Raw genomic sequence first — 115,343 nt, forward strand, 5'->3', positions numbered from 1 at the left:
CGATAGACGCCAGCACCCTGGCGAAATCGTTAGGTTGAGGAAGTAGTAATGGCTGTGGAATGCAGTGGGCGATCGCGCCTGCGATTCTTGGCGGAACTGCAGACCGCGTTCTGGTTCCCGCGCCCACTGGCCGGCTGCATAGCTGGGTCAGCGCCAACCGCCAGACTGCTCACCGATATTGGACGAATTCGCAGACTTTATGAGTTTCAGCAATCAGTTTCGTAATCCCAAAAACCCATCGGGCAACTTTCGCAACAACAACGACGGCAATAACCGTCGTCCCCGCTGGCTGGGATTCGGACTGCTAGCGGCGTTGACGATCTTTGTTCTCGCCAATGTCTTTACTCAGCCTGGTCAGCAGCTTCAACAAGTGCCCTACAGTCAATTTTTAGAGCAAGTCGAGGCGGGCGAGGTGAAAGAAGCCGTCATTGCGCCTGACCAAATTCGCTATCAGCTCAAAGGCGCTGAGACCGGGGATGCCGAAGCACCTCAAGGGTTCAGAACCGTGCCTGTGCAGAATGATCAGCAGCTGGCGGCAAAATTGCGGGCTAACGATGTCGAATTTTCCGCCATTCCACCCCAGAATGACGGCGGTGGTTCATTATTTTTCTGGCTGATCGCGCCCATTCTGCTGTATTTGGTCGTCGGCTTTTTCATTCGTCGCGGCCAGGGGGGTCCTGGCGGGGCAGCGGCGCTAGGCGTCGGCAAAAGCAAGGCTCGACTCTATGCCGAAGGGGATACTCACACTACGTTTGATGATGTCGCTGGAGTGGATGAGTCGAAGGCAGAATTGCGCGAGATTGTGGATTTTCTGCGCAATTCTGACAAATATACTCGTTTGGGGGCCAAAGTGCCCAAAGGGGTCTTGCTAATCGGCCCGCCTGGTACAGGTAAAACGCTGCTGGCCCGAGCCGTGGCAGGCGAGGCGAATGTCCCGTTTTTGAGTATTTCCGGCTCCGAATTTATTGAATTGTTCGTCGGGGTGGGCGCTTCTCGAGTGCGTGATTTGTTTGAGCAGGCGAAAAAGCAGGCTCCTTGCATTGTCTTTATTGATGAATTGGATGCTCTGGGCCGTTCTCGGGGCGGTCAAGGGCCGATGGCGGGCGGCGGCTTTAGTGAGCAAGAGCAAACGCTGAACCAGCTTTTGAACGAGATGGATGGTTTCAACGCCAACAATGGCGTCATCATTCTCGCCGCAACCAATCGGCCCGAAGTGCTGGATCCCGCCCTCCAGCGTCCCGGTCGCTTCGATCGCCAGGTGCTCGTCGATCGTCCCGACAAGTCAGGGCGCGAAGCCATTCTGCAAGTGCATACTCCCGGCGTCAAACTGGCGGACGATGTCGATCTGAACCGTTTGGCGGCACGAACGCCAGGGTTTGCTGGCGCAGACCTCGAAAATTTGGTTAATGAAGCGGCTTTGTTGGCGGCGCGACGGGATGGTGACGAAGTCAAAATGAGTGACTTCAATGAGGCGATCGAACGGGTGGTCGCGGGATTGGAGAAAAAATCTCGGGTGCTGAGTGACGATGAGCGCAAAACCGTGGCTTATCACGAGGTCGGCCATGCCATCATTGGCTCGCTGATGCCGGGAGCGGGAAAAGTGGAGAAAATCTCCATCGTGCCTCGGGGCGTGGGGGCCTTAGGCTACACGCTGCAATTACCTGAGGAAGATAAGTTTCTGGCGGGAGAGGATGAACTGCGCGGTCGCATTTCGATCTTGCTCGGGGGGCGCTCCGCTGAGGAACTGGTGTTCCGCAAGGTCTCGACGGGGGCCGGGGACGATATCCAAAAAGCAACCGACCTGGCCGATCGCCTCGTGACGGTCTATGGCATGAGCGATCGCTTGGGTCCCATTGCCTTCGAAAAGCAGCAGCAACAGTTCATCCCCGGCATGGGCAATCAGCGTCGCCCGGTCAGCCCGACGGTCATGGAAAGCATCGACACGGAAATCAAATCTGTGGTCGACGGAGCCCATCACATGGCGTTGAAGGTCTTGATGAGCAATCGCGAGATTCTCGAAGAAATGGCTCACAAGCTCTTGGAAACCGAGGTCCTGGAAAAGGCCACCCTGAGCGAATATCTCAGCCAGGTGACGGATCCCGAAGGCTTAGCAAGCTGGCTCCAAACGGGAGAGATTGACGAAGCTGAGCGCTATTTGCAAGAGCGCTTGGATGCCGTTGCGGTTTAGGCCAGGTTGGGCTGCCCCATTGAGACATCTAACAATTCATGACCGGATGGCTGATAGTGAGTCCGCCAGCCTCGCTCTCAAGGTCGCCTGATTGGGTTCCCCCTCTCCCCCTGGCTCCCCTGCCCCCTGGCTCTCCACTCCGAACCATATCTCTCAGACAGAGCACTGATCAGCGATGAGCCCAGGGGGGCGCAGGATCATCAGGCCAGAGCCTCTGCTCGTTGCTGTAATTTGGCGATCGCAGAGGCGGTAAAGGCATCCGGTTCAAGACGCCACAATTCGGCCCCCTGAGGCGTACGGATAGCGGCAAAAGGAATGCGGCCCGCTTCAATGAACTGGCTGAGATCATTCACTACCCGCAGAGCCTTAGCGGCTCGCTGCCGTTGGTCGGCGTTGGCCTGCCAGCGAAATCGAGGCAGCCCAGCCAGTTTGCCGCGCACGTAGCGCACCATTAACCCCGCACAGAGAATTTCACTGGGAGTTTCACCGAAAGCACCGGAGACCTCTGACGACGAGGCTGGCAGCGTAAACAAGAGCGGTCGAGGTTCGTACCCCCACCAAGCTTCATAAGCCACCGTTAGTCCCCCGGCAGATGGCTGGATTTGATGCGATCGCCGGTCCGGTCGGGCACCCATTAGATCTAGCCAGAGTTCAATTTCTGCCAGGGTGCGGGCAGGTAGGGGGCCAGCGCCAGGGCGCACATCTCGTCCAGCCACCAGTGCCGCGGGTAGATGGGGCGGCAACAACACATAGCGTGGCGTTAGCGGGTTCACACAGATCCCGGCGTAATCCGCCCGGCTCGCCAAATTTTGCCAGAACTCACTGTCGAGCGCGATCGCCTCCAGCTTGCGAAATTTCTGGGTCACGCGAAACGTCTCGACCGCATCCGGAGCGGTTAGTAGAGTCACCGCATTCAGGCTGAAGCGATACTCGCCCCCTTCGCGATGCTCCTGCCGAAAGGTCGCTAATTCGGTTTGGCCAGGTTCCACTACCCCCCACCAAGGACCATTGAGAAGCGTGCTTACCTGGTTGGGGCCCGGCTTTAAGAGGGCTTGTTCCAACTCAACAATTTGGCTCCACTGCTGCAATTCCGGGAGGCGTTCTGGCCGCCATAGCAGGCCCCAATCAGCCTCCGGGTCAAAGGCAATACCGCCAATCGAGGGGGCCAGTTCATTCACCAGCGATCGCCCGCTCACAACTTGTCCTTGGTCAACGTCGCTCTCGGCGATGACAAATTGAGTACCGCGATCATCGGGCACGATTTCCGGCTGGCCCCCCTCATCCATCTGGACGCGCCAGTCAGCATAGCCCACCAGCGCCCGCAACAGGTCAGCTTGCGACAACTGCCCCGCCCGAAACGCCTGTAGTACCTTGGTCATCGACTGACTATCAGGATTCTGAGATTGCACCATCGCTTTAGCTCATCAACACCCCCTCCAGGGCTTCGTCGGCTTGGTCATAAAGGGCTTGCAGCTTGTCGATCGCGTCCTCATCCGGTGACCAGTAGCCGCGCCCGTGAGCTTCGAGCATGCGCCCGACAATATTGCGAAAGGCTTCCGGATTGGCCTGCCGCAATTTCTCCGCCATTGCCGCATCAAAGGCGTAGGTTTCGGCAGCCTGGTCGTACACCCAACCATCCTGAAAGTTGGTCGTGCCCGCCCAGCCAATCATCGCGGTCATGCGCTGGGAGATTTCGTACGCGCCGCCGGAGCCTTGGGCCGCCATCGCCTCGGCCCATTTGGGATTCAGCAGCTTGGTACGGTACTCCATGCGCAGCAGGTCTTCCAACTTGCGTGGGGTGGTGTCCTTCGAAAAGCTTTCCACAAAGCTGGCGGTGACGCGGCGACCCTGGCGCTGTTCGGCGGCCTGCTTCAGCGCGCCCGTGTTGGCGTAGTACTCCTGGATATCGGTGAGGCCGTATTCCACCGAGTCGATTTGCTGCACGATGCGGCCCGTGGTGTTGAGCAGACTGTCGAGGATTTCCGATCGCGCCTGCCCCTTGTCGCTCCGCCCATAGCTGAAGGCATTGCGATCGCGCCACGTATTGCCCAGTTCGTCATTAGCTTCCCAGTTGCCGTCCACAATGCGATCGTTCACCAGGGAGCCGTAATCCCCCGCCGGATTGGAGAACAGTCGCGCTGTGGGATTCTCGACGCCGCGTGCCTGCAGTTCCCGGACATGCTTGCGAATGAAGTTCTGAGCTTCTGGCTCGTCAGCCTCAGCCGCGCGGCGAAACAGGTCGTCCAGCAGTTCCAGCACGTTCACAAAGCTGTCGCGGAAGATGCCGGACAGGTTGCCCAGCACGTCGATGCGGGGGTGCCCCAACTGCGCCAGGGGAATCAGGCCATAGCGGACGATGCGCCCGGTGCCTTCCTTCAGGGGAACTGCCCCCACCAGTTCCAGTAGCGTACCGATCGCTTCCCCCTTGGTCTTGATGGTGTCCAGGCCCCACAGCATCACCGCGATGGTTTCGGGGAAAGTGCCGTGCTCGTCGAGGTGTTGGGCGATGAGCTGGCGGGCGACGAGACGCCCCCGCTCATAAGCGGCGGGGGAGGGCATGCGGTACGGATCGAGGGCGTGGATGTTGCGGCCAGTGGGCAGTACGCCGGGGCCATCTCGCAGCAGGTCGCCACCGGGCGCAGGGGGAATGTATTCGCCGTTGAGGCCCCGCAGCAGATTAGTGATTTCGTCAGAAGTTTGGGCGAGGCGATCGCAGATCTCCAGTCCTTCGGCAATTTTTTGTCGCGCCGTTTCCCGCAACGGAGTGTCGGCGTCGCTGCGGTAGTGATGCAGCAGCAGCTCGTCGACGAGAGCAGGCCATTGGGTGCGATCGCACTCCGCCATCTCCAACTCACTCAACGCCTCCACCACAACGGGCTTGAGATCTGCGCCAAAGTAGGCAGCCAGATAGCTGTGGCGTTGCGCCGCATCGGGCACCGCGCCCAGAATGTGCAGTCCCGAGGAAAACAGGCGATTTTCCAGCACTTGCAGATACTCATACAGCATCGCGAAGTAGGCCAGCAGGGCATCTTTGCTGAACATCCGCGCCGTTTCCGGCGAAAAGTCCATGCCCAGCTGGCGGGCTTCCGGAAAAGGACAGTCGGCTTCCAGGCCCGTGTCGGTAATCTTTTTGCAGATGGCCTCCCGCAGCACGTCATTTTTGTCCGGGTCTTCGCGATATTCGGCAATCAGTTCCCGCAGCGCCACCAAATCTTTGTACAATCCGGCTCGACCGTAGGGCGGTACGTTGTGGGAAATCAGCACACCGTAGCCGCGCCGCTTCGCCAGCATCGACTCTGACGGATTATTGGCCGCGTAGACATACAGGTGCGGCAGGTTGCCCACCAAAATATCCGGCCAGGAGTAACCCGTATTGCCCAGGGGCGAACCGGGCAGCCATTCCGCCGTGCCGTGCATGCCGAAGTGCAACACCGCATCCGCCTGCCAGTCCTTTTGCAGCCATTGGTAAAAGGCGGCGTACTGGGGATGGGGCGTCAGGTCGCGCTCAAACATCAGGCGCATCGGGTCGCCGGAGAGGCCCAGGGGCGGCTGCACGCCAATCCACACGTTGCCCAGTTGCACCCCGCCCAGCAGAAAATCCTCGTCAAAGGTCTTGATGCCCGTGCGGGTGAGGTCGCCCCACTGCTTTTCGACGCGGGTGGTGAGCAGGTAGCCCAGCCACTTCTCCAGTTGCCGCACCGGCACGGTGTTTAGGGGACGCACCCTTTCGAAGGGTGCGTCCCCTGCCCCTGGGTAGGCTTCGTCGGCCTGTTTCACCCAGTCGATGAGAGTTTCGCCATCGTCGGGAAGGTCGCCCACGTCGTACCCGGCAATCTGGAGCGATCGCAGCAAATTCAGCAAGGATTGCGGCACGTTCAGCAGCGCCGCCGTCCCCGTCGCCCCATACCCCGGCGGAAAGCCATAGAGCACGATCGCCAGCTTCCGTTCCGCCACGGGCGTTTGCCGCAGCGCCACCCAGCTTTTCACCCGCCCGATTAACCGCTGCACCCGCTCCGGTACCAGGTAAATATCCTCACCGACCAAGCCGCCTAACGGCACCGGATCGATCGCCCCATCCAACTCCGGCAGCGCATACAGCACCACGCTCTGCAACCCACCGACCCCCTGCCGCGTCCACGAGTGAATGTCTTGAATCAGCAGGGGTGCCGACACGAAATACGGCACGTTCTTCGCCGTGAGAATCCGCACCGCTACTTCCGTCTGCCGTCCCGCTTCCATCGACCCCGCCGGCCCACCCACCAGCGGAAAGCCAATGGTGGAGACGATCGCATCCACCCGCACTGCTTCGTCAGACAGCGACGGCGTCGCGATGTGGCCGAGCGATCGCTGTGCCTGCTCATCGTCCGTCGTCAGCCAATCCCGCACCGCCACATGCCCCTCCACGCCGTTGATGAAAATCGGCACTGGCACCAACCCCGCATCCTCGAACGCCCGGATGAGCTGGGAAATGTAGGGCTGCTGGGTGATGACGTGCTTGCGATAGAGGAGGAGGGCGACGGTTGGGGAGTGACAGGGTGTGAAGGTATGAGGGTGTGAGGGTGAGGTGACCGGCTGAGCCGAGAAGGGGCTTGGTTGAGTGGTCCCTGCTACCCTGCTACCCTGCCACCCTGCTACCCTCACACTCTTTCCCCCTGCCACCCTCATACTCTTATGCCATTCCAGATACGCCTTCGGGGACTCAAAATACCCCTCATAACCTGGGTGCAGCAGGCCCATATTGGGTGCAGTAACGGCTTCCGGGATGTCGCCGACGGTGAGGTCCAGGTAGGTTTCGCCGAGGAACCAGAACATGGCGGCGACGTTATCCGCCCCACCCGCGTTCCAGTAGCCGTAGATGATCAGCCAGTTGCGGAGATCCTGCACTTTGCCGACAGGGATGAATTTGAGCAGTTTGGGGCCGACTTTGAGAAAGCTGAGATATCCGGCGAGCTTGTCTTCTTCGCGGCTGTTGCCAAACTTGCTGAGGATAAACTTGACCGGCTTAGGCATGCCCTTGGGCTGGTCACCGATCGCAAACTTGCCCAACTGAGTCAGCGCCATCAGCTCCAGCGCGGATTCGAAGACGAGGCGAATGGGGATGATCTGCACGCGATCGCGCAGCCAGAGCACCTGGTCGTAGTCAAAAATCAGGCTACCGAAAAATACGTCAGCGCCGTCAAGGGCTTGGGCGATCGCGTCGGGGTGTTGCGTGATGTCGCGATCGCTAAAAACGTGAATTGCCAACTCAGGGCAGCGCTGCATAGCCCGCTCAGCCGCCTGACGATAGAGGGCCGCGTTGAACGTTTCAAAGCCCGCAATCAAAACGATTTTCGGCATCGCCAAGCACCTATTCTCTACAGTCTTATTCTAGATAGAGAAGCAATTGGCTCCTGAGGGATGCAAGCCGGTCGTTGCCTTTATTCACGAATCACCCCAGTTGACGAAACAGAAACGACAAGAGACACCAAAATCGTCTTTTTCTAAATACAGGACTCACGTGATAACCATGCTGGGTTAACACTGTCACACAAATTCCGGAGCAGATTTCATGAGCAAGCACTTCTGAGAGTCATAAACTTATCCTGGCGAGAGTAACCAAATATAGGATTCAAATGAGTTCACGAATCACCGCACCAACAATCTAAATTTTACTCTTTCAGGCACCCCTATGAATTCTCGCAACAGCTGAATCCCAAGGACTATAAGCATTACTACACCCAAAAAAGCAAAGAAATTTTCGAGGCTAGGCATTGCCGAGTTTGCACAGATTAGGATCAACTCCAGAACAACATTGCAGAAGTAACTTCCTGGAACTTTAATCCAACAAACGTAAGGAGCTAACAAGCATAGTCAACGCCCTAATATCACCAACTTACGGTATTCAAAGCAATCATGCCATAGCCCTGAGTGTGAGTCTGCGATTACTTTTCGCAGACCTTGTTCCTTAAATCAGCCTTTCATTTTAAAGTAAACCGTCCTCTGCTGCGGGAACAACAGAGGACGGTTATTAGGGACCTGGCACCGAGCTAATTTCCCATGGGGCAACCCCCAAAGTATCTTCGCCGCAGACCTGTTTCACAACCGAGTTCGGGATGGAATCGGCGTGGTTCCAGACCGCCATAGGCACCAGGAAAGCTATTGGGTTGTTTCAGCAGAACCCTGAAAGCTGCATAGAGAATTGAATCAATAGCTAAAGCGCTGAGAAGGACAAGCCCTCGGTCTGTTAGTATGCCTCTGCTTCACATGTTGCCACGCTTCCACATAGCACCTATTAACGGGTGGTCTTCCCGTGACCTTACTGGGTTAATCCCATGGGAGTACTCATCTTGGGGTGGGCTTCCCACTTAGATGCTTTCAGCGGTTATCCACTCCGCACATAGCTACCCTGCGTTTACCGTTGGCACGATAACAGGTACACCAGCGGTGCGTTCCTTCCGGTCCTCTCGTACTAAGAAGGACTCCCCTCAATACTCCTGCGCCTACACCGGATATGGACCGAACTGTCTCACGACGTTCTGAACCCAGCTCGCGTGCCGCTTTAATGGGCGAACAGCCCAACCCTTGGGACCTACTCCAGCCCCAGGTTGCGACGAGCCGACATCGAGGTGCCAAACCTCCCCGTCGATGTGAACTCTTGGGGGAGATCAGCCTGTTATCCCTAGAGTAACTTTTATCCGTTGAGCGACGGCCCTTCCACTCAGAACCGTCGGATCACTAAGGCCGACTTTCGTCTCTGCTCGACTTGTCAGTCTTGCAGTCAAGCTCCCTTATGCCTTTACACTCGATGGCTGATTTCCAACCAGCCTGAGGGAACCTTTGCGCGCCTCCGTTACCATTTAGGAGGCGACCGCCCCAGTCAAACTGCCCACCTGAAACTGTTCCCGTGCCGGCTAACGGCTACAGGTTAGAATTCTAGCCTTGACAGAGTGGTATCTCACCAGCGACTCAGTCATCCCCACAAGGATGAAATCATAGTCTCCCACCTATCCTGCGCAGTCAAAGCCCGAACCCAATTCCAGGCTACAGTAAAGCTTCATAGGGTCTTTCTGTCCAGGTGCAGGTAGTCCGTATCTTCACAGACAATCCTATTTCGCCGAGCCTCTCTCCGAGACAGCTCCCAGATCGTTACGCCTTTCGTGCGGGTCGGAACTTACCCGACAAGGAATTTCGCTACCTTAGGACCGTTATAGTTACGGCCGCCGTTCACCGGGGCTTCGGTCGTCAGCTTCATCCGAAGACTAACCAACTTCCTTAACCTTCCGGCACTGGGCAGGCGTCAGCCCCTATACGTCCTCTTACGAGTTTGCAGAGACCTGTGTTTTTGGTAAACAGTCGCCTGGGACTCTTCACTGCGGCCCCCCTTGCAGAGGGCACCCCTTCTCCCGAAGTTACGGGGCCATTTTGCCGAGTTCCTTAGAGAGAGTTACCTCGCGCCCCTTGGTATTCTCAACCTCCCTACCTGTGTCGGTTTCGGGTACGGGTACTAATTGTTCAACACGTCTTCGGCTTTTCTTGGCACTATCGTTCACCATGCAGGGGTCGTAACCCCCTCCCAATCCAATCAGGGTATGGCTAGTTGTCATGCGTCCCCTTGACGCTCCCAATCAGTAGTCAGGGAATATTAACCCTGTGTCCATCGACTACGCCTTTCGGCCTCGCCTTAGGTCCCGACTAACCCTCCGCGGACGAGCCTTCCGGAGGAACCCTTAGGGTTTCGGGGCGTGTGATTCTCACACACGTTTTCGCTACTCAAGCCGACATTCTCACTTCTACACACTCCACACCTGCTCTCGCTAATGCTTCGATGCATGTAGAACGCTCCCCTACCACTTATCAAAATATGACAAGTCCACAGCTTCGGTAGAACACTTAGTCCCATTCATTTTTGGCGCAAGAGCGCTTGACCAGTGAGCTATTACGCACTCTTTCAAGGGTGGCTGCTTCTAGGCAAACCTCCTGGTTGTCTGTGCACTCTCACCTCCTTTGCCACTTAGTGTTCATTTCGGGACCTTAGCTGGTGGTCTGGGCTGTTTCCCTCTTGACGATGAAGCTTATCCCCCACCGTCTCACTGGCTGCGTGTCCACTGGGTATTCAGAGTTTGACTCGATTTGGTACCGCTCTCGCAGCCCGCACCGAATCAGTGCTTTACCCCCCAGCTATAATCGCAACCGCTGCGCCTCAACACATTTCGGGGAGAACCAGCTAGCTCCGGGTTCGATTGGCATTTCACCCCTAACCACACCTCATCCGCTGGCTTTTCAACGCCAGTCGGTTCGGCCCTCCACTTGGTATCACCCAAGCTTCAGCCTGGACATGGTTAGATCACCCGGGTTCGGGTCTATAAACACTGACAATTCGCCCTATTCAGACTCGGTTTCCCTCTGGCTTCGGCATTCCCGCCTTAACCTGCCAGTGCCTATAAGTCGCCGGCTCATTCTTCAACAGGCACGCCATCACTCGTTTAATCGAGCTCTGACTGCTTGTAAGCTCACGGTTTCATGTTCTATTTCACTCCCCTCCCGGGGTTCTTTTCACCTTTCCCTCGCGGTACTGTGCACTATCGGTCACGCAGGAGTATTTAGCCTTACGAGGTGGTCCTCGTGGATTCACACGGGATTTCACGTGCCCCGTGCTACTCGGGATGCAGCTAGGTTTCTTAAGCTTTCGACTACAGGACTCTCACCTTCTCTGGTGCAGCTCTCAACTGCTTCGTCTAGCCGCCAAATACCATGTCGCTGTCCCACAACCCCAACAGTAAAAACCGTTGGTTTAGGCTCTTCCCGCTTCGCTCGCCGCTACTAGGGGAATCGAGGTTTCTTTCTCTTCCTACAGCTACTAAGATGTTTCAGTTCGCTGCGTTCGCTCGCACCCGCCTATAGATTCAGCGGGCCGTATACTGGGTTGCCCCATTCGGAAATCTCCGGCTCAATGCATGCTTCCTGCTCCCCGGAGCGTATCGTCGGTAGCCACGTCCTTCTTCGCCTCTGCGTGCCTAGGTATCCACCGTGAGCCCTTTGTAGCTTGACCTTCTCTCTATCCTTTGCGAATAGTTTTGTCTTTAACTACCTTTTGACTCAATTTTCTCTATGCAGTTGTCAAGGGTCGCTCGCTAGACTTAGAGCCCAGCAGCTTACTTCACTAAACAGTGAGTACGGTGCTGTTATCTAAATCCCTCAATACGTTCTTAAATGGTGGAGGTAAGCGGACTCGAACCGCTGACATCCTGCTTGCAAAGCAGGCGCTCTACCAGCTGAGCTATACCCCCACTCAGTGGGCCATCCTGGACTCGAACCAGGGACCTCACCCTTATCAGGGGTGCGCTCTAACCACCTGAGCTAATAGCCCATAAATTAAACCCGACAATATTGAAAGCCCACCTAAATAAGTCCTGACCGACCTAAGTTGACCCACTCCATTCAGCGACAAAAATTGCATGAATGAGTAGATAGGTCTCCTTAAAAGGAGGTGATCCAGCCACACCTTCCGGTACGGCTACCTTGTTACGACTTCACCCCAGTCATCAGCCCCACCTTCGACGCCCCCCTCCACGAATGGTTAGGGTAACGGCTTCGGGCGTGGCCAACTCCCATGGTGTGACGGGCGGTGTGTACAAGGCCCGGGAACGTATTCACCGCAGTATGCTGACCTGCGATTACTAGCGATTCCTCCTTCATGCAGGCGAGTTGCAGCCTGCAATCTGAACTGTGCCTCGGTTTATGAGATTTGCTCACGCTCGCGCGCTCGCTGCCCTTTGTCCGAAGCATTGTAGTACGTGTGTAGCCCAGAACGTAAGGGGCATGATGACTTGACGTCATCCACACCTTCCTCCGAGTTGTCCCCGGCAGTCTCCCCAGAGTGCCCAACTGAATGATGGCAACTAAGGACGTGGGTTGCGCTCGTTGCGGGACTTAACCCAACATCTCACGACACGAGCTGACGACAGCCATGCACCACCTGTCTCCGCGTTCCCGAAGGCACTCCCCTCTTTCAAAGGGATTCGCGGGATGTCAAGCCCTGGTAAGGTTCTTCGCGTTGCATCGAATTAAACCACATACTCCACCGCTTGTGCGGGCCCCCGTCAATTCCTTTGAGTTTCACACTTGCGTGCGTACTCCCCAGGCGGGATACTTATCGCGTTGGCTGCGGTACTGCACGGGTCGATACGCGCAACACCTAGTATCCATCGTTTACAGCTAGGACTACAGGGGTATCTAATCCCTTTCGCTCCCCTAGCTTTCGTCCCTCAGCGTCAGTTGTGGCCCAGTAGAGCGCCTTCGCCACTGGTGTTCTTCCCAATATCTACGCATTTCACCGCTACACTGGGAATTCCCTCTACCCCTACCACTCTCTAGTTAATCAGTTTCCACCGCTCGCCCACAGTTAAGCTGCAGTCTTTAACGACAGACTTGATAAACCGCCTACGGACGCTTTACGCCCAATAATTCCGGATAACGCTTGCATCCTCCGTCTTACCGCGGCTGCTGGCACGGAGTTAGCCGATGCTGATTCCTCAGGTACCGTCAGAACTTCTTCCCTGAGAAAAGGGGTTTACAATCCACAGACATTCCTCCCCCACGCGGCGTTGCTCCGTCAGGGTTGCCCCCATTGCGGAAAATTCCCCACTGCTGCCTCCCGTAGGAGTCTGGGCCGTGTCTCAGTCCCAGTGTGGCTGATCATCCTCTCAGACCAGCTACTGATCGTCGCCTTGGTAAACCATTACTTCACCAACTAGCTAATCAGACGCGAGTTCATCCCTAGGCAATAAATCTTTCAGCTCTCGCCATATGCGGTATTAGCCGTCGTTTCCAACGGTTGTCCCCCACCTAAGGGCAGATCCTCACGCGTTACTCACCCGTTCGCCACTCACCTCCGAAAAGGTTCGTTCGACTTGCATGTGTTAAGCACGCCGCCAGCGTTCATCCTGAGCCAGGATCAAACTCTCCATGTTATCAAAACAGACAATTTGAACCTGAATACTCTTCAGTATCCAGAATCTCTATCAACACCTCATTAGACAACTCGTGAAAAGTATGCTAACTTGATGCCAATTTAATTCTTTGACAGGAACCTATTTAAGGTCTCTGGCTTTCAATATTAATTGTCGAGGTTCTCACTTCAGGTCTCGACACAATCTCGTGCCGGTTCCCTTCAGCGCTTTACCAATATAACTAAGCCCCATAAACCTGTCAACTGGTTTTGAAAGAAAGTTTTTCAAGGCCTCAGAGCCCTGCAACAGGAGGGATTCCAGGGATATCAACTCACCGCAGCAGGCTGGCCTCTTTATGGCATCAACGCTACTTTACTGCCGCTGCTATCACACGCCTGTGGTAGCCCAAGTGCACTGAATAATTAGGCGAGAACACCACTTTGAGAGATGCGACGGTCAGTCAAATAGCCCTGGTGTTTGAAGTACTGAGTCGTAAACCGTAAATATCGCCCCAGTGTTCTATCTGTGAGGTGAAGCGTTTTTACCAATAGGGTGCAGAGTAAAACAGCCTTCCTAGTTGACGAGAGAAAAGCTGATATCGCATTGCTTATGGCAGATTGCAGTCATATTATGAATAGGGTTAACGCCTGTACTTAGCGTCAACAGGCAGCAGAGGGGCAATTTTACAGAACGGTTACCCTGCTACAGTGCATGAACTTGCTAGTCTTGGGATAGCTCGGGCATTGGGTGTCGGGTTCTGTAACCACTATTGATTGATGCATCGATAGATTGATTCAAAAGAATGCGATGGCATCGATCTGAGGCTGTGATTTCGTATTGCGATCTGTCTATGATTTATCTTTATGCCCTCTGCCCGAACTCAACTGAGACCAACAATCTTCCTGAGGGTATTGGCACTGCCCAGGTGGAAGTGCTGACAGTAGGGACATTGGGGGCGGTGATTGAGCGAGATGTGGATATTGCTCAAATACAAAAAGATGATGCACAGTTGATGGCGGCAGTGTTGGCGCACGATCGCATTTTGAGCCACTTATTCACCTATAGTCCGCTTTTGCCACTCCGGTTTGGCACTCAATTTAGTAATAGCGAGGCAGTCACTACTTTTCTCAAAACTCAAGGCGAGACCTATCGCCAAAAACTCAGCCACCTGCAAGATCGCGCTGAATATCTGGTCAAACTTATTCCACAGCCGCTAGATTTACCGGCGATCGCCAGCGACCTCAAAGGGCGTGAGTATTTCTTAGCGAAAAAGCAACGCTTGCAAGATCACACCGCTGCACTTAACCAACAAGCCGACGAGTTACAAACTTTCTTGACCGATCTGGCTACACAAGATATTCCACTAGTGCGTAGCGCTCCACAGGATCATGAAGAACGCCTGCATGTGCTGCTGTCACGCGATACCGATACCACCGAACAGGTGATCATGACTTGGCAGGAACAGCTGCCCAATTGGCAGGTCGTATGCAGTGAACCACTGCCGCCTTACCACTTCGCAGCCTAAGAGTGGAAATCTCATGGCTGGCATAACCGGCTCAGCTGTTCACCATTAGGAACGGCATCGAAGTGGTGAAAAAAGGGATCAGACCTGTTCCCCACATACGGCTGAAAGTAGTCACACGGCACAATGGCTTGCTCTCAGGGATGCTTCCGCCAAAACAGAGCAAAGAAATTGGGTTCGCGTTGCATTGCTGCATGGTCGGATTGATGTTGCTGGGCGAGCCGATAATGCTCTTCGCAGTGGGCTTCTAGAGCTTCGCGGTAGTGCTGCTCTTGGCGAAACTCAAAACTGAGTTGGTGTAGCTCTAGAACCTCAAGGACTTCCTGAGGACTAGGTTCATACCGGCGGAGTAGGTGTTCAAACACGATAAACGTCGGTGAATTGATTATGAATAGGGTAGCAGGTGAATTAAACAGCACCAGGCATGGAAAATAGCGAAGTCCAGAACGCAACGACCCACTAGTGCAGCGTCAAAGCTTGATTTTAAGGTAGACAGAGGTCAACTTGCTTCTGGCATCATCAACTTTCATCTGCCAATCAACTCCTCGCTGAGCATTGTTGATGTCGGTCGACCAAGCGGCAATTTCATCTCTGAGGGTGTCAATATCGCCAAAGCGCCTGCCGTCAACACACTGACGTGTCATCGCGCTCAACTCGTTTTCAGCAATATTGAGCCAACTGCCGTGTTTAGGAGTATGGCAAAACTGAAGACGTCGGACTAATTGGCGGGCCCGCTCAGGTTCAAAGGCTTCATAGAAAGCTCCCTTGGTGTGGGTATTGAGGTTGTCGCAGACCAGTAAAACTTGCTCGCACTTGGCGTAGCGCCCTTCTAGCAAAGCGGCCACTTCTATCGCCCAGTCGACCTTTGTCCGCCGGGCTCGCGCCGTTGCTTGCCGCCAACCGCTCAGCGGTTCTGTGAACATGAAGATACTGGCGGTTCCTGCGCGCTCATATTCGTAGTCGACCCGTTTAGGATGCTTCACAGTGGCTTCAATCGGTTGAATAATTTCTTTGTGGAACTGAATCGGTTGCTCGTCCATGCAGATCACCGGACAGCTCGCGTCATAAGGCCGAGCATAGACATCCAAGACTTCTTCCATCTGCGCCACAAACTCGCTATTGGCCTCAGGTGGAATCACCCAATACTCTATCTTGCGGTTGCTCATCCCATTTTTTTCAGCGTCTGGCGGATGGTTTCGTGGCTCACTGATTCAACAATATCTAACTCAACCACTTGGCGGGCCAGCAGCCGCAGTGACCAGTTACCATACCCCTTGGGTGGTTTGCCTAGACGCATCGCAATCACCTGCGCTTCTTGCTCCCCATCAAGTAACTTTGGCGTTGGCGCACTCTGCCGTTTCAGGCCGTTTACGGCGACTTCGAACCCCTGCTCTACTAAACGTTTACGGATGTTCTCAACGGTTTTTGTCCGACAGCAAAAAGCTTCGGCAATGCGTTCATCAGTCCAGTTTGGTCCTGAGGCATCCGCTTTCAGCAAAATTTGAGCCCGGCGAACTTTCTGGCTACTGCCTTTGAGCTTTTTTATGACGCTTTGTAGTTCCTCTTGTTCGCATTTGCTCAGGCGGACAATATATTTCTTGGGCATGGGGTAAGGCTTTCATCGTCTCAGTTTCATCTTCTACAACAGTATTGACTACCCTAATTCTTTGCGTTGACGTTGCACTAGCCATCAACGGCTGACAAGCGCGCTAGCAGGAGGGAAATGTGCTGACTCTACGAACACATTGATAAAATGCATCAGGTACTTTGTATTCGGCGACCGATATCACGATGTGGGATCAAGTTGTCTCATCAGAGGTCGACCCCAGCAACTCAGCATTACAGGTGTATGGATGGCATCTTCGGATCAAACTGTATGGCTGCGTCGGCTGCCGATCGCCGTGGGCAGCGTGGGCAGCTTACTCTTGATGATCAACCGCGGGTTGACTGCTGCATTGACTGACTCGCAAGCGCGGTCAGACGTGATGGGAATTATTTTGTGTGCGGTGTTGGTGCTCACTGGGCTGCTGTGGCAGCGAGTACAGCCTAAATCGCCCGATGCCGTACCTCTTCAAGGTGTCGAAGGCTTTGAACTGGATGCCAGTCTACCCGAAACCCTGCAAACGGAACTGGCATGGGCCTCGCATTTGTTGTTAACCAACACCGTCACCAGGGCGATCGTGGCTTACTACGACGGTCGTGTGCTCATGCGTCGGGGCGTTTTGGGACCGACCGATGAAGTGACTGTTGGAGCTATTCTCACGCGAGTTTTAGAAAAGGGAAAGGCGGTCTATTTAGTGGATATGAAGCTGTACCCAGGTCGAGTGGAATTCAATTATTTGCCGGAGAATACGCAAGGACTCATCTGTCAACCGATGGGCAAAAAAGGTGCGCTAATTTTGGGAGCAAATGCCCCCCGCAGCTACACCCAGCAAGACGAAATTTGGATTGAAGGCATTGCCGATAAGCTGGGCGAAACATTTGATCGCACCCTCAATCCGGATCCAGTGCCCTAAGCCAGTCAGCAGGGGCTAACGGGAAATCTGCCGACACTATTCACCGATCCCCCCTGCATTATGGTTGGGAATAGTTTGGAGTCATTATGGAACATGGCCAGACAAGCTCCTCGTCCAGAGATAACGCGGCACTCATCCTGAGCAGATTTGTGTCATTGCGATCGCCGTCGCTTAGCAAACCAGGTCTGCAATTGCTCTCGACACTGAGTTTCGAGAATACCGTTGAGCACCGCAAGGCGATGGTTAGAGGCAGGACCGTCAGGAATGTTGAGGACTGAACGCACGGCCCCAGCTTTTAAATCATCTGCACCGTATACCAGCAAACTCACGCGACTCAGGGCGATCGCCCCCGCACACATGGGGCAGGGTTCCAGGGTGACGTACAGAGTACAGCCAGTCAGATTCCAGTTGCGGCGTGATTGCCCAGCTAGTCGCAGAGCCATGATCTCAGCATGGGCGGTGGGATCATGTCCCCTTTCACGAAAGTTGGCCGCGCGGGCAATCAGCTGATCCTGCTCGTCTACCACGATCGCGCCCACAGGGACTTCGCCAACGGCTCCAGCCTCAGCGGCAAGGGCGATCGCTTGCGCCATCCAAGCCTGATGGCGCTGATAAGTTTCGTCCAACATGAAGGCTAAGGGATGAGAACTGAATAAATTCCGCAATTTGCCTTGAAGTAACTCACCCTGCTGCCTCGCCTGGGCGGGGCAGTGGGGTGAGTTGGCCGGTAGTGTTAGCGATCGGAACCCACCCCGCCCTGCAGGCACCCCTCCCGAGAGGGGATAAATCAGCACATAATTTAATTTCCGATCCTAAGCTCAAGATGGCTAGACACCGACCGCTAGTGGCTTAGGTGCCTCCAGCAACTGCGTAAGTTTTTGAATATTAGCCTTAATCGCTGCCGCTGAGGTCACCAGTGCGGTTTGCTGTTCGGCGCTCAAAGACAGCTCGACCACTGACTCGACCCCTTGCTGACCAATGCGACAAGGCACACCGATATAGAGATCACGCAGACCATATTGCCCAGTGAGATAGGTCGCCGCTGGCAAGATACGATGCCGATTCATCAAGATAGCTTCCACCATGCCGTAAATTGAGGCCGCCGGGGCGTAATATGCGCCTCCTGTTTTCAGCAAGTTGACGATTTCGGCCCCACCGTTGCGAGTGCGAGTCACCAGGCGATCGACCGTCAGCGGATCCAACAGTTCGGTCAGGGGGATGCCGCTGACCGCCGCGTAATCGGGTAGCGGCACCATCAAGTCACCATGCCCCCCCAGGACCAATGCTGAAACATCTTCCGGCGGCACATTGAGTTCCATGGCAATAAACGTACGAAACCGGGCCGAGTCTAAAATGCCGGCCATGCCAATGACGTGCTCAGCGGGCAGACCACTGGTTTGCCAAGCTAGATAGGTCATGACATCCAGCGGATTCGTAACGATGATGAATTTGGCCTCGGGCGAGTAGGCGATCGCCTGCTGGACGGTTGCCTGCACAATGCGGCCATTCACCTGCATCAAATCATCTCGCGACATCCCCGGTTGACGCGGTTTTCCAGCGGTCACTACGACCACATCCGAATCCGCCGTATCGCTGTAGTCATTGGTGCCCACGATGTGCTGCGGTCGCATTTCTAAACCGCTGGCCTCGGTCAAATCAAGGGCAATGCCCTGGGGCCGCCCTTCCACCACATCGAGTAACACCACATCGGCTAAATGGGTGTCCAAAATTCGCTTCGCCAGGGAACTGCCCACATTGCCTGCACCCACCACCGTCACCTTTGGCACATAGCGTAGCGACGTTTTCGGTAAATTATTCATCATTATCTCAGCCTCCGTCAGCCGCTGTTAACGGCTGATTTGTCGGCCTTCTCCAACTGCAACGGGGAGCGAGAATACCAGTTCTGGAAATTTGGCCAACCTAGACAGTTTGTTGAGCGCCCTTTTGACGAGGGGGCAGCGACCGCAAGGACTCTGCAAGCTATGGCGCGTTCTTAGAGAATTGGCATCAGTGAAGAAGGAAGTTCTTATTGTCTGTATTAATTATGACAACAAGAAATCGTTGATGTCATGAAATGTTCACGCTTCTTAGGCGTTTTGTGTTGATCCCGACCAGTTTTTCGCCGCGATCACAATTGGCACGGCTCAGGCTTCCGGCCAATCTGCCTCAGGTTCGGCAGCATGGGGCAAAGGCTGCTGGGGCGCTGGATAAGACTGTTTTTGGGGCAACAGCTCTAACTGTCCAGTCGGACGGGGCGATCGCTCTGCTCGCCGCCGCCGCGAAATGCCCTCTTCGGTCGTCTCTTCGGCAATGACTTCATAAAGAATGGCGCGTTTTTGGCCCTTAGAGCCTTTACGCAAAATTCGCCCTAAGCGCTGGATGTATTCGCGAGTGGAGCCCGTGCCGGAGAGCAGAATGGCCACCCGCGCATCGGGGACATCTACCCCTTCATTCAACACTTGGGAGACCACCAGAATGGGATATTCCCCGCTGCGAAATTTTTCTAAGATGGCTTGGCGCTCTTTGACTGCCGTCTGGTGGGTAATCGCAGGGATCCAAAAGTCCTCTGAAATGCGATAAACCGTGGCGTTGTCGGCGGTGAAAATCAAACAGCGTTCAGGATGGTGCCGTTCTAGCAGGTCAGCGAGAATGCGAAGTTTGCCTGCCGTGCCCAGGGCGATCGCCCGTGATTCTCGATGGGCTAACATCGCCCGCCGGCCCGCTGACGATTTGGCGCTCGCCTGCACAAACCGCTGCCACCCTTCCAGGCTGCCTAGCCAGATGTTGGCCCCTTGCAAAAAGTCGTTGCGCTGCTGAATCAGCGTCGCATAACGTGCCTGTTCGGTCTGGCTAAGCGACACCTTAATCTGCACAATTTCATAGGGCGCTAATGTCTCCCCTGCTAAATCTTGTGGTTGCTTTTCATAAACGATGGGGCCGAGCAAGTGCAGGAGGTCTTCGTGGCGGCCATCGGCGCGGTCGGGCGTCGCCGTCAGGCCCAGACGATAGGGTGCAATGGCATATTCCGCAATCACACGATTAAAGTCGCTGGGTAAATGATGGCACTCGTCACAAATCAGCAAGCCGTACTGGTTGCCTAAGCTCTCGGCGTGAATGGCCGCACTGTCGTAGGTGGCAACCAAAATGGGGGTGCGATCGCGGGAGCCACCACCGAGCAAGCCCACCTCGACGTCGGGAAACACTTGCAGCAGTTGGTCATACCACTGATGCATGAGATCTAACGTGGGGACGGTGATGAGGGTACTGCGGGGCGTCGCCTGCATGGCGAGATAGGCCAAATAGGTTTTGCCCGCGGCCGTCGGCAACACCACGACCCCACGCCAAGCACTCGCAATCCAAGCTTGCAACGCTGCTTGCTGATGAGGATAGGGCTGCCAGGACGTTTGCAAAGTCAAGGTCAGCGACTCAAACTGGGCGACTTGATCGACAAATGCAACTTGCTCTCGCCGCAGCGTTTCCACTAGGGCGCGATATTGATGGGCGGGAATCCGAAACTTTTCAATGCGATCGTCCCAGGTCGCAAAGTCAATCCACGCTTTGCCCTTAGGCGGGGGATGCAGGATTAACGTGCCACGGTCAAATGTTAAATGAGGAGTTCGGGCCATGCACCAGCGAAGAATACTGTCGCCATTCTAAAGAGTCATTGGCCGCTGCGGGGATGGAACTCGGGTTAGCAATGGCGGCTTGAATCGCTGGACTGTTAATTACGACGTTAAAACTAGCATCGGTTTTCACCATGACGCGATAAATACTGGGATTTACCGCGATCGCATTCCGTAACCACCGGGCCGCTTCCGTCGCTTTACCTTGCAGGGCAAACGTCGATGCTTTGCCATACCAAGCGTTTGGATTGGGAATACGACACTGTAATGAGCGGTCAAAACTCGCTAAGGCATCGCGAAAGCGGTATAACTTGTTGAGCATGAGGCCACGATAAGTCCAGGCGTAGTGACAGGTGGGTTTAATCGCGACCGTGGTGTCGAGACAACTCAGCGCATCGTGGAAGCGGCGCATCGCTGCCAGCGCAACTGCGCGATCGTACCAAGCATAGTAATTGTCCGGCTCTTGCTGAATCAGCTCATCAAAACAATCAGCCGCTTCTTGGTAACGGTGTAGACGCAGCAAAGCGTTGCCGCGATTGCGTCGGGCTTTAGCATCGCGCGGATTCAGCGTGATCGTCCGGTCAAAACTCGCTAACGCCGCTTCAAAATCATTGCTTTTGGCTTGCACAATGCCTTGGCCATGCCAGGCCCGAGCCTGTTTGGGCACTAGCGCGATCGCCTGCTGAAAGCTCTGTAAAGCGGCTTCATATTGCTTTAACTCACAGAGGGCATAACCTTTTTCGACCCAAGCTTTAGCATCCGTCGGGTCAGCCGCCAAGACCTGCTCATATCTTGCGATCGCCGAACGGTACCGCCCGACATTCAACAGAGCACTCGCCTGACCATGCCATATTTGGGTTGCTTGGGTTTGAGAAACAGCCATAGCGATCGATGAAAAAGGTATGCCAACGGCCCCCTCGGATGGATTTGCCGCCCTCACATGGCTTTACTCAACCAGTTTGAATGCGCGGCTTGTCAGGGAAATCTGTTGACTCTACAGGACTTGATAATTCAATGTATCCCGCTGGATTTGTCAGCAGAGTGGATACCGAGCAGTCTTCTTCAAGAATTCATATAGCTGCCGGTTTCATGGAGAAACTCCGGGAAATCGCTGACTGATTTTCTAATGTCGTCAGCCCCCTCTGCACCAAGCTGACTATCAATTTTGTAGCTGCCTCTACCGCCCAAACCAGCGCATCTAGCCACGACTATGGAACAACGCTTACCTCATGCAAAGACAAGGGCTGAGTCGTCATCACAATGCTAAGCCAACCACCCCCCGTCTCGGGATGGTTTTGGGCAATGAGCTTGCCGCCGTGGGCCTCAGCAATTTGTTGGGAAATTGCCAATCCGAGCCCGGTGCCCGTATTGCCTGAGTTGGCGAAGTCATTCCCCGCCAGGGAAACGTATTGATCAGTGCTGAGGCGGGTGCGAGACATATCCGCCCGATAAAAACGGTCAAAGATATGGGGCAAGTCACTTTCTTGAAACCCATTGCCTTCATCAATGACATCCACCCGGAGTTGCTGCGAAGTCGGGGCGGAGCCCAGCGACAGGCTGGCTGGCTCGTGCTCCACCGTGGCCCGGACGTAGATGGTGCCTTCTCGCGGACTGTACTTAATCGCGTTGTCAATCAAGTTGATGAACACGCGATGCATCAACGGTTCGTCCAGTTGCACAATCAGTTCCGACGGCCCTTCGTAGGCGATCTGCACCTGTTTCATCTCAGCCAGTGGTTCTAAACTTTGCCAGGCGGCCAAAATTAATCGAGGTAGCTCGACGGGCTTAAGGGTGAGTCCGGTGCCACCGCTACGTTCGAGGCGACTTAAATTCAGCAAATCTTCCACCAGATTGCCAAGCCGGAGAATTTCGTTCAGCAGTCGGTCTACCCATTTCAACAGAGCAGGATCAACGCGCTCTTTCAGGGTCTCAGCAACTAGGCGGATGGAGGTGAGGGGCGTTTTGAGTTCGTGGGCGACATCAGAAGTCCAGCGATTACGTTGCTGGACCAAATTTTCTGCCTCTTGCCGATTTTCTAGAAATACGCCGACGTGACGATTGGGCAGGGGGACACCGTATCCGCGCAACGGATAAGCCACACCTTCATTGGGGTTGATCGGATCAGGTGACACTAGGTTTAGGATCCAGTCTTGCTGACACGATCGCTGGGCGTGACGGGTATTTTCGATCAGTTGGTCTAATTCGAACGATCGCACCAATTCAAGCAACAGTCTCGGGGTGAGGGGCGCGATCGCGCCACCGTCCTGACTACTGATTGGGATGTTCAGCATCTGGCTTGCTAGCGGGTTAATCCAGATGAGTTGGTTTTCATCATCGACTTCTAAATAGCCGACAGGCGCTTGCTGTAGTAATTCATAGCTGTTGATCAGGCGGCTCGCGTCAGTAGCGGCAACGTCGCCGGCACCGCCTTGACTCGCCACAGCGGCAGTGGGCATCACTGGGTTTTCAGCAGGGGCGATCGACGGTCGATTGACCAGGCCTCTCAGCCACCAGCCCACACCCACGCTGGCGATCGCGCCAGCCACTACATACCAGTCGTTGGTGGTGTCCATGATTGTGCGGGCACTCCCTGCGGCAACGTAGCGTCGTTCGGTAGACCCAGACTAGTTGCACATCAAATCAGCAATTCAACATACATTAACAACAAAAGGTTAAGAACAAAGAACTGTCTGTGAGATGAGTCAGCGATAACGCAGCCAGCCAAGGGGCGCAGGCACCTCATCTCCATATCCGACATTCTGCTGGCCAATTTTCACTGCTTTCGGTGACGGGTACTCATTGCCTCAGGGCATGCTTCGAGTTGCTGTTCAATTAAGTGAGACCAATCGCCTCAGCACTCGGAACCCGCTCTCGGCCTGTATTGCAACGGGCAGGGAAAATTTGCGAAATTCAGATGAAATTCCGGGGTCGCTGTCATGGTAGGAAATTGCTAAGAGAGTATTGTTCATGAGGCACAGCATTCTGGCGGCAGGCAAAGCGCCCTTTGGATTGAAATTGATGGGGCGATCAATGGGCGATCGCTCAATCAATTTTGGTCACGCGGGGTTCTCTTGAACACTGGGACACGCAGCGGCGCCCTCAATGGCTGGAGTATGGCATGCCTTCAAGCAGCGTCGATACCCCACCTTGGTTGCCAGCGTGCTGTAGCCCCAATGAGACTTTATTGAGTGAATAGGGGACGATTTTGACTCACAACACAAACGCTAAAGGACAGAACAAGCGAGTGCTGGTGACGGGTGGAGCCGGTTTTATTGGCTCTAATTTTGTCCATTACTGGCATCGCCAGGCTGATTTACTGGTCGTGCTCGATGCGTTAACCTATGCCGGTCATCGCGCCACTCTGGCCGATTTAGAAGGTGCCGACGGCTTTAAGTTTGTGGAAGGCGATATTGGGAATGCGGAGTTGGTGAGTCAGTTATTGACCGCCTATGAGATTGACACCATCATTCACTTTGCGGCGGAATCCCATGTCGATCGCTCCATTTTAGGCCCAGCGGCGTTTGTGCAAACCAATGTAGTGGGCACTTTCACCTTGCTTGAGGCATTTCGCCATCGTTGGGAAGCGCAAGGCAAACCGGAGCATTTTCGCTTTTTGCATGTCTCGACTGACGAAGTCTTTGGGAGTTTGGGGCCAACCGATCCGGCGTTTAGTGAAACGACCCCTTATGCCCCCAATAGTCCGTATTCCGCCTCCAAAGCCGGGAGTGATCACCTGGTGCGGGCTTATTTTCATACGTTTAATTTGCCGACATTAATTACCAACTGTTCGAATAATTACGGCCCCTATCAATTTCCCGAAAAGCTGATCCCCCTAATGTGCGTGAATATTTTGTCGGGGCAGCCGCTCCCCATTTATGGCGATGGGCAAAATGTGCGCGATTGGCTGCATGTCACCGATCACTGTGAGGCGATCGCGACGGTGTTGCAAAAAGCCGCACCGGGAGAGACCTACAACATTGGCGGCAATAACCAGGTCAAAAATATCGATATCGTGCAGCAGCTGTGCGATTTGATGGATGAATTGGCCGACGGGTTACCCATTTCTCCGGCCCGAGAGCTGATTACCTTTGTGACCGATCGCCCCGGGCACGATCGCCGCTACGCCATGGATAGTTCGAAACTGCAGCGCGAGCTCGGATGGCAACCGAAGTATGACTTTGCCACGGGGCTGGCCCAAACCGCCCAGTGGTACCTTGACAACGAAGCGTGGTGGCGGCCTCTGCTAGAGCGATCGCGGGCATAAGGACAGCAACTGGACATTCCAGCCATATTGTCGTCAGCGATCGCGGGAGCGAGCCTTCCCCCAGCAGCGGTGAAGCCAGCGTCCGTGGATTTCTCCCTGAATGGGGAGGCCATTTTGAGAATGGGTTTTCGGCGATCGCCCTTGCCAAGCGTCCGCATTAGGGGATGATGGATGCTGGATGTTGATGGGGCTCGTCCGGTGGCGATCGCTGTTGACTTCATGGCCATTGACTCTGCTAGCCCCCAATTGCCTGCATGGTTAAGCTCATCATTCAGATTCCCTGCTACAACGAAGAAGCGACCCTGGGCCTGACCCTGTCGGAACTGCCAAAAACCCTGCCCGGCATTGATCAGGTGGAATGGCTGATCATCGATGACGGTAGCTGGGATCGCACAGTGGAAGTGGCGCGATCGTGCGGCGTTCACCATATTGTGCGGTTGCCCTATAACCAGGGCTTAGCGCGGGCCTTTATGGCGGGCATCGAGGCGTCGGTACGGGCAGGGGCCGACATCATTGTGAATACTGACGCCGACAACCAGTACAACGCGGCGGATATTCCCCACCTGCTCACCCCTATTCTCAAAGGCGAGGCCGACATGGTGGTGGGGGCAAGACCGATTCAAGAGACGCCCCACTTTTCCCCGATTAAAAAGCAGTTGCAACGACTCGGCAGTTGGGCCGTCCGGCTGGCTAGCAATACGCAAATTCCCGATGCGCCTAGCGGTTTCCGGGCCTTTAGCCGGGAGGCCGCGCTGAAATTCAACGTTTTCAACGAATACACTTACACGCTGGAAACCATTATTCAGACCGGGCAAAAAGGCATGAAGGTCGTGTCCGTCCCCATCCACACCAATGCGGATTTGCGGCCCTCGCGTCTGGTCAAAAGCATTCCGATTTATGTGCAGCGATCGCTCTTCACCATCCTGCGCATTTTCATGACCTATCGCCCGCTGCGGTTCTTTGCCTTAGCGGGAACTGTGCCCTTCACGGCAGGCTTTCTCATCGGCGTCCGGTGGCTCATCCTGTACTTTGGCGGCACCCCGCGATCGCACGTGCCTAGTTTGATTTTGGCGGCGATTCTCATGCTGATGGGCTTCCAGCTCTGGATCTTGGGCTTTGTGGCCGACTTACTCGCGGTGAATCGCAAAATTTTGGAAGAAAATCAACTCCACTTACGTCGTTTGCAGTGGACTCAGTCCCGCTCGCGTTCCCAAGATGGTTAAAGTCTGCGCTGAGTTTGACGCCAACCTTGCCCCTGTTCTCTCTCCCTACGTATGGCTCCTTCCCCTATCTTCGCTTTACTCACGGAACGCTCTCGGCGGAGTCGATATTTCTGGCTCGGGCTCAGCATGGTGTTTGCCGTCATCTATGGCGGGTTGGCGCTACAACAAGCTTTTGCCAGCGACTATGTGGTGCAGGATGATGCGCGGCAGCACATTTTTTGGATGCAGCGATTTCTGGACTCAGAGCTGTTTCCCGACGATTTGATTGCCGACTACTTTCAAGCGGCGGCTCCGATTGGCTATGAGTGGCTGTATCGCAGCCTCACGATGCTGGGCATCACCCCTGACTGGGTAAGCAAGGTTTTGCCGTTTTTTCTGGGGGTAATCACCGTCGGCTACGGCTTCTTTTTAAGTCTCGAAATTTTCCCTCTGCCACTCGGTGCGTTCATTTCATCTGCCTTGCTCAACCAAGCCATTTGGGGATCAGACGAAATTTCCTCCGCCACGCCACGGGCCTTTCTCTATCCACTGCTGCTGGCTTTTCTCTACTATTTGCTGCGTCAAGTACGGTGGCGCAGCGGGCTCGTGCTCGTCTTACAAGCCATCTTTTATCCCCCGATCATTTTGATTTCGGTGGGGGTGTTGGTGCTACGGCTCGCTCAGTGGCCCAAGGGCCGCTTGCGGCTCTCCCACGACTGGCGCGACTATGGCCTGGTGGCAGCGGGGATGGCGCTCATTCTGGCTCTGGCCTTGTACACGGGCAATTTATCGGAGTTTGGCAGTATTGTCAGTCGCGCCGAAGCTCAGACCATGCCGGAGTTTCAGCCCGGAGGACGCAATGCCTTCTTTCGGTCAGATATTGCCTTTTGGTTAGATGGGTATCCGGGGCGGAGCGGCATCTTTCATCGGCGCACCTCGATTCCCGTGACCAGCTGGGTGGGGCTCTTGCTACCGTGGTTTCTCTGGTCACCGGCCAAAACGCCATTGAGACGACTTGTGACGCCCCATGTGCGGGTACTGGGGCAGCTGTTGGTGGTGTCGTTTGGGCTGTTTATGCTGGCGCATTTGTTGCTTTTCGAGCTGCATTTGCCGAGCCGCTATACCAGCCACACGATTCGGGTGGTATTGGTGCTAGCGGCGGGCATGGTCTGGGTGTTTTTGTTTGAGGCGCTGTTTAAGTGGGGCGATCGCTGGGTCCGATCATCCACTGCTAGCGGGCGATCGCATCCCAGTGGCCAGCTCAAACGGCTGCTGGGCCAAAGCCTACCACTGCTATTCGTGGCCGCGTTCTTCATCGCGACGTTCTTCTACTATCCGCTGTTTCTCAACAACTATCCCAAAACGGCTTACTACAACTTGGCCGACTCTAGCGAGCTATACGAGTTTTTTCAGCAGCAGCCCAAGGACAGCCTCATTGCCTCCCTGTCGAACGAAGCCAGTAATCTGCCGTCCTTTGCCGGGCGTTCCATCCTCGTGTCTGAAGAGCATGGATTGGCCTATCACACCGAGTATTATCGGCAGTTTCGCCAGCGTGTCATAGATTTACTGAACGCTCAATACACGACGGATCCGGCAGTGGTCGCCGCCTTTATTCAGCAATATGGTGTCGATTTTTGGCTGCTCGATCACCACGCCTTTGCGCCCACTTATGTCAGCGACAGTCAATGGATGCGGCAATTTCAACCGGCAGCAGACCAGGCGACTGAGCACGTTGCCCAAGGTCAGGTGCCGATCGTGAGTCAGGCGGTGCCCTCGTGTAGTGTTTTTCAAAGCGATCGCTGGACAGTGCTGGATGCTGACTGCGTCGTTCGATTCGCCCAGTCTGCTTCCTAACCCCTGGCGCGATCGACTAGCCCGCAGATGGGATGATTCAGAATCTTGATAAAGTTGGATGCGGACTCTTGGATTAACCATGAACGATTGGGATCGGTTGCAACAACAGGTGATTCAGCCCGGAAACTGTACCCACTGCGGCGCGTGCGTGGGGCTGTGTCCCGACCTGCTGCACTTTCAAGAAACCGATCGCGGTCCCCTGCCCCATCTGCGTCGCGCCCCCCAAGACACTGATGCCGCCGAGTTGGCCCTGGCCTGGTCGGTCTGCTCCGGTCGCGGCACCCCCTATCCCGATATATTCCAATGGCTCCATGGATCGTTGCCGGACGACTGGCTCCTCGGCCCCTACCGTCAGGTGTTCACCGGCTACGCCGCCGAACCGGGCATTCGCCGCCGAGGCGCTTCGGGAGGCGTCATCAGTCGCATGCTGATTCATTTACTGGAAACGGGGCAGGTAGATGGCGCGATGGTGCTGCAACAAGGATACAAAACCCCGGAACGCGCCACGCCGCTCATTGCCCGCAATCGGGAAGAGGTATTGGCGGCGGCCCAGAGTGTGTATGCGGTGACCCCGACGCTGACCCTGTTGCCCGAAATGGCGGCGTTTGAAGGCAAGTTAGCTTTTGTGGGCCTGCCAGAACAGGTCGCGACCCTGCGGATGCTGCAAGCCGCCGGACACCCCGCCGCCCAAAAGGTCGTATTTGTGGCTGGCCCCTATACGGGCACCAACATGTATTTCGGAGCGGTGCGGGCGTTTTTGCGATCGCAGGGCGTGAGCGATCGCCTCGCGATTACCTCGCTCCAGTGGCGTGCCGGGGAGTGGCCCGGTTATTTGCAGGTCGAAGTCGAAGACGGGCGCGTATTTAAAGCCCAAAAGTTTTACTACAACTATCTGATTCCCTTCTACATTTCGCGCAACTGTCAGATCATTCCCGACTTCACCAACGAGCTGACCGACTTGTCCGTCGGTGATGCCTGGTCGCCCACCTTTGAGTCGGCGGGCGGCGGGCATTCCGTTGTCGTCGCGCGGACGCCCCTGGCCGTTGACACGTTGGCAGCAATGCAGACGCAGCAAGCTCTGGAACTGACCCCCATCGAAGTTAGTCAGGCGCTCGCGATGCACGGTCATATGCTGGATTTCAAAAAACGCGGCACCTACATTCGCCTCGATTGGCAACAGCAACGCGGGCAGCCAATTCCCGACTTTGGCTATCGTCCCGCCGTCATCGATCGCAGTCGTTATCGAGTCGAACGGGTAATCAGCGGTTCCTTCGCGATCGGCCGTTGGCCGCTGTCTCGCTGGCTCATCGCCCGCTTACCCCTGGGACTGGTCGGCCCCGCCTTCAACACGCTCCGCAAAACCTGGAAAGGCCTGTCGAAACCCACCAAGCGCAAAGGACTCGGCCAAACCCAGTTCATCGTTGAGGATGCGAGCGATCGCTGGACCGAACTCACCCAACACGCCTCTACGATTACAGGAGTCGGCCACTCAGACAGCTAATCACAATCTCCTAGCTCCCCCACCCCCCTCTCTCCCCCGCCCCCTTGCCTCTTGCTTTCCCTCATCCCTCGCCATGCCCCTCCTGCCCGTCTTCCAAAGCTACGTCGAACACCAGGTAGCCCGCGTCCTGACGCAGTGCGATCGCGATCCCGACTCCCCGACCTTTGGCTGCTTTGACCGCAATTACTGGCATTACAAAATTCGTGACTTTCCCTCCAGCATTTTGCAGCAGGGGGCGTTTACGCTGGAGGCCATTCGCACGGGTCAGGTTCTCTCGCTGCCGCCGACCACGCAGTGCGATCGCTGGGCCGTTGCGGCTGTGAATGCTCTAGCCCGACAGGTTGATCGCCGAGGGCGCGTGGATGAATATTACCCCTTTGAAGCGGGCTATCCGCCAGCGGCATTTGGTCTATATGCTGCGGGTCGCCTGCTGTTGGATTGGGCAACCCACGCCCCCCACCTCGCGGCCCAAGTGCAGCGAGAGCCGCTCCGTCGCCTGGCTCAACACCTGGCCAATCGCCTCGAAGCAGGAGCCACCAACCAACAGGCAGCCGGCTTAGCCGGCTTAGCCCTCGCGGCCAAAGTCGGATTGATCCCGAATCACGCCGATCGCATTCATTCTCTCGCGACACAATTATTTCAGTCTCAGCATCCCGAGGGCTGGTTTAACGAATATGGCGGGCCAGACTTTGGCTATCTGACGGTCACTCTGGATGCGCTGGTCGACTATCACGACGCGACTGGGGATGAACGGGCGATCGCGGCCATCAACCGGGCGGTGACCTTTTTGACTCAACTGGTCGGGGGCGATGGCCGACTGCCCAGCACCCTCAACAGCCGCAATACCGACTACGTGGTGCCCTATGGTTTGGTGCGGGCCGCCAGTTGGAATCTCACCGCCGCTTGGCTGGTCGAAACGCTGTTTCGCGACCTCCACGAACCGCACCATTTTGCCTGGAGCACCGACGATCGCTACCACTGTCACTACCTCTTTGCCAGCATTGTGCGTAGCCTGCCCCACCTCGCAGCTATGGAACCCGCACAACAGCCCTACTGGGACGAATCACTCTGGTTGCCGGGCTGTGGCTATGCAGTCTACCGCCCCAAAGCTCAGCCCTGGACGGCCTATGTCGCAGCTCGCAAAGGCGGCCTAGTGCGCATTCATCGGCATCAGTCAGCCGATCAGCCGCCGATTTTGGAGCACGGCTGGCGCATCACGCAGGGCCAGAAAAGCTGGACATCCAACTGGTGGTCAGCGGATTGGCAGATCACCGCTCAAGACCACTCGCTGCAAATTACCGGGCAATGCCCCCGCACCAGCTTTCATGTGCCCACGCCGCTCAAGCACGGCATCCTCCGTCTCTTGGCCTGGGTACTGCGGCAGCGGCTCATTCCGCTGCTCAAGCGCGCGATGATTTTTCGGCCTGGCAGCAGTACTGGCCCTAGTTTTACCCGCACCCTTGAATGGGGACCGTGGGGCGTGTCCCGGCAGGATCAACTGGGCGCATGGCCGGGGGGCACCGCGATCGCCAGTCCCCGGCAAAATCTGCGCCACGTCGCCAGCGCCGACAGTTTCAGTCGCGAAGAGTTCCTGCCGTCCCTGCTGCCGTCGGAGGCCCTTGCCCTGGAACAAGGCCAAGTGATCAACGCAAAGTGGGACGCGAACGCCACAGAACCCAAGGGAGATCGCCCCCATAATCAGGAAAACCGCCGATGAATCATCGGGGTAAACGGCTGCTTTCCATCGCCATCAGCCTGATCATCCTGGGGCTGATTTACTGGCGCATTCCTTTCACCGATCTATTGGCAGTCTTGCGCAACAGTCAGCCGGGGTGGCTCGTCATCGGGCTGGGCATGGTCGTGCCCATCACCCTCATCACCGCGCTGCGGTTGCGCTGGCTCATGCCGCCCCATCAGCCCCTGCCTTTTTGGGAAGCCAATCGGCTCATCCTGGCGGCCTGCGTGTTGAATATGGTGCTGCCGTCCAAAGCGGGGGATATTGCCAAGGCCTATTTCATGCGCGATCGCGGCCATTTGAGCACGTCTCTGGCCCTCTCTCTAGTGGTGTTTGAAAAAGCCTGCGATCTGCTATCCCTGCTGCTGTGGTGTCTGTTTGGGTTGTGGCTGTATCCCCAAAAAGATGCCTTTTTCTGGCTGATGACGATCGCCATTTTGACGGGCCTAGCCGGGGGAATTTTGCTGTTGGGCTCGACCCGATTTGCCAATCTCTTCTTTGCCCTGGGCCAGCAGCTCGCGCCCAAAAAATTCAAAGTCAAATTTAAGCAGCTCCAAGTCGCCTGGGGCGAAATGCACGCCTATTTTTGGCGCGATCGCCGTCAACTCTTGCGCGTCACCGGCATCTCCGTATTTATCTGGCTGCTGCACCTGCTGCAAATCTGGTTATTCATCCTGGCGCTAAATGCTTGGGTGCCGTTTCTGACCAGCTTGGCGCTGTCGCCATTAGCCATTTTGGCCGGACTGCTGCCCCTCACCTTTGCCGGAGTCGGCACCCGTGATGCCGCCCTGGTCTTTCTCTACGCCCCTTACTTTGACGCGGCGACTGCTGCTGCCCTGGGGTTGCTCTGCACCTCGCGCTACTTTTTGCCCGCGATCGGCGGTCTACCCTTTCTCGAAGGCTACCTGCGAGCCGCCAAATGGAACCCCAAACGGGAACCCTGACCCCATCAGCGGTTCAACTGAATCGGGCGATCGCCCGCTGTGGCCGGTTGCTGGCATTGATACTGCGATCACTCACTGGCGGCTAAAATCTGGCGCAAGCTGGCGGGCTCACCATCCCGCACGACATGGCCCGACCGCAGCAGTACGGCGCGATCGCAGTAATCCAATTCAATTAACCGATGGGTCACCCAGAGAGCGGTCAGATGCCGCTCTTTGACCAGAGTTTGCACTAGCTTGACTAGCTCAATCTGACTGTCGGGATCAAGCAAGGCCGTCGGTTCGTCGAGCAGCAACACTTCACAATGGCGGGCGATCGCCCCCGCGATCGCCACCCGCTGCTTTTGCCCCCCACTCAGGGCATAGATGGGCCGCCGCGCTAAATGCGCCAGATTCACCGCCGCTAGCGCTTCCGAAACTCGACTCCGCACTGTCGAGAGCGGCAAGTTTTCCCCCACCAGGCCAAACGCCACATCCGCCCCAACCGTTGGCATCACTAGTTGATGATCGGGGTTTTGAAAGACGTAGCCAAAGGTGCCATTAATGCGAACCTGTCCCTGCTGGGGAGCCAACAGCCCCGTCAATAGCTTGAGTAGGGTGGATTTGCCGCTGCCGTTATCACCCAGCAACATGCAAAATTCGCCCGGCGGCACGGTGAGCGAGCAATGCTCCAAAACGTGGGCGGGCGGCTTCCAGGCGAACGAAACATCGTCAACCTGAATGGCGGGTGGGCGATCGGAAACGCGAGTCGGGTCAGTCATAATTACGCGGGTGCGGCCGGATCTGGGACAAGGGCGATCGCCTTATTTCGCCTCGTCGGGCACCAGTGAGAAAAAGCCCGGCGGACGTCCCGATGCCGAGGTGGTTCCAGATTTTTCATAGAGCTGGACGGCAGCAATTTCACTGCTCACAACACTGATATGCTTGTCTGTGACTTGGTCACAGGTGAATTCCAGCACCACGAGACCACCACTGGTCAGCGCTTCCGTCACTTTTTTATAGTCGGCTTGGGCTGCTTCCAAAGATTCTTTTTGGATCATGAGGGGCAGCGGTGAGTGCTTCAAATTGAGTTCGAGCGTGTGCATGAATGAATGGGTTAACGAGTTACTTGCCCAGTATCTCAGAGAAGCTCTCTCCCATGCAGTGAGTATTGTCCGCACTCGGCAAAAAAGTCTGTACGGGTTGCAAATTTTGGGGGAGACAGTTCGGGGTAAGATTTCGGGGCAGCGCACAAGGGCTTAACACCATGACGACTCCTCTTGTTGGCATCATTATGGGCAGCGATTCTGATTTGCCAACCATGCAAGCCGCGATCGCAGTGTGTGAAGACTTTGCCGTGCCCCACGAGGTGGCGATCGTCTCGGCCCACCGCACGCCCCAGCGCATGGTGGACTATGCCCAGAGTGCTGACGAACGCGGCTTGCAAGTGATTATTGCGGGGGCCGGGGGCGCGGCGCATTTGCCCGGCATGGTGGCCGCTCTCACCCCCTTGCCCGTGATTGGGGTGCCCGTCAAAACCAGCACCCTGAGCGGCATAGACTCGTTATATTCCATCGTGCAAATGCCAGGGGGCATTCCCGTGGCGACGGTCGCCATCGGCAACGCCAAAAATGCTGGATTACTGGCGGTGCAAATGCTGGCGGCAACTCGGCCCGATTTGCGTCGACAGGTGAAGGACTATCGCCGGAGTTTATCGGCTCAGGTCATGGCTAAACAAGACCGATTGGAGGCGATCGGCTATCGGGAGTATCTGGCGGAGCGCGATCGCTAATCTGGCAGTAAGACGATAGGCATCCCGGTAGGGCAGTGGTTGAGTAGCTGGGTGGTTGGGTAGTTGGGTGATTGCTGTCCAGGTGTCGGCCTTAGGTGAGGGTGCCCCTTAAAATGCAAACTTAGGACTGGGGGTTCAACTGAGTTGGACAGCCGTCTCGGCTGTCTCTAAGCAGGCAGGATGCCTGCCCAACAAGACTTGGCTTTTAGACATGCCAGATTCTTTAGCCGGGTTCCAAACGAATTAAGCGACCGTTGGACTCATCGGTAAGGACGTAGATCAAGCCGTCTGGCCCTTGGCGCACATCCCGCACTCGCTGGCCGATGTTGATGGGGGTTTCGTTAATGACAGCCCCGGAGTCATCCAACTCAATGTGGCGCACATCTTGGGAGACGAGGCCGCCCGCAAACAGATCGCCCTGCCAGGGGGCAAACGCCTCGCCTTGGTAGACCAGCAGGCCGGAGGGGGCGATCGCCGGGGTCCACACAATTAACGGATCGACCATGCCCGGTCGCGATCGCTCCGAGGTAATCTCACCACCGGAATACTCGCGGCTATGGGTAACCTCAGGCCAGCCATAGTTTCCGCCGACTTCCACTAGATTCAGCTCATCGCCGCCTCGGGCACCATGCTCCGTTGCCCAAAGGCGATCGCTCACCGGGTCATACATCATGCCCTGAATGTTGCGATGACCGTAGCTCCAAATCGCGGGATTCGCCCCCGGCGTATCGACAAAAGGGTTGTCTGCCGGTACCGAACCATCATCATTGAGCCGCACGATTTTGCCTAAATGACTGGCCAAATTCTGGGCCTGTTCGCGGATGAGTGCGCCTTCTAGCTCTAACGGCGGATTGCCCCCATCCCCCAGGGAAACCAGCATCGTGTTATCCGGCAGCCAGGTAATCCGCGAGCCAAAGTGCTGACCTCCCTGCTTCGAGCGATTCACTTCAAACAGAACTTGCCAGTCAGAGAGGGCACCTTCCGCTAGTCGGGCTCGGGCAACGCGCGTTTGGTTAGCCGAGCGATCGCCCTGCGCATAGGTGAAATAGACCCATTGATTGTCGGCAAACTGCGGATGCACGGAGACGTCGAGTAAGCCCCCTTGCCCAGTGGTGAGAACGTCGGGCACCCCAGCGATCGGCGTGGGATCAAGTTGCCCTGCCCGAATCAAGCGCACTCGCCCAGGCCGCTCGGTGACAATCATGGTGCCATCAGGCAACCAGTCCAACCCCCAGGGATGTTCAAGCCCATCGACCAGCACGGTTTGTTGAATAGTCGGCGCTTGGGCGATCACCGTCGGCTCAGCAGCCACGGTGGTTTCGGCTGTGGCCTCATCGGTGGCAGCGGAAGGAGTTGTCGGTGTACTGGTGGCGGTTGATTCCGACGAATCAGCCGCACACCCCGTCAGCAGAGGCGTTGCCAACAAAGTTCCGATAATTAAGGTCAACCCGTAACGGTTCATGGCTTATCTGTGGTTTGATTTTCAGCTTTGTACGTCACGTAGACGTCACCGCCTCAAGCATTAACTGGACGATGCAATTCATTTCGATTCTAGAGTGTCTGTTTTGTCGTGGGGGAAAGCCTGCCGCCAGCTGTGTGTCCCCGGCGTTGGCAATTCGGTCAACCCCAAAGAAACGACATTTAGATCAAATGCTCTATAACAGCTTAGATCAGTTATCCTACGGGCAACGAGTAGTGCAGTAACCGCGATGCCCATCATTCGCGATCGCTATCCCAAAAACTGGAACAGTCTAGCGCTGCAAATCAAACACGAGGCCAAGTGGTGCTGCCAACAATGTCAGCGTCCCTGTCGCCAACCCAGTGAACCGTTGGCCCAGTTTCAACAACGGGTGGAACGCTGGCGACAGACAAAAACCCCGCGCCCCGCCAAGTTTGAGGCCGCCCCGCGACGCTATTTGCTGACGGTGGCACATTTGGATCAACAACCCAGCAATCAAGACCCCAGCAACCTCAAGGCGCTCTGCACCGTGTGCCATCTCCAGTTTGACAGCCAGTTCCGCGCCAAACAGCGACGCCTCAAGGCAGAGTTTTTTGGGCAGCTTTCGATTGATGATGCCTGGCAAGAGGGGCTGCAGCTCTCACTGATGCCGCAAGCGGTTTCACCGTTTAGTATGCCGCGACAAGGGGAAGCCCCGGCAGAGGGTAAGGGCAAGGCGAGCCCCGGGACTCCGGCGAAGGGACCGAGTGGCGATCGCGACGATACTGTCGAGCCGACCTGACAGTCCGTAAACCTGAGGAGTGCTCAGCCAACAGCCCCGACCAGGCCCATGAATAATGCGTATCTCCACTGAGAAAAAGCGCGGCAATTCCATACTGCCAACCCAGAAAATAAACTTTGTTTGCAGCCTGAAAGAATTGATCCCATCGGGGTTATTCTAATAACAAGAAGCGATGAGCTTCGATTTCGAATGACCGTTCAGCCCACGTTAAATAGGAGGTTCGTTATCGATTTAACGTCTGAAACGTCATCACAGGCAACAGCATCCAGCCAGGTTTTTGATATCTCCTTAACCTTGTAGCACGAGAGTTAAGTCTTAGATACAGCGGGGCGCAAAGTCGTCGGCATTGTTATCGAGATGGCTCTTTAAAGGCTCACCTAATATCGGGAGATTCCTCAAGAAACCGTTCTGGGTGCTGTTGTCGTTTTAAATTAAATTCGTATTAGAAAGTCTATTATTTCCGTCTTACTATGCCGATATTTTTGCCCTTTAAAATCATTGATTCAAACAACTAAAATGTGGGTCATGAGCGGCTGATTTTGGGAATTGACTCCGCTGAGGGCAAGGCGGTTAGAACGTCTGACGCAGCGAGACGCTAGCCCCAGGGTGGCCCCTCTCAAGCCAAGGCTAAAACCCGGTAAGGGGAACAGCTCGTTAAGCCACCAGCCTATTCGTAGCATCCCCTTTTCCTTGCATCACGATCTTTGACGACCACCGGGTAGGGGTTGAATGCGATCGGGGGGCCAGTAAATTTTGTAGGCCCGCCCCAAGATTTTCTCAGTTGGTAGATAGCCCCACACATGAGAGTCGCCGCTGTCATTGCGGTTGTCGCCCAGCACAAAATACTGAGCCGGCGGCACAGTTGCGGGACCCCATTCATAATCGGGCGGTGACTGAATATACTCCTCTGACAAGACAACGCCATTGATCAAGACCTGCCCGCCCGTAACGGCAACGGTTTCGCCCGGTTTGCCAATGACCCGTTTCACGAACAAATTTTCGCGGCGGGCCGCAGGGAGCATGGCCTGGAGCGCCTCGGGGGGATAAAAGACGACGATGTCACCAGTTTGAGGCACATATCTTGGGCTGGGGCGCACAAATAAGCGATCGCCCACCTGCAACGTCGGCACCATTGACTCGCTAGGCACAATGCTTTGGATGAAATTCTGGTCAATCCAGTTGGGGGTGTTGCCAAGGACTAACCGCGTAATGAATAGCCCGAGAATGAGCAGCGCGATCGCGCTGGATGTGCGGCGAGAGTGCCCCGGAAAGTTGCGGTAAACGTGATAGCAGCTGAAGGCCCAAATCGCGGGAGGAAAGGGGGCCAGCAACGGCTGCTGATTGGCCAGCCAAGCGGTGAGAATGCCCGCCAGGAGCCACAGCCCGCCGAGGAGCGCCTGCTGAATATACAAGTGGCCCAAACCAGGCAACACCTGCGATAAAAAGACGGCATACCAAATATCTTTGCGGCCCTTTGGCACCGAAATGCGCTGCCCGTAGTTTTCTTGGGTGCCGCGATAGGCATCCAAAATGCTGAAGCTGTACAGCACAACCAGCCAGCCCACAGCCCAAAAGCCATGAAGGGTGTTGCCGTGGGCCCCAAAAATGGACCAGACGCAGAAAATGATTGAGGTAACGGCGATCGCCACTAATATCCCCCCTTTCCACCAATAGCGGCTGTATAACTGGCCGAGACCCGGAAAAATCAGCGCATAGTTTACCGCGAGCCAAGGGTCGGGCGCAGCGGGGTGGCGACGAGAGGCCGGAACAGACGGATGAGCCATAGGAAAATGGAATCGCCGACAGGGTTCGAACAGGAGTAAGGAGCGTTTTTCCCAGACGCTGGCGATCGCTACGATCGTCCTTAGGTCGCCCTTATCGTCCTGAGTATTGCAGGTCAGTGCAGTCTGAGGCCGATTTTCGCAACGGAATGAGATGCCAGGAGATGCCAGCCTTTAGACGGAGTGTTTCAGCCGCTCAGGGGACGGGTCCCTCGAACGATGCCTTAAACGTGTCGGGCAATTCTACAGGGAACCGTCCCCTGGGTAAAAGGTGCGATTAGGGTAAGGCAATCTCTGGAAAAGAATTTCCCCCCTCGTAGGGTGTCATGAGCGCCGCGTAATGCACCGCAGCCAGATATTTTTGCGGTTGGAGACGCCTAAAGTGATCACCCCTCATACGAGGATAGACAGTTGCTCACCGGAGCGCTCTTGGGCAATCCGTTCCACATCACCCCGGCGATACAGGGGTCGATTTTTCCGTTTCGAAAACCGACTCTCAATCTGGGCATCGGTCAATAATTGCTGAGCCGTTTTCGTCGGCAAGGCCAGCATCACGGCAGCCTCTTGCAGGCGAATCCACTGTCGCCCAAATCGCTGCAATAGCGACGATTCATCTTCCGACTGAATTTGCTTGAGCAGAAGCTCGGCCAGCAGCCAGCAGGCGCGGGTATCGGCCCCTGCCCGGTGCGAAGTTCCCACCTCGAAGCCAAAATGTTGGACTAAGTTAGGTAGACTCCGAGACGGCAAATCGGCCAGCAGTAAGCGCGACAACAGCACAGTGCACAGTTGCTCAGGGGCAGGGCGCTTAAAGGTATAGTCCAACTGCCGATATTCCGCTTGCAAAAAGCGATAGTCAAATTCGAGGTTGTGAGCCGTGAGCACGCCAGTTTCGAGGCGGTCGAGGCAGTCGGGCCACACCTCTTCAGGAAACACGCCCTGCGACACCATCGTTTGGGTAATGCCTGTGATGCGCGTAATCATGGCCGGTACACGCACCCCGGGATTAATGAGGTGAGTTTCTTGGTGCAAAATGCCATCGGCCAGGCTGGCTTGTAAAACTGATACCTCAATGACGCGAGCGCCTCGATAGGGCAAAGAGCCCGTCGTTTCGACATCCACCACAGTCAACAATGACTGACTCACCCGACGATAAAAGGCCAGTAAGTCTTGGGAGCGGAGGGCCGATTGCCCTTGGAATTTTTGGGGTTTTGCCATGCTACGTGCGATCGCCTTATATCCCCACCTTACATGGGTATTTCCTTTTCTGGACGGTTCTTCGGGGGCAATACCAGGGTCGCCCAAATCGTGGGGATCATGAGGCCCACATATCTTGAGCCCCGGTTCAGGTAGCGGCGCGATCGCGTTGCAACGGATACACCGTGCCCGTCAACTGTCTTTTAGAATGCCTGCAAATATTTTCTGGTACGCTGTGTGGTCGACTGCTGCGAACTGGTAGCTGTCGCCACGGTACCCAAATGCCGGATATCAAAAAACCTGAGTGATTGCGATCAGCGATCGCTGAACTCTATAACTGTTGTCTACCTTGAGCTGTTCCCATGACCAGTGTGACCGAAAAGCCCGTCACCGGCAGTAAAGCGGAAGATTTCCCCTTAAGTCCGGTACCCGAATCTGCTCGCAAGTCCATGATTTCGCTGGCCCCGATTTTGGCTGGCTTCACCCTATATTCTGGCACCCTATTTGCCGGCGGGCTCGTTGGCCCCTCGTTTCAGTTTTGGCCTGATCTCGTAGGCATTATTTTGCTCGGCAACCTGATTCTGGGCCTGTATGCTGCTTTCCTGGGTTACATCGCTGGCGAAACCGGACTGACCACTGTCTTGATGGCTCGCTTTAGCTTTGGCAGCGTCGGGTCGCGGTGGGTCGATTTCATCTTGGGCTTTACCCAGATTGGGTGGTACGCCTGGGGCTCAGCCTTAATGGCGCAGCTGCTCAACAATTTGGCAGGTGTGCCGGAATCCTGGAACTGGTTCATCATCCTGTTTTTTACCTATGGGTTTTGTTCCACAGCGTACTTTGGCTATAAAGCGATGGATTGGTTGAGCCGCATAGCTGTCCCGGCGATGGTGGTGCTGATGGTGTGGAGCTTGTCGATCGCAGCGGGCGATGTCGGCGGGTTCGCGGGCTTACAAGCAGCGGAACTAGGCGATCCCCTACCGCTGAGCGCAGCTATTACCATTATTGTCGGCACCTTTGTGTCGGGCGGGACCCAAGCTACGAACTGGAGCCGCTTTGCCAAGTCGGGTAAGGCTGGATTCATCGCGACGCTGATTGCATTCTTTTTGGGCAATGGCTTTTTGATTTTCAGCGGTGCTTTTTGCGCCAAGGTCTATGGCGAGCCAGATATTGTACAGGTGATGGCCACCCAAGGATTGTTAATTTGGGGCCTCATTTTGTTCTTCTTCAATATGTGGACGACCCAAGACAACACGATTTATGCCTTTTCGATCGCCGGGTCCAATATGTTTCGCACGAATAAGCGGACGTTGTTGGTGCTCGGTGGGGCGACCTTTGCGCTGGTGCTGGCCTGGGGCGGCATTTACGAAATGCTGGTGCAGTACCTGATTTTGCTGGGTACCTTTATTCCCCCCATTGGCGGCATCATCATGGCCGATTACTGGATTAACCGCCGGGGCACTTTTCCCGCAGTGAGTGAACCGCAACCCGCCTTTAATTGGGCTGGGGTAATTGCTTATGTGGCGGCATCGGCGATCGCTTACTTTACCAATCAAATTGGTTGGGGCATCGTTCCCATTAACGGCATTCTTTCCGCCCTGGTGATTTACACTGTGCTGACGCAAGTCATGCCCACGACTCAATCTCAGTCATAGCGGGTTCCGGCGTAGCCGCAGCTCTGAAAAGCAGTAGACCTGTGGGAGAATTCTGGCAGCCCTGTTGGCTGGTGGCGGCATCAAGGTGGTGTCTATCATCAGCCTTTACCGTTGTGGAGTAAGACGTTTTGGCTTTTCAGATCGCTGTGTCAGACCTGGTGGCGGTGACCGGAGGAACGCTGGTCGATGACGCCGGACTGTTGACTAAGGCGGCCTTTGGCATTTCAACCGATACGCGCCAAATCAGTCCCCAGGATTGGTTTTTGGCCCTGACGGGCGATCGCTTCAACGGTCACACGTTTGCGGCTCAAGCGATCGCGGAGGGGGCCGCCGGGGTAATTGTGCAGGAGCCCGTTGAGGCCCAACCGCGACTTCAGGTCGCCGATACCCTGGCGGCTTATCAAGCGATCGCTCACTGGTGGCGACAGCAACTCGCCACGCCCCTGGTTGCCGTCACGGGCTCCGTTGGCAAAACGACCACGAAAGAGCTGATCGCGGCGGCGCTGCAAACCCAAGGCCCGGTGCTCAAGACTCAGGCCAACTACAACAATGAGATCGGGGTGCCGAAAACGCTACTCTCACTGACCCCCGAGCACCACTATGGCGTCATTGAGATGGGGATGCGCGGCGCCGGACAAATTAACCTGCTGACGCAAATTACGGAGCCGGATGTCGCGGTGATCACGAATGTGGGCACCGCACATATTGAACTGTTGGGCTCAGAGCAGGCGATCGCTGATGCCAAATGCGAACTCTTAGGCGGTCTCTCACCTAACGGCATTGCCGTTTTGAACTATGACAATCCTCGTTTGATACAAACGGCAGCGGACCTCTGGTCGGGCCGACAAATCACCTATGGCTTAACCGGGGGAGATATTCACGGCCAGTTGCTGAGCCCCAGCGAGATGGAGGTGAATGGCGTCACGCTGCCGTTGCCCTTGCCCGGTCAACACAATGCAGTGAACTTTTTGGCCGCGATCGCGGTGATGCAAGCCTTTGATTTAGACTGGCGCGTGCTGCAATCAGGCTTGACCGTCACGCTGCCCAGTGGTCGCGCCCGGCGCATCCCCCTTCCCAACGACATTGAGCTACTCGATGAAACTTACAACGCCGGGGCGGAATCGATGCAGGCCGCCCTGCACTTGCTGAAACAAACCCCCGGCCAGCGTCACATTGCCGTGCTCGGCACCATGAAAGAACTCGGTGAGCATTCCGTCCGGCTGCACGAGCAAGTCGGCAAATGTGTGGCACACCTGGAATTGGATGCTTTGCTCACCCTGGCCGACCCCGCAGAAACCCAAGCTTTAGCCAACGGGGCCAGCGGCGTTCCGGTCGAAACGTTTGACGCGGCATCGCAGTTAATTGAACGGCTCAAAGCCATGCTGCAACCGGGCGATCGCGTGTTGTTCAAAGCCTCCCGAGCGATCGCCCTGGATCAAGTGGTCGATGCTGTGACCCAGGCTTTGACACCTCAGGCGGCGTCAGCCGGAGCCACAGAGTCGACTTAAAAGTCTTGACAACCTCGGACGGAGATGGTGTAAGCCGTGTTGTTTTCACCGCTGACACTCGTGTTGATTAAGAATGGCAGCTCGCCAGTCGGTGACACGAACCAGCGTGAATACAACTGGTTCGGGGTGACGTCACCGCCCGAGGAAAATACGGTCGCTTGAGCGCCACTGCTATAGCGAAAGTTGACTTGCGCATCATAGCGGGCTCGATTTTCGGGCACAAAGCTCACCTCAAAAAAGCGCAGTCCACTATTGGGGGGTACCGAAAAATCAGTGTGCATATTGCCAGGGCCTAAGAAGCCCACCCGAATTTGTTTCCGAATTTGCGTTTGGCCGCTGGTGACTTCTTGCAAGTCGACGCAGTTGCTCTGAGCCATCGCTTTGGCGGGCAACAAAGCGCCTAAGCTGCCCAATAGGGCCAGTCCGACTAAATATGCTTTTTTCACAATGATCTCCTGATTGAGATAAGAGAAGTGCAAATAACAATACAAGACGGCATCGAACCATCTTGATTTCATAAGATTTGCACAAGCATTTTCAAAAGAGATTTCATGGTCTATTGACAGGTGAGATGTGTTGGCGATGAAGGATAGTGGCTCCTGACAGGGGGCCAGTACTCTTTAAGATTGGTCTCACAACAGGCAGCTACAAGGCTGGCACAACGACGACTCCAGCCCGGTGACAGGGGACGTTGTGAGTAAGGCTACCGCTGAGCGAGGAAAATCAAACCTTGAGGCCACGGACATAGGCTACGTCGGGTTGCGGCACACTGGAGGATGCCAATGCAATTTAATAGTTAGCGTGACTTTAATCCTTCAGTCAGAGCAAATACAGTTGATGAAAGCCGAGGCGGCACAGAGCTATCCTGAGGAGTGTTGTGGCTTGCTGTTGGGGGTCTATGATGCCCGTCAAGAGCTGGCTCGGGTCACCGCAGTGATGCCAGTCGAGAATACCTGGACGGCAGCGGTCAATCCATTTGCCGAGGGCGATCGCTCTCAGTCTTCCCCCAGCAAACGCAATCGCTTTTGGATTGATCCCCAGATATTGCTTCAGGCCCAGCGCGAGAGTCGCGATCGCGGGTGGTCGATTGTCGGCATTTATCACTCGCATCCCGATCATCCTGCCGTGCCCTCCGAGCGCGATCGCCAGTTGGCCTGGTCCGGCTATTCCTATCCCATTCTCTCGATCACTGCCGAAGGGAAAGTGCAAATGCAGAGTTGGCGGTTGAATGACCGCGACCAATTTGTGACAGAAACAATCCAAACCGCTCGGCTAGACGAAAAATAGGGGCGCTAGGCCAGTCGCCTAACGCCCCATGCGTAGTCATCACCATGACCTTATTGCGAAGCGCCTTGGGTTTCGGGTGAAAATTTGTGGGCGTAATCTTGCAACAGATCAGTGACTTGGCCCAGAACGCTTTCGCCAGCGGTTCCTTTGGTCAACGATCGCCGCTCAGGATAAAAGTCAGGCTGATTGAGGCTGCGGGCAATCGCTTCCTTCACTTGATCCGCAATCAGCGCCGACAATTCCACCTTGGCATTATTGCGCTGGAAGGAAGCCCCTTCCTCCGTCGTCGCGTAAAGCGGTGGCAGCCGATTGAGCGCGTAGGCGGCAATATCGCCCAAATCTAACGTGGTGTCAGAATTGGACTCGATCTCGGCGACACGAGCGATCGCTTCGGTGAGCACCAATTCTTCCATCACGTTAATGAATTGCTTGCGGGGAACCGCGACGACTTCGCCAGTCAACAAAGCCCCCATTAAGCGATCGAGGGCCATGTACTCTTCGATCGAGAGTTCGGAAGCGGTGTCACAAATTCGCCCAACTTCTGCTTCCATCGCGGGAGTTAAATAGCCATCTTGGAGGGCTTGCTCAACAATCTTTTCAATGCTCATGGATTCTCTAACGCTCCGTTTGCGTCATCAATATTGTTGGGGGAAAGTTGCAACCAGAACATGCCAAGATTTTTCGACACACCTTCTGGAACGGGTTTATTGTGCCCCATGCTACGGGAAACCTGACACGATGATTAACTTTCCTAGCATCTCGTAAACCCAGGTCAACCTGCTCGGTTAATTTCAGAGTGCCCAGCTGAGATCCAAGGTATCCGAAAGTTCAGGGCAGTAAGCCGCTATCGCCCTAGGTTTCGTCCACGCCAGAAGGCGAATAACGACACCCGGGGCGGGATTGACGCCTTTTCATGCAAAATCTAAAGAGATACTGAAGGATTGCCCCATGGGCAAGTAGCTTGAGTCACCGCTAGGGCGATCCACGCAGCTCCCAGGCCTACATGGCTAGACACAAGATAGCGCGGTTGAAGCCGGTGCGGTATGCACGATTTGCAATGCATCTTGAAGTTGGCCCGGCAGCGATCGCCCCACCGTGGCTTATAAATAGAACGGGCGATCGGGCGTAAATGGATGGAACCGGAATTATTGCAAGGTTGGGAACACGGTCTGAACTGGGTGGTGGCCTGGGCCAAAATCATCCTCGAATCAATTTCTGTGTTTTGCGTGATATTTGGCTTAGTCAAAACGGGGCAGCTCATCGGGCAAACGCGGCGACGGATGCGGCGCGGTGAAGAGTTTCCCTTTAACCAAGTTCGTCTCAAGTTTGGTCTGTGGCTGGCGATCGCGCTGGAGTTTCAACTCGGAGCGGATGTGTTGGCAACGACGGTGACACCCAGCACCGAAGACTTAATTCGGTTGGCGATTATTGCGATCGTGCGGACGTTCCTGAACTACTTCTTGGGCAAGGAATTGGAAGCGGAGATGGAATTAGACCATCGCCAACAAGAGCATCAAGCCCGCATGGCAGCCACCTATGGTTCGCCTGCCGAAAACGGTTGAACAGGAACCAGGGGACTGCGATCGCCACCCCAAAAGGCGGCAGTCTTTTGGGCGTTACATGCCAGTCGCGTTCCCTATCGTTGGGGTTGGGCAGTGCCCAACCCGTACAAGTTGTTGGCTATGCCGAGGAAGTTCTGCCAGCACACGAACCCTATTGCATGACACGCAGTTGCTCACCTCGGCGAATGAGGCTGTCGCAGAGCAATTCCACAATATGACGCTGGAGGGCAGTCACCAAATCGGGATCAGTTGCCTGCATTTGTTGGTAAGCCGTTGGCGTCAGCGCAAACAGGTGGCAGGGGGTTTTGGTGATGACCGCAGTGGATAGCGGCACCTTGTTGTAAAAGCGCATTTCCCCCAATAGTTGACCGCTGGCGCAGGTTTGCAGGCGTTTGGTGCGGCCATCTTCGAGTTCTAACAAGACATCGACCTGACCCGACTCAATGAAATAGAGGTTCGCGGGTTGCTCTTCTGCATAGAGAGAATGGCCAGCGGGCACCGAGTGCGCTGTCAGATAGGGCAAAAAACGGGCTACCTGGGCCGAGGTAAGAAATTGCTGTTCTAGGAGTGCGGACAGGCTGGCGGGAGCATCGGCTGGCAGATCAGCTTGGGTCAGAATTTGCTGTTCGCACCAGGCCAATCCCCGATCTAAGTCGGTCAAGACTTGGCAGCGATCGCTGCCAAAATCCAAGCCTTGTCCCCGTTCCAATGCCTGTTCACACTCCGGCAAGAGATTGGTCAGCACCAGGGTGAAATTTTCCTGGCGGGCGAGCTTCAGAATTTTGTTAAAGGTGAGGACAGCGGAGGAGTCGAGCCCCGTTACCTGGCGAAAATCGATCACGACGTAACGGAGGGGCACGGCGGCAGAGGTGCTTTCAGATGCCGTCGCGGATTGAGTGAGGCGATCGCGCACCTTGTTCAACAAATAATTAGCCGTCCCAAAAAAGAGAAAGCCTTGCAGCTCTAACGCATAAATTTGGTCGCCCTGCTGGGCCAGCAGCGCCGCTTGCTCAGGAGTCCGGTTCAGAGTGTTGCTGCGCCCAGTGGCCCCCGAAAACACCTGCTTCGCCACATCGACCTGGCTGTAGCGATACATAAACAGCACCACGGTGATGACAAAGCCGACGGTAATCCCTGCAAGAAACCCGACCCAGTCGATCAACACCAGCGTGACCAAAACCGTCAAATAATCGCTCAGCGGCAGTTTGAAATATGCCTGATACAGCCACTGCCACAGCAGCGAGAGACCGAGATAGAGAATCAGGCTGCCAAGCACCGCTTTGGGCAGATAAGCCAAAAAGGCCGAGCCAAGAGCGAGGACGGCTATAGAGGGCAGCACCGCGATGAGCCCTGTCAGGCGATAGTTCGCCGCCAGATTATTCACGAGCAGCGTACTGGGGAGGGCTTGAGTGCCGCCCATGCCGCTGCCGAACCCCGACAGCAGATTTGCCAGCCCGACGGATTTCATCTCGCGATTGAGGCTGAGGTCGCGCCCCACGATCAGCTCAATGCTGCTGTTGCTGAGCAGCAGCGATAACAGGGTGACGAACATCACTGTTACTAAACTGTCGGCCTGATGGGCGATCGCCCCCCACTGAATTTGGGCGATCGCGGATACCGTGAGCGGTTGCCAGAGCTGTGACCCGTCAGGAAAGGGGCCGAGTAACCAGCCCGCAGCACGGGCCTGGTCGAGGGAAATATCTGCCAGTTGCAATGCGCCGAAAAAGCTCGCAGTGCAGACGAGCAGCGTGGCTGGCATCACCCAAAACTGCTGCCAGCGACGGGTGGCAATGAGGAGGGCGATCGCAAAGCCAACGCCCGGTAGCCATCCCCACAACACCGTTGGCTGGGCCAAATCTCCGAGCAGGGCAGCATCGAGCGGGCGACCCGTAGTGATTTGCACAAAGCCTTTCGTCAAGAGCCAGCCCGTCCCCGCCATGAAGCCCCCGACCACGGGATACGGCACAAACCGAATGCGATCGCCCTGCCGCAACAGTCCCAAAATCAGCAGCAGGCTACCCGTCAGTAGCGCACTGAGAGCGATCGCCGCTAGCACCGTTACTAACGCCACCTCCGCGTCAGCCTCGGCTAACTCGGCGGCAATGTCGGCGGCCATCAGCGCCAGTATCGTCGTCGGTGCGGCTAAGGGGGTGGCGATCATGCCGGGGAGGCCGCTGGTGAGGGCGACGACGCCCAACGTCATGCCCGTGCTGAAAACGGTCATACCCAGCCCCGTCGGCAGATGCAGCGCCAGCGTGCCGGAAAAAATTAGGCTGGCATAGGAGATGGCACGAATCACCCCGATAATGCCCGTGACCAATCCCGCTGATAGGCTGGCGATCCAAACTTCCGGTTGCATCCACAGCTGCAATCGCTGCCATAGTGCGGTGGCAACTGCGGGGCGATCGGCAAATGACTGCATAGAGACACATCCAGCGATTCAGGGCACGCCGGGCATAATGATGCTGCGCGGACAGCTAGCTACGCACCGGGTTATCCATTCACTACCGCATCGGGAGCCACGCTTGGTGTAGCCAGTTCCACAGTTTGGCCGTCAGCTCGCCGAGGCCGCCGTGACGGCGCTATAGCGGACAAAGTGCAAGCCGCTGTAGAGGTGAAAGGTGGGATCCCAGTTGCTTTCTTTGACGCGGGCCAGATCTAACTGGGGATTGAGCGGTGGCAGCAGGTCAATAAACTCGATCGCACTATCCCCAAATTTGCTAAAGCCGTCGTGGGTTGGCCCGGTGACACGATCTCGCAGGTACTGCACCAAGGCTTGCCACTGGGGCCGCATGGCTAACCCTTTATCGGGAATGGCCTCGGCATTCGGCAGCGGATTGCCCTGACGAAAATCGTAGGTGCGATCGCACAGGCGCAACACACAGCGCCGTCCATGGCAGTGCAAATCAATCACTTCGGCGTAGTCCTGGGTCTTTTCGGCACGCTTCAATTTGCGCCAAGCGCCTAAATCCACCACGGACTCAAACAGCGGAATCTGCCCCATAACCAGTTGGGTGACTTCGCTCCAGTCGAAGGCGATCGCGCCCATTTGGCCGTCGGCATTCACACAAATCACTTCGGCCTGGGGTTCAACCCGTCGAAAGTTTTGCACCCGAAAGACTGGCAAATTTTTGATCTCAGCCTGTTTCACCCAAAAGGCGGGCATCTGCGCCTCGGTCAAGGCACGACTGTAATATTGCAAATCGCCCACGGGGCCAACTCGATAGAGTCGCCATTCGCGGCTGGGCACCTGCAACCGCGCCATATAAGCATCAATGCCCATGACTTTGGCGAGGCCCTGGGCGGCGGCTTGTCGCTGCTCTCCGGCCACGGGTTCTAAGCACATGAGGCCGGGCGCTTGGCCCTCGGGCTGGGCGCGGGCGGTTTCTAGGGCGTGCTCTTTGGCTTGGGCGATGCTGGCCTGCACCCGCTGAATGCCCTGTCGCGCTTGAGACATGATTTTGGCATTGGTGACCTGCCGCAAAACCGCGAGATAGGCTTTCTCCGCCTGCTCCCACCGCTCGGTCGCTTCTTGATATTTCCCCGCCATCAGCAAAAAGTGGGGATCTTTGGCGTCCTGCTGTTTCCACTGCTGGAGCAATTTGGCCGCCGTGCGAAAGTCCTTTTTTTCCAGGGCGGTGGCGATCGCGTCTTGCATCACGGGCCTCGTCTCCGGGGTGAAATGGCTCTATTTTAAGCTTGTCCCCAGAGAACTGCCGAGGAACAGTTATAGGAGCCGCAGTTGCCGCGAGGCGTCGTCCTCTGGGGGAGGGGTGTCAACCGCTACATCCGTCGAAGGGTCTGGCTCGTAGGGCGTATCTTCGAGCAGGGCTTGGGCGGCGGCAGTCATGTCAGCAGCGAGTTCCGCTAGATCGTCACGATTGTTCAAATAGGTTTGCAGCGCGGCGATGGGGTCGAGGCTGTCGCCCGGCGTGAGTTCGGGCAGGCGCGATCGCCCTTGGGGCGACACCATTTGCGGATGAATGGTGTAGGTATGGGCCGTCGCTAACGCTTCATAGAGGGCGGCGTTGTCCAGTTCATCCATTTGGTCGGGGCGGAGGCTATACATCAGCCGCACGACGGCATCGGTGAGGTCATGTTGGGAGATCGCTTTCAACAACTGGTCTTGGGGGCGATCGCGTTTGGTCAGATCCGCCTTGATGGTGAGAAAGGGGCGCACCGGCAGCGGACAAAATTCCACCTGGGTTGTGCCTTTGGCGACCTCTGCCCACACATACCCCTTCGGTTCCTCCGCCTCGCTGAAATCGACCCGCTCGATGCTGCCGGGATAGACCACTGGCGGCGACTCGCACAAAATCTGGTGTTTGTGGACATGGCCCAATGCCACATAGTCAAAGCAGGGCCGCGCCAGCAGCGCCATCGGCACATTAAAGCCTCGCCCCACTGCGAGAAATTTCTCCGCCCCAAAACTGGCGGTATCCGTCATCAAGTGGGCCAGCAAAATGGTCGGAATATCCGGATCGAGGCGGCGAATTTCCCCCTCCAGGGCCACCCGTAACCGCTCCAGCAATTGTTCGTTAACCTGCGCCATCGATAACCCTTCCATCTCGGGACGGGTGAGCAGCACCGAGGGCGTCAGCCAGGGCAGCGTGACGATTTGCACCGGGCCACCCGCCGTCTCCACCCGATGGGTGGCGAGGCGATCGCCCACAATCACCCCCGGCACTCCCAACGTGCGATAGATGCAGAGACTCGCGCCCCCCTGTCCCTGAGCATGTTGGTCATGGTTGCCCACCAGTAACACCGTGGGAATGCCCGCATCCGCCAAGCGCCGAAATTGTCCGGCAAAAGCCTGCTGCACCAGCGGCGGCGGTGTGGCATCGGGAAAGGCATCACCGCCAAACAGCACGAGGTCAGCAGGTTCGGCGATCGCGCGATCAATACAGCGACTCAACGTCGTCACGAAATCTTCCAGTCGCGTGTTCATCCCCGTTTCAGGATTCATGCGCCCGTGGGCAAAGCCGCTGCCCATGTGAATGTCGGACAAATGTAGCACCGTCACCATCGCGTCGCCCTCAAGAGTACAGATGCACTCACCAGTGTACTCACTCTCGACAAACTGCACCTTAGGAATGGGAATTTAATGATGTGTGAACAGCCATCTTGGCTGTCTAAGAGCAAGAAAATGTCTATCCGACAAAACTTGAATTTTAAATTCCCGATTCCTTAGCGATCAAAAATCACCCGCAGCAAGGGGACGCTTCCCTTGTATCACTCCCGACTGTGCTGGGTCCTCCGGTAGGGAAGCGTCCCCTGATCCCAGAGAGGACGGTTAACTCTTGACCTGACAACGTGCGCCAACCAGTAGGATGGAAACTATTGGAGTTTTGCTCAAAGGCTGACCGCGCCATGAAGTCCGTAATTTCAGTCGATATCCCCCAAAATCCCTACGATGTGGTGATCGCTCAGGATGCCATTGACCACGTGGGCGCATGGCTGAGCAACCATGAGCAGCCACTGGTCAAACCGGGACAAAAGCTGCTGGTCGTCTCAAATCCAGTCATCTTTCGCCACTATGGCGATCGCCTCGTCCAGTCCCTGGAATCGGTGGGCTATCAGGTCAGCACCTGCATTTTGCCCGCCGGAGAACGCTACAAAACCCTCCGCTCCATCCAAAAAATTCATGATGCGGCCTACGACGCCAAGCTCGAACGCAAGTCGGCGATGGTGGCGTTGGGGGGCGGTGTCATTGGCGACATGACCGGCTTTGCAGCGGCAACCTGGCTCCGGGGCATCGGCGTTATTCAAGTGCCCACCTCCCTGTTGGCAATGGTCGATGCTTCCATCGGCGGCAAAACTGGCGTCAACCATCCCCAAGGCAAAAACTTGATCGGGGCCTTTCATCAGCCCAAATTGGTGGTAATTGATCCCCAAGTGCTCAAGACACTGCCGCCCCGCGAGTTTCGGGCGGGCATGGCTGAGGTGATCAAATACGGCGTGATTTGGGATGCCGAGCTGTTTGCGGCGTTAGAACAGACCGATCGCCTCGATCAGTATCGCTATGTCGAAGGCGAACTGCTGCAAATGATTTTGACGCGATCGTGCCAGGCCAAAGCTGAGGTGGTCGCTCAGGACGAAAAAGAGTCGGGGCTACGGGCCATTCTCAACTATGGGCACACCATCGGTCACGCGGTCGAAAGCGCCACTGGCTATCGCGTCGTCAATCATGGCGAAGCCGTCGCGATCGGCATGGTGGCGGCGGGCAAACTCGCCACGGCTTTGAACCTGTGGTCAAGGGATGATGACCAGCGCCAATACCAGCTCATTGAAAAAACCAAACTCCCCACGGCAATTCCTAGTCAAGCCGGAGCCGAAGCGCTGATCGCCCTACTGCAAGGGGATAAGAAAGTCGAAGATGGTCGCGTGCGATTTATTTTGCCAAAGGCGATCGCCGATGTCTTCATCACCGACCAGGTTTCCAACCAAGACATCCGCCCCGTTTTAGCCGCCATGACCACCCCATAAAATATTCCGTAGGGGCGAGGCATTTTGTGAATGACATGATGGTGCATCCAAAACGTAATTGCCAAAATGCCTCGCCCCTACGCGCAACCCACATACCCACACACCCTATGCAACTCCAAGACCGCAACCCCGCAACGACTCCCCAAAACACTCTGACGACCCGCACCGCTAGCGTTAGCCGCACCACGGGCGAAACTGATGTACAAGTCACCATCAACATCGACGGTACCGGGCAGTGTGACGCGCAAACGGGCGTCCCGTTTTTGGATCACATGCTGCATCAAATCGCCTCCCACGGCTTATTTGATCTCACCGTCCACGCCAAAGGGGACTACGAAATCGACGATCACCACACCAACGAAGATGTCGGGATCACCCTGGGCATGGCGCTGAAGCAAGCATTGGGCGATCGCAAAGGCATCGTCCGGTTCGGCCACTTTGTCGCCCCGCTGGATGAATCTTTAGTGCAAGTAGCCCTGGACTTTTCCGGTCGCCCTCACCTCAGCTATGGGCTAGAGATTCCTACCCAGCGAGTCGGCACCTACGACACCCAGCTCGTGCGGGAATTTTTTGTGGCCGTGGTCAACCACAGCCAAATGACCCTGCACATTCGCCAGTTGGACGGCATCAACTCTCACCACATTATTGAGGCCACCTTCAAAGCTTTTGCTCGCGCCATGCGCATGGCCACCGAAGTCGATCCCCGCCGCGCCAGCCAGATCCCCAGCTCCAAAGGGGTGCTCTAGACTGCAACAGCCCGCGGTCAAAACTCAACCAAAATGGAGAGGCCTCCTTTGTCAAGGGCTACTGTCCAGAAATTCGGGCAGGTCATTTGTCCATCAATCGACGGTGTCAGACATGCTCATTTATTCGTTAACTTTTGTAACAGATGCGGTTTGATGTTTTGCATCTGGCCGCTTGCAGTTAGACGAGGATTGTATGACTTACCTAACTTTGGATGAAGTCAAACAACCACTTCGACAGTTTGAACAATTTGATGCGGATACCCAGTTGGCCCTCTTGTGGTACGGCTACTTGGATATCAAAGAAAATTTGACTCCTGTACCTGGTCAAAAGGTTGAAGGATTAGCTCGGGCGCTTTATGACCAAGTTGTGCCCCTCACGGATGAAGAGCAGCTACAAGTGCAGCGCGATATTGCCAATCGAGCGGATATCGAGTTGAGTCGCGAATACGGTGCATTGAGTCCCAGCGCGAAGTTAGAATTCTGGCTACTACTCGCGCAAGGCATGGAGTCGGGCGACATTGTCAACGTGCCTGATAACTACACGTTGCCTGATCACACCCAAGAGTTTGTCAGCAATACCAAGGCGCTAGACTTTGAGCAACGGATTAATTTTGTCCGCAACGCCGTGAGCAAAATGGGCTTGAATCCTTCCATCGTGTAGGCCGCGCACATTGAATTAGAGTCTCACTTGAATCGCCCCTCAGCGATCGCTGAGGGGCGGTTTTTCTGAAATCCTGACAGTATGATTGGATGCTGCACGTTTTATCGATGTCTTGCTCTTGGAATGTCACCCAGGCCAGCAACCCTAAAATGCGGCCTGTGGGCCGTTTGACCGACTCGATCCGTCCCCTTTAATTCCTGCACTGTGAGGAGTCAGATTGTGCATCTCCCCGAAGAGCCCGAAATTCAACCCGAAATCAACATCGTGCCAATGATCGATGTGATTTTTGTGGTGCTCATCTTTTTCATTTTGTCGAGTCTGTTTCTGACTCGATCTGAAGGGTTGCCGGTCAATCTACCGGGGGCGGCGACCAGTGAAAACCAGCTACAACAGCACACGCTAACGTTGACCATTACCAGCGGCGGCGATTTGCAACTAGGCAATGAGGCCGCTGCCCTAGAGTCATTGGCAGAACAGGTGCAGGCCCGTCGCGTAGGCGATCGCCCGCTCTTGATGATCATTCGCGCCGATAAAGAAGTGCAACACGGACGGGTCATTGAGGTGATGGATCGCTTGCGCCAAGTCCCTAATTTAGAATTAGCGATCGCCACGATTCCTGAAGCTGCCCCAGCCGCCCCCTAATTGCGTGTAAACATCATCCCCTCAATAAAACGCCACATCTAGCGCTGTCACTCGATCCCAGATACTAAAGACGCTGCCAGGTATCGGGAGCCATTCTCAATAAGGAAATCTTCTTGCAAATTATCGGGATCACTCGCTATTATTGTCAACAAGGCGTCACTGTTGAGAGGAGAATCACGTGGCTTATACGGCATCGGCTCTCAAAGCTGAGTTGAACGAACGCGGGTGGCGCATGACCCCTCAGCGGGAAATCATTCTTGAAACATTTCAGAATTTACCAAAAGGTGAACACCTCAGCGCGGAAGATTTGCGCGATGTGCTCAAAGGAGAGGGCGAGCAGGTTAGCCTATCCACGATTTATCGCAACCTCAAGCTCTTAGCCCGCATGGGCATTTTGCGGGAGTTAGAGTTAGCAGAAGGGCAAAAACGCTACGAAATCAATCAACCGTCGCCCCACCATCACCACCATCTCATATGCGTCCGCTGCAATAAGACGATCGAATTTAAGAATGACTCGGTGCTGAAAGCGGGTGCTCGCACAGCAAAAAAAGCGGGCTATCAGCTTTTAGATTGCCAACTCACGATTCATGCCGTGTGTCCGACCTGCCAGCGATCGCTGCTTCCCGTCTAACTTCGACAGCGAGGGTTAGGGAAGCCACTGAGGCTGTCGGCCCGCGATCGGCAAAATGTTCGGTTCAGTCGCCGTGGGAATTGCGGCCAGCCGCTGCTCTGTCGTTTGAAACAGGGGCAGCAATACCGTTTGCACCTGCTCATTCGTCGGGTCCCCATCGGAAGAAAGGGCAACCGCTAAGATCGCAGCTAAGCCATCCGGCGAAACATTCATCGTCACCCGAGCCTGAGGCGGAAAGTTCAGCAGCCTCAAGGGTTGCGGCTCATCGGTCAAGGCGATCGCTGCCAAAAAGGGTTGCTCTTGATAGTCTTCGCTGGGCAACAAATCGCTGGCTAGCACGTATAGGATGCGATCGGTGGGATCAAACTCGGCACTGATAATCGACCCGGTAGCATCCAGGAGTTCCGCTTCTTCCCCCTGGTTGGTGACCAGCACCAGGGTTTCGATAAACCGCCGTTCGGGATCGTTCTGATTAAAGTTCACCATAGCGGCGGCGGTGCCATCACTGGTGATGTCAAACACGCGGCCAAACTCAGGCAAAAAATCCAGCGGTTCCGTGCCGGTCGTACCGGCGGCATCGGGGTCGAGCGGAATTACCGCCGTGCCTTGGCCCTGCAACATCAACAAACTGGCACTGTCTGGCCCAATCAAAAACTCGCCACCCGGTTCTGTGTCTAATCGGCGGGGATCGCTATCTTCAGTGATCACCCACGGGCCAAAATCCGCCGGATTCGACTGGTTGACCCGCTGTACGACAATGGTTTGCCCATCCGGAGACAGGTCAAACGCCAGATTTTGGTATCCGTTGCTGCCCAGAATTGGAGTAACCGTTCCCGCATCTCCTGGGGCAAAGCTGAGGGTGCGATCGCTGTTTACGGTATCTTCTGGCGGCAGAGGAGCTAAGCCCGTCGCCACGGCATAAAGTTCGGCAGCAGGCGGGGCGGTGGCGGAGTCGCCCTCGATCGCCGGAATGGCCGAAAAAAGCAGGCGATCGCCCAAGGGATAGGGTTCAAAATCGAGTACCTGCAAGTCTGGCGAGGTGAGTGGTAATGCTGCGGCCTCTTGCGAAAAGTTAGTCAGCATTAACCGACCCGCTTCTTCGCCCTCGCTGCCGATGTAGGCGATCGCGCGATCGCGACTCTGAAACGTGCCCTCGAACGGCTCAAATTGCATATCATCATCCGCATCCGCAAAGCGATCGCGCGCCTCGGGAATTACGACCGCATAAGACTCGCCGTAGGGAATGGGCGCATCAAGGGTGTAGGCCAGTCGCCGTCCGGCCCAACTAACCCGCCCCGGCAACTCTGGGGTGATTTGCAAATTGGCTTCCACACTGTCCGGATCCATCGGGCGCGTAAAGGTCAGGGTAAACGCGACATTCTCAGCCCCGACTGATCGCTCTTGCCAGGAAAACTGCTGTACCCTGGCCCCCGCATGGTCGCCCAGCAGCACCAGCAACGCCGCTAGCACCATAAGTCCGGCCATGAGGGTCAAGGCGATGCGATCTAGCGGCAAGCGCCACCGCCGATACCCACGACGAGCAGTCCGATTAAAACTCATAGGGATTCTTGGGTTCAGGAACGGTGAGGACTTCTTGGGGCGCAATCACCAGACGGCGCTGACCATCGAGCGTTTCCGTCTGCATTTCACCTTGCACAGAAATCCAGCTGTCCGGGGGAAACTCGGCGCGATCGCCCGTCAGTTCGACAGGCAACCCAACCGGATAGGCGTCAGCCGCACAGCAGGTCAGCACAAACCGCGCCACCATCAAATAGTTGTCATCCCACTGAGGTGGATGGATGACGAACCCCGTCACGTTGACGGGCTGATCAGTATAGGCGTCCGGCTCAGGGTACACATTCAGCGTCCGAATCCAGTCGATGAGGGAGCGCTCGGCGGGAGGTGTCTGGCGAGCAAACTGTTGCGGCTGCGATCGCGTCAGGGCGACTGGATCGGCAATCCCCCGAGCCAGCGCGGCATCACTGGCAAAAGGCCGCGGCACATAGATGAGGCCAAAGACCGCGATCGCCAGCAATACCATCAGACTCCACTGGCGCGGCAGCAGGGCAATATGCGCCCCCGCGCTGGCACTCGGCGGCGTTGGCCGGAACAAGGTCACGCCCCGCCAAAGGCCCATGCCGACCAACACCCAACCCGCGCCAATGGCCAACCAGTGATAATCCGGGTGCAGCAGCACCGCGAGCCGCCCGCTCCACCAATACCGCAAGAGCATCAATCCCCACAGCAGCAGCGCCAGGGTGTCCCAAACCGCGGGCCAGTACAACGTCCGTATCCGTTTCATAGGCAGTCAGGACTCACCAACTCGTATACAGATTCACAGCCAGGGTCAGCACAAAGGTTAACTGCGCCGCCAGCACAAAGAGATACACCACGGCCCGCCCCTTAAAGGTGGTCAACAACAGCGAAATATTTTTCAGGTCGATCATCGGGCCAAAGACGAGAAACGCCAGGATCGACCCGCTGGTGAAAATGGACGAGAACGACAGAGCAAAGAAAGAGTCGACCGTGGAGCAAATGGACACCACCCAGGCCAGCAGCATCATCGCCAGGATGGAGGTGATCGGCCCTTGCCCCAAATCTAAAATCCACTCGCGAGGAATAGCGACCTGGACGGTGGCGGCGATCGCGCTACCAAACACCAGCACCGCTCCCAGTTCCCGAAACTCTTGCAGCATCATTTCTAAAACCGCTTGGGCTTTGTCGCGCCAAGACTGCTGCGGTAGGGCGGTAGTGGCCCCCAGGGTCGCCATCATCGGCTGGTCGAGTTTCAGGGTGCCAGTGGATTGCAGTAAAAAGTCGCCGCCGCTGAGCAAGTTACTGCCGCTGCCCACTAAAGCGGGTTCTGGCTTGGGTTCGGGGCTGGGCAGGTAGCGGGCGATCGCGGGCTGCAAAAAGGGCCGCATGTCTTTTTGCACACTAAACACGCAGGCAATGATGACGGAGATCAGAATGGTCAACCCGACTCGCCAAAACACCATGGCGGGCTGATCGCGAAAGGCAATCCAGGTGGCCCAAAACACAATCGGATTCACCGTCGGAGCCGCCAACAAAAAGCCGATCGCCAACGCTGACGGCGCTCCCTGCATTAATAACCGCCGCGCCACGGGCACGTTGCCACATTCGCACACCGGGAACAGGCAACCAAATAAGCTGCCAGAAATCGCGGCCAAAACGGGATTCTTGGGGGTGTAGGCGATGAGCTTACGTTCATCGACCAAGACCGCCAACATGCTCGAAAAAGCGACGCCCAACAACAAAAATGGCGTCGCTTCGACCAGCAAACTCAAAAATAACGTCAGACCTTGGTTGAGTTGAGACATCGCTGTCCAGATTGAAAACCAGCTCCGATAGGTTGCTTAGATGGGCCGAGATCGCGCCACCCCAGCTAAGCAATCCCACTATGATAATGCGTCTTGATCCCCACTGTGTGGACTGGCTAGTTTGGGCCTGACGTGCAAAACCATCCTGCCGCCATGGCAGCGGGCGGAAACAGAAAGCTCACCACAGGCGAATTTCCGCAATGCTGATGTTGCCGGAGAGGCAGACATCGACATCGGCACCGGGATCCCGAGCGCGATCGCCATAGCGCCCGGTGTAATGAAACTGTCCGTTCTCGACTTTGAACTCAGTAGGCAATGGCTGCGTACAGGTGCGACATATCACCATGTCCGGGTCGGGATCATCCGCCTGCAAATGCGGCAAATTCACGTTCCAAAACTGCCCCGGCTCTGGTTTGGACTGCATCAACTTGTCCAGCACTTTGCGGGTTAGACGAGTCGCGACGGCCCAATCAATGGGTTGCCGATTGTGGATGTAGTGAGAAATCGCGATGCCCGGCACCCGCAGCAACGTTGCCTCGCGCACCGCCGCCACCGTTCCCGAAACATGAATGTCGGCCCCCATGTTGCCGCCCGCGTTGATGCCTGAGAGCACCCACTGCACCTCGGGATAGAGATAGCTCACCGCCACGCGAGTGCAGTCGGCGGGAGTCCCTGCGATCGCATGTTCTGTGGCTTGCCGTTGCTCAATGGCGATCGCGCCGCCCCGGTTCAACTGATGGCTGCAACCGGATAAGGGGCGATCGGGGGCCACGATAGCCGTGGCGTGTGCGGGTAAAGCGGCCTGCAAAGCTCGGATGCCAGGCGCGTCGATGCCGTCATCGTTGGTCAAAACTAAGGTCATGTGGGGAAAAGAGTGGGTGAGTGGCAGGGTGTGAGGGTGGCAGAGTATGAGGGTGAAGGGGTTGTTGGGTGGCAGGGTATGAGTGGGGCAGGATGGCAGGGTATGAGTGGGGCAACAAGCTACTAATACTGCGGGAGTGTTGGCAGCGATCGCTGTCGGCCAATCGGCCCTGACCTCCGAACGGCCTCCTTCACCCCTGACTCAACGCCTTACCCTCAGACCCATCTACCCTCACTCCCACTCACTCCATCCCCCCCGCAAAGACTTTCTCCGCTGGGCCAGTCATATAGACGCGATTATCGATCGCTGACCACTCAATCTTGAGGGGACCGCCCGGCAACTCGACGGTGGCAGTGCGATCGCAGCGTTCGGTCAAGACACCCGCCACTAAGGACGCGCAAGCGCCTGTCCCGCAGGCCAGCGTGGCTCCCGCGCCCCGTTCCCACACCCGCATTTTCAGATAGTCGCGGCTCATCACTTCGATGAATTCTGTATTGGTGCGCTGGGGAAAAACCTCGTGGTGTTCGAATTTGGGGCCGATCGCGGCTAAATCAATGGCATCGGCATCGTCCACAAACGTGATGCAGTGAGGATTGCCCATGCTGACGCAAGTCACCACCCAGTCTTGCTGTGCCACCGTGAGCGATTTGCTGATCACGCGCTCGTCAGCGGCGGCCAGGGTCGTGGGAATCTCGCCCGCCATCAGAATCGGTTCGCCCATATCGACAGTCACTTGCCCATCCGGCTGCAGCGTCGGCGTAATGGTGCCGGCCAGGGTATGGATGGTGTAAGCCTTGGGTGGGGCCACAGGAACGCCGTCAGCAGTTTCTAATTCCGCAATGAATTTGGCCAGACAGCGAATGCCGTTGCCACACATCTCCGGCTCAGAACCGTCGGAGTTGAGAATGCGCATAGTGTAGTCGGTGCCCTGTTGCCCTGGCAGCACAAAAATGACACCATCGCCGCCAATGCCAAAGTTGCGATCGCACCACTTAACCGCTTGCTCGGCGGTCAATATCAGGTCCGGTTGATGGCGATTGTCCACCAGTACAAAGTCGTTGCCCAAGCCGTGATATTTGCTAAATGCGATCGTCATCGGTTTTTCCTTTCCCTGCTGCCATGTCGAATGCTGGTCGAACGGTATTGAGCGAAGCGATCGCCGACACCGTTTTCCCAGCGAATAGGTCTCCCTTATCGTAAAACGTCCGTTGGCTGGATTGATCATTGAGAGGAGAAAGGGAACATCCGCTCAGTTGGGCTCAGCGCCAGGAGAGGTGATTTAACAACTCGCAAGAAACGGCCAGTCCACAATTTAGCCCCGATGACACAAGCGATTCAGCCCTTGTTTTCGCCTTTCCCAGGGGATCACGAAAGGCTTGATGTGACTGACTTTCACGAAGTTTGTCAATCCTCGCGAAAGGTGGGTACCCTTGAACGCAGTACCAGTCGTTTATGAGCAGCATCCCCTGTTGATTGCCATGGCTTTAGAACTTGAAACCGGCTTACCGAGCACGCGCCTCTTGCAAAGCTACATGCGCGATAAAAAGACCGTTGAGGTGAAACTCGTCACAGGCGACACGGTTATTGGCACCTTGGCTTGGCAAGATCCACAATGTATCTGTGTTGATGTCGAAGGCGAGCCGACTGTGATCTGGCGCTCAGCGCTCGCATCGATGAAAGGGACGTCTGCATAATCCTGTGCTAGCGTCAAAGCGAGTGCGGCGACTCGGCTCAACTCGCAGAGCCGCCCACGTAGAACGAGTTTTGGATTAATTGCTCCCTAATTACCCAGCCTTGATCGCCATGAAACAGACCTTTTCGTTCTATGGATTACCAGGGCTGAATGCGGCTCTCAAGAAATTTCAGTTTTCTTGGAAATCGGTGGTGTTTATGGCCCTAGCGGGCGCGGTGACGCTGTTTGTGACGTTAGCGCATCGTCCGGCCTATGCCGCTTATGACGTGCAGATTCGTCCCGCTGGGCCGAGCCAGGGAGACACCGTCGCCATTGTGACAACCGAGCCGCCGGGGGCGACCAGCATCCCCACGGTGCGCATCAACGATGTGACTTATCCCACCTTTGCCATTGGCGAGGGACGCTACCGCACGTTTTTACCCACCAGTCCGCTCCATGCCTCAGGGGAATACATCATCAAGGTGGAAGGTCCTAAGGGGCTGCGGAATCCGATGGTGTGGTTGAGCGATCGCAGCTTCCGCACCCAGTACATTAATTTGCCGCCGGGCCAAAGCGACCTGGGCACCGACTACGAATTCGATCGCGTCGATGCGTTCAAACAAATTCAGAGTCCCGAAAAATTCTGGAATGGGCCATTTCGGCGACCGAGTCAGGGGCGGGTCAGCTCGGAATATGGCGTCCGGCGCTATTACAACGGCGTGTTTGCCAATGACTATTACCATCGCGGCGTGGACTATGCTGCGCCGGTGGGTACTCCTGTGGTGGCTCCAGCGGCGGGGCGCATTGCGCTAGTCGGTCGAGTGTCCCAAGGGTTCGAGCTCCATGGCAACACGATTGGCCTAGATCACGGCCAGGGCGTAAAAAGTATTTTTATTCACCTCAACAGCATCAGCGTGAACGAGGGGGATTTTGTTCAGGCGGGTCAGGTCATTGGCACCATCGGCAACACAGGTGCTTCCACCGGACCGCACCTGCATTGGGGCCTCTATGTCAATGATGTGGCGGTCGATCCCGAACCCTGGCGCAACGGCACGATCGAATAGTGATGTTCCTTGCTAGCAACCTCACTAACTTCCTCAGGAAAAGGAATCTAATTTGAGGAGATCTTCAGAAACAAAAATATCTGGCTGCGGTGCATGACGCTGCGCTCATGGCACCCTACGAGCGGGCAATTCTTTTCCAGAGATCTCCTGAAGTGTCGACAGCTGTCTCGGCTGTTCGAGCGTAAGCCAGATGTCGGCCCGACAAAACTCGGATTTTTATAAAACCATGATTCTTTAGCGGGTGGGGCTTGAGTCCACTCTCATGCTCGTAGGTAACTGACCGCAGCGATCGCTGGGGAGTCCCTGAATATCGGTCCGCAAGCAGAACAAGTCCCCGGCTTGGTAATACTGCTTGAGCTCTGCTTGTGACATGCCCGCCGAGGCGGTGGTGATATACAGGTCAGTCAGGTGGGGGCCGCCAAAGGTACAAGCCGTGACCAAAGGGACAGGTAGCGCGATGCGTTGCATTTCTCGTCCCTGCGGGTCAAAGCGGATGACACAACCGCCGTTCCACATGGCCGACCAGAGGCAGCCCTCAGCGTCAACGGTCAACCCATCGGGATAAAACAACTCGTGGGTCAGGTCAATGAAGGGACGGCGATCGCAGATGGCCCCACTCTCCGCCTCAAAGCGATACGCATAAATCATCTTGCGGGGCGTATCCGTGAGATAAAACCGACTCTGATCGGGGCTCCAGCCCAACCCGTTTGAAATGGATAACCCGGTTTCCACTTGCCGGAGCGTACCATCGCGATCGTAGCGATATAGATTGGCTAACGGCTTCTCGTCATTATTCATCGTGCCAATCCACAAGCGACCGTAACCGTCGCAACGCACGTCGTTCAATCGGTTATCAGGACGATCCGCTTCGATGGGCACGAGGGGCGTCACCTGCTCTGTCGTTAGATTGAGTTGGCCCAAGCCGTTTTCTTGAGCCACGATCAGATGGTCGCGATCGCCCAAAAATAAGCCACTGACCAGCGTGTCCAATTCAATGAAGGCATCCGTGGCCGTCGCCGGATCAAAAGTGTGGACACGGCGATTGTAAATGTCGACCCAGTGCAGCACTTGACGCTCAGCGTTCCACAGAGGACCTTCGCCCAGACGAGCGCGCACTGAAAGGACGTTTTGCACAGCAGGATTAGCAGACATAAGCGCTAAAAGTTAAGCAGACCAGGGCTCGCGAAAGTCAGCATAGAGGGTGAGACCACCATCAATGTAAAGGGTTTGTCCGGTAATGTAGGTTGCCTCGTCACAGAGTAAAAAGGCGGTGGCGGCAGCCATTTCTTCCGGCGTGCCCGGACGCCCAAGCGGAATGTGGCGGTTCACAATGGCTTCCTGTTGCGGGTCATCGACCCAATCATCGTTGATAGGGGTTTCGGTCGCACCGGGCGCGATCGCATTCACCCGAATCCCCTGACGCGCGTATTCCAGCGCCAACGTGCGGGTGAGATTCCCCATCCCCCCCTTGCTGATGGAATAGCTAATGTACTGGGGCCGTGGAATCACCTCATGCACACTCGAAACATTGATGATGCTGCCCGGTTGCGACTGCTGGAGAAACTGCTGAATGGCAGCGCGCGCACAGAGATAAGCCCCCCGCAAATTGACATTGATGACTTTATCGAAATCCTCAGGGCTGACTTCATGGGAAGCAGCCTCCATCTGAATGCCCGCATTATTGACCAAGATGTCGAGACGCCCAAAGGTGGCGATCGCGGTGTCAAAAAGCTGTTTAATGTCGGCGACTTGTGACACGTCTGCTTGCACTTTGAGGGTTTGGCTCGGGTAGCCAGCCGCTGTGGCCCCCTCATGGGCTTGCTGGGCCGTCGCCTCAGCCCCTTCGGCATCGCTACGATAGTTGATAACGACGTTGCAGCCTTCGGCAGCTAGTCGCACCGCGATCGCCTGCCCAATACCCGAACTCGCCCCGGTAACGATCGCGGTCTTCCCTTGCAATCCTTTCATGATGGTCACCTGTCGCTCCAACCTGAATCATCTGTCGCTAACGTAAGGCGTGTTCGAAGGCCCGAACATCTCCTGAGGGAAAGAGATTGCCGCTTGTCGATGGGGACCGCTTCAGCGAAGCCATTGAATAGCCTTAAACCATTAATCGAGGATTCGCGCTACCCAATCGCCAGTAATCCAGCCATGAGCCCTCGGCAAATGTGAGTCATAAAGTCGAGGTCGAGCGTGTCGAGGCGATCGCTGGGCTGGTGATAATGAGGATTTCGCAAAAAGGCGGTGTCGGTCACCATCAACGCCGGATAGCCACAATCCCAAAACGAGGCGTGGTCGCTTTGGCGCGTCGCGGGTATCGCCTGCCCCCGATTAGGCACGGGCAGATATTCACAAGCGGCCCCCGCCTGTCGAATATGTTTTTTGAGACGCCGCATTTTTCCCAGCGTTGAGGGGTTACCAACAAGCGCAATGTAGTCGCCCCGGTTGGGATACACCTGAGCCAATAGTGGCGAAGGATAAGTTTGGCTATGGGGAGTGCGATCACAATAGCCCAGCATCTCTAGCGACAGCATCAGGTGAACGGACTGGTTCTGAGCCTGCAAGCTGCGGGCATAAGCGCGACTGCCGAGCAAACCATACTCTTCCATATCAAAGGCCACACACCAGATAGGGCGAGGCAATGCTTGGGTAGCCAGATAGCAGACGAGTTCTAGCAGCACCGCAACGCCACTCGCATTATCGTCGGCACCGGGTGTGCCGGGCACTGTGTCATAGTGCGCCCCGATGATTAACGGAGCAGTTGCGGCTGGGTCGGCTGCGGGCAACTGCACAATCCAGTTGTGATGCTGGCGAGATCGCACTTCAAAGGTGTGACCAGTCACGGTGCCCACGGCGGCAAATTGGCTTTGGATATATTGCTGCGCAAGATAATGACTGCCCTCAGCAAGGTAGGGATCGCGATCGCCCACTAATTTTTCCAAATGACTTAAGAGACGGGCTTTTAATGATTCATGTAGGCGCAATGCTTCTGCATCCTGACTTGACATAGCAGCCTCTTAACACAACTTAAAGATTCCTTAAACTTTCTTGAAAAGGCTTGCATAGCCGCGATCAGACACCACGGGTCTGCCTCAAGACTGATCCCCAAGTGAAAAAGATCTGTTTATACTGGATGGCTAAAGCAATTTTGTATCCAGTTACACGGATATAAAACTGATTGCTACGCTCAATCTACAGGTCTTGGCCTCTGCCAAATCGTCATGGAAATTTTAGGAATTGTTTGGGCAGCATCAATTATTTGTCCCGCATCTGCCGCTGCTAAGTCTACACAGAGTATTTGTTCTGTGCCGACCCCACAATACGAATCTTTGCTTTTGCCTGAGCGGCCCGAGTGGCTGCAGTGGCTTTCACCGTTGGATGATCAGGCTGCATCCACCAAAGAGACGCTGAAGTCGGATGTCGTCTGGCGGTCCCATTGGAGCGTCAGCTCGGTGGATGCGACCCCGACGGGTACCGTGTCATCGGCTCAGATTGAGACCCTGGTGCCCGCTATTGGGGTGGCGTTGACCAGTTTTAAGCCCGTCACTCAGGCGTCCACCGTGGTGGATGTGGCCGCTGCCGAGATGGCCATGGCCGACAACGTCTTCGACGAAAAGTGGCATAGTTGGTCGGCGGTAGCGGCAGTGCGGGTCGAACCGAGTACGCCCGAGGCTCCCGCCATGCCAGAGCTGACACCTCGTCAATGCCTCTCGGATGCCGACATAACCTATCAGCCCAGCGCCCTGGCCATCAAAGCGTCCCCCAAATATACCGTTTGGCTGCATAACCACTTGGTGGGCGAAGCAGCTGGACAGGTGGCAGCGGAAAAAATTGCGGCCCAACTGCGATCGCTGCTCCAATCTGGCACCTTGCAGCCCAGCCAACTCACCCCGCTAGTAGGCCCCGACTTCATCGGTGTAGCCCACGGTGGTGAAATCCTCTTTGTGGTGGATGAAACCCTGCAACCGCATCCCGAAGTACCGGCCGCCGTGACGGCAGTGCAGTGGGTCAATAATCTGCGCCACGCCTTGAACGAGGAACCGATGGCGTTAGCCCAGGTGCAAATGGTGCTCAATGGTCTGGCGGAAACCTCAGAAACGCTATATGGCACCGCGTCATGGTACGGCCCTTATTTTCATGGTCGACAGACGGCCAATGGCGAAATTTTTGACGAGAATGAGCTGACCGCTGCCCACAAGACCTTACCTTTCAACACCCGGCTCAAAGTGACGAATCGGATGAATGGTCGCTCGGTGGTCGTGCGGATTAACGATCGCGGCCCCTATATCGGTCAGCGATCGCTCGACCTGTCCAAAGCGGCGGCACGCTGTTTAGGGAGCACTCAAGATGGTGTTGTGCCCTACGAAGCCGTGATTTTAGAGTCCGTCCCCCCCACCGAGCGGGGCGAATTTACGACCGCTCAGCTCACGTTGGATTAGCCCTCCCCCCGCCAATGGACAAAAACCCATGTCGGTAAAACCGGCAACTGGGGAGCGACAGGGGCGCGATCGCGCTGAACAGAAACATGCGAAATCGCCCCCTTTGATGACCATGCCATGCCACCGCCATGGTCATGGTCGTGTCTAGTTCAGCTAAACCGTTAAGATGAGTAACGAAATCATTTGAAGCAACGGTAGAGGTTGAGCTGATGGCAGCACCTAACGTCGAAATCTACACTTGGAGCAGTTGCCCCTTCTGTATTCGCGCAAAGGCTCTTTTGGACCGCAAAGGGGTTGATTACACCGAATACTGTATCGATGGGGATGAAGCCGCTCGCGACCAGATGACTGAGCGGGCCAACGGCAAGCGTTCCTTACCGCAAATTTTCATCGACGATCAGCACATCGGCGGCTGCGATGAGCTGCACGGTTTAGAACGTCAGGGACAATTAGACCCCTTACTAGCAACCGCGTAAGTTTGAGCCCAAAGCCTCCCAACTAGATGCTTTTAGTCCACTTTGCTCAAGCTGACGCAGTCAGCTGCAAATCTGTGGGTGAAACTAATGAGCCCCCTCTGAAGATTCTTCAGAGGGGGCTCAGGCTAACGGCTACTCACGATGGGTGACGTGACTCATTAAGCGAAGTTGGCCGCATGTTGTGGACTGTTGGCCTCACCATTTTGATGTTGCCGGGGCTGCAAGAGGCCATATCCCCCATGGTTGCGCTCATACACCACATTGATTTCGCCCGTTTCCGCGTTGGAGAACATGTAGAAATCGTGATCAACTAGTTCCAGTTGCTCTAGCGCTTCCTCGACGGTCATCGGGGGCATTGAGAAATACTTGGTTCTCAAAACCGCATCGGGTAGGGTGGGTGCTTTGTTCAACAGGGCAGAAACGTCAGCGGTGGGGAGATCGGTACTCAACAGGGCGTCGTTAGGCTTAACCGATGAAGTGTTCCGACCGTTGCGCTTTTCTTTGTATTTCCGCAGTTGACGGGTGATTTTATTGGCAACGAGATCAATACTGGCGTAGAGATTTTCGCTACTCTCCTCAGCCCGGACGACTGCACCGTTAATGTACAACGTGACTTCTGCGCTCTGTTGGGGAGGAGTTTTCCCGTTCTTAGCCACAGATAAGTTGACGTCTACCTCGTTCGTCAGATGCTTGAAATGATTGACGGCTTTGGTAATCTTTTGGTCAACATAACTGCGGATGGCATCCGTGATCTCGATGTTCTTGCCTTGAATCACGAGCTTCATAGAGTCGCCTCCGTTGCGATATTCTTTTGATACTCTCACCGTAGCAATGTTGTATTCTGCACGACAGTTAGCTTCAAGATCTTTTGCATCCGTTGATAATTTTTGATTTCTTTTTCACGAATATTTCTGTCTAACCTACTTTTCCCGTGTTAATGGACCGTGCGCGACCTCTGCCCTTAGCCCCGTTGCCCACCACCGCCGTGTGTCAGCTTTATCGCTGTGGTCAGGTGCCTTATGAAACCGCGTGGCAATGGCAGCGGCAACTACTGGCCCAGCGACGCACTCAGCCTGATCAGCCAGATACGTTGCTGCTGTTAGAGCATCCGGCAGTGTATACCTTGGGGCAAGGCGCGGACGATCGCTTCCTCAAATTTACGCCGCAGCCAGACCTGCCTCCCGTGATCAAAATCGAGCGCGGCGGCGAAGTCACTTATCACTGCCCCGGCCAACTGGTGGGGTATCCGATTCTGAATCTGCGACGGCACCAGCCTGACCTGCATTGGTATCTGCGCCAGCTCGAAGCGGTCATCATGCAGACGGTGGCGGCGTTTGGCTTGACCGGGGAACGGGTGAGCGGCTTGACGGGAGTTTGGGTTGAGGGCTGCAAAGTGGCGGCGATCGGCATTAAGGTCAGCCGCTGGATCACGATGCATGGCCTAGCGTTGAATATCAATCCTGACCTGGCGGGGTTTCAACGCATTGTGCCCTGCGGCATTAGCGATAAGCCCGTGGGCAGCTTGGCCCAGTTCATTCCGGGCATCACCCGGCAACAAGTGCAGCCAGTTTTCGAACAGCAGTTTGCGGAGGTGTTTCGACTGCAACTGCAGCCCCAAGATCCTGTTCAGTTGAGAGCGATCGCCCCGCCGCTGTTGTAGAGCCTGGCAGCAATTTTCTCTGACAAGGGTATCACCGATGCGATGCGAGCAGGTTCACGTTACAGTGATATTACTGACAAGGTGTATTTACAATTCGTGGCATTGTGAACCTTATGGTCGGTAGGCTCTTTCTGAGCTCTCATGCAATCGCCGGACGAGTCGTTGGCTAACACTGACAGATAAAATCTATCGGTCATTCGGTCAGATTGATCGAAGTGGGCGGGTGATTTGCCGGACGTTGTGGGACTCGCGATTCCATCAGGCATTTTTTTAGCCCTAATAGACGGAACGGTTGAGCGAAGATTTGGTCGCTGGTAATTCCCGCTAGTCAGTCAAAGATTGAGTTTGCAATTGATGCACGGTTACTAATCGCACTTATGGATCAAGGGGTGGGCGATTTTACAGCCAGGAATCAGGCGTGGCTATTGGAGCAAGCGGGCTTCGGTCTGGTTGATCAAGAGGCGGTGCGACCGACGACAGCGGCTGAGTCCACACTCACAACGGGGGTGACCGCCGCGCGAGGGGCGCAAACGCTCAGCTTAACCCGTGGCGTTTTGCCAGAGAGCCAGCGGGTTAACCGCACTTCTCACAGTCTGGAAGTGAGTCATGCGAGTCCTTTGGCACCGTTGCGCGCCCGCGATCGCGAGGCGCTGGATGATTTTTTTGAACGGGACGATGTATCGGATATTGCGCTAGACATTCATCGATACTTGTCGCGCATGTATCCTGAGCCCTGCTGGGAAGACGAACCGTACGAATTTCTCAAAGGCTTCATTTAAAAGGCTGTAGCAATCTGCAGTCTGGTGCCGAAAGCTCAACAGCTTTAAGCATGGGAATTGAATCAAAGTGTGGACAGCCGTCGTATCTATTTAGCGGGGCTTGAGATCCCCCGCTGTCGCTGCCCCCTAAAGCCCTCTGGGCACGGCTGCGCTAGGGCAAGGGGACTCCCGGCTCGAAGTCCCCCTTGTCAAGGGGGATTCAGGGGGATCAGTAGCAGCCTGACGCTAAACAGATACCAGCCGTCTCGGCTATCCGGGGCAGACAAGATGTCTGCCCAACAAAACTGGGGTCGACTCACGCGCTGTTAGGTTGACGGATTACCAGCCGTGGGTTTCGCCCGCTCAACACCCCGCTATCCAGCCCCCTAAAAGGTTCTCTCAGTGCGTCACTAGGTCGCGGGATGACGCTTTAGCCGTCGCAAGTGGGGCAAGCGAGTGGTGAGTAAGAGGCATCCCAAATTAGCCGCCAAAATAATGATCAGCGTGGTTTCCATGGCACCGAGGGCAGCCGTGGTAATAATCGTCTCTAAGGCCGGCTGCACGGTCTCGGGGAGCCGACCAAACAGGTCTCGCATTTCGGTTTTGGTAAATGTTTGAATCGCCTCTTGCAGATAAGTAATGGCGGATTGCCGGGTGGCCGCATCCACCGTTTGATCAAGCTCAAAGATGACCCCATCCACGATTTTGATGGAGGCGACGCTCACGAGCACGGTGCCGAGAATGCCGCGCCCCAGGGCTTGCCCAACCTTTTGGAGCGGGTTGAAGATACCCGTGGCTTCGGGCTTTTCGACCCGGCTAGCGGTGGAATAGGCGATCGCACCAATTTGTGAGGTAAATAAGCCCGACCCGATACCCGTAATGATCAACCCCGGCAAAAGACTCCAGCGGGTCATCCCCGGTGCGATCGCGCCCACTAGCCATAACAGACCGATGATTTCAATACTCAGCCCCAGCTGCACAATGCGGCGGGGCGGCAGTTGCAGATTAATAAACCGCACCATCAGCACAATCACAATAACCATGGCGCAGTTGTAAGGCAATACCGTGAGCGCAGTTTGAAAGGAATTGAGTTCCAATACGGGGGGAATGAATTGGAACAAATTAAACGACAGGCCGGTAATCAACGCGGAATGGAGGGTGGCCACCACGAGGCTATTGAGAAACGTGCGGCGGCTGAGGAGGCCCGCTTTTACCAATGAGGCGCGGCCCGTTTGGGTTTGTTGGCGCCGCCAAAAGACAAATAGCCCAAAACAGACTAAGCCCGACCCAATTAAGACTGGCACGATAGAAATGCCAAAGGGAATGAGCGGAGTACTCAGAAACACCAGATGTTTTTTCGCCTCCCACCAGCCAAACTCACCCGCAAGGCTGAGACCCAAGAGAGTGAGGCCCAGCCCAGCAAACGACAAGCCGCCGCCCACCCAGTCAACCGGGGTGTTGCGGGCGACCAGCTCGGCTGGAAAGTGAGTCACCAAATACCAGATCAGGGGAATGAGGGCGAGTTCAATCGGAAAGGCCAGCCGCCAGCTGAATTCAAACGCAATTAAGCCACCGATCAGTGAGCCGACTAAGCCGCCCGCGACCATCGACAGGGTGAGCAGCAAGAAGGCAATTTTTTCGGCTTTGTCGTCATAAAATCGGTCCATCAACGCCCAGGGAATGCTGACCAGGGGAGTGGCCGCAATTCCGGTGAGCAGGGCATAGTTGACCACAAAGAGTGCCATGGTGGGGCTGATGGCCGCAAATAGCGTGCCGATCGCAAAGAGGAGAAGCCCGCCACGAAAGATTTTCTGTCGCCCAAACCGTCGACTCAGGTTTTCGCTGGTGGGGGCAAAAGCGGCTGTCACTAAGGAGAGCAGCACCAGGGCGCTTTGCACATAGCCCACGTTAGAGTCAAAAGTGCGCACCAGGGGCGGCATGATGGCGGGCACAATGCCGATATGAAACGACACCATGAAGAGGGTGAGACATAATCCGATCGCCGATTTTTGGGTTGTGCCCGCTGGTGGTTCCCCGACGTCCATAGTTTTAAAACTCACAGGATGCCAGTATGGTATCCGGTTCGTCGGCACTTACTACAGGTAAGTCATGAACTCTCAGATATTTTGCAGAATTCGGACATCGGAACCGCTAGGCCAGCCACCACAAGCTACCCAACGTGAGCAAAATGACCGCGATCGCCGCCCATAAAAAGCCGTTGTCGCTGGTATTCATTTGACTCAGGTCTTCGGGCGGCGGCTCTGGCGGGGGCGTACGTTTGGGTTTGGCAGGCGGATCGTATTTGCGCAGGGTGAAGTCGGTGTCGTTGTTTTCATCCAAATCGCTGAGGTCGGGAATGGGGGTCAGCCAATCCGTCCGGCGCGAGAGCTGGGGCGCTTGCAAAATTTCGAGCACTCGCTTGCTCTGTTTGCGCACATCCAGGTCGGGGTGTTTAGTGAGTTTTTCGCCGAGGGCGATCGCATCGGGCAAGCGCCCCGCCGCCGAGTAGGCGTTCATCAGCCAGAGTTGAATGGTGCCCCCGAGAAAAGTCGCCCCCCCGGTGAGGCGCGTCCCTTCTTCAAACGCCAGCACGGCATCTTTGTAATTGCCGCGCTCAAACGCGATTTGTCCGGCGGCAAACAGGGCTTCGGCTTGGGTGATTTTGTCAGATGGCGGTCGGGTCATAAAGCGGATTTGACAGCGTAGCTAGGTTGAGTCAGAAACCTCAAGATAGCGTCTCTGGGGATTGGGTGAGGAGTGGCAGGGTAGCAGGGTGGTGGGGTGGCAGGGTGACTGAAGGGCTCTAGCGATCGCTCGCTTCGGCCAATTGCAGCAGCACTTGCAGGAGGACGTTGCTACCGTTTTCCAAATCTTCGGGGGCGGTGTACTCGTTGACGTTGTGACTAAGGCCGTTGACGCTGGGCACGAAGATCATGGCGGTGGGGGCGATCGCGGCAATCATCCCGGCATCATGTCCCGCCCCGCTGGGCATCCGTTTTACAGAACAGCCCAACGCTTGGGCGGTGCGTTCGACGGCATCAATCATGGCGGCGTCAAAGCTGACGGGTTCAAATCGGGCGAGGGATTGGGCGGTGACCTCCAGCCCTTCGGCAGTGGCGATCGCCTCAATCTGAGTTTGCAGTTCGGCCTCAGCCTGCTTCAGTAAATCGGAGTCGGTGTTGCGCAAGTCCACCGTTAGTTTGGCTTCCTTGGCGATAACGTTCACCAATCCCGGCTTGAGTTGAATGGAGCCGACGGTGGCGACCTGGTTGCCCCCCATTTTTTGGGCGAGTTGGCGGGCAGCAACCGCGATCGCGCTAGCGCCATACCCGGCATCGTGGCGCAAAGCCATGGGGGTCGTCCCCGCATGATTTGAGACACCCTTAACGGTGAACTCCTGCCAGGACATGCCCTGCACCCCGGTCACCGCCCCAATTTGAATGCCTTCGCGTTCGAGCACGGGGCCTTGTTCCACATGGAGTTCGACAAAGGCTTTGACGGGCTGGCTACCGCAGGGCACCGGGCCTGCATAGCCGATGCGATCGAGGTTTTCGGCGACGGTGGTGCCGTCTGTCCCCACTTCTGCCAGGGCCGCTTCGACGGATAGGCCGCCGCTAAACACCCAACTGCCCATCATGTCGGGGTGAAACCGCGCCCCTTCTTCGTTAGTAAAAAAGGCGACGGCCAGGGGATAGCGGGTTTGAATGTTTTGTTCGTTCAGGGTTTCGATGACTTCTAGCCCAGCCAAGACGCCGAGGTTGCCGTCATAGCGTCCGCCAGTGGCGACAGTATCAATATGAGAACCGGTCATGACGGGGGGGCCAGCTTCGAGGCCGGGACGAGTACCGACGACGTTGCCGAGCTGATCAATGGTGATGGTGAGGCCAAGCGCTTCCATCCAGCTCACGACGAGATCTCGTCCGGCTTTATCGGCATCGGTGAGCGCGAGCCGACAGACGCCGCCGCCTTCAATGGCTCCCACTTGAGCCAGTTGGTCTAATCGGTGCAAGAGGCGATCTCGGTTAATGCGCAGGGGCGACAGCGATCGCCGTGTAACGGGGGTATCGGTCGTCAGAGACATGATGATCAGATAAATGTGCGGCGACAAGATTGACTATAAACCTGACAACAATTGCTTTGCCAATCTTTGAAAGTACGGTGTCAGTCATTTTCTACATCATCCGGCATATCGTCAAAGCTGCCGTCGATTCTTGCTTCACAGGTTTCAAAAAACAAAAGACCTGCCTTTTCATATTCGTCTAACTGATCGTAGACTGCCACATAATCCCCACTGGGTTTGATGTCTATGGCAACATTTATTTCATCGGCTCGTTCATACGAGGCTTCATACTTTTCCAGCGTTCTCAAAAGATCAATCTGGCGTTCACGACCAATTTCTTTGTTAAAGATGATTCGATAGGTTCGATGTCCGCTTGGGGTTACAACCCTACGTATTTCTGGCTTGAGTTCATCAGAGTCAGCTGTGGCAACAACAATGTCTAAGAAATTTAGACCATATGCAAAGAATGGGACATTTTCGATACGATACAGGTCATTTCCCAGCGGAGTAGCCCAAAGTGATTCACCACCGATCGCCCAGTGATTTGGAAGATCGATATAAACTTTTTCTAAATTTTCGTTACTCATAGTTAGTGCCGCCTAACCAACTTATTGAATGGTAAGTTGCTGGATATTGTTCTAATCTAGATCGATCGCCAGAAGTTTTCTTCCGATCATGAGGCTGTGGGGCGATCGCAACAAAGTTTTCACATATTTTCAGGCATAGCCCAAAGCTCAGCACCATAGATCGCCCCCACTTGAGCCAGTTGATCGAGGCGGTGCAAGAGGCGATCTCGGTTAATGCGCAGGGGCGACAGCGATCGCCGCGTAACGGGGGTATCGGTCGTCAAAGACATGGGCAGCAGGGAAATCCAACGATAAGTTTGACTATAAACCAGACAACTTTGACGAGGCATCTCTGAATCGCTTCAGTATCGCAGGCTTGGAGATGATGTCATATTCAACAGTAAACCCGTTTTAAGGGCAGACACCACAACACCTATTTCAAGTCAAAAATTCAGTTCTAAAAGATGCTTTATGACCGATTCATATACCATCTTGGAAACCAGAAACTAAAGGCGATTAATACTGCCAGCAAAGGCGTACTTAAAGCTGAGCGAATGACCAAGAATAATTCCAGTGGCAACCAGATCTGCGAGGCGATTAGGATAGCCGCAGCCATGAGATGCACAATTCCCCATATTGCCGTGAGAATAATCCAGGCCGATCTGAATTCTTGAGACTGGCCAAATTCTCCAAGTTCCTCTGTTTTTGGTATTCCTCCCACTGCTTCAGCAAAAACAAGGATCAAAGGACGATAGATAAATAATGATCCGAAACAAATTAAACCCCAGAGAACGTGATCGATCGCGGCTGTGGTCAAATAAAATTCCGGATTCAATGTGATGAGCAAACCTACGACTTCAATGAAAGTCAAGGGCAGAGATAATACAGCAAAGAGATTTATCTTCTTGAGTGCTAGATGAGTCACTAAAATCACTGCTGCACTCCATCCCGCCGCTAGCAGGGCACCCACCAAGGGTTGCTCAAAGTGATGGAAGAGATAAAAGATTAGACCTGGAGTCAAAGCTCCAATGGCAAACTGCTTCCAAGGAAATCTTTGTCTCATCAACTCAGCTTCTGATACTAATATCGCCAGATTTTCACTTAAATCAGACCATTGATTCACGCTCTAGAGTAAGGGGAGACGGCGATCTCGGTTAATGCGCAGGGGTGACAGCGGTGGCCGCGTAACGGGGGTATTGGTCGTCAAATACATGATGCTCAAAAATATTCGGCGACAAGGTTGACTATAGCCCCGACGGCTTCTGCTTCGTCAACGGCTAATGATTGCGTTAACTGGGCGATCGCAACCGACCCTGTTGAGAAGCCCCAATACCGCCAGGTTATTAGGCGTTTTCTCTCGCCATTTTGATATAGCCAGGAATGCTTTCAAAATCTTTGAACCATCGCTGAATATTGGCATACTCTGATAAGTCAAAGCCGCCCTCATGGGCGACATGGGTGTAGGCATACAAGCTAATGTCCGCAATAGTTGCATTCGCCCCGAGAAAGAATTGATTGTCCGCTAAATGTTGTTCCATCACGGCCAGCGCTTTATGGCCACCTGCTTGTTTGGCGTGATATTCGGCTTCTCGCGCTTGGGGCAAGCCCAGGTATTTATTGATATATCTGGCGGTGGCAATATACGGTTCGTGACTGTATTGTTCAAAAAACTGCCACTGCAAAACTTTCGCCCTTTCGTACTTGGTTGAGGGCAAAAAGTCAGTCCCTTCGGCGAAGTAATTTAAGATTGCGTTGGACTCCCACAGATAGTTGCCGTCATCCAACTCCACCACGGGGATTCGGGTGTTGGGATTCATCTGCTTAAAGGCTTCGGTATGCGTCTCACTCGCGAGGATATCAACAGGAATCCATTGATGGGAAATATCTAAAAACTGCATCAACAATTTGATTTTGTAGCAATTTCCCGACAGCATATCTCCATAAACTTTATACATATAATTTCCTCACTCAACTCGCATCATCCTCATACTTCACTAGATCCAGTTAATCTCTGGAATTAACTCTGTAGCTTGCGTCATTCTAGTGGCACATAAAAATTCCCTTGGATTGGCGTAGTGTTGCATTTCTCCCGATCAGAAATTGACTGCCTTAGTTCAAAGGTTGTTCTTAACCATCCCAGGCTTCTATCGGCTGAATGGGTTTAGTATCTGAACATCACAGTGCTCAAAATCGCGAGTGTTTCGAGTTACCAAAGTCAGATGATGAACGTGAGCCGTAGCCGCAATCAGCATATCGGCCTGGGTGCGGGGCCTGCCCTGTGTCCGCAAGTTTCCTCGCAGTTCTCCTGCCCGTTGAGCAATCTCTGGGGTAATGGGAAGCACCTGACAATACGTGGTCAAAAATTCTTGAAACCATCCCTGAATTCGGGCGTTTGGCTTGGCGCTCAGTCCATAGATAATTTCTTCTAGGGTGATTACGCTAATTGCGATGGTCGTGATTTCTGCACTCCAGGCGATAACGCCTGAATCAGGTTGGGGTTTGCACAATTCGCTGATGACATTTGTGTCACATAGCAAGGTCATTGCAATGCTTCCAGAAAGGAATTAGGCCGATCGCTACGAGAGGGTAACTCAAAGGTGTAGTCTTCTTCGGCACAAAGCTGACGCAACTCTGAAAATGCCTGAGCTAAGGGTTTGGGCTGTTTTTGAGCCTGCCAAGCCAGAAACTCTTGCAGCAAATCGGCGCGAATAACCGCAGCGATCGGGTGATTGTGCTGATGGATAACTTGAGGGCTCTGTTCGGCAGCATCGAGAATTTCAGGAAAATGCTGCTGTGCTTCGTCGATGTTCCAGGTCATGATGATTCAGCCTCGCTGGGACGATGATCTAATTCTGTCAGCACCGCCTCGAACTTAGCATAGGTCGTCTAACGGACAACTCAGTTAGCGTTCAGCATACTGAATGCAATTCGCACTGACCTCAGCAACATAACCATTTTATTTAAACAGAAAATTTGCGCACGTTGTCTCATTCAGACAGAGTCGGGAGCTAAGCGCCATCAATCGCCCCCATTTAAGCCAGTTGATCGAGGCGGTGCAAGAGGAGATCGCGGTTGATGCGCAGGGGCAATCGCGATCATCGCATGGTTGGAGTATCGGTTGTCAAAGATATGACAATAAAATGACTAGTCAGCAATATATTTAAAGTGTGCGACAATCAAAAATGTGAAGACTTAAGAAGCAAGCGATATCCTGCCTGCCTTTGCGAAGTGCAATATAGATTCAAGTCACTTGCAATACTTTATAATAGATTCAAGTCACTTGCAATACTTTATACTTGAATAACTTCAACTTCTAAAAGTTCACACATTATTTAGCTGGTACTAGCTTGTGTCAAAAAGCCGAGTTCAAGCTCTACATATCACTTTTAAGATAATGGTAAATCTTTTGGTTGCCACAGATTCACTCAGTTTATATATCAGAGCACTATATAATCGACTGAACTATTAATACCAAACTTCCAACCAACCCAGTAACAACAAATACCAGGTGAGGAAACATGACATGATTCCACCATATCACCCTCCTCAAAAGCTTTGATTCTTCATTCTCTTTTCGGCATTCACTATAGGCCTTTATTATTCTAGGAGATGGGAATTCAGCTGACATTTCACCTTTCTGGCCTAGAAAGTTTTCGAGTTCGGCAATCCTTTTGAAGTGAGATAATTGAACCACTTTAAAGCTGGCCTCTGTCAACCAAAAAGAGATTCCCAGCAAGATGACTAAAAAGGGAACATAGATAGACTGAAGACTAATACCTGCACCCGTTACTAGTGCCCCTATCGATATACTCCAAGTCTTTATGTTTATAAAATACTCATCATATTTTTGAATAATATCTATGAGGTGATAGTATTCCCTTTCAAGTTTCTGTCTTGGTTCTCTATCCATTTGCCAAGCCTTTTTATTGCCCCGGTATAAAAACCACCAAAAAGCTTCTCAGTCACTTCAATTATAGCTTTAGAAATGAGTGTATAGGCTTGAAATACTGCCTAAGCTAAGGCTCAACTTATCTGTTGGTTTTACAAGGCAGAAAGTTTCACTACATTATTTGGACTAAAGTAAAATCAAAAAACTTCCTTACGATTCTGTGACTGCATGGTGTCACGGACACAAGTCACTACCGCATCAAATGTGCAGGGCAGATCTATTAATTAACTTTTGATAAATTTCGGGATCGGTTGCGCCTTCGGTACCGAAGGTGAGCACTCGCGAGGTGGTGGTGAGTCCCAACTGCTGGCGCAAATCCGATCGCTGCCCCACGGTCAGTAATCCGGCCAAACTCGCGACGCCTGATTCGCCACCGACAATGGGCGATCGCGGGTGGGCGAGGTGCTGCATGGTCAGCACCGCCGCCTCATCGGGAATGGTGATGAACCAGTCAGAGCTGTGGCGCAAGATGTCCCAAGCGATGGTCGAGGTGTGGCCGGAAGAGAGGCAGGCCATGAGGGTGTCTTGGTCGCCTTCCAGCGTCACCAATTTGCCTTGTTGGGCCGTAGCGTATACGCAGGCGGCGCGATCAGGTTCGACCACGATAGTGGTGGGGCGATCGCGGCCCCACCGTTCCCACAGATACGCGCACACCGCCGCCGCCAATCCCCCGACTCCCGCCTGCACGAATACATGGGTGGGCAGTTGGTCGGGCGGCAGTTGGTCAAAGACCTCGGCCACCATGACCGTGTAGCCCTGCATCACCACACTGGGAATGGTGGTATTGCCGGGATGGGCGGTGTCAGACACGAGAATCCAGCCGTGGGCTTGGGCATCTTCAGCGGCTTGACGCACCGAGTCGTCATAGTTGCCTGCCACCCGCACCATCTCAGCTCCGTAGGCAGCGATCGCCGCTTCCCGTCCGGCACTCACCCCCGCGTGCAGATAAATCACGCAGCGGCAGCCAAACTGCTGCGCCCCCCAGGCCACTGATCGCCCGTGGTTGCCATCGGTAGCGGTGGTGACGGTGACGGCTTGGGTCAGCTCGCGATACCGTCCAGAGAGCAGGTCGGCAGCGGTGAGGTCGGTTTGGCCCGTGGCTGTCTGCACATAATCCACCAGTTGCCGAAACACCGCATAGGCTCCCCCCAACGCTTTGAAGCTGCCCAGGCCAAAGCGATCACTCTCGTCTTTGTACCAAATCTGGTCGAGGTCGAGGTCGGTCGCGATTTCTGGCAGCGATCGCAACGGCGTCGGCTGATAGTTCGACCACTGGTGCAGTTCGGCCCAGGCGGCAGCGGTGCCTGACAACGAGAGCCACTGTTGAGGTTGATCGTCATACGCCAGGTCGCGCCGCGCTTGGGGATTGCGCAGACAGGCCACGGGCAAATTCGCAAACGGCGTCATCCGGTCAGTCATGGGTCGCCGAGTCGAGCTGTTCGTCCAATGCCATGAGCGTATGCAGCAGCACATCCGCCCCTTGTCCGCACTGCTCCGGCGAGGTGTATTCATCTTCGGCATGGCTCACCCCCGCCTGACTGGGCACAAAGATCATCCCCATTTGGGTAAAGCGACCAATCTCCTGGGCATCGTGAATGGCGCGGCTGGGCATGGAATAGTGGGTTAGGTTCAGGTCGTCGCACACAGCCGCGATCGCCCCCTGCACCGCCGGACTCGCCAGGGTCGGCTCTACAAAATGTTGAGGCCGCAGCTCAATCTGGGTGCCCGTGCTGGCCTGAATAGCGACAATGCGCTGCTTCAGCCCCTCGACCATTGCCCCCAGCGTCTCCAGTGACAAATCTCGCATGTCAATGGTGAGTTCCACTCGTCCGGGCACGATGTTGGCAGCGTTCGGGGCCACCGTCAACAGCCCCACCGTCGCCACCTGATCACCGGGAATATCCACCGCCACATCATGGACGGCGGCCACCAGCAGCGAGGCCGCATAGAGGGCATCTTGGCGCAGGTGCATGGGCGTCGTGCCCGCATGGTTGGGCCGCCCCGTAATCGCAACCTGAAAGCGCTGCAAACTGACAATGCCCTGCACCACGCCGATCTGACACTGTTCTGATTCCAGCACGCCGCCCTGCTCCACATGAAGTTCCAGGTAAGCGGCGATGTCCTGATCCGTCCGTCGGGCGCTGGGCAGGGCGGCCCAATTGCCCCCGACTCGCTCTAAACAGGGCTGAATCGCCTCCCCATTGAGCCGCCGAAAATGTTCGGGATCGCTCAGCTTCGCCGTCCCCGCCATGGCTTTGCTGCCAATCATTTCCCCCTCTTCATCGGTAAAGGCAATCACCTCGATCGCATGCCGCAACCGTCGCCCCGCTTCGTGCAGCGTCGCCACCGCTTCAATGCCCGCCAACACCCCCAACGCCCCGTCATAGCGGCCCCCGGTGGGCACCGTGTCAATGTGCGACCCGGTCGCCAGCGCGGGGAGATCTTCAGTGCCTGCATAGCGTCCGATCAGGTTGCCCGCCGCATCAATGGTCACGGTCATGCCTGCTGCCTGCATCGCTGCCGTCACCCATTGCCGCGCCGCCAGATCTTCATCGCTGTAGGCAATGCGCCACACACCGCCGTCGGGCAGTCGGCCAATACTAGCCAGTCCATCCAATCGCTGTTGCAGGCGATCGCGATCAATCCGCAACAAAGTCGCCGTTCCCATCACACACACTCGCTAAATCAGTCGTCTCATCCTGCCGAGAAAGCCCCAGCAGCGTTGTTGGCATCATTACACTCAAGTGACCACATCAGTCGGGTTTACGATAGCTGAACCCTAGTGTGTCCAGTCGATGGACCGCGATCGCAGTCCCCTGCGACGCTTGAAAGTAGTGGTAAAGTCGTCCTCATGATAGATGTCTGGAGCTATGTAAATTTCGTAAAACAACTACGATAGTTCTACTCTTAGCGTGGCTGGTAGTTTTCCAAAGGTGCCGCCATTTAATGGAGCAATGACAAACTGTTTTTTTGATTTGTCAGCCCAGCCATTTCTGCTTTAATTCACTGCAAACTAAATTTTTACTTATATGTCGACTGCATCCCTCTCTCCTGACCAGGTTTACAGCGTTGTTGAAAATCGCCATAACAATCCCTTCGAGGTGCTGGGCTCTCACGCTTTGACTTCTGCCGACGGCAACGGTAACGGTAACGGCGGCAGTAGTGGCTGGGTCGTCCGGGCCTACCTGCCAGAGGCCGAAGCAGCTTGGGTCATCCATCCCCAAGAGCGGCAAGAGTATCCCATGCAGTCGCTGCATCATCCGCACTTTTTTGAATGCGAGTTGCCCGGTGCCGAAGACCGCAACTACCGCATTAAGGTCAAAGAAAATGGGCATGAGCGGGTCATGCGCGACCCCTACGCCTTCAAGTCACCGCTGCTGACAGATTTTGACATTCATCTGTTCAACGAGGGCAACCATCACCTCATTTACGAAAAAATGGGGGCACACCCCGTTGAGGTGGACGGCGTCTCCGGGGTGTACTTCGCCGTTTGGGCTCCCAACGCCCGCAACATTTCCATTGTCGGCAACTTCAACAGTTGGGATGGTCGCCGCCACCAAATGCGCCGATTAAACGGGGGCGTTTGGGATTTGTTCATTCCCGAACTGTCAGTCGGCGAACTCTACAAATACGAAATCAAGAATGCTGAGGGGCACTTATACCTGAAGTCCGATCCCTACGGCTTTCAGCAGCAAGTTCGGCCTGATACCGCTTCCGTCGTGGCCGATCTGAGCTACGACTGGGGTGACCAAGATTGGCTAGAGCAGCGCCGCAATGCCGATCCCCAAGAACAGCCGATTTCTGTTTATGAAGTCCATCTGGGTTCTTGGATTCATGACGGCCTGGAAAATCGACCCGCCGATGGCAACGAACCCGTCGCGGTCGGTGACCAAAAGCCCGGCGCGCGCTTTTTGACCTATCGAGAGTTGGCTGATCGCCTCATTCCCTATGTGCAAGAGATGGGCTACACCCACATCGAAGTGTTGCCCGTGGCCGAGCACCCCTACGACGGCTCATGGGGCTATCAGGTGGCCGGACACTTTGCCCCTACCTCCCGCTTCGGCAGTCCCCAAGATTTCATGTACTTTGTGGATCAGTGCCATGCCCACGGCATTGGCGTGCTTGTGGACTGGGTGCCGGGTCACTTTCCGAAAGACAGCCACGGCTTGGCCTACTTTGACGGCAGCCATTTGTATGAGCATGCCGACCCGCGCAAGGGCGAACACAAAGAGTGGGGCACCCTGGTGTTCAACTATGGTCGCCACGAGGTGAAGAACTTCCTGATTTCGAATGCGCTGTTTTGGTTCGACAAATACCACATCGACGGCATTCGGGTGGACGCGGTCGCCTCGATGTTGTACCTCGACTACGATCGCAAAGACGGTGAGTGGGTGCCCAATCAATACGGCGGTAACGAAAACCTGGAAGTCGTAGAGTTCTTGCAGCAGTTAAACTTCCTGCTGTTTGGCTACTATCCCGGTGTCCTTTCCATTGCGGAAGAATCCACGGCCTGGCCCAATGTCTCCCGCCCTACCTATGTCGGCGGTCTCGGCTTCAATCTGAAGTGGAACATGGGCTGGATGCACGACATGCTCCACTATTTCCACGAAGACCCCATCCATCGGCGCTACCACCACAACAATGTGACCTTCTCGCTGTGGTATGCCTTCACCGAAAACTTCATGCTGGCGTTGTCCCACGATGAGGTAGTGCACGGCAAGGGGCATCTGTACCAAAAGATGCCCGGGGACGAGTGGCAAAAATTTGCCAACCTGCGATCGCTCTTTGCCTACATGTTTACCCATCCCGGCAAAAAGACCCTGTTCATGGGCATGGAGTTTGGTCAGACCACCGAGTGGAATGCCTGGCTAGATCTGAACTGGGGCCTGCTGGAGCAAAAGCCGCACCACCAACTCAAGCATCTGGTGGCCAACCTCAATACCTTGTACAAGCAGGAACCAGCGCTGTACACCGATGACTTTTCGGACAGCGGGTTTGAGTGGATTGAGTGCAACGACGCCGACAACAGCGTCGTCACCTTCATCCGTCGGGATAAAAATTCGGATCAGTTCATTGTGACGGTGTGCAACTTTACGCCCCAACCGCTGTACGACTATTGGGTGGGCGTGCCTCAGTCCGGCTACTACCGCGAACTGCTGAACACCGACGAGTCGCAATTCGGCGGCAGCAACATCACGAACGAAGGCGGCCAGCAAAGCCACCAGTGGGATCATCCCCGTTGGCCTCACGCCCTAGCCCTGACCCTGCCGCCCCTGGGCGTCGCTATCTTCAAGCTCGATCAGTAACGTTCATCATCGATGCCGCCCTTACAGAAAGTATGGGCGGCCCCAAAATTCCCAGCTCTGTTATTCATTTTTCTACAAAGGAAGGAAGGTTCATGGTTGCGACGGCTGCCCCCCGCATTCAACTGCTCGATCCAGAAACTCAAGCCTTAGTGGATTGGGCCGAGTCCGTACAGCAATCGGACGAAACGCTATACCACAAGGCGCAAACCCTCGCGACTCGACTGGGGGCGCACTATCGCGCCGATGGTCTGACCGAAATTGGCTTTTGGGCACCGGAGCTCGGGGCTGATATGGTGCAGCCCAAAAACATCTACCTGGAAATTTTCACCCCCAAAAAGAAAATTGATCCGAAGAAGGCGACGCAAAAGACGGTGTTTCGCCGGGATTATGTGGAACTGGTCAAGGACGGGGAGTATTTTTGGGGCGTGCTGTCGGGCATGAAAGCGGGCACCAAGGACGAGATTGGCTCGTTTTATTGGCTGCGCTATCTCGACATGAACACCGACGAAGTGCGGGTAATTGGCGACTGTCTGGCCTACTCTTTGCCCTATGGCGTGTATGCTCCGGCAGAACTGTATGACATGGGGCAGTTGCAGCGCGATCGCGCCGATCTGGACTATTTCACCCAGGGCGATGCCGACGAAAATGGCGTCATTCGGGTGCATCCGCCCACCAACATTTTGCAACTGCACGTCAACACCGCGTCCCCCAATGGTTACCTGAGCGGATTGACGGGGGTGTATCAGGCGATCGCCACCAAGCTCAAACAGCAAGAAGCGCTGACTCCCGCCGAGCAAAATTTCATTGGTTATGAGGCCGTGCAGTTGCTGCCCATCGAGCCGACCGTGGAATATCTGGGCGAGCACGAGTTGGGGCATGGCTTCTTCATCATGAGTGAAGACGACATGGGCGAGATGGACCCCGAAACCGCCGAGATTGAGCGGGAAGAGGGCGATGTGAAAGTCACCCTGAAAAAGCCCGACACCCAGAACTGGGGCTACGACATTGTCATTTTCGGCTGTTCCGCCACGAATCCTTCGGTACTGGAGACCCTGCGCCCCGACGAACTGGTGGAGTTCATTGAAACCCTGCACAACTTTCCCACCGGGCCAATCAAGGTCGTGTACGACATTGTGTACGGTCACGCCGACAACCAGGGCATTAACCTGCTGAACGGGCGCTTTCTCAAAGGGCCAAACATGTACGGGCAGGATATTAATCATCAAAATCCCACTGTGCGGGGCATCTTGCTAGAAATGCAGCGCCGCAAAAACAACACGGGCGTCGATGGCATTCGGGTTGATGGCGCGCAGGATTTCAAATTCTTCAATCCGCTGTCGGGGCGCGTGGAGTACGATGACAACTACCTCAGCGACATGGCCGAGGTGCTGCAAGAGGTTGGCGACAGCGTGCGACGGCCTTTTTCCATTTTTGAAGACGGTCGCCCCTGGCCCGCCGAAGGGTGGGAGGAAATTTCCACCTATCGCGACATCGTGGAATTCAAGCCCGACGCCTTCCAATGGGGGCCGCTGATTTTTGCCCACAATACCCCCAGCATTCGCCAGTTTTGGGATAAAAAGTGGCGACGCGTGACCGAACAAATGCAGGTCGGGGCCAACTGGATTACCGGCTGCGGCAACCATGACACCTTGCGGCGGGGCACCCAGGTTGATCCCGAGTTGGACATCAACTGGAATTTGGGCGAGGGCCTGCCGGAAGTTTTGAACAACGCCTACGACAATCCCGCGATCGCTCTCATGACCTATGGCTTCAGCCCCGGTTTGCCCATGGATTTCATCAACTGCACCATGCACGCGCCCTGGGGCTTCTTACGCAATACGGACGATCGCTACGGCGTCAAAGTCGTCTCAGAAGAAGCGGGCGGCTTCCTGGACTGGCAAATCATTCCTGAAACCTACGACTGGCCCAACATCTTCCCCCGGCTCAAAGCGATGGGCTTTGCCAAGTTGGGTGAGCTGCGCCAGTTTGTGAAGGGTTTGTATGACGCGATCGAAGACACCGACTACGACTTAGAAGAAGTGGCCCACTTATGCCAAGCCTTTATCGTGGCAGATCCGGAGTCGGATGCAGTGAAAGAAAAGGCGAAAACGCGCAAATCTGCCCAAGCCCTCCAAAAGCTGAATACGCCAGACAAATCGGCGATTTTGACCCAGCTGGATGTCAACAAGCTCAAAGACTTCGCCCAAAATTTCATGGAAGATGCCCATGAAATGTGTAACGTCTGGCTGCAAGAGGACGTGCTTCAGGCTGACCAGGTCGCCTATAACCTGGCGCTGCGACGGTTCCGTTTGGCGAATCCCTGGCTCCGGGAAAATCTCTCGAACCTGGATCGCTTCAATCGCATCAATACCGAGGCCCAAACCCTGTTTTATGGGTTGCGCACCGCGCCAGAAACCGCCGGTGGCAAATATCAGGTGGCGATGGTTACCCACATGGGGGGTGACCCGCTGGAAGTGACGCTTGGAGATTGGCTGCAAATTGATCTGGCGGACTGGCGGGTGGCGATCGCTTCGCCTGGGGTTGACCTCACGCCCGGCACGGCGATCCCCAAATCGTTCACGCTGTCGGACAGCCAAGCCGTGTTGCTAGAGCGTACTCATTAAAACTTAGGAATAGGAATTTGATTAAGTGTGAACAGCCGTCTCGGCTGTTCAAGCGCAGGCGAGATGCCTGGCCCGACAAAACTTGGATTTTATAAAATCCTAATTCCTTAGTCGGGGGTTTGGCACGTAACTGTTGAGCGTCAGGCTGCGGCTGCTCCCCCTCAATCCCCCTTAGCAAGGGGGACGCCAAACCAGAATATTCAGAGCCCCCTTGCCAAGGGGGCGGCGACAGCGGGGCTTGCGATCCCCGCTAAACTCATCCTTTGGCACTGCCAAACCCCTACTAGGGAGGCAGCTTTCCAGCATGTCCATAGGGACTGCAATCCTTGCCTGGGCTGACTAGAACTGGGCTATCCGCAATCTGTACAGGGGCGTCAGTTGAGCGTTATCGCGATCAGGCATAGACGCTAGAGGCCGGTGGGGCAATCCCCTTACCGACACAAGACTTTGCGCAGGTGCTCCATATTGCCGGGCAGGTCTTGGCGCATCCCTTGTTCAATCAAGAAGCCTGGTACGGGAATCAGGGGCGTGGCTTGCACCGCATAGGTCAGCAGGGTGCCGTTTTGCCAGTCTTGTAGGGTCAGGTCTGCCGCAAAGTCGTGAAAAGTTCCCTTTTCCAACCGAAACTGGATGCTGTGAGCGGGGTCTTCGTAAACCTTCAGGTAAATCTCGACTTCAGCGGCGATCGCCAAAAACGCCTTACAACCGACTTGGTAAAGCCGATGAACCTGGTCGTTAGAGGCTAAGACTTCGCTGCGCCGGATGTTAGGAAAAAACTCCGACCATCGCTCATATTGGGTTAACTGGGCCCAGAGGTCGGCGCGGCTAGCGGTGACATACATTTTGGCCCGCACGGACCCGCCCATCATGCCGTGGGGGGCCGTATCGATTAAAATCTGTCCCCGTCGCAGGGCGGCGGCTTGCTGCTCTGACTTGACGCGGGCCTGATTGCCAAACAAGAGTTGGGGTCGCCGAGAAGCGGTGATAAGCGATGCGCTACTGACCATAAATCTTCAGCTCCCAATAATAAATAGGCAAGTTTGGCGGAGGGCGCGCGGAGAGAATTGCGGATGAAGATAGTCGTAGTATCCCCTAAACGACATAAAAATTAGCAGAAGTCGAGCGAAATCAAGATGAAGTTTCTAATAAGTTCAACCGCGAAATTAACGGAGCAACGTAAATTTACGCCCTAGATTTCAGGGATAACCGCTGGTTGCCTCGTCCCGATACCGTGCAAATACGTGATTATCGGCTTAGCCATCATCATCCCGTCACCGCCCACCGTGTATACACAGGACTACGGGTGAGTCGCACTCAAGGCATCAGATGCCTCTCGGCTAGTATCGAGTCTACGCGACCCACAGATGCAATGGCCCCCTAGGTGGCGCGGCGTTTGACCCATGCTACCGCGCACCCAAATTTTCGGCCTTGCCAAAGTGCTGGTTTCCGACATGCCCATCGGGAATACGCAAGCGTCCGACTCGGTTTAAGCGATCGCTGAGCCCATACCAGTTGCCGGAGGCGATCGCGGCTCGGCACAAATTACTCAGCAAATGGACGTCTCATTCGGAAAAGTGTTTGCTAAAGTGTCAGAGCTGAAATGCGTCTGGGATCAGATGGGCGGCAAGATGAGCGGGCAAAACCGGGACCTTGCCTCCAGGCCCCCATCGCGATCGCGGGCTCAGGCCCGATCCAGCTGGGGCTCGCCCATCGGGCACACCTGAGATCATTCCCGGCACCTCCCTCCACTGCTGTAACTCGCGGCATTATGTTTGCAAAAAAACCGCCTCTTGTTGTCACGATTGGAACCACCAGCTTGCTGCTATTAGCCGGAGCGTTGGCCTACGGCGGCTTGCGGTGGCGCACCCTGCAAGCACGGGGCCTGCCAGCGGGGGTGAGGGCTGTGCCCCAGTCAGCCGTCGCGGCAGTGACCCTGTCCACCAATCCCGAGCAGTGGGATCAGATGCGGCAGTTTGGCACCCCCGAGACCCAAGCCACCTTTGACCAAAAGCTGGCGGAGTGGCGAGATCGCTGGCTGCGCCAATATGACCTTTCCTTTGCTGCCGACATTGCCCCCTGGGTGGGGCCAGAAGTCACGCTTGCGTGGGTGCCCCCCAATGCCGCCAGTTCGGACGCCGACCCCGGCGAGAACCTGGTCGGGGGGGAACAGCGGCTACTTTTGCTGCCGATCGCCGATCCAGAGGCCGCCCAAATTTCGGCCGCAGCGTTGCCCCTGGCCGCCACCGATGACAACTCAATTGAGTATCGCGGCGTTACCTTACATCAATTAGCATCCCCCGAAGCGGCGACTGACACGGTGTTTGTGGGCCTGCTGGGCACTCGCCTGATTCTCGTCGCCGAGGATGAAACCGTCGCTCAGCAAGCGATTGATGCCTACAAAGGGGGCAAAAATCTGGCCGACCTGGCGGAATATCGCCGCTCATTTGAGCAGATCGGCGTGACCCAAGCGTTCAGCAAACTGTACGTCAACATTCCCGCTGCGACGCGCTTGCTGGCCCAAACCTCACAACCCACGTTGCCCAGCACCCTGATCGAAAGCTTTCAAGAAACGCGCGGCCTGGCGGCGACGATCACCCTCGAAACGCAAGGGCTACAAGTCCGAAGTACCAGTTGGTTTGGTGAAGACAGCGATCGCACCTACGTGAATACCAACGTACCCGCCCAACTGCCCGACTATGTGCCCCGCGACACCCTCGTATTTGCTTCCGGGGGCAACTTTCAGCAGTTTTGGCAAGACCTCAGCGATCGCCGCAATTGGGGCGCTTTGACCGCCCTGAACCCCGACAACTTATCGCTGGCGCTGCAAGGCAGCACGGGGCTCACCCTGTCAGAAGATTTGCTGCCCTGGCTGCAGGGCGAGTTTGCCCTGGCGCTGGTGCCCCCTTCCATGGACCGCGTGCAGGATGATGCCACGCCCCTGCCCAACCCGAGTTTGGTAGCGCTGGCCCAGGTGAGCGATCGCCTCGCCGCTGAGCAAGCCTTTGCCCAACTGGATGACGTGGTAGAAAACCGCTATCGCTTTACCATCAGCGACGAGTCCGCTGGCGAAGTGGAATTAGTCCGCTGGACTTCGCCCTTCGAGTCCACCATGCTGTCGCGCGGATGGTTGGATAGCAGCATCGCGTTTTTGGCCCTGGGGGTCGGGACGGATGAAACGATCGTGCCCCAGCCGCGTCGCTCCCTAGCCCAGTCGCCGCTGTTTCAACTCACAACTGGCGATGCACCCTATCCCAACAACGGTTACTTTTTCGTCAACCTCAAGGCGCTGACCCAAACCGAAGGTAATTTGTTTGTACCTGATTTACCCGTCGAAAATCAGGGAGTCTTGAAGGCGATCGAAGCCCTCGGCGTGACCGCCACCGTACTCGATGAGCAACGTTTGCGGTATGACTTGTATCTGGTCTTGACGCGGGGCAATCGACCGGGACCATTGCCGAGCAGTCCAGCGGCAGAGTCCAGCGAGTCGCCGGCCAGCGAATCACCGGAAGCCGGGACTGAAGCCACTGAAGAAAGCGAATCCACTGAACCGTCAGAGGCAGAATCATCCCCCGCTGATGCGGCCCCCTCAGACCCTCCCGCCAACGAATAGGCACCCTCTCGGGGAAAACCTCGCCCCTCACGGTGGGATGCCTCCAGTTCGTGATGGATGGTATTGCTGCGGACTCAGCATCGTGCAACCCCCCGGTCGACGACATCTCCGCACCAGGTCGGGAACCGCTGAGACGGCGGCTTTCACATACTTAAGCCCCATCCCTTTTTCGACCATTCCTGTTGCAGCCACGGCCTGAGCGCTGGTGGCCTCATGACAGTCGTTCGGCATAATGCGATGAATCGTGACCGCGTAGAACCCAGGCACCGCAATTGGGGACTCTATGAACAGACTCAGCCGCACCGATCGCGGAATATCTATCGGTTAGCCGATTCTCAGAAGCGGTGCTTTACTTAAGTTAATATTTAGATTCTCTTTTGGATTAGGGGCAACGCTGCCATGACTATCCGCTCCCCATCCCCCCAGCGCGATCGCATCGTCATTATTGGCGCGGGTTTTGGCGGCTTTCAGGCGGCGCAGTCTTTGGCTGGGGCCGCTGCAGAAGTCTTGTTAATTGACCGCAATAACTACCACACGTTCGTGCCGCTGCTCTATCAGGTCGCGACCGCCCAGCTAGAGCCCAGTCTGGTGGCGTATCCCGTGCGGACCAAGCTGCGGGGCATGCACAATGTGCGCTTTTTGCAGGCCGAGGTCAAGCGCGTCGATTTTCATCACAAGCTGGTGGATTTAGGGGACAACCTGATTCCGTATGACTATTTAGTCGTCGCAACGGGGGCGACCTTTCACGACTATGGCGTGCCAGGCGTCGCCGAACATGCCTTTACGCTCAAGAGTTTGCGCGATGCGTTGCGACTGCGTAATCACGTGCTCCAGTGTTGTGAGCAAGCGGCGTTTACGAGCGATGACCAAGAACGTCAGCGACTGATGACGTTTGCGATCGTGGGGGGCGGCGCAACTGGCGTCGAGCTGGCGGGCGCCCTGGCCGAATGGCTGCGGGGAGCCGTGCGTCGCGATTTTCCAGAGTTAACGAACTGGGGCCGCGTGGTGCTGTTGCAATCAGGTTCTAGCTTGTTGCCTGAGTTTTCGCAGCGGTTAGGCAACTACACCCATCGCCACCTCGGGCGGTTAGGCGTGCAGGTTCATCTCAATGCCAAGGTGACGGCGTGCTCTGACCAGGGGATTGAGTTGTCTGACGGTGACGCGATCGCGGCTGCCACCGTGGTGTGGGCGGCTGGGGTCACGGCAAATCCTCCGACGCTGGCCCAGCCCAGCCATCAAAAAGCCAAGGGCAAACTGGCACTGCGAGAGACGCTGCAACTCGTTGAGCATGACAACGTGTATGCAATCGGCGATGTGGCCTACTTTGAGCAGTCTGGTGAGGCCTTGGCTGGTGTCGCCCCCGCAGCCTTGCAGCAAGGAGTCGCGGTAGCGCGTAATCTGCGGCGACAACTGGCTAGCGAGTCGCCCCGTCCCTTTCGCTATCTGAATAAAGGACGCTTGGCGATCATCGGCGGCTACGGCGGGGTCGGGTCAGTGCTGGGGATCAACTTTGGCGGCTGGCTGGCCTGGTTGATGTGGCTGTTGGTGCATGTGGTTTATCTGCCAGGGTATCGGAGCCGACTTTTGGTCTTGCTCACCTGGGTGCAAAACTACATCATGGGCGATCGCGCCCTGCGTCAGCTATCGGCCCAGACTTATTTCAAGTCTTGAGCCGTCAAAGATGGAAACCTGGCTTGAATTGTTTGCAGTGTTATTGAGGTATCTTCGATGAAATATTTACCCTTAGTGGCTCGTATTGCGTTAGCCCTAGTGTTTCTGAATGCAGGCATTAAGCATTTGATGGGCTTTTCGGGATTTGCTGACATGATTGGTCAGACTTTGCCGCTGGCTCCGCTACTCGCGATCGGCACGATTGTGTTTCAACTATTAGGAGCGGCTTCTTTGATTTTTGGCTACAAAGTCAACATTGGAGCCACCCTCTTAATTTTGTTCCTGATTCCGGCGACGCTGATTTATCACAATCCACTGGTAGACAGTGCTGAATTAACTGCCTTTCTCAAGAACTTAGGTCTGATTGGCGGCCTATTGTTGGTGATTTACATAGGAGCAGGAGCCGCAAGTGTCGATGGTCAAACTAAGCGACCTGAGCAGCCCCGAGAAATGACGCCTTCGGGACGTTAATAGCGATGGTTAATGGTGTCTTTGCGGTGATCGTAAGCGCACCATTTATTTAGGGATTGAGGCATTCAAGAACGATTGACTCATCCCTCTTTGAGGAGCACCATTTTATTGACTAACCAGCCTTAGATGGCTCACTCAAATTCTCAATAATCTCAGAATCCTGCTTCTCAATGCCTGTTGGAAGCAGGATTTTTTATTCTTAGAATCATCGACTGATCTAACCATTGAAAAGTCTAATGCAGATCATGAAATCTATCCTTTAGAGGATTAATTCAGGGGCTGTCTAGCCTTTAATAGCTTTTGGCGTATACATCAAACACAACGTAAAAGAAGGACAATTATCGATGCAAGAGATTCCCGAATATCTGCAAACTGCAGTTGATATGATTACGCGGTTGGGCCTGAATGTATTGGCGGCGATCGCGATTTTTATTGTCGGGCGATGGATTGCAAAAGCCGTGCGACGGTTCTTTCGTCGGATGTTGAGCAAAAATAATACCGACCCCACGCTGGCTAGCTTTACCGCCAATCTCGCCTATTATTCAGCCCTCACGGTAACCATCATCGCAGCCCTCAGTCGGGTTGGGGTGCAAACGGCTTCACTAGTGGCCGTTGTCGGTGCGGCGGGTCTCGCGATCGGCCTCGCGTTAGAAGGATCGCTGGCAAACTTTGCAGCAGGCGTCTTACTCATTTTATTTCGTCCCTTTAAGGTCGGTGACTTTGTGGAAGCAGCGGGCGTAGTCGGAACCGTGCAAGAAATTCAACTCTTTTCCACTCGACTGAAAACCCCAGAAGGCAAGCGCGTAATCTTGCCAAATTCCATGGTGACAGGCGATAAAATTGTCAATAATTCTGCCGAAGGTACGCTGCGGGTCGATATGGTAATTGGCGTTTCCTATGATGCGGATATTGACCAGACTCGACAGATCATTACTGAGGTGGTCGAGGCTGATCCCTATGTTTTAAGTGACCCGGCACCGATTGTTCGCGTCACCGAATTGGCTGATAGTAGCGTCAACTTTGCAGTGCGTCCGTGGACGGAAGCTGCCCACTATTTAGATGTCTATTTCAACGTGCAGGAAAACGTGAAAAAGCGGCTAGATGCTGAAGGAATCTCGATTCCATTCCCCCAACAGGAAATTCGCCTGTTTCAGCAAAACTAAGTTGAGCAAATGGAAGGCCTTTCAGTTTTTCGAATGCTCCGAATTTTCCCATTCCTTTTGCCAGCATTCAATTGCTGATTGCCAAAAGTGTGGGTGTAACCGTGAAAAGTCCCACCGCCTCACAGCATCAAGTGCTGGGGAAACAGTGGGACTTTAAAGTGTCAAAAATGGTGGAATTAATGAGTGACCCGGCGATGGGCAACGGCGGTGACTTTGGCCGATCAAGCGCTCAGAAGAAAACAGCGATCGCTAATTTTCGTCATCTCCCGGGGGCAGCACTTCCACCGAAACGTCGACGGCCTCGCCGGAGCGATTGCCATCGGTCACATCCACAGCATTCACTTCCACCGTTCCCTCAGGCGTAAAGCGAGCAAACCCTTGCTTACTTACTTGCAGTTGGGTACGGCAGTTAGGACATACGGTTTGCGTGTTTCGGATGCCCGCTAACTGGGTCTCACACACCGGACAGTTGCCTTCGATTAGATTGCGCTTGAGCCACCAGCGAAAGCCAAAATAGGCCAACACAGGCGTCACCAAAATCAACACGACGATGAAGGCGATCGATTTCACAATCCAACCCAAGCCGATCGCACTGAGCAGCCACACGACCCCCAGCACAGTGAGCCAGCAGCCCAGCCCAGAAAAGTTGATTTGATAGTTATTGGATCCTTGTGGATACACGCTACTGTCCTCATGCCACGGCGGGCGTCTGATCGCGACGCAGTGCCCTCAAGGCGCAGGCCCGATCTCAGGAAGGGCGATCGCGCTGACGGCTAGTTTATAGCCTAGTTCACATTGTTGTGGGGCGAGCGGTGGGATGTCCGAACGTTAAGGAAGCGTGGGTGGGTGGTGGAGTGGGTGGGTGTGAGGGTGTGAGGGGGGTTGGGTGGCAGGGTGGTTGGGTGTGAGGGTGAGGAAAATGGTTCAGCAAAGGCAATAACCGGACAAAAGCGGGGGGTTGAATGAGTTGGCACGGCCGTCTCGGCGGTTCATCAACAGGTACATTTATTCATCCACAGGCATATGTCTGCTTAAATCACTGTCCCGGCTGTCTCAAGACGGCGGGCGGACATTACGCTTCGTTACTAAGTGGCGGTGGGGATGGGGTGAGCCTCGCGATCGCTCGAATCGTTGAGTAAATTGGTGAAGACGTTGTTTGGCGAGTGGGTGATGGCAGAGGCCTCCTCCATCCAGCAAAGTAGCTTGCCCTGGCAATTGCGGCAGGCGGGTAAAAATCTGTCGGAATGGATTCAGTTGCGGCTGTCGCAATGGGAAGCAGAAGACACTGGCCCCCCGCCAAACTTTGAATTTCCGGCTTGGTTAGGGCAATTTTTATTCTGGCTATTGGTCATCGGGGTGGTCGGCTGGTTGGCGTGGTTGATCGTGCAATTGTTGGATAACTATCTCGGAGAGCGGAGCGATCGCCCCGCATCGCCCAAAGTTGACTTTATTCCCCCCCCCGAACAACACACCGTGGCGGCTTGGCTGCGGCGTGCCCAGCAGTTTGAGCGCGAGGGCAACTGGCGCGAGGCCTGTCGGGCGTTATACATGGCGGCTTTGCAACTGCTCCACGATCGCGAGTGGATTCCCCATCAACCGAGCCGCACCGATGGTGAGTATTTGCGCGCCGTTCAAACGTTGCAGCGCCCCCGCCCGCTACAAATGCTGATTCGCACCCACGAGCGATCGCTGTTTGGCGGCGAGCCCCTAGCGGCGGATAACGTTCAGCGCTGTCGCCAAGCCTATGAGGAGATTGCCCAGCGATGAGTGCCGTCCCCCTGTTGAAAAATCGCTACGTGCGCCTGGCGATCGTGGCGCTGGTGTTGCTGTTTTTCGGACTGGTGTTACTCGCGCCCGCCACCGGACAAAAGACCAGCGGCTCGACCTATAACCGCGCCCCCGAGGGCTATTTGGGCTGGTATGCCTATATGGAAACCCAGGGCACGCCAGTGCAGCGCTGGCGGCGGCCAGTGGCGGAGTTGCTAGAGCAGCCGTCCGGGGATGGCCCGCAAACCTTGATCCGTATTTATCCCGGTATGGTGGACGCTTACCAAGCGTGGGATCGCAACTGGCTGGATCCTTGGTTAGCCGCGGGCAACACATTCATCGCCCTAGGCGTGGATGCCGCGATAGTTGAAGCCCCCTTTACGTCGCGACTGGCGAGCGAGTTTGGGGAGGTGGTGATCAAAACTCGGCGGCGAACCAACCTGGCCATGAATAGCGATCGCAACCTATTGGGCGATGCCTACGGGGCCGTCGTGTGGGAGCGAACGGATAACGAAAATGGGCGCTTTGTGGTGGCCCTGACGCCGCACCTGGCGGCGAATGCGTACCAAGCAGAACCGGGCAACTACGCTTTTTTGGCCGACCTAGCGGCCCAGGCGGGCGGCCCCATTTGGGTGGATGAATACCTGCACGGCTTTAAGGAAGCGGATGTCATTGTCGCCGAAACGGTCAACACCTGGGGCGCGTACCTGGCCCGCACGCCCGTCAAAATTGCGTTGATTCAAATGGCCATCGTGCTAGCGATTTTCTTGCTGGCGCAAAATCGGCGGTTGGGCAATCTCTCCACCGTCAAACGCCCCCCGGTGGATAACAGCCAAGCTTATATTGAGGCGCTGGCAGCAGTGTTGCACAAGGCAGAAAGCACGGCCTTTCTGGTGGCGATGCTGACCAAAGCGGAGCGATCGCGGTTGCAAGCGGCCCTCGGCTTTCACACGGCCAATATTGACGACCGCACCTTGCAAGACGCCTGGACCCAGCAAACGGGCCAATCGCCAGACCTACTGACATCGTTGACGGCTCCCCCTTCCCCCACCAAAGGGGCAGATACCGCCCTCAAGCGTTGGCTCGAAACCTTGCACCGCATTCGCCAAACGCCCATTCGCTAGTCTTAGCGATTACCCGTCGTACCGATTACAATCAGTTGTCTCTCTTCAGGCCGCCTTTATGAATGATCTCCAAGGGCAAATTCGTCAAATTGGTCAAACCCTGAGCCAAGTGGTGGTAGGGCAAACCGACGTGATTGATCAACTGCTGGTGGCCCTGCTATCCGGGGGGCACGTCATTTTAGAAGGCGTCCCGGGCACAGGCAAAACCCTGATGGTCAAGGTCTTGGCGCGGCTGATTCAGGCGGACTTTTGTCGCATTCAGTTGACGCCCGACATCTTGCCCTCCGACATCCTGGGCACAAATGTGTTTGACCTCAACACCCGCGACTTCACCCTCAAAAAAGGCCCTGTTTTTACCCAAGTCTTACTCGCCGACGAGGTCAACCGCACCCCGCCAAAAACCCAGGCCGCCCTGCTCGAAGCGATGGAAGAGCAGCAGGTCACCCTGGACGGCACCGGCCACACGCTGCCCGATCTCTTTTGGGTCATCGCCACCCAAAACTCCCTCGAATTTGAAGGCACCTATCCCTTGCCTGAGGCTCAGCTCGATCGCTTCCTCTTCAAACTGTTGGTCAACTATCCCGACCCCCAAGCCGAAAAGCAGATGCTGAAAAATACCCAGTCTGGATTTGAAGCACGGCGCCTCAATATCCAAAACCTCAAAGCGATCGCCAGCGAAAAGGCCATCCTCGCGGCGCGGCAAGCGGTGAAACAAATCAAAGTCGAAGAGCAAATTTTGGACTATCTGCTCGCCCTCACTCAAAAAACCCGCCAGTCTCGCGATCTCTCCCTCGGCGCGTCGCCCCGGTCTTCGGTGAGTTGGTTGCAGGCCAGCAAAGCCCATGCCTGGCTACATGGCCAAGACTATGTCACCCCCGACAATGTGAAAGCGATCGCCCCACCCCTCTTGCGCCACCGCCTGATTCTCGGCCCCGAAGCCCAGCTCGATGGCCTCACCACCGACGCCGTCATCACTGCGTTGCTCCAACAAGTGCCCGTTCCTCGATGAAGGGAATACAAGTGGATGACATCAGAACCGTATTAATGGGCGAATAGTGTAATGGTACGGCAGAGTGAATAGATGAATGGGCTGGCAAGCGCCCTCATGTTGTGCCGCTGCTGTCAGAACGCCCTGAAAATTTCTCGTTTGACCGCCGCCGTCAAAATCACGCTGGCCTGGCGCTCTCAAAAACGTCCAAGCTGTCTGCGATCACCCTGCAGACTCTCTAGTTCTATGGGCTCAAGCATTCCCAAAAGTTCCATGTGCCCGACTCGCAGAGCCCGTCCGAAACAGTCGATAGACGGCTGATCTGTCCTCGGCAGGCATGCGGAAAAGCCATTGCAATGCCCCTGCCGGGAGACTGCTAATGCTTACACATAGCAAGTCAGCCCTTGCGTAATAATACATAGGATATTGTGTGTCTCCTCCCAAAAAAACGGACATTTTCAGTACTTGTTTTTGGCCTACAGTAAAGTTCCAGAGCCTTTCAATAAAGTTTCGCCAAAGCTGACTGTAGTTTCATGGGCAAAGCCAGACTGAGGTATTAATTTGGATGTGTTGTTTTTAAGTAGAAATACTTTTCTGAGTGTTCGATTTTTTCAGGAATGTGTGACTTACAGTCAAGCAACTAGGTACGGTGCATCGACAGCTACCTGAACCGATTCGGTCGCATCTAACTTATCTACTCAACTCAACACTGATTTTTTGTTCAAGGAGACTTCCATGCCATCACTATCTATGCTCTCGAAGGCTTGTGGGGCGATCGCAACAGTGGCAATGCTGACTACGGCATTGTCTTCCACAGCCAACGCTCAGGTCAATTTCGGCAGGTCTAGCGATGGACCAGGCGCGAGCTTGCAAGAGCAACTCGACGCACTAAACGCCGGCATTGATACGGAGAATGATGAGTCGGGTGCCGAAACCTTCCAAACGATTGGTAAAGGGGTGCGGTCATTTCTATTGTTTGAGATTGCTGGTTTTGCTCCCTTTAATACCGTTGGTATTTACAACAGCAACGGTGACATGAAAGAACTATTTACTGGAGCTGATGGCAACGATGGGGCGACTCGCTCTCGAAGAATTGGCAAAAATGAATTGTCCAATGATGGTTTCGACCAATTCGGTATGTATCTGACCAATAAAAGAGGGCAGACTTTCTACTCTGAAGTTTCTAAAAATAGTGACGGTCATGATTACTTTCTAGCTTATCAGGGGTCTGGGCAGCGGCTGGAAAACATTGACGGTGACTTAAATCCCAATAAAAATGGTGATCAGACTCGAATTCGCCTGAAAACTACCGACTACTTATTTGCTTGGGAAGATCTTCCCTGGTCTAGCTCAGATAAAGACTACAACGACTTTGTCGGCATCATCCGCAATGTTGAAGTGTCAGAAGATGTTCCCGAACCTGCTAGCATGCTGGGCTTGGCAGTCGTTGCTGGAGGGGCCATTGCCCTCCGTCGTCGTCAAACAGCTTAAAGTGTTGACTGATCGATCCCTCTATTAACAACTGTAAAGAGTTGAGCCACAAAATGGCTCAACTCTTTTTTTACACAATTCAGGTATTTCGCGGCGAATATAGCCGCACTCAATCTTTACGCACTGATTTCACTGTTGGGGTGGGGCTTGTAGGTGCTGGATGCTTCAAGCAGCGAACTCTTAGTTAGACCATACAATTGCTTGCAGAGTATCGCTCTCTGTAATGCGTAAGAACAGCGTTCCCCAATTACCCCACCCCTCGCGCCACCGCCTCATTCTCGGCCCCGAAGCCCAGCTCGATGGCCTCACCACCGACGCCGTTATCACCGCACTACTTCAACAGGTGCCTGTGCCTCGCTAATCGTCATGTCCCTGAGACAGAGGCACCCGGTCCCTTGGCCTTAGCCACAGGGTATCGGGGCACCCGGTCCCTGCCGGATGCCTGGAGCGATCGGTTGGGGCTATTTTCAGCGCAATGGTCCACGACGCGATCGCGCTACTCCAAAGCGATCAAAAGGGGAATCTTGTGGGGGCGGAGGGACCGGGTCCCTTGTGCTTGGCTTAGCAGTATCGTCCTTGCCTACAAAGGGACCCGGTCCCTCGTGAGAGGTTTACTTGAAAGCAGTTTCAGCGATCACAGACCGCATGCAGCACCGCTCAAGTTATCGCCAGCACCCTACCCGTCTCCTCAAACCCTTGGCTAGCCTCGCCGGATTTCCTTAGCCCCAAAAAAACAAATGATGCCCCGCAATGGACACCTTCAACTGATGGCACAAGGTTCGGTCAAAACGTCGGTTGGTAATTTCTAGGCTAAAAACCGAGTCGCCACCCAGCTTTTCATCAGCATTGTTCTGAACAAATGAATGGAAAGTTTAAGCGACCAACTGACTGTTTGGGTCGGTCATTTTCGCATGTCTGCGGTTCATTGACCTGGCGACATGCAAGGCATCTGCCCTGCGGGGCGATCGCCCCATCTTGTCCTTTTTGTTGATTCAGGAGAACTCCAAAACCTATGAGCTACAAAGCCGAAAGCTTCATTCAAGACTTAGAAAAAGTCGCCGCTACGCGCCAGGAATTTGCGGGTCATTTAGCCGCGATGGCCACGACTTTAGAAGCCTCTGAACAGCTAGAAAACGCCTCTGGCAAACTCGGCCTGAGTCCCATCATTGCCGACCTCAATACGGCCAGCCAAAACCTGTCATCAGAAGTCTTTCGGCTGCTGGTGCTGGGGGATATGAAGCGGGGCAAAAGCACCTTCCTCAACGCCTTGATGGGGGAAAATCTGTTGCCCACCGACGTGAACCCCTGCACCGCTGTGCTCACGATTTTGCGCTACGGTCCCGAAAAGCGGGTGACGGTGCATTTCAATGACGATCGCACCCCCGAGACCCTTTCCTTTGACGCCTTTAAGCAGCGCTACACCATCCGTCCCGACCAGGCCAAAAAGCTGGAAGATGAGGGCACCCTCGCCTTCCCCAATGTGGACTACGCCGTGGTGGAATATCCTCTCACGCTGTTGGAAAAAGGCGTCGAAATTGTTGATAGCCCGGGTCTCAACGATACCGAAGCCCGCAACCAGCTCACCCTGGATTACGTTAACAATTGCCACGCCATTCTGTTCGTACTCAGCGCCACCCAGCAGTTCACCCTAAGCGAGCAGCGCTATCTCGACAACTACATTAAGGATCGGGGGCTGACCGTCTTTTTCCTGATCAACGCCTGGGACGAAATCCGCAATCGCCTGGTAGACCCCGACGACGAGGCCGAATTGCAAGAGACGGAAGCCCGCGTGCGGCAGGTGTTTCGCACGAACTTGGAGCCGTATTGCCAGCTCGATGGGGAAGATCTGTATGCCGATCGCACCTTTGAAATCTCCTCACTGCCCGCCCTGCGTCAGCGGCTGAAGGGCGAGGACGGTTCCTTAGAAGGCACGGGGTTTGGCGAATTCATGCCCGCCCTCACCACATTTTTGACTAAAGAACGGGCGATCGCGGAACTGCGCCAGGCCAAACTGCTAGCCCGCCAGGCCTATCGCACCACCCATGAAGCGATCGAGCGGCGCATTCCCCTGCTGAGCCACGACATCGACGAACTGCGAGACAAGATTTGGTCCGTGCAGCCGGAGTTTGAGCAGCTGGTGGTGATTCGCGACGAATTCAAAGACGAAATCCGCGTGATTGGGGAACGCAAGGCGGGGGAAATCACCACCTCGTTTCGGGAGTTTTTAGTGGGCCTGGATGAAACCTTTGAGGCCGATTTCGTCCGCTACCAGCCCGAACTCAAGTTTTTGGACTTCCTGCGGCAGCAAAAGCGCAAGGAATTTGAAGCCGCGCTCAAAACCGCGTTCGAGCAGTATCTCATCGACAAAATCACCGCCTGGAGCAAAGATGCCCAGCGCGACATCGATCAGGCCTTTATCGAGCTGGCCCACAGCGCCTTTAAGCATGGCGAATCTTACGGCCACCTGACGGACCAGATCAACCAGAAGCTCACCGGCCAGCGCGTGGTGAATCGGGCGCACCTCAGCCCCGAAGACAACTCTCCCGGCTGGGCCAAGTGGGCCGTGGGGCTCTATGCGCTAACCACCGGGGATGTGGGGGCGATCGCCATGGCTGGCACGGGCCTATTCAACTGGCGGCAGGTGCTCATGAATCTCGTGGGAGCCACCGCCATCACCGTGGGCTTTGCCCTGTTGACCGACATCTTCTTGGGACCGTTGGGCATGGCCCTCGCCGGACTCGGCTTGAGCAGTTGGACGACGGAACAAGCCCGCCGCAAGGTGCTCGCCACCATGAAGCAGGAACTCACCAGCCTGTTACCCCAAGTGGCTCAGGAGCAATCCTTTGTGGTGTATCAAGTGGTGAAGGAATGCTTTGAGACCTATCAGCAAGATGTGGTCAAGCGCATGAATGAAGACATCGCCGCCCGCAAGACGGAACTGAATGATCTGATAAAGCAAAAGGAAACCCACGAGATTGACCGCGAAGGCGAAATCCAGCGACTCAATCAACTGGATGATGAGGTCTTAGCGCAGTCGCACCAGGTGGCCGATGCCTATGATCAGGTGCTGGGCATTCACGTACCGGAAGTCGCCGCCGACCTGGAAGCTGAGCCGGTTGACGCGGTGCCGGAAGCCGATGAGGCGATCGCACATCAAGAGGTGCTGACTGCCACTGCGGTATAGCCGGGTGCGGGAGCTAAATCACGCTCCCGCGCAAGTTACAAAAAATCTCTGGAATGACGGCATCGCAAAGCTAGCGTGCCTCGCTTCCAGGGATTTTTTAATGTCTAAAACGATTGCTCCAATCGACAGGGCATGACGACTGCTCTGATCCTGATGAGCAGGACTTTAGTGGCTTGGAAGGGTTTGAGGCGATCGCTGGACACATACCGGGCTGGCGAGGCCGTCAATGGGTTGAGCGGTGAACAAATTTTAGCGATTAGAATTGGGCTAGCGGATCGTCGAACAAGGTTACTGGCATGTCTGGTCTTCCCATGGTTTTGAGTCTGGATCAGGTGGAATTGACTGATGAGCAGTTCTACCGATTGTGTGAAGCGAATCCCAACACCCCCTTAGAACGATCTGCTGCAGGAGCGTTGGTAATTATGTCGCCAGTTGGGGGAGAAAGCGGAGAACGAGAAGCTAATTTGATCACCGATTTAGCGCTCTGGAATCGACAGTCTAAATTGGGCAAAGTGTTTAGCTCGTCGACGTTGTTCAAACTGCCAGGCGGCGGCGATCGCTCGCCCGATGCGGCTTGGATAGAAAGCTCTCGGTGGGAAGCCTTATCGCCGGAAGAGAAGGCCGGATTTCCCCCGATCTGTCCTGATTTTGTGATTGAGCTGCGGTCTAAGACGGATGCTTTGCCGCCGTTGCAGGAAAAAATGGCCGAGTATTTAGCCAGTGGTCTACGGTTGGGCTGGTTGATTAATCCCCAGGGACAAGAAGTTGAGATTTACCGACCGGCAGCCATTGCTGAAGCAGTTCCCTTCCCGGCTCGCTTGTCTGGGGAAGAGATTTTGCCTGGATTTGAGCTGACTTGGCCGTTGCCGGATTAGGTTAATCTTCCAGCAATTTCCTCCTCTCAATAATCGATGCAGATTGCTTGCAAACCTTCAGAAGTGGCTGGGATGATGCCGCCAAGGCTTTGAAGCCAGGGGTGAGAGTGGGCGATCTCACACTCCATTTCTGACAGTGCGATCGCGCGGGGTGGCAGGTGGAGCTTGAGGAGCAGAGGTTGGCTGTGGGGAAGTAGGGTGGGCAGTGCCCACTTGGGTCATCTCTTTTTAATTAGTTTTAATGTACTATATTTGTGTATATGTTCTCTAATTAATTGTCTCGAACGCTGCCTGGCAGGGAAATATTTGTAGTGAAGATATGCGTTATGGAGACATGAAGGATGGGGCGCTCTAAACTCCATTGGAGTGCTGATGGCAATCAAATGCCTATAATCAGCCCTCACACTCTAGCAAAGCATCAAATTTTGTCAGAATATATAGAACACCTTATCCTGACGCTTTACGGCAAAGTCTATCCTCGAGGAGTAGAAACTTTCACTTTAATAGACGGTTTTTGTGGCGGCGGCATCTATGAAGAAGAGGCTGCACAAAAAAAGTTGAAAGGTTCACCGATTCTCATGATCGAAGCCGTTCGGAAAGCATTCAGGCAAGCGAAAAAGCGGCAATCCCTTAATGTCAGATATGTTTTTGTGGATGCCGGAAAAGAGCATGTTCAATGCCTGAAAAATCATTCTATGTCCTATTGGGGATTAGAGAATTTAATAGATGGAGAAAAACACCTGACCCAAGGAGAGGAATCCACCTTAACTGAACAGTGTGAATTCATAATAGGCGATTTTGAGAAATGTAGTGATTACTGTATAACCATTGCAAGTTTACGAAAGGGGCATTCTTTTTTCTTGCTAGATCCAGCAGGTTGGGACGACGTTTCAGTAGCAACGATGAGGAAGATAAATGATACCCCGGGCTCTGAAATCTTATACACCCACATGATTGGTCAACTTAAGAGATTTGTTATCGGCAAGTATGGTAAAAACAAAGAAAAATTCGAAAGAACACTTGAGGGAGAAGGCTACTATAAAAAATCAAATTTGGAGAGCCTAGATCGAGTTGGAGAGCAGATGTATCTCCGCAACGAAACAGCAAGATTGTTTCGTGAAAAAGGTTTTTCACATTTAAATCCACACAAGAAGCACTTAATAACTTTTGCTTTGATTCCTAGAGGCAAAACTCAAGTTTTATATTATTTGATCCATATGTCTAGGCATATAACAGCCCTTGAAGTTATCAAGGAAAGGTTTTGTGAGTCTAACAGCTTAGACTATCAATACCAGTATGAAGTTTATGGTTATGGGTTCCGCACTTTTGACATCACTAAAAGCAAAGGTCAGCTTCTATTAGAACCAAGTCTGTATGAGGAAGAATACAGTACGCTTACAATAAATGTTGATCGTGAACATAAAGATTGGCGGCTTTTCATAAAGAAATTTGACGAGCAAATCGCAGACTTGATTTATCAAAATCAAGATGGGATAACCTTTATGGAAATTTGCCAAAAAATTGGACAATTTAATCCTGCCAGTAGAAATATGTATGAGCAGTACATAAATTTTCTTAGGGATAATGGGGATGTAGAAGTGCTGAATTCTAAAGGAGAGATCCTTACTCAGAAAACTGTTCGACTTCGTAGGCGAGATGTAATTAGGGTCTCAGGCAGGTCTTATTTTCAAGGATCTCTGCTCTATAGTAGTCGTTTCTTTAATTGACTTGGAGGGTGAATGGCTAATATAACTGGCCGCGAAGAAATTGTTAACCCACTTCAAAAAAGCTCCCTTAATAAGAAAGGTCTTTGTGACTATGTCATAAATGTTGCTTCAGGTTGTCTGCATGGTTGCACGTTCTGCTATGTTCCTTCAACTCCAGCAATTAGAACAAAACAAATGCAGCTTAAAAGTAAAGGAGTAAATGATCCTCAAATAGAGTGGGGAAAATATTTATTTATAAGGGATGAGATACCGAAAAAGCTTGACAACATATTAAGTCGAAAAAAGAAATGGGTGTCAACTTTAGCTGGAAAAGGAGTTGTACTTTTGTGCTCTGGGACTGATCCCTACCAGAATCAAACAACAGCAAAAATCACTCGTGAAGTAATACAAATATTACTCAAATATGACAAGCGCGTTAGGATTTTAACCCGAAGTCCATTGTGGTTAAAAGATTTAGATCTATTAGTTCATCCGAATGTAACAGTGGGTATGAGCATTCCTGCTATTAATGATGAATTAATGAAACGTATAGAACCATTCGCTCCACCTACTTCCTTGCGTTACCAAGCGCTGTTAGAAGGGGCAGCGGCAGGTTGTCGCCTATACGCTGCTATTGCACCTACTCCGCCACAAATGGGCTTTGAGGATTTCTTGACACACCTTGGTTTGTTGATGCAAATCAAGCCAGAGGTTTTGTTCTGGGAGCCGATTAATGCAAGAGGCACGAATGGTAAAAGGATGCTTTTAGCAGGTTTAGAATTTGCCAATTCAATAATGAATAAGACTTCTTGGGCAGAAAACTTTCTCAGACAGTGGGAACAGATAGAACATGCCAGTCAAGTATTAGGTTGTATGGATCTCCTACATATTTGGGCAGATCGCGAACTGGAAGGTGTTGTAGACAAAGATATCTTGAATTATTGGTGGTATAAACCTACTGTAGAGAATTGGGAAACGGAAGTCTTTCAATATTCTGACGAATCTCGTCCAATTCTGAAGAGAAGTAGTTAGTTTTGGTATTCAAGCTTTATAAAGTTTGGATTGTTTTTTCTTCAAGGACATAGATTTATTTAAAGCTTAATAGCAATATGATTAGCACCATTTCTGGCGCAAGTCAGTAAATCAACAAATACAATCGCATGGCGCGATTCACTTCAGAGGATGATTGGGCAGTTTGCAGGCGACCACCATTCGTTACGCACAGTAATCGAGACGAGATGCTTCTCCATTAAACACTCTCGCGAGGCTTCAAGAGTTGGGCAACATTGAGCGACAGTGCTGGAAATTGGGGCGAGGTGAGGGTGTCGCTGCCCGTGAGTTCCTGCGCCTCATACAGCCCATCCACCAGCGTCAACACCGTCACCAGTCGCGGCTGGGGTCAATAATCCAATACTCCCCAATGCCCCGTGTCGCATACTCCGATCGCTTATAGCGATAATCGCGATCCTCATTCACCTTTCCCGGCGACACCACCTCCACCACCAACAGCGGCGCAGGCATCTCCTCCGCGATCGTGCTGCGGCCCTTTGTGAGATTGCTGATTGCCCCTCGGAGATATTAGCGCCAACGCGATGGAGGGTCAGGGTGATTGTCGTTAACCATAGTTTGAAATTAGAACTCGGCAGAGCGATCGCTTTTCAGGGCTGGTGTAAAACGATGGGAGTAGAGTGAGATCGCTTCCACCCCTACTTTTACACCGAAACTCGGTAGCGCGGTCTTGCTATTAGGCCCGAGACGAAAAGCTTGTAGCAACTGAAGCCAACCAAAAATTTACGTTCTCCGGTCGGCATTAAGCCTGCGAGTGCCACAATAGATTTAAGCGATCGGCAAGACCCATCATGACCCGCGAAGAACTCCTATCTCGCATTTCCATTAACCCCAACATTTGCTTTGGCAAGCCCTGCATCCGGGGACATCGGATTTGGGCATCGCTGATTTTAGACTTTCTCGCTAGCGGCACCGCAATCGCCGAAATCTTAGCCGACTATCCCGAACTCGAAGAAGCGGATATCTACGCCTGCCTCGCCTATGGCGCAGAAATGAGCCGCGAGCGATACCTGGATATTCCGCTAGAGGCTAGCGCGTGAGGCTCAAGCTAGATGAAAACATTGGCCAACGAGGAGTGACCCTGCTCAAGCAAGCCGGACACGACGTAGCAACAGTCGTCGAACAAGGATTAGCGTCTACCCCTGACGACAACTTGATTGAAGTTTGTCGGCAAGAGCAGCGTTGTCTGGTATCGCTCGACCTTGATTTTAGGTGTCTCCTGCGGTTCAAGCCTGCCGATTACTGCGGCATTGCCATTCTCCGGTTGCCCCCGCGTCCCGAGCCTCAAGATTTACTGGATACCTTGAAAACGTTGATAGGTGGCCTAGAGCGCGAGAAAATCACGGGCAAACTGTGGACAGTCCAGAAAGGCAGAATTCGCATTTATCAAGAAGAGTAGCGCGATCGCCTTTCAGGGCTAGGTGAAACGATGGGAGTGGGGAGCGTTCTCTCCCTTCACGACTCCCCACGCGGATTCAAGATCTGGGCAACATCAAGCGACAATCCTGGAAATTGGGGCGAGGTGAGCGTGTCACTGACCATTAATTCCTGTGCCTCATACAGCCCATCCACCAGCGTCAAAACCGTCACCCGATCGCGGCTGGGGTCAACAATCCAATACTCGCCAATGCGCCGCGCCGCATACTGCGATCGCTTGTAGCGATAATCGCGATCCTCATTTACCTTCCCCGGCGACACCACCTCCACCACCAACAGCGGCGCAGGCATCTCCTCCGTAATGGTGCTACGAGATTGACCTTGCAGCGCTAAAACCAGATCCTCTCCCAACACCATCAAGTCGGGAATTCGCACGCGCCCCGACACCACCAATTCCGTTCGCCCTTGACGTACCCAGTCAAAGGGAAATCGCCGCAACAGCTGAGCCACCAAATAGCTAGCAATCACGACATTTTCTTCGCTCTCGGGTGGCAGCTCAACAATTTCTCCATCCACAAACTCGCAGCGACTTTCCGGGCCAGCTTCCAGGCTCAGAAAATCCGCCAGCGTCAATTTCGTAGTGAGCATGACCCCGCATCCTCATCTGTGTCAGTGGCTCTATTCTACCGTCACGCTTTTCGCCAGGCTGCGCAGCTGCTCCCCGTCTAAGCTGGGTCGAGCAAACCTGTCACGTTTTCAATCGCCAGCGATCGCCTTACTCCGAACTCTCTGCAAACTGCTGCGCCAGGCTCAGCAGTGCTGGCTTTATGACCGGCAGATCACGCTCGATCACCGACCAAACCTCATTCATATCCACGCTCAAATAATCGTGAATGAGCACATCACGAAAGCCTGCCATTTGCCGCCAGGGAATCTCTGCATGATCCCGCTTCACTGTTTCTGAAAGTCGTTTAGTGGCCTCACCGATAATCTCAAAATTCCGAATGACCGCATCCTGCATCATGGAATTGTCCATAAAAGCGGCCTTGCCCTCAGTCACATAGCTCTCAATGCGCTGAATGCATTCCAAAATATTGCTGAGATACAGTCCATCGTCTCTCATAGTCGAACGGCATCCTGCATGACCCGATCTTTGATCCGTGCGTGCAAAGCTGACGGCGTCGCCACATCCACCGATCGCCCCAACAAATCGGCCAAGTCTTGCATCAGACCAATATGATCCAGCAGACTTCGCCCCGGTTCCAGGTCTACCAGCAGGTCAATATCACTCTCGGCATTGGCTTCACCTCGCGCCACTGAGCCAAACACCCGAATATTACTGGCGCCATACTTCTCCGCAATTTCGAGAATCTTGGGCTTTTGGCTTTGTAGCGTTTCCAACAGCGTCGTCATCAGCTGAAACCCACTAACATGCAACAGCATTGGGAAATTAGCGATCGCTTTTTCACCCCCCCCAATCCGCCGACTCAGCCCTGGCTGATGACGTGAGGCAAGTTAGCGATCGCCGATTTTCAACATCCCTATTCTACTGTCACGCTTTTGGCGAGATTACGAGGCTGATCGACATCCAGACCGCGACGGGCGGCGATGTGATACGCCAGCAATTGCAGGGGAATCACCGTGAGAATCGGCGACAGCAGCTCATCCACCGGGGGCACCGGCAGCAACGAGTTAAAGGTGAATTCCGCCTCCTCATCGTTCAAGGGCACCACACCGATGAGCTGGGCATCGCGGGCCTTCGCTTCCTGAGCGTTAGAGAGCACCTTGTCGTAGACGGTGCCGGGCATGGCGATCGCCACCACCGGCACCTTGGCATCCAGCAGCGCGATCGGGCCGTGCTTCATTTCCCCAGCGGGGTAGCCTTCCGCATGGATGTAGCTGATTTCCTTCAGCTTCAGCGCCCCTTCCAGCGCAATGGGGAAGTTGATGCCCCGACCGAGGAAGATGAAATCCTGGGTTTCGCTGAAGTTATGGGCCAGCTCTTCGATGTAGCGCTCCTGGCTTTCCAGCACCGCTTCGATTTGCCCTGGCATCTGCCGTAACTCTTCGATGATCTGCTCAATGCGTTCTGGTTTCAGCGTTTGGCGACGGTAGGCCAAATCGAGCGCCAGGAAGTAGAACGCCATCACCTGGGCGATGAAGGTTTTCGTCGCCGCGACCCCAATTTCAATTCCCGCGTGGGTGTCGATGATGTGAGGCACGAGCCGCGCCAGGGAACTCTCGGGCCGATTGGTGATGCCTAACATGCGGGGAGCCAGGGCCAAATCTTCGGTCGCTTGGCGACGCTTTTGTTCCATTTCCAGCGCGGCGAGGGTGTCGGCGGTTTCGCCGGACTGGGTGACACCGATGGTGAGGGTATGGCGGGTCAGCGGCGAGGGCGAATAGCGAAACTCTGACGCATACTGCACCATCGTGGGAATGCCCGCGAGCTGCTCAATCAGGTATTTGCCCACGAGGCTGGCGTGCCAACTGGTGCCGCAGGCGACGATTTGCACATGCTCTAGGTCGGTGAACAGGTCGTCAGCCAGGCCCAAGGTGACTGGATTAGTGTCGCGATCGCTCGACCACGTCGTGTCCAAATAGGTTTCGACACAGGTGCGCACGACTCCCGGCTGCTCGTAGATTTCCTTGAGCATGAAGTGCTTGAAGCCCTGCTTTTCCACCATGATCGGGTTCCAGTTGAGGGAAAAGGGGCGCTTTTTGAGGCGATCGCCCGCAAAGGTATACACCTCGACCCCCAGCGGCGTCAGCTTCGCCAGTTCGCCATTTTCTAACGGCAGCACGGCGCGGGTGTGGGGCACGATCGCGGGCGTATCCGACGCGCAGAAAAATTCCCCTTGCCCAAAGCCGATAATCAACGGCGCTTGCTGCCGCACCACGATCAGGTCATCGGGATAGTCCGCATTGATCACCGCCAGGGCAAACGCCCCTTCCAGCTGGTTCACACTAATGCGTACTGCTTCAAAAAAGGGATTATCTTCGATGGAATCCGCCGCTGAAAGCTGCTTCATGTTTTCGGCAATCAGGTGGGGAATCACCTCCGTATCGGTGTCAGAGCGGAACTCGTGGCCCTTAGCTTTCAGCGTTTCCCGCAGTTCGCGATAGTTTTCGACAATGCCGTTTTGCACCACCGCGATGCGCCGATGAGTATCCGTGTGAGGGTGGGCGTTATACTCCTCAGGCTTACCGTGGGTGGCCCAGCGGGTGTGACCAATGCCCAGCCGCGCCGGATTTTCCATCCCCGCCAATTTATCCGCCAAATTCTGGAGCTTGCCTTTGGCCCGCACACATTCCAGCTCCCCTTCGAGCACGGTGGCGAGCCCGGCGGAGTCATAGCCGCGATACTCCAGCTTTTGGAGCCCTTCCATCAAGATGTCGCTAGCGGGGCGCGTGCCAATGTAACCAACGATGCCACACATAGAAGTTGCTCCTTATCTATGAACGATGACGCCAACGCAGAGAGGGAGACCAGAACGGCAGTCGTGACTGCGATCGCCTCTTTGCCCAACTGTACGGACTGGAGTGAATTCCGTATGGGTGTGAATGATACAACTTATCTGCCCAGGGCGGGGGGCAATTCGGCTGGAAAGGCGTGAACCCAACGAACCGTGACGAATTTTACCCCAAGTGCAAAATCCGCCTTAGGCAGCGGGCATGTTGAAACCGGGAGCGGGGTAAGCCATGCCCCTAGCAACCGCTGCACTCAACTGTAAAAGGAGTCACCATGACCCGCGATCGCATGCGACTGGCGCAATTTGGCGTGGGGCGCTGGGGCAATCATCTGCTCCGCAACTTTTTAGCCTTAGAGTCTGTTGACGTGGTCGCTGTCGTGGAACCGCGAACCGCCCAGCACGCTACCATTCGCGACAAGTTTCACCTGACCCCAGAGTTCAACCTCACGGCGGATGCTGAGGCAGTGTTGGCAGATCCCGCTGTGGATGCCGTGGCGATCGCTACCCCCGCCGCCACCCACTACCCTCTCATCAAAACCGCCCTCAAAAATGGCAAACACGTGCTCGCCGAAAAGCCCCTGACCCTCGACGTGGCTGAGTGTGAGGAACTGTGCCAACTCGCTGCCGCTCATGGCGTGCAGTTGGTCATTGACCATACTTACTTATTTCATCCCGTTGTACGGCAGGGGTTGGCGGTCTTGAGTGAGCAACCGTTGGGCACGCTGCGCTACGGCTACGCCACCCGCACCAATCTCGGCCCCGTGCGCCCCGATGTCGATGCCCTGTGGGATTTGTCCATTCACGACATCACCATCTTTAATCACTGGCTGGGCGAAACGCCGATCGCCGTCACCGCTCAGGGACAAATCTGGCTCCAGGGCAATCGCGCTTCACAGCGGCTGTTTCCCACGGGCTTGGCCGATGTCGCCTGGTTGCGGCTGTTCTACCCCAGCGGTTTTGAGGCGACGATTCACGTCAGTTGGGCCAACCCCGACAAGCAAAGAAGACTGGGCATGGTGGGCGATCGCGGCACCTTGATTTTTGACGAAATGCAGGCTGACGCCCCCCTGGTTTTGAAACGCGGCGAATTTACCCCCGACGGCATCTATTTTGTCCCCACCAATCTGGCGCAAGAGGCGATCGACATTCCCCCCAGCGAACCGCTGAAACAGGTCTGCGAGCACTTCATCGACTGCGTTACGCAGCAGCAACCCTCGTTAATTTCCTCCGGCCCTGTGGGGACGGACTTGGTCAAGGTACTGGTGGCACTGTCGCGATCGCTGAACCAAGCCGGGCAGCGAGTGGCGGTGGAGTAGGTGGGTGTGAGGGTGGTTGGGTAGCTGAGTGGTTGGGTGGCTGAGTGGCTGGGTAGGTGATGAGTGCCCCCTCGCTCCCCTAGCCCCCTCGCTCCTCCACTCCCTATGTCATCTTGGTAGCAGTCTTGAGAACACAGTGATGAGTCGGTTATTGCAAACGTGGCTGAATGGGCTGGAATCTCGGTGGGTGGCTCCGGCGTACTCGGGCGGGGTATTGCTGGGGCTGGCGATCGCGCTCTTGGGGGCGGCGGTCAACAGTATGGCGGGGTGGCTCTATGCCATGGGGGGCGTGATGATCGCGATCGCCCTGATCAACATTTGGGGAGCTCCCCGCAGCTTGCAGGGTCTACAAGTCCATCGCCAACCGATTCGGCCCATCAGCGCTGGAGAACCGCTCACCGCTGAAATCACGATCGACAATCCCACCCCCCAGGCCAAGGTGCTGCTGCAAGTGCGGGATCAGCTGCCGGCCGCCCTCGGTCCCCTGCCCGAAACTGCGATCGCCACCCTAGCACCGCATCAGTCCCACACCTGGACTTACACCATCACGCCGACCCAGCGCGGCATTTATCACTGGGAGACGGTGACGTTACGCACCGCCGCGCCCTTTGGGCTGTTCTGGTGTCAGCGATCGCGCCCCGCTGCCACCCATGCCACCGTTTATCCGCAAATTTTGCCCCTCACCCGCTGCCCGCTAATTGACCAGATGGGCATCGCCGAAGGCCCCCGATGGCAAGCCTATCGTCAAGCCCAGCAAGCCACCCAGGGGTTGACGCGGGCCATGCGGCCCTATCGCTGGGGCGACCCTACCCGGTTGATTCACTGGCGGACTAGTGCCCGCTATGGTGACCTGCGCGTCCGCGAACTGGAGGAGCAAACCGCCGATAATCAGGTGCTGATTGGGCTGGATACCCGCGATCGCTGGTCCCCAGAAGCCTTTGAAGCCGCCGTCATCGCTGCTGCCAGCCTTTATATTTACAGTCTGCGGCAGCAACTCACCGTCGCCCTGTGGCTGCCCCACACGGGTCTATTGCAAAATCGCCACACCGTGCTCTCGGCCCTCGCCGAAGTGATGCCCGGTCAGCCCCAGACCCAGCGCCTCCCCGCCCAACCGTTGATCTGGCTCGGCACGCCGACCCCGCCCCAGTTGCCGCTGGGCAGTGTCTGGGTGCAATGGCCCGCAGCGACCAACGCCAATCCGGCCCTGGCGGCGACCCCCACCTTGACGATCGCCTCCGAAACGCCGCTGGCGGATCAACTTGCCGCCAATTTGCCAGGAACCATGGCCGCGTCTCGGTGAGATTGATTCCCCGAGTCACCGCTGTGCCATGTGACAGAATCAGCAACTTCGATTACCGTTTGGGCAAATTAGCGCTCCCATCGCCATCATGTCAAAAGTTAAGTCAATCAGTGCGGGACTGCTGCTTTTGCTGGGATTTTGGTGTCTTGGCAGAGCCGTGGAAATGGGGCTCAACCGCAACCCCAATGTGCTCGACAAGCGCGAAACTATCGCGGCAGGCTTGCTCCTGGGCATCCCTGCGATGACGGGCGGTGGCTGGCTCTGGTGGGATGTGCGACGTCAGCAGCGCCAGCAGGCCGATCGCCGACTGCGCCAGATTTTCTTTCACCTCGTCCAGACCCGACATGGGCAAGTGACCCCGCTACAGTTGGCGATGGCCGCACAACTCGATGGCGAGGCGGCTAATGCTTACTTGCGCGATCGCAGCGTGGAATTTAACGCCACGTTTGAAGTGGATGACGTCGGCAATATCCTCTACTGCTTTCCCCTAGCGCCCCCCGCAACTCGACCTAACGCTGCGCCCTTCACCGATATCGTGCCCTCTTCATTGCCGCCCCATTCCCCCCATAACTCGGCACAATAATGTGAGTATCCCACTGTGGTGACGTGACGTATCGGAGTGCTCTATGACGGCGACCCCTGACGCAAATCCGCCCCATCCCCTGCTCACAGCGGCGGCGATCGCCGCCCTGCCCGAACAGATCTTTGGGCATCCCCTCAACGAAAATGCGGTACGCCACACGCGATCGCTCGCTGGCACCACGGGCTGCTTACATTTAGGCATTTACCTGGTGCGAGTGGAACCCGGCCACCATTCCACGGAATATCACTGCCATCGGGGCGAAGAAGAATTTCTCTACATTCTCTCGGGGCGCGGCATCGCGACGATTGATGACGAAACCTTTGAGGTGGCCGCGGGCGACTTCATGGGCTTTCGCCCCGATAGCCCCGCCCACGATATGCACAATCCCTTTGACGAAGATTTGGTCTACCTGATGGGCGGCTATGACCTCGACTACGACGTCGTGGAGTATCCCCGTCAGGGCACCCGCATGTATCGCCTGGGCGATCGCCGCACCTACGAACCGATGTAAGCGGAGCAGGGAAGCGCCATCTTGCAGGATTGGCGACGGCAGAAGAAGTTGGCACCGCCGTCTCGGCTGTTCTCTGTGAGACTTTGAATTTAGGAGACCTCCGGAAACACGTATGTCCGGTCACGGTGCATGACGCTGCGCTCATGACACCCTACGCGCGGGAAATTCTTTTCCAGAGATCTCCTGACTGGGTCAGAACTCGGGTTTATATCATCCTGGTTTCTAAGCTGCGATCGCATAGGTTACGGCTAGGCGAAACTCGCCTTGGGCGGGCACCGTCACCACATCATCCGCCGCATTCGTCGTTTCTACACAGACGAAATGTTGGTAAGCGTCGTCAGTTAAGTCGCCCGACTTTGCCGAAACGTCGAGCCAGGGATTCCACACCACCGCAGTCTGGTTGCCTGTGGAAGTAATGCGAATTTGCCGATTTAGCGCTTTGTCCTCAATCACTAACTCCGCCGGGACGTTTTGATAAATGCGATCCACTTCTGCCGCGATCGCCAGTGGACCTGACTGGGGCTTCACCGTACCGCCATCCACCTTGTCGATGTAAGTGGTGCCATCGAGGCCAAGCACCGTGGTTTGGGTAATGTCGCCCACGGTGAAGTAAGTATGCAGCGCTTGAGTGATATCAAAGGGGCGATCGCTCAAATTCCGACTCACCAGCGCCAGTGCCAGCGTGTTGCCCACGGTAATCTCAATTTCCAGCGCAAAGGCATAGGGCCACAGCTCTCGGGTATCCTCTGCGTCGCCAAAGCCCAACACCACTTGCGTTGCGCCACTGGGCAATGCCTCCGTCCGCTTAATTTCCCAAAGCCGATTGCGAGCAAAGCCATGATTCGGGCGACCCAACCCCTGCGGATCAGGGCCAAACCAGGGCCAGCAAATCGGCGTGCCGCCTTTAATCGCTTTCCCCACCTGGTAGTAGGCGTTATCGCTCACAAACAAGAGGTCGCGGCTAGCATTGCGAGGTTTGAACGCCAGCACCTGGCCGCCATAGAGCGAAATCAACGCCGTTGCCTGGGTATTGGCCACCTCCAGGTAAGGCCAGCCGCCTGTGCCTTCGAGGATCTTCACCTGCCCGGCAAGGCCGTAGTCCTGATTGAGTTGCGCCAAATTCATCACGCCCATCCTCATATCTGCCGTTCTATTAAACCGCAGCCAGATTAAGACACAACCAACCTTGTGCTACTCGCTGACAATTTCCTCTAGGTTAAAATTGGCGCATTCAGTCGCAACTCGTTGCTCTGTAAAGGAGACAACCGTCATGTATCCCCCTTTTGATGCGGCTCCCACCGAAGCCCGAGTCCAACGGTTTTGGGAACTGGGCGCCAGTTTTGGGATGGAGCGCAACGCTTACCACAATTATTTGAATGAGATCGTTAGCGATCGCTACGCGCTGATCAATGGTCTCCAAATCTTGCGGGATGAGTTGCAATTCGCCGCCGCCAGTGAAACCGACGTGAAAGCCTGCGGGGCCGACATGAGTTTGCCCAGCGTGGTGACAACGCTGGCTTACACCAACTGCGGCGATCGCGTCCATCAGGGCGAGGCGACGAAACGCTATCGCGATGTGGTGGCGGCGCGGTTTGCCACGATGTCAGAAATTGGCGAGCTCAAGCTGGAAGCCTTTTTTCCAGCGGGGGGTGGCACAGACAATGGCGCGACTTTGGCCCACGTCACCGTCGCCCACGAACTGGATGAAACTCTCAAGCGGCGGGTCTACGAGGGTAATTCCCAGTCCATGTCGCTCGTGGCGATTGACCTGAAAACCCATGTCGGTCGCCTGCGGGAAAACGGTCAGCAGGTCTACGGCACAACCCGCGAGTCGCCCTGGCGCGAACCCCGTGCCGCCTGTGGTGCGATCGTGGGTGCCCTGACCCACTACGACCCCAACAATCTGATTCATCGTCGTATTCGCGATGACCTGCGCGAGCGCAATTTTCATTTCTTGTCGAATAATCAAATTTTGACGAAAGACGGGGTGGATATCACGATGGCGATCGCCTCCGTGTTGGTGGCGGTGCGGGGCATTCGTGATACCGCGATGGCCGTCTCTCAGGAAATGGACGAACGGGGCCTGGCCCACCTCACCGCCAGCACCACGGTCAATCGACCGTCACGGGATGATCTCGTGATCTATCTCGCCCGTGCCACCGTTTTCAACGGCAAAATCCGCATCCAAAGTCTAGGCACTGAGGCAGATAAATACGGTGGTCGCCTGGTGGATTATCGCGGCGAAAAGCGATTGCAGTTGTCCTACGGCGATTGGGATATGAACAACCTGCCAATCGAAGAGATTCCCTATCGGGTGCGATCGTCCGGGCTGTGATGTGGGTTTTGCCGGTTACCGGGCGTGAATATTTACCCCCCGCCTGACCAGTCCTGACTACACTAGTGGCAAAGGCGCAGACAGCGATCGCGAGCATCCAGCTATGACCCTATCAACC

Annotated in this window: 102 protein-coding genes, 2 tRNA genes and 3 rRNA genes (1 of these 107 running past the window's edge); 49 read left to right on the top strand and 58 right to left on the bottom strand. The window is 55.2% G+C overall.

Annotation, left to right across the window (positions count from 1 at the left end):
* Positions 1-199 precede the first annotated feature (199 nt).
* Positions 200-2,188: an ATP-dependent zinc metalloprotease FtsH gene (gene ftsH, locus DYY88_RS02010; protein ID WP_084606883.1), complete on the top strand. Its 1,989-nt coding sequence runs from the start codon at positions 200-202 to the stop codon at positions 2,186-2,188.
* A gap of 200 nt (positions 2,189-2,388) precedes the next feature.
* Here ftsH and DYY88_RS02015 read toward each other — a convergent pair whose 3' ends face one another.
* From DYY88_RS02015 to DYY88_RS02045, 7 genes are all read right to left on the bottom strand, one after another.
* On the bottom strand, positions 2,389-3,600 hold the full coding sequence (locus tag DYY88_RS02015; protein ID WP_052288119.1) for a hypothetical protein: 1,212 nt from the start codon (positions 3,598-3,600) through the stop codon (positions 2,389-2,391).
* Between the two features lie 4 nt (positions 3,601-3,604).
* Positions 3,605-7,525 (bottom strand): magnesium chelatase subunit H, encoded by a 3,921-nt coding sequence (gene bchH, locus DYY88_RS02020; protein WP_039724538.1) that lies wholly within the window; start codon positions 7,523-7,525, stop codon positions 3,605-3,607.
* 676 nt (positions 7,526-8,201) lie between these two features.
* Positions 8,202-8,319 (bottom strand): 5S ribosomal RNA (gene rrf / locus DYY88_RS02025).
* Between the two features lie 72 nt (positions 8,320-8,391).
* A 23S ribosomal RNA gene (locus DYY88_RS02030) occupies positions 8,392-11,216 on the bottom strand.
* A 162-nt stretch (positions 11,217-11,378) separates the two neighbouring features.
* Positions 11,379-11,454: transfer RNA gene (locus DYY88_RS02035), tRNA-Ala, on the bottom strand.
* A 6-nt stretch (positions 11,455-11,460) separates the two neighbouring features.
* A tRNA-Ile gene (locus DYY88_RS02040) sits at positions 11,461-11,534 on the bottom strand.
* 113 nt (positions 11,535-11,647) lie between these two features.
* Positions 11,648-13,137 (bottom strand): 16S ribosomal RNA (locus DYY88_RS02045).
* Together the 16S, 23S and 5S rRNA genes with 2 tRNA genes alongside form the textbook arrangement of a ribosomal RNA operon.
* Positions 13,138-13,966: 829 nt before the next feature.
* Between DYY88_RS02045 and DYY88_RS02050 the strand changes: the two genes are divergently transcribed.
* Entirely contained in the window at positions 13,967-14,641 is a 675-nt protein-coding gene (locus tag DYY88_RS02050; protein WP_160299492.1) for a GvpL/GvpF family gas vesicle protein, read from the top strand.
* Positions 14,642-14,775: 134 nt separating this feature from the next.
* Here the strand turns inward: DYY88_RS02050 and DYY88_RS02055 are convergent, their stop codons facing one another.
* The 3 genes from DYY88_RS02055 to DYY88_RS02065 form a co-directional block, all read right to left on the bottom strand.
* A complete protein-coding gene (locus DYY88_RS02055) occupies positions 14,776-15,003 on the bottom strand; it encodes a hypothetical protein (protein ID WP_039725217.1) in 228 nt (75 codons plus the stop codon).
* 105 nt (positions 15,004-15,108) lie between these two features.
* A complete protein-coding gene (locus DYY88_RS02060) occupies positions 15,109-15,804 on the bottom strand; it encodes an IS630 family transposase (protein WP_039725218.1) in 696 nt (231 codons plus the stop codon).
* Complete coding sequence (locus tag DYY88_RS02065; protein WP_039725219.1) at positions 15,801-16,244, bottom strand: helix-turn-helix domain-containing protein; 444 nt, start codon at positions 16,242-16,244, stop codon at positions 15,801-15,803. Before DYY88_RS02065 ends, DYY88_RS02060 begins: the two co-directional genes overlap by 4 nt.
* Before the next feature lie 247 nt (positions 16,245-16,491).
* Here DYY88_RS02065 and DYY88_RS02070 point away from each other — a divergent pair, with 247 nt between their 5' ends.
* Positions 16,492-17,154 (top strand): cofactor assembly of complex C subunit B, encoded by a 663-nt coding sequence (locus tag DYY88_RS02070; protein WP_039725220.1) that lies wholly within the window; start codon positions 16,492-16,494, stop codon positions 17,152-17,154.
* Positions 17,155-17,306: 152 nt separating this feature from the next.
* On the opposite strand, the gene tadA is transcribed toward DYY88_RS02070, so the two are convergent.
* From tadA to DYY88_RS02095, 5 genes are all read right to left on the bottom strand, one after another.
* Complete coding sequence (gene tadA / locus DYY88_RS02075) at positions 17,307-17,948, bottom strand: tRNA adenosine(34) deaminase TadA (RefSeq protein WP_367889250.1); 642 nt, start codon at positions 17,946-17,948, stop codon at positions 17,307-17,309.
* 33 nt (positions 17,949-17,981) lie between these two features.
* Complete coding sequence (gene mdh, locus DYY88_RS02080; protein ID WP_130199299.1) at positions 17,982-18,974, bottom strand: malate dehydrogenase; 993 nt, start codon at positions 18,972-18,974, stop codon at positions 17,982-17,984.
* A gap of 324 nt (positions 18,975-19,298) precedes the next feature.
* Positions 19,299-20,780: a DEAD/DEAH box helicase gene (locus DYY88_RS02085; RefSeq protein WP_039725223.1), complete on the bottom strand. Its 1,482-nt coding sequence runs from the start codon at positions 20,778-20,780 to the stop codon at positions 19,299-19,301.
* Positions 20,752-21,660, bottom strand: a complete 909-nt coding sequence (locus tag DYY88_RS02090) for a tetratricopeptide repeat protein (RefSeq protein ID WP_052288199.1) — start codon at positions 21,658-21,660, stop codon at positions 20,752-20,754. The genes DYY88_RS02085 and DYY88_RS02090 overlap by 29 nt, the downstream gene beginning before the upstream one ends.
* A gap of 325 nt (positions 21,661-21,985) precedes the next feature.
* Entirely contained in the window at positions 21,986-23,350 is a 1,365-nt protein-coding gene (locus DYY88_RS02095) for a sensor histidine kinase (RefSeq protein ID WP_052288200.1), read from the bottom strand.
* Between the two features lie 632 nt (positions 23,351-23,982).
* On the opposite strand from DYY88_RS02095, the gene rfbB reads away from it, so the two are divergent.
* Positions 23,983-25,041 carry a dTDP-glucose 4,6-dehydratase gene (gene rfbB, locus DYY88_RS02100; RefSeq protein WP_044150850.1) on the top strand — a complete coding sequence of 353 codons (1,059 nt, stop codon included), beginning with the start codon at positions 23,983-23,985 and terminating at the stop codon, positions 25,039-25,041.
* A gap of 33 nt (positions 25,042-25,074) precedes the next feature.
* On the opposite strand, the gene DYY88_RS02105 is transcribed toward rfbB, so the two are convergent.
* Positions 25,075-25,287 (bottom strand): hypothetical protein, encoded by a 213-nt coding sequence (locus tag DYY88_RS02105; protein ID WP_130199300.1) that lies wholly within the window; start codon positions 25,285-25,287, stop codon positions 25,075-25,077.
* Between the two features lie 8 nt (positions 25,288-25,295).
* Here DYY88_RS02105 and DYY88_RS02110 point away from each other — a divergent pair, with 8 nt between their 5' ends.
* The 5 genes from DYY88_RS02110 (at position 25,296) to DYY88_RS02130 (ending at position 32,277) form a co-directional block, all read left to right on the top strand.
* Positions 25,296-26,264 (top strand): glycosyltransferase family 2 protein, encoded by a 969-nt coding sequence (locus DYY88_RS02110; RefSeq protein ID WP_039725225.1) that lies wholly within the window; start codon positions 25,296-25,298, stop codon positions 26,262-26,264.
* A gap of 51 nt (positions 26,265-26,315) precedes the next feature.
* Positions 26,316-28,097: a hypothetical protein gene (locus DYY88_RS02115; RefSeq protein WP_039725226.1), complete on the top strand. Its 1,782-nt coding sequence runs from the start codon at positions 26,316-26,318 to the stop codon at positions 28,095-28,097.
* 79 nt (positions 28,098-28,176) lie between these two features.
* Positions 28,177-29,598, top strand: coding sequence for a Coenzyme F420 hydrogenase/dehydrogenase, beta subunit C-terminal domain (locus tag DYY88_RS02120; RefSeq protein ID WP_044150851.1), 1,422 nt, complete (start codon positions 28,177-28,179; stop codon positions 29,596-29,598).
* 73 nt (positions 29,599-29,671) lie between these two features.
* Positions 29,672-31,315 (top strand): hypothetical protein, encoded by a 1,644-nt coding sequence (locus DYY88_RS02125; protein WP_044150852.1) that lies wholly within the window; start codon positions 29,672-29,674, stop codon positions 31,313-31,315.
* Entirely contained in the window at positions 31,312-32,277 is a 966-nt protein-coding gene (locus DYY88_RS02130) for a lysylphosphatidylglycerol synthase transmembrane domain-containing protein (RefSeq protein ID WP_039725227.1), read from the top strand. Before DYY88_RS02125 ends, DYY88_RS02130 begins: the two co-directional genes overlap by 4 nt.
* Positions 32,278-32,345: 68 nt before the next feature.
* Here the strand turns inward: DYY88_RS02130 and DYY88_RS02135 are convergent, their stop codons facing one another.
* Both DYY88_RS02135 and DYY88_RS02140 read right to left on the bottom strand, forming a co-directional pair.
* A complete protein-coding gene (locus tag DYY88_RS02135) occupies positions 32,346-33,035 on the bottom strand; it encodes an energy-coupling factor ABC transporter ATP-binding protein (protein ID WP_039725228.1) in 690 nt (229 codons plus the stop codon).
* 42 nt (positions 33,036-33,077) lie between these two features.
* Positions 33,078-33,359, bottom strand: coding sequence for a UPF0367 protein family (locus DYY88_RS02140; protein WP_039725229.1), 282 nt, complete (start codon positions 33,357-33,359; stop codon positions 33,078-33,080).
* 161 nt (positions 33,360-33,520) lie between these two features.
* On the opposite strand from DYY88_RS02140, the gene purE reads away from it, so the two are divergent.
* Positions 33,521-34,045, top strand: coding sequence for a 5-(carboxyamino)imidazole ribonucleotide mutase (gene purE, locus DYY88_RS02145; RefSeq protein WP_039725230.1), 525 nt, complete (start codon positions 33,521-33,523; stop codon positions 34,043-34,045).
* A 223-nt stretch (positions 34,046-34,268) separates the two neighbouring features.
* Here purE and DYY88_RS02150 read toward each other — a convergent pair whose 3' ends face one another.
* Positions 34,269-35,507, bottom strand: coding sequence for a PQQ-dependent sugar dehydrogenase (locus tag DYY88_RS02150; RefSeq protein ID WP_039725231.1), 1,239 nt, complete (start codon positions 35,505-35,507; stop codon positions 34,269-34,271).
* Between the two features lie 247 nt (positions 35,508-35,754).
* Between DYY88_RS02150 and DYY88_RS02155 the strand changes: the two genes are divergently transcribed.
* On the top strand, positions 35,755-36,285 hold the full coding sequence (locus DYY88_RS02155; RefSeq protein ID WP_052288202.1) for a hypothetical protein: 531 nt from the start codon (positions 35,755-35,757) through the stop codon (positions 36,283-36,285).
* Positions 36,286-36,980: 695 nt separating this feature from the next.
* Here DYY88_RS02155 and lepB read toward each other — a convergent pair.
* The gene (gene lepB, locus DYY88_RS02160) at positions 36,981-38,069 is read right to left on the bottom strand and encodes a signal peptidase I (protein WP_044150854.1); all 1,089 of its coding nucleotides are present in this window, start codon (positions 38,067-38,069) and stop codon (positions 36,981-36,983) included.
* A gap of 390 nt (positions 38,070-38,459) precedes the next feature.
* Entirely contained in the window at positions 38,460-39,281 is an 822-nt protein-coding gene (locus DYY88_RS02165) for a 3'-5' exonuclease (protein WP_039725232.1), read from the bottom strand.
* A gap of 341 nt (positions 39,282-39,622) precedes the next feature.
* Between DYY88_RS02165 and codB the strand changes: the two genes are divergently transcribed.
* Positions 39,623-40,912, top strand: coding sequence for a cytosine permease (gene codB, locus DYY88_RS02170; protein ID WP_044150856.1), 1,290 nt, complete (start codon positions 39,623-39,625; stop codon positions 40,910-40,912).
* Positions 40,913-41,040: 128 nt separating this feature from the next.
* The gene (locus tag DYY88_RS02175) at positions 41,041-42,420 is read left to right on the top strand and encodes a UDP-N-acetylmuramoyl-tripeptide--D-alanyl-D-alanine ligase (RefSeq protein ID WP_044150858.1); all 1,380 of its coding nucleotides are present in this window, start codon (positions 41,041-41,043) and stop codon (positions 42,418-42,420) included.
* On the opposite strand, the gene DYY88_RS02180 is transcribed toward DYY88_RS02175, so the two are convergent.
* Positions 42,417-42,866: a hypothetical protein gene (locus DYY88_RS02180; protein ID WP_130199301.1), complete on the bottom strand. Its 450-nt coding sequence runs from the start codon at positions 42,864-42,866 to the stop codon at positions 42,417-42,419. The genes DYY88_RS02175 and DYY88_RS02180 overlap by 4 nt on opposite strands.
* A gap of 355 nt (positions 42,867-43,221) precedes the next feature.
* Between DYY88_RS02180 and DYY88_RS02185 the strand changes: the two genes are divergently transcribed.
* Complete coding sequence (locus DYY88_RS02185) at positions 43,222-43,707, top strand: M67 family metallopeptidase (protein ID WP_044150860.1); 486 nt, start codon at positions 43,222-43,224, stop codon at positions 43,705-43,707.
* A gap of 50 nt (positions 43,708-43,757) precedes the next feature.
* Here DYY88_RS02185 and DYY88_RS02190 read toward each other — a convergent pair whose 3' ends face one another.
* Positions 43,758-44,315 (bottom strand): late competence development ComFB family protein, encoded by a 558-nt coding sequence (locus tag DYY88_RS02190; RefSeq protein WP_039725233.1) that lies wholly within the window; start codon positions 44,313-44,315, stop codon positions 43,758-43,760.
* 525 nt (positions 44,316-44,840) lie between these two features.
* On the opposite strand from DYY88_RS02190, the gene DYY88_RS02195 reads away from it, so the two are divergent.
* Positions 44,841-45,269 carry a DUF1622 domain-containing protein gene (locus tag DYY88_RS02195; protein WP_044150862.1) on the top strand — a complete coding sequence of 143 codons (429 nt, stop codon included), beginning with the start codon at positions 44,841-44,843 and terminating at the stop codon, positions 45,267-45,269.
* A 151-nt stretch (positions 45,270-45,420) separates the two neighbouring features.
* Here DYY88_RS02195 and DYY88_RS02200 read toward each other — a convergent pair whose 3' ends face one another.
* From DYY88_RS02200 to sbcD, 3 genes are all read right to left on the bottom strand, one after another.
* Positions 45,421-47,691 (bottom strand): SulP family inorganic anion transporter, encoded by a 2,271-nt coding sequence (locus DYY88_RS02200; RefSeq protein ID WP_039725234.1) that lies wholly within the window; start codon positions 47,689-47,691, stop codon positions 45,421-45,423.
* A 132-nt stretch (positions 47,692-47,823) separates the two neighbouring features.
* A complete protein-coding gene (locus DYY88_RS02205; protein WP_039725235.1) occupies positions 47,824-48,927 on the bottom strand; it encodes a hypothetical protein in 1,104 nt (367 codons plus the stop codon).
* 69 nt (positions 48,928-48,996) lie between these two features.
* Positions 48,997-50,295 carry an exonuclease subunit SbcD gene (sbcD, locus tag DYY88_RS02210; protein ID WP_044150866.1) on the bottom strand — a complete coding sequence of 433 codons (1,299 nt, stop codon included), beginning with the start codon at positions 50,293-50,295 and terminating at the stop codon, positions 48,997-48,999.
* Positions 50,296-50,639: 344 nt separating this feature from the next.
* Between sbcD and aroB the strand changes: the two genes are divergently transcribed.
* The 5 genes from aroB (at position 50,640) to DYY88_RS02235 (ending at position 54,435) form a co-directional block, all read left to right on the top strand.
* Positions 50,640-51,755: a 3-dehydroquinate synthase gene (gene aroB, locus DYY88_RS02215; protein ID WP_039725236.1), complete on the top strand. Its 1,116-nt coding sequence runs from the start codon at positions 50,640-50,642 to the stop codon at positions 51,753-51,755.
* 107 nt (positions 51,756-51,862) lie between these two features.
* Positions 51,863-52,501, top strand: a complete 639-nt coding sequence (gene hisB / locus DYY88_RS02220) for an imidazoleglycerol-phosphate dehydratase HisB (protein WP_039725237.1) — start codon at positions 51,863-51,865, stop codon at positions 52,499-52,501.
* 193 nt (positions 52,502-52,694) lie between these two features.
* A complete protein-coding gene (locus DYY88_RS02225; RefSeq protein WP_039725238.1) occupies positions 52,695-53,162 on the top strand; it encodes an orange carotenoid protein N-terminal domain-containing protein in 468 nt (155 codons plus the stop codon).
* A 219-nt stretch (positions 53,163-53,381) separates the two neighbouring features.
* Positions 53,382-53,804: an ExbD/TolR family protein gene (locus DYY88_RS02230; RefSeq protein ID WP_039725239.1), complete on the top strand. Its 423-nt coding sequence runs from the start codon at positions 53,382-53,384 to the stop codon at positions 53,802-53,804.
* A 178-nt stretch (positions 53,805-53,982) separates the two neighbouring features.
* Complete coding sequence (locus DYY88_RS02235) at positions 53,983-54,435, top strand: Fur family transcriptional regulator (RefSeq protein WP_039725240.1); 453 nt, start codon at positions 53,983-53,985, stop codon at positions 54,433-54,435.
* Between the two features lie 15 nt (positions 54,436-54,450).
* On the opposite strand, the gene DYY88_RS02240 is transcribed toward DYY88_RS02235, so the two are convergent.
* The 5 genes from DYY88_RS02240 to dapF all read right to left on the bottom strand — a co-directional run bounded on the left by DYY88_RS02240 (position 54,451) and on the right by dapF (position 59,734).
* The gene (locus DYY88_RS02240) at positions 54,451-55,995 is read right to left on the bottom strand and encodes an Ig-like domain-containing domain (protein WP_039725241.1); all 1,545 of its coding nucleotides are present in this window, start codon (positions 55,993-55,995) and stop codon (positions 54,451-54,453) included.
* Positions 55,985-56,737 (bottom strand): TIGR03943 family putative permease subunit, encoded by a 753-nt coding sequence (locus DYY88_RS02245; protein ID WP_039725242.1) that lies wholly within the window; start codon positions 56,735-56,737, stop codon positions 55,985-55,987. The genes DYY88_RS02240 and DYY88_RS02245 overlap by 11 nt, the downstream gene beginning before the upstream one ends.
* A gap of 13 nt (positions 56,738-56,750) precedes the next feature.
* Complete coding sequence (locus DYY88_RS02250) at positions 56,751-57,776, bottom strand: permease (RefSeq protein WP_039725243.1); 1,026 nt, start codon at positions 57,774-57,776, stop codon at positions 56,751-56,753.
* Between the two features lie 178 nt (positions 57,777-57,954).
* Positions 57,955-58,638, bottom strand: a complete 684-nt coding sequence (surE, locus tag DYY88_RS02255) for a 5'/3'-nucleotidase SurE (protein ID WP_039725244.1) — start codon at positions 58,636-58,638, stop codon at positions 57,955-57,957.
* Between the two features lie 241 nt (positions 58,639-58,879).
* Positions 58,880-59,734, bottom strand: a complete 855-nt coding sequence (gene dapF, locus DYY88_RS02260; protein WP_039725245.1) for a diaminopimelate epimerase — start codon at positions 59,732-59,734, stop codon at positions 58,880-58,882.
* Between the two features lie 334 nt (positions 59,735-60,068).
* Here dapF and DYY88_RS02265 point away from each other — a divergent pair, with 334 nt between their 5' ends.
* Positions 60,069-60,332: an Hfq-related RNA-binding protein gene (locus tag DYY88_RS02265; protein WP_236146292.1), complete on the top strand. Its 264-nt coding sequence runs from the start codon at positions 60,069-60,071 to the stop codon at positions 60,330-60,332.
* Between the two features lie 109 nt (positions 60,333-60,441).
* Positions 60,442-61,374: a M23 family metallopeptidase gene (locus tag DYY88_RS02270; protein WP_130199302.1), complete on the top strand. Its 933-nt coding sequence runs from the start codon at positions 60,442-60,444 to the stop codon at positions 61,372-61,374.
* A 234-nt stretch (positions 61,375-61,608) separates the two neighbouring features.
* Here the strand turns inward: DYY88_RS02270 and DYY88_RS02275 are convergent, their stop codons facing one another.
* The 3 genes from DYY88_RS02275 to DYY88_RS02285 form a co-directional block, all read right to left on the bottom strand.
* Positions 61,609-62,526, bottom strand: coding sequence for an SMP-30/gluconolactonase/LRE family protein (locus DYY88_RS02275; RefSeq protein ID WP_044150869.1), 918 nt, complete (start codon positions 62,524-62,526; stop codon positions 61,609-61,611).
* 12 nt (positions 62,527-62,538) lie between these two features.
* A complete protein-coding gene (locus DYY88_RS02280; RefSeq protein ID WP_039725246.1) occupies positions 62,539-63,342 on the bottom strand; it encodes a glucose 1-dehydrogenase in 804 nt (267 codons plus the stop codon).
* Between the two features lie 158 nt (positions 63,343-63,500).
* Positions 63,501-64,382: a M28 family peptidase gene (locus DYY88_RS02285; protein ID WP_044150871.1), complete on the bottom strand. Its 882-nt coding sequence runs from the start codon at positions 64,380-64,382 to the stop codon at positions 63,501-63,503.
* A gap of 297 nt (positions 64,383-64,679) precedes the next feature.
* On the opposite strand from DYY88_RS02285, the gene DYY88_RS24830 reads away from it, so the two are divergent.
* Positions 64,680-65,813 (top strand): septal ring lytic transglycosylase RlpA family protein, encoded by a 1,134-nt coding sequence (locus tag DYY88_RS24830; RefSeq protein WP_302849222.1) that lies wholly within the window; start codon positions 64,680-64,682, stop codon positions 65,811-65,813.
* 209 nt (positions 65,814-66,022) lie between these two features.
* Positions 66,023-66,289, top strand: coding sequence for a glutaredoxin 3 (gene grxC, locus DYY88_RS02295; protein ID WP_039725247.1), 267 nt, complete (start codon positions 66,023-66,025; stop codon positions 66,287-66,289).
* Between the two features lie 158 nt (positions 66,290-66,447).
* Here grxC and hpf read toward each other — a convergent pair whose 3' ends face one another.
* On the bottom strand, positions 66,448-67,074 hold the full coding sequence (gene hpf, locus DYY88_RS02300; RefSeq protein WP_039725248.1) for a ribosome hibernation-promoting factor, HPF/YfiA family: 627 nt from the start codon (positions 67,072-67,074) through the stop codon (positions 66,448-66,450).
* Positions 67,075-67,226: 152 nt separating this feature from the next.
* On the opposite strand from hpf, the gene lipB reads away from it, so the two are divergent.
* Together lipB and DYY88_RS02310 are read left to right on the top strand one after the other, a co-directional pair.
* Entirely contained in the window at positions 67,227-67,949 is a 723-nt protein-coding gene (gene lipB, locus DYY88_RS02305; RefSeq protein ID WP_044150873.1) for a lipoyl(octanoyl) transferase LipB, read from the top strand.
* A 377-nt stretch (positions 67,950-68,326) separates the two neighbouring features.
* Positions 68,327-68,728, top strand: coding sequence for a hypothetical protein (locus tag DYY88_RS02310; protein WP_052288206.1), 402 nt, complete (start codon positions 68,327-68,329; stop codon positions 68,726-68,728).
* 389 nt (positions 68,729-69,117) lie between these two features.
* Here the strand turns inward: DYY88_RS02310 and DYY88_RS02315 are convergent, their stop codons facing one another.
* The 12 genes from DYY88_RS02315 to DYY88_RS02365 form a co-directional block, all read right to left on the bottom strand.
* Positions 69,118-70,752, bottom strand: a complete 1,635-nt coding sequence (locus tag DYY88_RS02315; RefSeq protein ID WP_044150875.1) for an MFS transporter — start codon at positions 70,750-70,752, stop codon at positions 69,118-69,120.
* A gap of 106 nt (positions 70,753-70,858) precedes the next feature.
* The gene (locus DYY88_RS02320; protein ID WP_044150877.1) at positions 70,859-71,392 is read right to left on the bottom strand and encodes a tol-pal system YbgF family protein; all 534 of its coding nucleotides are present in this window, start codon (positions 71,390-71,392) and stop codon (positions 70,859-70,861) included.
* 118 nt (positions 71,393-71,510) lie between these two features.
* Entirely contained in the window at positions 71,511-72,788 is a 1,278-nt protein-coding gene (locus DYY88_RS02325) for a M20 family metallo-hydrolase (RefSeq protein ID WP_044150879.1), read from the bottom strand.
* Positions 72,789-72,868: 80 nt separating this feature from the next.
* Complete coding sequence (locus DYY88_RS02330; protein ID WP_052288207.1) at positions 72,869-73,354, bottom strand: DUF4265 domain-containing protein; 486 nt, start codon at positions 73,352-73,354, stop codon at positions 72,869-72,871.
* A gap of 119 nt (positions 73,355-73,473) precedes the next feature.
* Entirely contained in the window at positions 73,474-73,623 is a 150-nt protein-coding gene (locus DYY88_RS23925) for a hypothetical protein (protein WP_160299493.1), read from the bottom strand.
* A 179-nt stretch (positions 73,624-73,802) separates the two neighbouring features.
* Positions 73,803-74,456: a VC0807 family protein gene (locus DYY88_RS02335; protein ID WP_130199303.1), complete on the bottom strand. Its 654-nt coding sequence runs from the start codon at positions 74,454-74,456 to the stop codon at positions 73,803-73,805.
* Between the two features lie 220 nt (positions 74,457-74,676).
* On the bottom strand, positions 74,677-75,288 hold the full coding sequence (locus DYY88_RS02340) for a glutathione S-transferase family protein (RefSeq protein WP_039725251.1): 612 nt from the start codon (positions 75,286-75,288) through the stop codon (positions 74,677-74,679).
* Positions 75,289-75,477: 189 nt separating this feature from the next.
* The gene (locus DYY88_RS02345) at positions 75,478-75,876 is read right to left on the bottom strand and encodes a type II toxin-antitoxin system VapC family toxin (RefSeq protein ID WP_072041284.1); all 399 of its coding nucleotides are present in this window, start codon (positions 75,874-75,876) and stop codon (positions 75,478-75,480) included.
* Positions 75,873-76,151 carry a type II toxin-antitoxin system Phd/YefM family antitoxin gene (locus DYY88_RS02350; RefSeq protein WP_039725252.1) on the bottom strand — a complete coding sequence of 93 codons (279 nt, stop codon included), beginning with the start codon at positions 76,149-76,151 and terminating at the stop codon, positions 75,873-75,875. The genes DYY88_RS02345 and DYY88_RS02350 overlap by 4 nt, the downstream gene beginning before the upstream one ends.
* 627 nt (positions 76,152-76,778) lie before the next feature.
* Positions 76,779-77,243 carry a hypothetical protein gene (locus DYY88_RS02355; protein WP_039725253.1) on the bottom strand — a complete coding sequence of 155 codons (465 nt, stop codon included), beginning with the start codon at positions 77,241-77,243 and terminating at the stop codon, positions 76,779-76,781.
* Positions 77,244-77,480: 237 nt separating this feature from the next.
* Positions 77,481-78,701 carry a diaminopropionate ammonia-lyase gene (locus DYY88_RS02360; RefSeq protein WP_201278918.1) on the bottom strand — a complete coding sequence of 407 codons (1,221 nt, stop codon included), beginning with the start codon at positions 78,699-78,701 and terminating at the stop codon, positions 77,481-77,483.
* Positions 78,694-79,950, bottom strand: coding sequence for a Zn-dependent hydrolase (locus DYY88_RS02365; protein WP_039725254.1), 1,257 nt, complete (start codon positions 79,948-79,950; stop codon positions 78,694-78,696). The genes DYY88_RS02360 and DYY88_RS02365 overlap by 8 nt, the downstream gene beginning before the upstream one ends.
* A 361-nt stretch (positions 79,951-80,311) precedes the next feature.
* Here DYY88_RS02365 and glgB point away from each other — a divergent pair, with 361 nt between their 5' ends.
* Entirely contained in the window at positions 80,312-82,588 is a 2,277-nt protein-coding gene (gene glgB, locus DYY88_RS02370) for a 1,4-alpha-glucan branching protein GlgB (protein WP_039725255.1), read from the top strand.
* 92 nt (positions 82,589-82,680) lie between these two features.
* The gene (gene gghA, locus DYY88_RS02375; protein WP_039725256.1) at positions 82,681-85,212 is read left to right on the top strand and encodes a glucosylglycerol hydrolase; all 2,532 of its coding nucleotides are present in this window, start codon (positions 82,681-82,683) and stop codon (positions 85,210-85,212) included.
* Between the two features lie 431 nt (positions 85,213-85,643).
* On the opposite strand, the gene DYY88_RS02380 is transcribed toward gghA, so the two are convergent.
* Together DYY88_RS02380 and DYY88_RS23930 are read right to left on the bottom strand one after the other, a co-directional pair.
* Positions 85,644-86,219, bottom strand: coding sequence for an SRPBCC family protein (locus DYY88_RS02380; protein WP_039725257.1), 576 nt, complete (start codon positions 86,217-86,219; stop codon positions 85,644-85,646).
* A 396-nt stretch (positions 86,220-86,615) separates the two neighbouring features.
* A complete protein-coding gene (locus DYY88_RS23930) occupies positions 86,616-86,765 on the bottom strand; it encodes a hypothetical protein (RefSeq protein WP_160299494.1) in 150 nt (49 codons plus the stop codon).
* Positions 86,766-86,980: 215 nt separating this feature from the next.
* Here DYY88_RS23930 and DYY88_RS02385 point away from each other — a divergent pair, with 215 nt between their 5' ends.
* Entirely contained in the window at positions 86,981-88,822 is a 1,842-nt protein-coding gene (locus DYY88_RS02385) for a DUF3352 domain-containing protein (RefSeq protein ID WP_160299495.1), read from the top strand.
* Positions 88,823-88,849: 27 nt separating this feature from the next.
* Here the strand turns inward: DYY88_RS02385 and DYY88_RS02390 are convergent, their stop codons facing one another.
* A complete protein-coding gene (locus tag DYY88_RS02390; protein ID WP_130199304.1) occupies positions 88,850-89,089 on the bottom strand; it encodes a hypothetical protein in 240 nt (79 codons plus the stop codon).
* A 132-nt stretch (positions 89,090-89,221) separates the two neighbouring features.
* Here DYY88_RS02390 and DYY88_RS02395 point away from each other — a divergent pair, with 132 nt between their 5' ends.
* From DYY88_RS02395 to DYY88_RS02405, 3 genes are all read left to right on the top strand, one after another.
* On the top strand, positions 89,222-90,493 hold the full coding sequence (locus tag DYY88_RS02395; RefSeq protein WP_039725259.1) for an NAD(P)/FAD-dependent oxidoreductase: 1,272 nt from the start codon (positions 89,222-89,224) through the stop codon (positions 90,491-90,493).
* A 57-nt stretch (positions 90,494-90,550) separates the two neighbouring features.
* Positions 90,551-90,964, top strand: coding sequence for a DoxX family protein (locus DYY88_RS02400; protein ID WP_039725260.1), 414 nt, complete (start codon positions 90,551-90,553; stop codon positions 90,962-90,964).
* 344 nt (positions 90,965-91,308) lie between these two features.
* On the top strand, positions 91,309-92,127 hold the full coding sequence (locus DYY88_RS02405; protein WP_039725261.1) for a mechanosensitive ion channel family protein: 819 nt from the start codon (positions 91,309-91,311) through the stop codon (positions 92,125-92,127).
* A gap of 249 nt (positions 92,128-92,376) precedes the next feature.
* On the opposite strand, the gene DYY88_RS02410 is transcribed toward DYY88_RS02405, so the two are convergent.
* Positions 92,377-92,808 carry a hypothetical protein gene (locus tag DYY88_RS02410; RefSeq protein ID WP_039725262.1) on the bottom strand — a complete coding sequence of 144 codons (432 nt, stop codon included), beginning with the start codon at positions 92,806-92,808 and terminating at the stop codon, positions 92,377-92,379.
* Between the two features lie 489 nt (positions 92,809-93,297).
* On the opposite strand from DYY88_RS02410, the gene DYY88_RS02415 reads away from it, so the two are divergent.
* The 9 genes from DYY88_RS02415 to DYY88_RS02455 all read left to right on the top strand — a co-directional run bounded on the left by DYY88_RS02415 (position 93,298) and on the right by DYY88_RS02455 (position 104,294).
* Positions 93,298-93,894: a DUF4129 domain-containing protein gene (locus tag DYY88_RS02415; protein ID WP_152624647.1), complete on the top strand. Its 597-nt coding sequence runs from the start codon at positions 93,298-93,300 to the stop codon at positions 93,892-93,894.
* A complete protein-coding gene (locus tag DYY88_RS02420; RefSeq protein WP_044150884.1) occupies positions 93,891-95,018 on the top strand; it encodes a DUF4350 domain-containing protein in 1,128 nt (375 codons plus the stop codon). The genes DYY88_RS02415 and DYY88_RS02420 overlap by 4 nt, the downstream gene beginning before the upstream one ends.
* 58 nt (positions 95,019-95,076) lie before the next feature.
* The gene (locus tag DYY88_RS02425) at positions 95,077-96,027 is read left to right on the top strand and encodes an AAA family ATPase (protein WP_039725264.1); all 951 of its coding nucleotides are present in this window, start codon (positions 95,077-95,079) and stop codon (positions 96,025-96,027) included.
* A 714-nt stretch (positions 96,028-96,741) separates the two neighbouring features.
* Positions 96,742-97,497, top strand: coding sequence for a DUF4114 domain-containing protein (locus tag DYY88_RS02430; protein ID WP_084606943.1), 756 nt, complete (start codon positions 96,742-96,744; stop codon positions 97,495-97,497).
* A 223-nt stretch (positions 97,498-97,720) separates the two neighbouring features.
* Entirely contained in the window at positions 97,721-97,858 is a 138-nt protein-coding gene (locus DYY88_RS02435; protein ID WP_242517565.1) for a hypothetical protein, read from the top strand.
* Between the two features lie 651 nt (positions 97,859-98,509).
* Positions 98,510-100,681, top strand: coding sequence for a dynamin family protein (locus tag DYY88_RS02440; RefSeq protein WP_084606944.1), 2,172 nt, complete (start codon positions 98,510-98,512; stop codon positions 100,679-100,681).
* Positions 100,682-100,977: 296 nt separating this feature from the next.
* Positions 100,978-101,556 (top strand): Uma2 family endonuclease, encoded by a 579-nt coding sequence (locus tag DYY88_RS02445; protein ID WP_072041285.1) that lies wholly within the window; start codon positions 100,978-100,980, stop codon positions 101,554-101,556.
* Between the two features lie 341 nt (positions 101,557-101,897).
* Positions 101,898-103,283, top strand: coding sequence for a three-Cys-motif partner protein TcmP (gene tcmP / locus DYY88_RS02450; protein WP_039725267.1), 1,386 nt, complete (start codon positions 101,898-101,900; stop codon positions 103,281-103,283).
* Between the two features lie 12 nt (positions 103,284-103,295).
* A complete protein-coding gene (locus DYY88_RS02455; RefSeq protein WP_039725268.1) occupies positions 103,296-104,294 on the top strand; it encodes an SPL family radical SAM protein in 999 nt (332 codons plus the stop codon).
* Positions 104,295-104,511: 217 nt separating this feature from the next.
* Here the strand turns inward: DYY88_RS02455 and DYY88_RS25005 are convergent, their stop codons facing one another.
* Together DYY88_RS25005 and DYY88_RS25010 are read right to left on the bottom strand one after the other, a co-directional pair.
* Positions 104,512-104,646, bottom strand: coding sequence for a hypothetical protein (locus DYY88_RS25005; protein ID WP_367889251.1), 135 nt, complete (start codon positions 104,644-104,646; stop codon positions 104,512-104,514).
* The gene (locus DYY88_RS25010) at positions 104,643-104,783 is read right to left on the bottom strand and encodes a Uma2 family endonuclease (protein ID WP_367889252.1); all 141 of its coding nucleotides are present in this window, start codon (positions 104,781-104,783) and stop codon (positions 104,643-104,645) included. The genes DYY88_RS25005 and DYY88_RS25010 overlap by 4 nt, the downstream gene beginning before the upstream one ends.
* Before the next feature lie 338 nt (positions 104,784-105,121).
* Between DYY88_RS25010 and DYY88_RS02465 the strand changes: the two genes are divergently transcribed.
* Positions 105,122-105,370: a DUF433 domain-containing protein gene (locus tag DYY88_RS02465; RefSeq protein ID WP_039725269.1), complete on the top strand. Its 249-nt coding sequence runs from the start codon at positions 105,122-105,124 to the stop codon at positions 105,368-105,370.
* A complete protein-coding gene (locus DYY88_RS02470) occupies positions 105,367-105,729 on the top strand; it encodes a DUF5615 family PIN-like protein (protein WP_039725270.1) in 363 nt (120 codons plus the stop codon). Before DYY88_RS02465 ends, DYY88_RS02470 begins: the two co-directional genes overlap by 4 nt.
* Positions 105,730-105,785: 56 nt before the next feature.
* Here DYY88_RS02470 and DYY88_RS02475 read toward each other — a convergent pair whose 3' ends face one another.
* From DYY88_RS02475 to glmS, 4 genes are all read right to left on the bottom strand, one after another.
* The gene (locus DYY88_RS02475) at positions 105,786-106,355 is read right to left on the bottom strand and encodes a Uma2 family endonuclease (RefSeq protein WP_039725271.1); all 570 of its coding nucleotides are present in this window, start codon (positions 106,353-106,355) and stop codon (positions 105,786-105,788) included.
* Positions 106,356-106,482: 127 nt separating this feature from the next.
* Complete coding sequence (locus tag DYY88_RS02480; protein ID WP_039725272.1) at positions 106,483-106,830, bottom strand: HepT-like ribonuclease domain-containing protein; 348 nt, start codon at positions 106,828-106,830, stop codon at positions 106,483-106,485.
* Complete coding sequence (locus DYY88_RS02485; protein ID WP_039729238.1) at positions 106,827-107,120, bottom strand: nucleotidyltransferase family protein; 294 nt, start codon at positions 107,118-107,120, stop codon at positions 106,827-106,829. The genes DYY88_RS02480 and DYY88_RS02485 overlap by 4 nt, the downstream gene beginning before the upstream one ends.
* Before the next feature lie 128 nt (positions 107,121-107,248).
* Positions 107,249-109,147: a glutamine--fructose-6-phosphate transaminase (isomerizing) gene (glmS, locus tag DYY88_RS02490; protein ID WP_039725273.1), complete on the bottom strand. Its 1,899-nt coding sequence runs from the start codon at positions 109,145-109,147 to the stop codon at positions 107,249-107,251.
* A gap of 305 nt (positions 109,148-109,452) precedes the next feature.
* Here glmS and DYY88_RS02495 point away from each other — a divergent pair, with 305 nt between their 5' ends.
* The 4 genes from DYY88_RS02495 (at position 109,453) to DYY88_RS02510 (ending at position 112,890) form a co-directional block, all read left to right on the top strand.
* Entirely contained in the window at positions 109,453-110,496 is a 1,044-nt protein-coding gene (locus DYY88_RS02495) for a Gfo/Idh/MocA family protein (RefSeq protein WP_039725274.1), read from the top strand.
* A gap of 139 nt (positions 110,497-110,635) precedes the next feature.
* Complete coding sequence (locus DYY88_RS02500; protein ID WP_039725275.1) at positions 110,636-111,796, top strand: DUF58 domain-containing protein; 1,161 nt, start codon at positions 110,636-110,638, stop codon at positions 111,794-111,796.
* 88 nt (positions 111,797-111,884) lie between these two features.
* Positions 111,885-112,379: a hypothetical protein gene (locus DYY88_RS02505; RefSeq protein WP_039725276.1), complete on the top strand. Its 495-nt coding sequence runs from the start codon at positions 111,885-111,887 to the stop codon at positions 112,377-112,379.
* Between the two features lie 43 nt (positions 112,380-112,422).
* Complete coding sequence (locus tag DYY88_RS02510) at positions 112,423-112,890, top strand: cupin domain-containing protein (protein ID WP_039725277.1); 468 nt, start codon at positions 112,423-112,425, stop codon at positions 112,888-112,890.
* A gap of 222 nt (positions 112,891-113,112) precedes the next feature.
* Here DYY88_RS02510 and DYY88_RS02515 read toward each other — a convergent pair whose 3' ends face one another.
* Positions 113,113-114,015, bottom strand: coding sequence for a D-hexose-6-phosphate mutarotase (locus tag DYY88_RS02515; protein WP_039729240.1), 903 nt, complete (start codon positions 114,013-114,015; stop codon positions 113,113-113,115).
* 145 nt (positions 114,016-114,160) lie between these two features.
* On the opposite strand from DYY88_RS02515, the gene DYY88_RS02520 reads away from it, so the two are divergent.
* Together DYY88_RS02520 and DYY88_RS02525 are read left to right on the top strand one after the other, a co-directional pair.
* Positions 114,161-115,225 (top strand): hypothetical protein, encoded by a 1,065-nt coding sequence (locus DYY88_RS02520; RefSeq protein WP_039725278.1) that lies wholly within the window; start codon positions 114,161-114,163, stop codon positions 115,223-115,225.
* A gap of 103 nt (positions 115,226-115,328) precedes the next feature.
* Positions 115,329-115,343: the beginning of a Uma2 family endonuclease gene (locus DYY88_RS02525; RefSeq protein ID WP_039725279.1), read on the top strand. 624 nt of this gene lie beyond the right edge of the window; the window shows 15 of its 639 coding nt (coding positions 1-15); the start codon lies at positions 115,329-115,331; the stop codon falls past the right edge of the window.

Source organism: Leptolyngbya iicbica LK (assembly GCF_004212215.1).
Classification (GTDB): domain Bacteria; phylum Cyanobacteriota; class Cyanobacteriia; order Phormidesmidales; family Phormidesmidaceae; genus Halomicronema; species Halomicronema iicbica.

Coding starts and splice junctions, on each gene's coding strand:
- ftsH (WP_084606883.1), top strand. CDS start 200: ATGAGTTTCAGCAATCAGTTTCGTAATCCCAAAAACCCATCGGGCAAC.
- DYY88_RS02015 (WP_052288119.1), bottom strand. CDS start 3,600: ATGGTGCAATCTCAGAATCCTGATAGTCAGTCGATGACCAAGGTACTA.
- bchH (WP_039724538.1), bottom strand. CDS start 7,525: ATGCCGAAAATCGTTTTGATTGCGGGCTTTGAAACGTTCAACGCGGCC.
- DYY88_RS02050 (WP_160299492.1), top strand. CDS start 13,967: ATGATTTATCTTTATGCCCTCTGCCCGAACTCAACTGAGACCAACAAT.
- DYY88_RS02060 (WP_039725218.1), bottom strand. CDS start 15,804: ATGAGCAACCGCAAGATAGAGTATTGGGTGATTCCACCTGAGGCCAAT.
- DYY88_RS02065 (WP_039725219.1), bottom strand. CDS start 16,244: ATGCCCAAGAAATATATTGTCCGCCTGAGCAAATGCGAACAAGAGGAA.
- DYY88_RS02070 (WP_039725220.1), top strand. CDS start 16,492: ATGGCATCTTCGGATCAAACTGTATGGCTGCGTCGGCTGCCGATCGCC.
- mdh (WP_130199299.1), bottom strand. CDS start 18,974: ATGAATAATTTACCGAAAACGTCGCTACGCTATGTGCCAAAGGTGACG.
- DYY88_RS02085 (WP_039725223.1), bottom strand. CDS start 20,780: ATGGCCCGAACTCCTCATTTAACATTTGACCGTGGCACGTTAATCCTG.
- DYY88_RS02090 (WP_052288199.1), bottom strand. CDS start 21,660: ATGGCTGTTTCTCAAACCCAAGCAACCCAAATATGGCATGGTCAGGCG.
- DYY88_RS02095 (WP_052288200.1), bottom strand. CDS start 23,350: ATGGACACCACCAACGACTGGTATGTAGTGGCTGGCGCGATCGCCAGC.
- DYY88_RS02110 (WP_039725225.1), top strand. CDS start 25,296: ATGGTTAAGCTCATCATTCAGATTCCCTGCTACAACGAAGAAGCGACC.
- DYY88_RS02115 (WP_039725226.1), top strand. CDS start 26,316: ATGGCTCCTTCCCCTATCTTCGCTTTACTCACGGAACGCTCTCGGCGG.
- DYY88_RS02120 (WP_044150851.1), top strand. CDS start 28,177: ATGAACGATTGGGATCGGTTGCAACAACAGGTGATTCAGCCCGGAAAC.
- DYY88_RS02125 (WP_044150852.1), top strand. CDS start 29,672: ATGCCCCTCCTGCCCGTCTTCCAAAGCTACGTCGAACACCAGGTAGCC.
- DYY88_RS02130 (WP_039725227.1), top strand. CDS start 31,312: ATGAATCATCGGGGTAAACGGCTGCTTTCCATCGCCATCAGCCTGATC.
- DYY88_RS02135 (WP_039725228.1), bottom strand. CDS start 33,035: ATGACTGACCCGACTCGCGTTTCCGATCGCCCACCCGCCATTCAGGTT.
- DYY88_RS02140 (WP_039725229.1), bottom strand. CDS start 33,359: ATGCACACGCTCGAACTCAATTTGAAGCACTCACCGCTGCCCCTCATG.
- purE (WP_039725230.1), top strand. CDS start 33,521: ATGACGACTCCTCTTGTTGGCATCATTATGGGCAGCGATTCTGATTTG.
- DYY88_RS02150 (WP_039725231.1), bottom strand. CDS start 35,507: ATGAACCGTTACGGGTTGACCTTAATTATCGGAACTTTGTTGGCAACG.
- DYY88_RS02155 (WP_052288202.1), top strand. CDS start 35,755: ATGCCCATCATTCGCGATCGCTATCCCAAAAACTGGAACAGTCTAGCG.
- lepB (WP_044150854.1), bottom strand. CDS start 38,069: ATGGCTCATCCGTCTGTTCCGGCCTCTCGTCGCCACCCCGCTGCGCCC.
- DYY88_RS02165 (WP_039725232.1), bottom strand. CDS start 39,281: ATGGCAAAACCCCAAAAATTCCAAGGGCAATCGGCCCTCCGCTCCCAA.
- codB (WP_044150856.1), top strand. CDS start 39,623: ATGACCAGTGTGACCGAAAAGCCCGTCACCGGCAGTAAAGCGGAAGAT.
- DYY88_RS02190 (WP_039725233.1), bottom strand. CDS start 44,315: ATGAGCATTGAAAAGATTGTTGAGCAAGCCCTCCAAGATGGCTATTTA.
- DYY88_RS02195 (WP_044150862.1), top strand. CDS start 44,841: ATGGAACCGGAATTATTGCAAGGTTGGGAACACGGTCTGAACTGGGTG.
- DYY88_RS02200 (WP_039725234.1), bottom strand. CDS start 47,691: ATGCAGTCATTTGCCGATCGCCCCGCAGTTGCCACCGCACTATGGCAG.
- DYY88_RS02205 (WP_039725235.1), bottom strand. CDS start 48,927: ATGCAAGACGCGATCGCCACCGCCCTGGAAAAAAAGGACTTTCGCACG.
- sbcD (WP_044150866.1), bottom strand. CDS start 50,295: ATGGTGACGGTGCTACATTTGTCCGACATTCACATGGGCAGCGGCTTT.
- aroB (WP_039725236.1), top strand. CDS start 50,640: ATGAAGTCCGTAATTTCAGTCGATATCCCCCAAAATCCCTACGATGTG.
- hisB (WP_039725237.1), top strand. CDS start 51,863: ATGCAACTCCAAGACCGCAACCCCGCAACGACTCCCCAAAACACTCTG.
- DYY88_RS02225 (WP_039725238.1), top strand. CDS start 52,695: ATGACTTACCTAACTTTGGATGAAGTCAAACAACCACTTCGACAGTTT.
- DYY88_RS02240 (WP_039725241.1), bottom strand. CDS start 55,995: ATGAGTTTTAATCGGACTGCTCGTCGTGGGTATCGGCGGTGGCGCTTG.
- DYY88_RS02245 (WP_039725242.1), bottom strand. CDS start 56,737: ATGAAACGGATACGGACGTTGTACTGGCCCGCGGTTTGGGACACCCTG.
- DYY88_RS02250 (WP_039725243.1), bottom strand. CDS start 57,776: ATGTCTCAACTCAACCAAGGTCTGACGTTATTTTTGAGTTTGCTGGTC.
- surE (WP_039725244.1), bottom strand. CDS start 58,638: ATGACCTTAGTTTTGACCAACGATGACGGCATCGACGCGCCTGGCATC.
- dapF (WP_039725245.1), bottom strand. CDS start 59,734: ATGACGATCGCATTTAGCAAATATCACGGCTTGGGCAACGACTTTGTA.
- DYY88_RS02270 (WP_130199302.1), top strand. CDS start 60,442: ATGAAACAGACCTTTTCGTTCTATGGATTACCAGGGCTGAATGCGGCT.
- DYY88_RS02275 (WP_044150869.1), bottom strand. CDS start 62,526: ATGTCTGCTAATCCTGCTGTGCAAAACGTCCTTTCAGTGCGCGCTCGT.
- DYY88_RS02280 (WP_039725246.1), bottom strand. CDS start 63,342: ATGAAAGGATTGCAAGGGAAGACCGCGATCGTTACCGGGGCGAGTTCG.
- DYY88_RS02285 (WP_044150871.1), bottom strand. CDS start 64,382: ATGTCAAGTCAGGATGCAGAAGCATTGCGCCTACATGAATCATTAAAA.
- grxC (WP_039725247.1), top strand. CDS start 66,023: ATGGCAGCACCTAACGTCGAAATCTACACTTGGAGCAGTTGCCCCTTC.
- hpf (WP_039725248.1), bottom strand. CDS start 67,074: ATGAAGCTCGTGATTCAAGGCAAGAACATCGAGATCACGGATGCCATC.
- lipB (WP_044150873.1), top strand. CDS start 67,227: ATGGACCGTGCGCGACCTCTGCCCTTAGCCCCGTTGCCCACCACCGCC.
- DYY88_RS02310 (WP_052288206.1), top strand. CDS start 68,327: ATGGATCAAGGGGTGGGCGATTTTACAGCCAGGAATCAGGCGTGGCTA.
- DYY88_RS02315 (WP_044150875.1), bottom strand. CDS start 70,752: ATGGACGTCGGGGAACCACCAGCGGGCACAACCCAAAAATCGGCGATC.
- DYY88_RS02320 (WP_044150877.1), bottom strand. CDS start 71,392: ATGACCCGACCGCCATCTGACAAAATCACCCAAGCCGAAGCCCTGTTT.
- DYY88_RS02325 (WP_044150879.1), bottom strand. CDS start 72,788: ATGTCTCTGACGACCGATACCCCCGTTACACGGCGATCGCTGTCGCCC.
- DYY88_RS02330 (WP_052288207.1), bottom strand. CDS start 73,354: ATGAGTAACGAAAATTTAGAAAAAGTTTATATCGATCTTCCAAATCAC.
- DYY88_RS23925 (WP_160299493.1), bottom strand. CDS start 73,623: ATGTCTTTGACGACCGATACCCCCGTTACGCGGCGATCGCTGTCGCCC.
- DYY88_RS02340 (WP_039725251.1), bottom strand. CDS start 75,288: ATGTATAAAGTTTATGGAGATATGCTGTCGGGAAATTGCTACAAAATC.
- DYY88_RS02345 (WP_072041284.1), bottom strand. CDS start 75,876: ATGACCTTGCTATGTGACACAAATGTCATCAGCGAATTGTGCAAACCC.
- DYY88_RS02350 (WP_039725252.1), bottom strand. CDS start 76,151: ATGACCTGGAACATCGACGAAGCACAGCAGCATTTTCCTGAAATTCTC.
- DYY88_RS02355 (WP_039725253.1), bottom strand. CDS start 77,243: ATGGATAGAGAACCAAGACAGAAACTTGAAAGGGAATACTATCACCTC.
- DYY88_RS02360 (WP_201278918.1), bottom strand. CDS start 78,701: ATGACTGACCGGATGACGCCGTTTGCGAATTTGCCCGTGGCCTGTCTG.
- DYY88_RS02365 (WP_039725254.1), bottom strand. CDS start 79,950: ATGGGAACGGCGACTTTGTTGCGGATTGATCGCGATCGCCTGCAACAG.
- glgB (WP_039725255.1), top strand. CDS start 80,312: ATGTCGACTGCATCCCTCTCTCCTGACCAGGTTTACAGCGTTGTTGAA.
- gghA (WP_039725256.1), top strand. CDS start 82,681: ATGGTTGCGACGGCTGCCCCCCGCATTCAACTGCTCGATCCAGAAACT.
- DYY88_RS02380 (WP_039725257.1), bottom strand. CDS start 86,219: ATGGTCAGTAGCGCATCGCTTATCACCGCTTCTCGGCGACCCCAACTC.
- DYY88_RS02385 (WP_160299495.1), top strand. CDS start 86,981: ATGTTTGCAAAAAAACCGCCTCTTGTTGTCACGATTGGAACCACCAGC.
- DYY88_RS02395 (WP_039725259.1), top strand. CDS start 89,222: ATGACTATCCGCTCCCCATCCCCCCAGCGCGATCGCATCGTCATTATT.
- DYY88_RS02400 (WP_039725260.1), top strand. CDS start 90,551: ATGAAATATTTACCCTTAGTGGCTCGTATTGCGTTAGCCCTAGTGTTT.
- DYY88_RS02405 (WP_039725261.1), top strand. CDS start 91,309: ATGCAAGAGATTCCCGAATATCTGCAAACTGCAGTTGATATGATTACG.
- DYY88_RS02415 (WP_152624647.1), top strand. CDS start 93,298: ATGGCAGAGGCCTCCTCCATCCAGCAAAGTAGCTTGCCCTGGCAATTG.
- DYY88_RS02420 (WP_044150884.1), top strand. CDS start 93,891: ATGAGTGCCGTCCCCCTGTTGAAAAATCGCTACGTGCGCCTGGCGATC.
- DYY88_RS02425 (WP_039725264.1), top strand. CDS start 95,077: ATGAATGATCTCCAAGGGCAAATTCGTCAAATTGGTCAAACCCTGAGC.
- DYY88_RS02430 (WP_084606943.1), top strand. CDS start 96,742: ATGCCATCACTATCTATGCTCTCGAAGGCTTGTGGGGCGATCGCAACA.
- DYY88_RS02435 (WP_242517565.1), top strand. CDS start 97,721: ATGCGTAAGAACAGCGTTCCCCAATTACCCCACCCCTCGCGCCACCGC.
- DYY88_RS02440 (WP_084606944.1), top strand. CDS start 98,510: ATGAGCTACAAAGCCGAAAGCTTCATTCAAGACTTAGAAAAAGTCGCC.
- DYY88_RS02445 (WP_072041285.1), top strand. CDS start 100,978: ATGTCTGGTCTTCCCATGGTTTTGAGTCTGGATCAGGTGGAATTGACT.
- tcmP (WP_039725267.1), top strand. CDS start 101,898: ATGGGGCGCTCTAAACTCCATTGGAGTGCTGATGGCAATCAAATGCCT.
- DYY88_RS02455 (WP_039725268.1), top strand. CDS start 103,296: ATGGCTAATATAACTGGCCGCGAAGAAATTGTTAACCCACTTCAAAAA.
- DYY88_RS25010 (WP_367889252.1), bottom strand. CDS start 104,783: ATGCCTGCGCCGCTGTTGGTGGTGGAGGTGGTGTCGCCGGGAAAGGTG.
- DYY88_RS02465 (WP_039725269.1), top strand. CDS start 105,122: ATGACCCGCGAAGAACTCCTATCTCGCATTTCCATTAACCCCAACATT.
- DYY88_RS02475 (WP_039725271.1), bottom strand. CDS start 106,355: ATGCTCACTACGAAATTGACGCTGGCGGATTTTCTGAGCCTGGAAGCT.
- DYY88_RS02480 (WP_039725272.1), bottom strand. CDS start 106,830: ATGAGAGACGATGGACTGTATCTCAGCAATATTTTGGAATGCATTCAG.
- DYY88_RS02485 (WP_039729238.1), bottom strand. CDS start 107,120: ATGACGACGCTGTTGGAAACGCTACAAAGCCAAAAGCCCAAGATTCTC.
- glmS (WP_039725273.1), bottom strand. CDS start 109,147: ATGTGTGGCATCGTTGGTTACATTGGCACGCGCCCCGCTAGCGACATC.
- DYY88_RS02495 (WP_039725274.1), top strand. CDS start 109,453: ATGACCCGCGATCGCATGCGACTGGCGCAATTTGGCGTGGGGCGCTGG.
- DYY88_RS02500 (WP_039725275.1), top strand. CDS start 110,636: ATGAGTCGGTTATTGCAAACGTGGCTGAATGGGCTGGAATCTCGGTGG.
- DYY88_RS02505 (WP_039725276.1), top strand. CDS start 111,885: ATGTCAAAAGTTAAGTCAATCAGTGCGGGACTGCTGCTTTTGCTGGGA.
- DYY88_RS02510 (WP_039725277.1), top strand. CDS start 112,423: ATGACGGCGACCCCTGACGCAAATCCGCCCCATCCCCTGCTCACAGCG.
- DYY88_RS02515 (WP_039729240.1), bottom strand. CDS start 114,015: ATGAATTTGGCGCAACTCAATCAGGACTACGGCCTTGCCGGGCAGGTG.
- DYY88_RS02520 (WP_039725278.1), top strand. CDS start 114,161: ATGTATCCCCCTTTTGATGCGGCTCCCACCGAAGCCCGAGTCCAACGG.